The 110,779-nt window shown below is 72.1% G+C and carries 106 protein-coding genes and 1 other RNA gene (2 of these 107 cut by a window edge); 54 read left to right on the top strand and 53 right to left on the bottom strand.

What is annotated here, in order from left to right; genetic code table 11:
* Together ACLBX8_RS11420 and ACLBX8_RS11415 are read left to right on the top strand one after the other, a co-directional pair.
* On the top strand, positions 1–969 hold the 3' portion of the coding sequence (locus tag ACLBX8_RS11420) for a branched-chain amino acid ABC transporter ATP-binding protein/permease (protein ID WP_447699236.1). It extends 867 nt beyond the left edge of the window; only the last 969 of its 1,836 coding nucleotides appear in the window; the start codon falls outside the window, past its left edge; its stop codon occupies positions 967–969.
* Between the two features lie 8 nt (positions 970–977).
* The gene (locus tag ACLBX8_RS11415) at positions 978–1,733 is read left to right on the top strand and encodes an ABC transporter ATP-binding protein (RefSeq protein WP_020094895.1); all 756 of its coding nucleotides are present in this window, start codon (positions 978–980) and stop codon (positions 1,731–1,733) included.
* Positions 1,734–1,954: 221 nt separating this feature from the next.
* On the opposite strand, the gene msrA is transcribed toward ACLBX8_RS11415, so the two are convergent.
* Together msrA and ACLBX8_RS11405 are read right to left on the bottom strand one after the other, a co-directional pair.
* The gene (gene msrA, locus ACLBX8_RS11410) at positions 1,955–2,473 is read right to left on the bottom strand and encodes a peptide-methionine (S)-S-oxide reductase MsrA (RefSeq protein ID WP_026605211.1); all 519 of its coding nucleotides are present in this window, start codon (positions 2,471–2,473) and stop codon (positions 1,955–1,957) included.
* Positions 2,474–2,635: 162 nt separating this feature from the next.
* Positions 2,636–2,791 carry a hypothetical protein gene (locus ACLBX8_RS11405; RefSeq protein WP_020094893.1) on the bottom strand — a complete coding sequence of 52 codons (156 nt, stop codon included), beginning with the start codon at positions 2,789–2,791 and terminating at the stop codon, positions 2,636–2,638.
* A 163-nt stretch (positions 2,792–2,954) separates the two neighbouring features.
* On the opposite strand from ACLBX8_RS11405, the gene ssrA reads away from it, so the two are divergent.
* Both ssrA and ACLBX8_RS11395 read left to right on the top strand, forming a co-directional pair.
* Positions 2,955–3,116: a transfer-messenger RNA gene (ssrA, locus tag ACLBX8_RS11400) on the top strand.
* 264 nt (positions 3,117–3,380) lie between these two features.
* A complete protein-coding gene (locus tag ACLBX8_RS11395; protein ID WP_447699237.1) occupies positions 3,381–3,674 on the top strand; it encodes a hypothetical protein in 294 nt (97 codons plus the stop codon).
* A gap of 395 nt (positions 3,675–4,069) precedes the next feature.
* On the opposite strand, the gene ACLBX8_RS11390 is transcribed toward ACLBX8_RS11395, so the two are convergent.
* Positions 4,070–4,300: a DUF6894 family protein gene (locus ACLBX8_RS11390; RefSeq protein WP_447699238.1), complete on the bottom strand. Its 231-nt coding sequence runs from the start codon at positions 4,298–4,300 to the stop codon at positions 4,070–4,072.
* Positions 4,301–4,682: 382 nt separating this feature from the next.
* Here ACLBX8_RS11390 and ACLBX8_RS11385 point away from each other — a divergent pair, with 382 nt between their 5' ends.
* The 5 genes from ACLBX8_RS11385 (at position 4,683) to ACLBX8_RS11365 (ending at position 8,654) form a co-directional block, all read left to right on the top strand.
* Positions 4,683–5,507 carry a cobalamin B12-binding domain-containing protein gene (locus ACLBX8_RS11385; RefSeq protein ID WP_020094890.1) on the top strand — a complete coding sequence of 275 codons (825 nt, stop codon included), beginning with the start codon at positions 4,683–4,685 and terminating at the stop codon, positions 5,505–5,507.
* A gap of 104 nt (positions 5,508–5,611) precedes the next feature.
* The gene (locus ACLBX8_RS11380) at positions 5,612–5,833 is read left to right on the top strand and encodes a hypothetical protein (RefSeq protein ID WP_447683136.1); all 222 of its coding nucleotides are present in this window, start codon (positions 5,612–5,614) and stop codon (positions 5,831–5,833) included.
* Positions 5,834–5,986: 153 nt separating this feature from the next.
* Positions 5,987–6,676, top strand: coding sequence for a hypothetical protein (locus ACLBX8_RS11375; protein ID WP_447699240.1), 690 nt, complete (start codon positions 5,987–5,989; stop codon positions 6,674–6,676).
* A 229-nt stretch (positions 6,677–6,905) separates the two neighbouring features.
* On the top strand, positions 6,906–7,325 hold the full coding sequence (locus ACLBX8_RS11370) for a CopG family transcriptional regulator (RefSeq protein ID WP_020094887.1): 420 nt from the start codon (positions 6,906–6,908) through the stop codon (positions 7,323–7,325).
* Between the two features lie 72 nt (positions 7,326–7,397).
* On the top strand, positions 7,398–8,654 hold the full coding sequence (locus tag ACLBX8_RS11365; RefSeq protein WP_447715122.1) for an extracellular catalytic domain type 1 short-chain-length polyhydroxyalkanoate depolymerase: 1,257 nt from the start codon (positions 7,398–7,400) through the stop codon (positions 8,652–8,654).
* A gap of 193 nt (positions 8,655–8,847) precedes the next feature.
* Here the strand turns inward: ACLBX8_RS11365 and ACLBX8_RS11360 are convergent, their stop codons facing one another.
* Positions 8,848–9,243, bottom strand: a complete 396-nt coding sequence (locus tag ACLBX8_RS11360) for a hypothetical protein (protein WP_447715121.1) — start codon at positions 9,241–9,243, stop codon at positions 8,848–8,850.
* Between the two features lie 397 nt (positions 9,244–9,640).
* On the opposite strand from ACLBX8_RS11360, the gene ACLBX8_RS11355 reads away from it, so the two are divergent.
* The gene (locus ACLBX8_RS11355; RefSeq protein ID WP_447699243.1) at positions 9,641–10,276 is read left to right on the top strand and encodes a class I SAM-dependent methyltransferase; all 636 of its coding nucleotides are present in this window, start codon (positions 9,641–9,643) and stop codon (positions 10,274–10,276) included.
* Between the two features lie 41 nt (positions 10,277–10,317).
* Here ACLBX8_RS11355 and ACLBX8_RS11350 read toward each other — a convergent pair whose 3' ends face one another.
* Positions 10,318–11,757: an 8'-apo-carotenoid 13,14-cleaving dioxygenase gene (locus tag ACLBX8_RS11350; protein ID WP_447699244.1), complete on the bottom strand. Its 1,440-nt coding sequence runs from the start codon at positions 11,755–11,757 to the stop codon at positions 10,318–10,320.
* A gap of 412 nt (positions 11,758–12,169) precedes the next feature.
* Here ACLBX8_RS11350 and ACLBX8_RS11345 point away from each other — a divergent pair, with 412 nt between their 5' ends.
* Positions 12,170–12,373 (top strand): hypothetical protein, encoded by a 204-nt coding sequence (locus ACLBX8_RS11345; RefSeq protein WP_128083351.1) that lies wholly within the window; start codon positions 12,170–12,172, stop codon positions 12,371–12,373.
* A gap of 324 nt (positions 12,374–12,697) precedes the next feature.
* On the opposite strand, the gene chrA is transcribed toward ACLBX8_RS11345, so the two are convergent.
* Positions 12,698–13,942, bottom strand: a complete 1,245-nt coding sequence (chrA, locus tag ACLBX8_RS11340) for a chromate efflux transporter (protein WP_447699245.1) — start codon at positions 13,940–13,942, stop codon at positions 12,698–12,700.
* A 454-nt stretch (positions 13,943–14,396) separates the two neighbouring features.
* Here chrA and ACLBX8_RS11335 point away from each other — a divergent pair, with 454 nt between their 5' ends.
* The 9 genes from ACLBX8_RS11335 to ACLBX8_RS11295 all read left to right on the top strand — a co-directional run bounded on the left by ACLBX8_RS11335 (position 14,397) and on the right by ACLBX8_RS11295 (position 24,295).
* Positions 14,397–14,669 carry a hypothetical protein gene (locus tag ACLBX8_RS11335; RefSeq protein WP_447699246.1) on the top strand — a complete coding sequence of 91 codons (273 nt, stop codon included), beginning with the start codon at positions 14,397–14,399 and terminating at the stop codon, positions 14,667–14,669.
* Positions 14,666–15,121 (top strand): hypothetical protein, encoded by a 456-nt coding sequence (locus ACLBX8_RS11330; RefSeq protein WP_447699247.1) that lies wholly within the window; start codon positions 14,666–14,668, stop codon positions 15,119–15,121. Before ACLBX8_RS11335 ends, ACLBX8_RS11330 begins: the two co-directional genes overlap by 4 nt.
* A gap of 86 nt (positions 15,122–15,207) precedes the next feature.
* A complete protein-coding gene (locus ACLBX8_RS11325; RefSeq protein WP_447699248.1) occupies positions 15,208–16,941 on the top strand; it encodes an efflux RND transporter periplasmic adaptor subunit in 1,734 nt (577 codons plus the stop codon).
* A gap of 11 nt (positions 16,942–16,952) precedes the next feature.
* Complete coding sequence (locus tag ACLBX8_RS11320; protein ID WP_447699249.1) at positions 16,953–20,102, top strand: efflux RND transporter permease subunit; 3,150 nt, start codon at positions 16,953–16,955, stop codon at positions 20,100–20,102.
* A 19-nt stretch (positions 20,103–20,121) separates the two neighbouring features.
* Positions 20,122–20,487, top strand: coding sequence for a hypothetical protein (locus tag ACLBX8_RS11315; protein ID WP_447699250.1), 366 nt, complete (start codon positions 20,122–20,124; stop codon positions 20,485–20,487).
* 22 nt (positions 20,488–20,509) lie between these two features.
* Positions 20,510–20,902, top strand: coding sequence for a CopM family metallochaperone (copM, locus tag ACLBX8_RS11310; protein WP_020094868.1), 393 nt, complete (start codon positions 20,510–20,512; stop codon positions 20,900–20,902).
* Between the two features lie 236 nt (positions 20,903–21,138).
* The gene (locus tag ACLBX8_RS11305; protein WP_056530495.1) at positions 21,139–21,696 is read left to right on the top strand and encodes a GbsR/MarR family transcriptional regulator; all 558 of its coding nucleotides are present in this window, start codon (positions 21,139–21,141) and stop codon (positions 21,694–21,696) included.
* Between the two features lie 56 nt (positions 21,697–21,752).
* The gene (locus ACLBX8_RS11300) at positions 21,753–22,472 is read left to right on the top strand and encodes a DUF4166 domain-containing protein (RefSeq protein WP_091927613.1); all 720 of its coding nucleotides are present in this window, start codon (positions 21,753–21,755) and stop codon (positions 22,470–22,472) included.
* Positions 22,469–24,295, top strand: a complete 1,827-nt coding sequence (locus tag ACLBX8_RS11295) for a DUF4166 domain-containing protein (RefSeq protein WP_447715120.1) — start codon at positions 22,469–22,471, stop codon at positions 24,293–24,295. Before ACLBX8_RS11300 ends, ACLBX8_RS11295 begins: the two co-directional genes overlap by 4 nt.
* Here ACLBX8_RS11295 and ACLBX8_RS11290 read toward each other — a convergent pair.
* The 3 genes from ACLBX8_RS11290 to ACLBX8_RS11280 all read right to left on the bottom strand — a co-directional run bounded on the left by ACLBX8_RS11290 (position 24,280) and on the right by ACLBX8_RS11280 (position 26,792).
* Positions 24,280–25,512, bottom strand: a complete 1,233-nt coding sequence (locus tag ACLBX8_RS11290; protein WP_447715119.1) for a DUF3095 domain-containing protein — start codon at positions 25,510–25,512, stop codon at positions 24,280–24,282. The genes ACLBX8_RS11295 and ACLBX8_RS11290 overlap by 16 nt on opposite strands.
* Positions 25,513–25,865: 353 nt before the next feature.
* Positions 25,866–26,210, bottom strand: a complete 345-nt coding sequence (locus ACLBX8_RS11285) for a hypothetical protein (protein ID WP_447715118.1) — start codon at positions 26,208–26,210, stop codon at positions 25,866–25,868.
* Between the two features lie 219 nt (positions 26,211–26,429).
* Positions 26,430–26,792 carry a hypothetical protein gene (locus tag ACLBX8_RS11280; protein ID WP_447715117.1) on the bottom strand — a complete coding sequence of 121 codons (363 nt, stop codon included), beginning with the start codon at positions 26,790–26,792 and terminating at the stop codon, positions 26,430–26,432.
* 202 nt (positions 26,793–26,994) lie between these two features.
* On the opposite strand from ACLBX8_RS11280, the gene ACLBX8_RS11275 reads away from it, so the two are divergent.
* On the top strand, positions 26,995–27,342 hold the full coding sequence (locus ACLBX8_RS11275) for a hypothetical protein (RefSeq protein ID WP_447715116.1): 348 nt from the start codon (positions 26,995–26,997) through the stop codon (positions 27,340–27,342).
* Between the two features lie 315 nt (positions 27,343–27,657).
* Here ACLBX8_RS11275 and ACLBX8_RS11270 read toward each other — a convergent pair whose 3' ends face one another.
* Positions 27,658–29,274 carry a GMC family oxidoreductase gene (locus tag ACLBX8_RS11270; RefSeq protein WP_447715115.1) on the bottom strand — a complete coding sequence of 539 codons (1,617 nt, stop codon included), beginning with the start codon at positions 29,272–29,274 and terminating at the stop codon, positions 27,658–27,660.
* 511 nt (positions 29,275–29,785) lie between these two features.
* Positions 29,786–30,052, bottom strand: coding sequence for a hypothetical protein (locus ACLBX8_RS11265; protein WP_042672249.1), 267 nt, complete (start codon positions 30,050–30,052; stop codon positions 29,786–29,788).
* 299 nt (positions 30,053–30,351) lie between these two features.
* On the opposite strand from ACLBX8_RS11265, the gene ACLBX8_RS11260 reads away from it, so the two are divergent.
* Entirely contained in the window at positions 30,352–30,636 is a 285-nt protein-coding gene (locus ACLBX8_RS11260) for a hypothetical protein (RefSeq protein ID WP_020094858.1), read from the top strand.
* Between the two features lie 203 nt (positions 30,637–30,839).
* Here ACLBX8_RS11260 and ACLBX8_RS11255 read toward each other — a convergent pair whose 3' ends face one another.
* Complete coding sequence (locus ACLBX8_RS11255; protein ID WP_042672250.1) at positions 30,840–31,223, bottom strand: hypothetical protein; 384 nt, start codon at positions 31,221–31,223, stop codon at positions 30,840–30,842.
* Between the two features lie 373 nt (positions 31,224–31,596).
* Between ACLBX8_RS11255 and ACLBX8_RS11250 the strand changes: the two genes are divergently transcribed.
* On the top strand, positions 31,597–31,992 hold the full coding sequence (locus ACLBX8_RS11250; RefSeq protein WP_020094856.1) for a TIGR02300 family protein: 396 nt from the start codon (positions 31,597–31,599) through the stop codon (positions 31,990–31,992).
* Positions 31,993–32,044: 52 nt separating this feature from the next.
* On the opposite strand, the gene ACLBX8_RS11245 is transcribed toward ACLBX8_RS11250, so the two are convergent.
* The 3 genes from ACLBX8_RS11245 to ACLBX8_RS11235 all read right to left on the bottom strand — a co-directional run bounded on the left by ACLBX8_RS11245 (position 32,045) and on the right by ACLBX8_RS11235 (position 33,478).
* On the bottom strand, positions 32,045–32,320 hold the full coding sequence (locus ACLBX8_RS11245) for a hypothetical protein (protein ID WP_020094855.1): 276 nt from the start codon (positions 32,318–32,320) through the stop codon (positions 32,045–32,047).
* 87 nt (positions 32,321–32,407) lie between these two features.
* Positions 32,408–32,668 (bottom strand): hypothetical protein, encoded by a 261-nt coding sequence (locus ACLBX8_RS11240; RefSeq protein WP_091978528.1) that lies wholly within the window; start codon positions 32,666–32,668, stop codon positions 32,408–32,410.
* A 189-nt stretch (positions 32,669–32,857) separates the two neighbouring features.
* Positions 32,858–33,478 (bottom strand): spermidine synthase, encoded by a 621-nt coding sequence (locus ACLBX8_RS11235; protein ID WP_447715133.1) that lies wholly within the window; start codon positions 33,476–33,478, stop codon positions 32,858–32,860.
* A gap of 206 nt (positions 33,479–33,684) precedes the next feature.
* On the opposite strand from ACLBX8_RS11235, the gene ACLBX8_RS11230 reads away from it, so the two are divergent.
* Positions 33,685–33,936 carry a hypothetical protein gene (locus ACLBX8_RS11230; RefSeq protein ID WP_020094852.1) on the top strand — a complete coding sequence of 84 codons (252 nt, stop codon included), beginning with the start codon at positions 33,685–33,687 and terminating at the stop codon, positions 33,934–33,936.
* Between the two features lie 37 nt (positions 33,937–33,973).
* Here the strand turns inward: ACLBX8_RS11230 and ACLBX8_RS11225 are convergent, their stop codons facing one another.
* The 5 genes from ACLBX8_RS11225 to ACLBX8_RS11205 form a co-directional block, all read right to left on the bottom strand.
* Entirely contained in the window at positions 33,974–34,183 is a 210-nt protein-coding gene (locus ACLBX8_RS11225) for a cold-shock protein (protein ID WP_020094851.1), read from the bottom strand.
* A 206-nt stretch (positions 34,184–34,389) separates the two neighbouring features.
* Positions 34,390–35,055 carry a 5-formyltetrahydrofolate cyclo-ligase gene (locus ACLBX8_RS11220; RefSeq protein WP_447715132.1) on the bottom strand — a complete coding sequence of 222 codons (666 nt, stop codon included), beginning with the start codon at positions 35,053–35,055 and terminating at the stop codon, positions 34,390–34,392.
* Positions 35,056–35,407: 352 nt separating this feature from the next.
* Entirely contained in the window at positions 35,408–36,253 is an 846-nt protein-coding gene (locus ACLBX8_RS11215; RefSeq protein WP_091927622.1) for a substrate-binding domain-containing protein, read from the bottom strand.
* Positions 36,226–36,936 carry an ATP-binding cassette domain-containing protein gene (locus ACLBX8_RS11210; RefSeq protein WP_447683155.1) on the bottom strand — a complete coding sequence of 237 codons (711 nt, stop codon included), beginning with the start codon at positions 36,934–36,936 and terminating at the stop codon, positions 36,226–36,228. Before ACLBX8_RS11210 ends, ACLBX8_RS11215 begins: the two co-directional genes overlap by 28 nt.
* Positions 36,933–37,628, bottom strand: a complete 696-nt coding sequence (locus tag ACLBX8_RS11205; RefSeq protein WP_447715114.1) for an ABC transporter permease — start codon at positions 37,626–37,628, stop codon at positions 36,933–36,935. The genes ACLBX8_RS11210 and ACLBX8_RS11205 overlap by 4 nt, the downstream gene beginning before the upstream one ends.
* A gap of 224 nt (positions 37,629–37,852) precedes the next feature.
* Between ACLBX8_RS11205 and ACLBX8_RS11200 the strand changes: the two genes are divergently transcribed.
* From ACLBX8_RS11200 to ACLBX8_RS11190, 3 genes are all read left to right on the top strand, one after another.
* A complete protein-coding gene (locus tag ACLBX8_RS11200) occupies positions 37,853–38,944 on the top strand; it encodes a molybdopterin-binding protein (RefSeq protein WP_447715113.1) in 1,092 nt (363 codons plus the stop codon).
* Entirely contained in the window at positions 38,941–40,929 is a 1,989-nt protein-coding gene (locus ACLBX8_RS11195) for a molybdopterin biosynthesis protein (protein WP_447715112.1), read from the top strand. Before ACLBX8_RS11200 ends, ACLBX8_RS11195 begins: the two co-directional genes overlap by 4 nt.
* Positions 40,930–41,086: 157 nt before the next feature.
* Positions 41,087–41,416: a winged helix-turn-helix domain-containing protein gene (locus tag ACLBX8_RS11190; RefSeq protein WP_091681636.1), complete on the top strand. Its 330-nt coding sequence runs from the start codon at positions 41,087–41,089 to the stop codon at positions 41,414–41,416.
* A 404-nt stretch (positions 41,417–41,820) separates the two neighbouring features.
* Here ACLBX8_RS11190 and fdhF read toward each other — a convergent pair whose 3' ends face one another.
* The 3 genes from fdhF to ACLBX8_RS11175 form a co-directional block, all read right to left on the bottom strand.
* Positions 41,821–44,790 carry a formate dehydrogenase subunit alpha gene (gene fdhF / locus ACLBX8_RS11185; protein ID WP_447715111.1) on the bottom strand — a complete coding sequence of 990 codons (2,970 nt, stop codon included), beginning with the start codon at positions 44,788–44,790 and terminating at the stop codon, positions 41,821–41,823.
* 55 nt (positions 44,791–44,845) lie between these two features.
* Complete coding sequence (locus ACLBX8_RS11180) at positions 44,846–46,564, bottom strand: NAD(P)H-dependent oxidoreductase subunit E (protein ID WP_447715110.1); 1,719 nt, start codon at positions 46,562–46,564, stop codon at positions 44,846–44,848.
* A gap of 62 nt (positions 46,565–46,626) precedes the next feature.
* A complete protein-coding gene (locus ACLBX8_RS11175; protein WP_020094840.1) occupies positions 46,627–46,941 on the bottom strand; it encodes a hypothetical protein in 315 nt (104 codons plus the stop codon).
* A gap of 250 nt (positions 46,942–47,191) precedes the next feature.
* On the opposite strand from ACLBX8_RS11175, the gene mobB reads away from it, so the two are divergent.
* The 3 genes from mobB to ACLBX8_RS11160 all read left to right on the top strand — a co-directional run bounded on the left by mobB (position 47,192) and on the right by ACLBX8_RS11160 (position 49,463).
* Positions 47,192–47,710 carry a molybdopterin-guanine dinucleotide biosynthesis protein B gene (gene mobB / locus ACLBX8_RS11170; RefSeq protein ID WP_447715109.1) on the top strand — a complete coding sequence of 173 codons (519 nt, stop codon included), beginning with the start codon at positions 47,192–47,194 and terminating at the stop codon, positions 47,708–47,710.
* A gap of 4 nt (positions 47,711–47,714) precedes the next feature.
* The gene (locus ACLBX8_RS11165) at positions 47,715–48,971 is read left to right on the top strand and encodes a molybdopterin molybdotransferase MoeA (protein WP_447715108.1); all 1,257 of its coding nucleotides are present in this window, start codon (positions 47,715–47,717) and stop codon (positions 48,969–48,971) included.
* 138 nt (positions 48,972–49,109) lie between these two features.
* Positions 49,110–49,463 carry an avidin/streptavidin family protein gene (locus ACLBX8_RS11160; protein WP_100251753.1) on the top strand — a complete coding sequence of 118 codons (354 nt, stop codon included), beginning with the start codon at positions 49,110–49,112 and terminating at the stop codon, positions 49,461–49,463.
* Between the two features lie 93 nt (positions 49,464–49,556).
* Here the strand turns inward: ACLBX8_RS11160 and ACLBX8_RS11155 are convergent, their stop codons facing one another.
* The 8 genes from ACLBX8_RS11155 to ACLBX8_RS11120 form a co-directional block, all read right to left on the bottom strand.
* Positions 49,557–50,768, bottom strand: coding sequence for an acyl-CoA dehydrogenase family protein (locus ACLBX8_RS11155; RefSeq protein ID WP_447715107.1), 1,212 nt, complete (start codon positions 50,766–50,768; stop codon positions 49,557–49,559).
* Positions 50,769–51,050: 282 nt separating this feature from the next.
* Positions 51,051–53,204: a PAS domain-containing sensor histidine kinase gene (locus tag ACLBX8_RS11150; RefSeq protein WP_447699269.1), complete on the bottom strand. Its 2,154-nt coding sequence runs from the start codon at positions 53,202–53,204 to the stop codon at positions 51,051–51,053.
* A 157-nt stretch (positions 53,205–53,361) separates the two neighbouring features.
* Positions 53,362–55,056 carry an AMP-binding protein gene (locus tag ACLBX8_RS11145; protein ID WP_447715106.1) on the bottom strand — a complete coding sequence of 565 codons (1,695 nt, stop codon included), beginning with the start codon at positions 55,054–55,056 and terminating at the stop codon, positions 53,362–53,364.
* 64 nt (positions 55,057–55,120) lie between these two features.
* Positions 55,121–56,035, bottom strand: coding sequence for a hydroxymethylglutaryl-CoA lyase (locus ACLBX8_RS11140; protein ID WP_447715105.1), 915 nt, complete (start codon positions 56,033–56,035; stop codon positions 55,121–55,123).
* Positions 56,032–58,050: an acetyl/propionyl/methylcrotonyl-CoA carboxylase subunit alpha gene (locus ACLBX8_RS11135; RefSeq protein WP_447715104.1), complete on the bottom strand. Its 2,019-nt coding sequence runs from the start codon at positions 58,048–58,050 to the stop codon at positions 56,032–56,034. Before ACLBX8_RS11135 ends, ACLBX8_RS11140 begins: the two co-directional genes overlap by 4 nt.
* A gap of 10 nt (positions 58,051–58,060) precedes the next feature.
* Complete coding sequence (locus ACLBX8_RS11130; RefSeq protein WP_447715103.1) at positions 58,061–58,849, bottom strand: enoyl-CoA hydratase-related protein; 789 nt, start codon at positions 58,847–58,849, stop codon at positions 58,061–58,063.
* Between the two features lie 10 nt (positions 58,850–58,859).
* Positions 58,860–60,404, bottom strand: coding sequence for a carboxyl transferase domain-containing protein (locus ACLBX8_RS11125; RefSeq protein WP_447715131.1), 1,545 nt, complete (start codon positions 60,402–60,404; stop codon positions 58,860–58,862).
* A gap of 79 nt (positions 60,405–60,483) precedes the next feature.
* Entirely contained in the window at positions 60,484–61,653 is a 1,170-nt protein-coding gene (locus ACLBX8_RS11120) for an isovaleryl-CoA dehydrogenase (RefSeq protein ID WP_447715102.1), read from the bottom strand.
* A gap of 172 nt (positions 61,654–61,825) precedes the next feature.
* On the opposite strand from ACLBX8_RS11120, the gene ACLBX8_RS11115 reads away from it, so the two are divergent.
* Entirely contained in the window at positions 61,826–62,428 is a 603-nt protein-coding gene (locus ACLBX8_RS11115; RefSeq protein WP_447715101.1) for a TetR/AcrR family transcriptional regulator, read from the top strand.
* 30 nt (positions 62,429–62,458) lie between these two features.
* Here ACLBX8_RS11115 and ACLBX8_RS11110 read toward each other — a convergent pair whose 3' ends face one another.
* Positions 62,459–62,656, bottom strand: a complete 198-nt coding sequence (locus ACLBX8_RS11110) for a hypothetical protein (RefSeq protein WP_056530425.1) — start codon at positions 62,654–62,656, stop codon at positions 62,459–62,461.
* 270 nt (positions 62,657–62,926) lie between these two features.
* Here ACLBX8_RS11110 and ACLBX8_RS11105 point away from each other — a divergent pair, with 270 nt between their 5' ends.
* Together ACLBX8_RS11105 and ACLBX8_RS11100 are read left to right on the top strand one after the other, a co-directional pair.
* Positions 62,927–63,145: a DUF6894 family protein gene (locus ACLBX8_RS11105; protein WP_020094827.1), complete on the top strand. Its 219-nt coding sequence runs from the start codon at positions 62,927–62,929 to the stop codon at positions 63,143–63,145.
* A gap of 636 nt (positions 63,146–63,781) precedes the next feature.
* Entirely contained in the window at positions 63,782–64,150 is a 369-nt protein-coding gene (locus ACLBX8_RS11100) for a response regulator (protein WP_447699276.1), read from the top strand.
* 118 nt (positions 64,151–64,268) lie between these two features.
* Here ACLBX8_RS11100 and ACLBX8_RS11095 read toward each other — a convergent pair whose 3' ends face one another.
* Positions 64,269–64,475: a hypothetical protein gene (locus ACLBX8_RS11095; RefSeq protein WP_020094825.1), complete on the bottom strand. Its 207-nt coding sequence runs from the start codon at positions 64,473–64,475 to the stop codon at positions 64,269–64,271.
* 158 nt (positions 64,476–64,633) lie between these two features.
* Positions 64,634–65,185 carry a PAS domain-containing protein gene (locus tag ACLBX8_RS11090; protein ID WP_331298161.1) on the bottom strand — a complete coding sequence of 184 codons (552 nt, stop codon included), beginning with the start codon at positions 65,183–65,185 and terminating at the stop codon, positions 64,634–64,636.
* Positions 65,186–65,662: 477 nt separating this feature from the next.
* On the opposite strand from ACLBX8_RS11090, the gene ACLBX8_RS11085 reads away from it, so the two are divergent.
* Positions 65,663–67,537 (top strand): hypothetical protein, encoded by a 1,875-nt coding sequence (locus ACLBX8_RS11085; RefSeq protein ID WP_447699277.1) that lies wholly within the window; start codon positions 65,663–65,665, stop codon positions 67,535–67,537.
* A gap of 18 nt (positions 67,538–67,555) precedes the next feature.
* Complete coding sequence (locus tag ACLBX8_RS11080) at positions 67,556–68,515, top strand: UDP-glucuronic acid decarboxylase family protein (protein ID WP_020094822.1); 960 nt, start codon at positions 67,556–67,558, stop codon at positions 68,513–68,515.
* A 99-nt stretch (positions 68,516–68,614) separates the two neighbouring features.
* On the opposite strand, the gene ACLBX8_RS11075 is transcribed toward ACLBX8_RS11080, so the two are convergent.
* Positions 68,615–68,971, bottom strand: a complete 357-nt coding sequence (locus ACLBX8_RS11075) for an ArsR/SmtB family transcription factor (RefSeq protein ID WP_020094821.1) — start codon at positions 68,969–68,971, stop codon at positions 68,615–68,617.
* 106 nt (positions 68,972–69,077) lie between these two features.
* On the opposite strand from ACLBX8_RS11075, the gene ACLBX8_RS11070 reads away from it, so the two are divergent.
* Positions 69,078–69,824, top strand: coding sequence for a glucose 1-dehydrogenase (locus tag ACLBX8_RS11070; protein ID WP_020094820.1), 747 nt, complete (start codon positions 69,078–69,080; stop codon positions 69,822–69,824).
* 173 nt (positions 69,825–69,997) lie between these two features.
* Positions 69,998–70,507, top strand: a complete 510-nt coding sequence (locus tag ACLBX8_RS11065) for a lipocalin-like domain-containing protein (RefSeq protein ID WP_042675022.1) — start codon at positions 69,998–70,000, stop codon at positions 70,505–70,507.
* A gap of 145 nt (positions 70,508–70,652) precedes the next feature.
* Here ACLBX8_RS11065 and ACLBX8_RS11060 read toward each other — a convergent pair whose 3' ends face one another.
* Entirely contained in the window at positions 70,653–71,393 is a 741-nt protein-coding gene (locus ACLBX8_RS11060; RefSeq protein ID WP_020094818.1) for a glucose 1-dehydrogenase, read from the bottom strand.
* An 81-nt stretch (positions 71,394–71,474) separates the two neighbouring features.
* Between ACLBX8_RS11060 and ACLBX8_RS11055 the strand changes: the two genes are divergently transcribed.
* A complete protein-coding gene (locus ACLBX8_RS11055; protein ID WP_447715100.1) occupies positions 71,475–72,176 on the top strand; it encodes a TetR/AcrR family transcriptional regulator in 702 nt (233 codons plus the stop codon).
* Between the two features lie 224 nt (positions 72,177–72,400).
* Here the strand turns inward: ACLBX8_RS11055 and ACLBX8_RS11050 are convergent, their stop codons facing one another.
* Positions 72,401–72,814 carry a hypothetical protein gene (locus ACLBX8_RS11050; RefSeq protein ID WP_091978554.1) on the bottom strand — a complete coding sequence of 138 codons (414 nt, stop codon included), beginning with the start codon at positions 72,812–72,814 and terminating at the stop codon, positions 72,401–72,403.
* 969 nt (positions 72,815–73,783) lie between these two features.
* Between ACLBX8_RS11050 and ACLBX8_RS11045 the strand changes: the two genes are divergently transcribed.
* Both ACLBX8_RS11045 and ACLBX8_RS11040 read left to right on the top strand, forming a co-directional pair.
* Positions 73,784–75,625 (top strand): hypothetical protein, encoded by a 1,842-nt coding sequence (locus ACLBX8_RS11045; RefSeq protein WP_447715099.1) that lies wholly within the window; start codon positions 73,784–73,786, stop codon positions 75,623–75,625.
* Between the two features lie 104 nt (positions 75,626–75,729).
* Entirely contained in the window at positions 75,730–75,969 is a 240-nt protein-coding gene (locus ACLBX8_RS11040) for a hypothetical protein (protein ID WP_042674370.1), read from the top strand.
* A gap of 126 nt (positions 75,970–76,095) precedes the next feature.
* On the opposite strand, the gene ACLBX8_RS11035 is transcribed toward ACLBX8_RS11040, so the two are convergent.
* Positions 76,096–76,398 carry a hypothetical protein gene (locus ACLBX8_RS11035; protein ID WP_447699281.1) on the bottom strand — a complete coding sequence of 101 codons (303 nt, stop codon included), beginning with the start codon at positions 76,396–76,398 and terminating at the stop codon, positions 76,096–76,098.
* A 130-nt stretch (positions 76,399–76,528) separates the two neighbouring features.
* A complete protein-coding gene (locus ACLBX8_RS11030; protein ID WP_447699282.1) occupies positions 76,529–78,226 on the bottom strand; it encodes a methyl-accepting chemotaxis protein in 1,698 nt (565 codons plus the stop codon).
* 687 nt (positions 78,227–78,913) lie between these two features.
* On the opposite strand from ACLBX8_RS11030, the gene ACLBX8_RS11025 reads away from it, so the two are divergent.
* The 3 genes from ACLBX8_RS11025 (at position 78,914) to ACLBX8_RS11015 (ending at position 81,690) form a co-directional block, all read left to right on the top strand.
* A complete protein-coding gene (locus ACLBX8_RS11025; RefSeq protein ID WP_447682300.1) occupies positions 78,914–79,849 on the top strand; it encodes a site-specific integrase in 936 nt (311 codons plus the stop codon).
* Between the two features lie 289 nt (positions 79,850–80,138).
* Positions 80,139–81,104 carry an alpha/beta fold hydrolase gene (locus ACLBX8_RS11020; RefSeq protein ID WP_447699283.1) on the top strand — a complete coding sequence of 322 codons (966 nt, stop codon included), beginning with the start codon at positions 80,139–80,141 and terminating at the stop codon, positions 81,102–81,104.
* Between the two features lie 166 nt (positions 81,105–81,270).
* Positions 81,271–81,690: a RidA family protein gene (locus ACLBX8_RS11015; protein WP_026605155.1), complete on the top strand. Its 420-nt coding sequence runs from the start codon at positions 81,271–81,273 to the stop codon at positions 81,688–81,690.
* Between the two features lie 41 nt (positions 81,691–81,731).
* Here ACLBX8_RS11015 and ACLBX8_RS11010 read toward each other — a convergent pair whose 3' ends face one another.
* On the bottom strand, positions 81,732–82,526 hold the full coding sequence (locus ACLBX8_RS11010; RefSeq protein ID WP_020094533.1) for an ABC transporter permease: 795 nt from the start codon (positions 82,524–82,526) through the stop codon (positions 81,732–81,734).
* Between the two features lie 108 nt (positions 82,527–82,634).
* Complete coding sequence (locus ACLBX8_RS11005) at positions 82,635–83,216, bottom strand: DUF308 domain-containing protein (RefSeq protein ID WP_447699284.1); 582 nt, start codon at positions 83,214–83,216, stop codon at positions 82,635–82,637.
* Between the two features lie 165 nt (positions 83,217–83,381).
* On the opposite strand from ACLBX8_RS11005, the gene ACLBX8_RS11000 reads away from it, so the two are divergent.
* Positions 83,382–84,281, top strand: coding sequence for an AraC family transcriptional regulator (locus ACLBX8_RS11000; protein WP_447699285.1), 900 nt, complete (start codon positions 83,382–83,384; stop codon positions 84,279–84,281).
* A 51-nt stretch (positions 84,282–84,332) separates the two neighbouring features.
* Here ACLBX8_RS11000 and uraH read toward each other — a convergent pair whose 3' ends face one another.
* Entirely contained in the window at positions 84,333–84,686 is a 354-nt protein-coding gene (gene uraH / locus ACLBX8_RS10995) for a hydroxyisourate hydrolase (protein ID WP_447699286.1), read from the bottom strand.
* Between the two features lie 276 nt (positions 84,687–84,962).
* On the opposite strand from uraH, the gene ACLBX8_RS10990 reads away from it, so the two are divergent.
* Genes ACLBX8_RS10990 through uraD form a run of 3 tightly spaced genes read left to right on the top strand, consistent with a single transcriptional unit; the run spans position 84,963 to position 87,743 of the window.
* A complete protein-coding gene (locus ACLBX8_RS10990; RefSeq protein ID WP_447715098.1) occupies positions 84,963–86,240 on the top strand; it encodes a urate hydroxylase PuuD in 1,278 nt (425 codons plus the stop codon).
* Between the two features lie 40 nt (positions 86,241–86,280).
* Positions 86,281–87,237, top strand: coding sequence for an allantoinase PuuE (gene puuE / locus ACLBX8_RS10985; RefSeq protein ID WP_132368692.1), 957 nt, complete (start codon positions 86,281–86,283; stop codon positions 87,235–87,237).
* Positions 87,234–87,743 (top strand): 2-oxo-4-hydroxy-4-carboxy-5-ureidoimidazoline decarboxylase, encoded by a 510-nt coding sequence (gene uraD / locus ACLBX8_RS10980; protein WP_447699288.1) that lies wholly within the window; start codon positions 87,234–87,236, stop codon positions 87,741–87,743. Before puuE ends, uraD begins: the two co-directional genes overlap by 4 nt.
* A gap of 10 nt (positions 87,744–87,753) precedes the next feature.
* On the opposite strand, the gene ACLBX8_RS10975 is transcribed toward uraD, so the two are convergent.
* The 6 genes from ACLBX8_RS10975 to ACLBX8_RS10950 all read right to left on the bottom strand — a co-directional run bounded on the left by ACLBX8_RS10975 (position 87,754) and on the right by ACLBX8_RS10950 (position 96,083).
* Positions 87,754–88,683: a LysR family transcriptional regulator gene (locus tag ACLBX8_RS10975; protein ID WP_447699289.1), complete on the bottom strand. Its 930-nt coding sequence runs from the start codon at positions 88,681–88,683 to the stop codon at positions 87,754–87,756.
* A gap of 238 nt (positions 88,684–88,921) precedes the next feature.
* The gene (locus ACLBX8_RS10970) at positions 88,922–89,938 is read right to left on the bottom strand and encodes a hypothetical protein (protein WP_447699290.1); all 1,017 of its coding nucleotides are present in this window, start codon (positions 89,936–89,938) and stop codon (positions 88,922–88,924) included.
* 25 nt (positions 89,939–89,963) lie between these two features.
* Positions 89,964–91,292, bottom strand: a complete 1,329-nt coding sequence (locus tag ACLBX8_RS10965) for a c-type cytochrome (protein WP_447699291.1) — start codon at positions 91,290–91,292, stop codon at positions 89,964–89,966.
* A gap of 8 nt (positions 91,293–91,300) precedes the next feature.
* Positions 91,301–91,846: a (2Fe-2S)-binding protein gene (locus ACLBX8_RS10960; protein WP_447715097.1), complete on the bottom strand. Its 546-nt coding sequence runs from the start codon at positions 91,844–91,846 to the stop codon at positions 91,301–91,303.
* On the bottom strand, positions 91,843–94,680 hold the full coding sequence (locus ACLBX8_RS10955; RefSeq protein ID WP_447715096.1) for a xanthine dehydrogenase family protein molybdopterin-binding subunit: 2,838 nt from the start codon (positions 94,678–94,680) through the stop codon (positions 91,843–91,845). The genes ACLBX8_RS10960 and ACLBX8_RS10955 overlap by 4 nt, the downstream gene beginning before the upstream one ends.
* An 11-nt stretch (positions 94,681–94,691) precedes the next feature.
* Positions 94,692–96,083, bottom strand: coding sequence for a nucleobase:cation symporter-2 family protein (locus ACLBX8_RS10950; RefSeq protein ID WP_447715095.1), 1,392 nt, complete (start codon positions 96,081–96,083; stop codon positions 94,692–94,694).
* A 440-nt stretch (positions 96,084–96,523) separates the two neighbouring features.
* On the opposite strand from ACLBX8_RS10950, the gene ACLBX8_RS10945 reads away from it, so the two are divergent.
* Positions 96,524–97,882, top strand: a complete 1,359-nt coding sequence (locus ACLBX8_RS10945; RefSeq protein ID WP_447715094.1) for an 8-oxoguanine deaminase — start codon at positions 96,524–96,526, stop codon at positions 97,880–97,882.
* 353 nt (positions 97,883–98,235) lie between these two features.
* Here ACLBX8_RS10945 and bhcD read toward each other — a convergent pair whose 3' ends face one another.
* The 4 genes from bhcD to bhcA form a co-directional block, all read right to left on the bottom strand.
* The gene (gene bhcD, locus ACLBX8_RS10940) at positions 98,236–99,201 is read right to left on the bottom strand and encodes an iminosuccinate reductase BhcD (RefSeq protein WP_447699295.1); all 966 of its coding nucleotides are present in this window, start codon (positions 99,199–99,201) and stop codon (positions 98,236–98,238) included.
* A 145-nt stretch (positions 99,202–99,346) separates the two neighbouring features.
* Complete coding sequence (gene bhcC / locus ACLBX8_RS10935; RefSeq protein WP_447699296.1) at positions 99,347–100,504, bottom strand: 3-hydroxy-D-aspartate aldolase BhcC; 1,158 nt, start codon at positions 100,502–100,504, stop codon at positions 99,347–99,349.
* Positions 100,505–100,523: 19 nt separating this feature from the next.
* On the bottom strand, positions 100,524–101,483 hold the full coding sequence (gene bhcB / locus ACLBX8_RS10930) for a beta-hydroxyaspartate dehydratase BhcB (RefSeq protein WP_447699297.1): 960 nt from the start codon (positions 101,481–101,483) through the stop codon (positions 100,524–100,526).
* Positions 101,484–101,493: 10 nt separating this feature from the next.
* A complete protein-coding gene (gene bhcA, locus ACLBX8_RS10925) occupies positions 101,494–102,684 on the bottom strand; it encodes an L-aspartate--glyoxylate aminotransferase BhcA (protein ID WP_447699298.1) in 1,191 nt (396 codons plus the stop codon).
* A gap of 188 nt (positions 102,685–102,872) precedes the next feature.
* Here bhcA and bhcR point away from each other — a divergent pair, with 188 nt between their 5' ends.
* On the top strand, positions 102,873–103,733 hold the full coding sequence (bhcR, locus tag ACLBX8_RS10920; protein ID WP_447699299.1) for an HTH-type transcriptional regulator BhcR: 861 nt from the start codon (positions 102,873–102,875) through the stop codon (positions 103,731–103,733).
* Positions 103,734–103,764: 31 nt separating this feature from the next.
* On the opposite strand, the gene ACLBX8_RS10915 is transcribed toward bhcR, so the two are convergent.
* Entirely contained in the window at positions 103,765–104,010 is a 246-nt protein-coding gene (locus ACLBX8_RS10915) for a hypothetical protein (RefSeq protein ID WP_447682284.1), read from the bottom strand.
* Positions 104,011–104,267: 257 nt separating this feature from the next.
* On the opposite strand from ACLBX8_RS10915, the gene ACLBX8_RS10910 reads away from it, so the two are divergent.
* The 5 genes from ACLBX8_RS10910 to ACLBX8_RS10890 all read left to right on the top strand — a co-directional run.
* Positions 104,268–104,897, top strand: coding sequence for a phospholipase A2 family protein (locus ACLBX8_RS10910; protein ID WP_447715093.1), 630 nt, complete (start codon positions 104,268–104,270; stop codon positions 104,895–104,897).
* Between the two features lie 105 nt (positions 104,898–105,002).
* Entirely contained in the window at positions 105,003–107,315 is a 2,313-nt protein-coding gene (locus tag ACLBX8_RS10905; protein ID WP_447715092.1) for a CHASE domain-containing protein, read from the top strand.
* A 143-nt stretch (positions 107,316–107,458) separates the two neighbouring features.
* A complete protein-coding gene (locus tag ACLBX8_RS10900; RefSeq protein ID WP_100251719.1) occupies positions 107,459–109,498 on the top strand; it encodes a YgiQ family radical SAM protein in 2,040 nt (679 codons plus the stop codon).
* A gap of 104 nt (positions 109,499–109,602) precedes the next feature.
* Positions 109,603–109,947 (top strand): hypothetical protein, encoded by a 345-nt coding sequence (locus ACLBX8_RS10895; protein WP_447699302.1) that lies wholly within the window; start codon positions 109,603–109,605, stop codon positions 109,945–109,947.
* A protein-coding gene (locus ACLBX8_RS10890; RefSeq protein ID WP_447715091.1) for a hydantoinase/carbamoylase family amidase crosses the window boundary here: on the top strand, positions 109,944–110,779 show its 5' portion. It continues 460 nt past the right edge of the window; only the first 836 of its 1,296 coding nucleotides appear in the window; its start codon is at positions 109,944–109,946; the stop codon falls past the right edge of the window. Before ACLBX8_RS10895 ends, ACLBX8_RS10890 begins: the two co-directional genes overlap by 4 nt.

The raw sequence follows: 110,779 nt of genomic DNA, 5'->3' as shown, positions 1-110,779 counted from the left end.
TGGCTCCGCTTCCTCAAGGAGATCCCCGGGCTCTACCTCGCGATCTACGGGCTCGCGGTGATCCTGATCGTGGTGTTCATGCCCGACGGGATCTGGGGCTTCCTCGGCGACCAAGTCCGGCGGCTGCGCCGCGCCCGCCCGATCCCGCCGCCCGCCGCCGAACTGATTCTGAGCCAGGGCGAGGCGTCCGCCGCGCCGATGCTGGAGGTGTCGGACCTGTCGAAGCACTTCGGCGGCCTCAAGGCCGTGGACGCGGTGAGCTTCACGGTGGCGCGGGGCGGCATCCACGCGCTGATCGGCCCGAACGGCTCCGGCAAGACCACGACGCTGAACGTCCTGTCCGGCCTCTACAGCCCCACGGGGGGCACCGTGCGGCTGGCCGGGCAGGACGTCACGCGCCTGTCCCCGCACCGGCGGGCGGCGGCCGGGATCGGGCGCACCTTCCAGAACATCCGCCTGTTCCGCTCCATGAGCGCCCTGGAGAACGTCGTCATCGGCGCCGAGCGCCCCAACAACCCGCTCGGCGCGCGCGACCGGGCGGGGCTGGAGGCCCGCGCCCGGGCGGCTCTGGCCTTCGTGGGGCTGGAGGGGCGGGCGCAGGAGCCGATCTCCGGCTTCTCGTACGGCCACCAGCGCCTGATCGAGATCGCGCGGGCGCTGGCCGGCAACCCCGTGCTGCTGCTCCTCGACGAGCCCGCCGCGGGGCTCAATTCCAGCGAGAAGAATGCCCTGACGGTGCTCCTGCGCCGGATGGCCGCCAAGGGCCTGACCATCCTGATCATCGACCACGACATGACGCTGGTGAGCGACGTGGCGAGCCACATCACCGTGCTGAACTTCGGCCGCCGCATCGCCGACGGCGTCACGGCGACCGTGCTGCGCGAGCCGGCGGTGATCCAGGCCTATCTCGGCGAGGACGCCGCCGCCGGTCCGGCGGCGAGCCTCAAGACCGACCTCGCCCCGGCCTGACCCCAGCGATGACGACGCCCGCCACGCCACTCCTCGAGATCCGCGACCTGGTCGTCCGCTACGGCGAGATCGAGGCGGTGCGCGGCCTGTCCTTCTCGGTCGGAGCCGGGGAGGTGGTGACGCTGCTGGGGTCCAACGGCGCCGGCAAGTCGACGACCCTCAAGGCGATCTCCGGGCTGGTGCGGCCCGCCGCCGGCACGATCCTGCTGGAGGGGCGGCCGCTGGAGGGCCTGAAGCCCGAGGCGATTGTGCGGCTCGGCGTCGCCCACGTCCCGGAGGGGCGCCGGGTCTTCCCGGGGCTCACGGTGCGCGAGAACATCATGCTGGGCGCGTCCAACCGCGCCGGCCTCGGCAAGCGGGCGCTGCGCGACGAGGTCGAGGCGATGTTCGACCTCTTCCCGGACATCCGCCGGTTCGGCGACGCCCTGGGCTGGACGCTGTCGGGCGGCCAGCTCCAGATGGTGGCCCTCGCGCGCGGCCTGATGGCCAAGCCCCGCATCCTGCTCCTCGACGAGCCCTCGCTCGGCCTGGCTCCCGTGATCGTCCAGGCGGTGTTCGCGATCATCGCCGAGGTGCGCCGCCGCGGGACCACCGTTCTGCTGGTGGAGCAGAACGCCCGGATGGGGCTCTCGGTCGCCGATCGGGGCTACGTGCTGGAGACGGGCCGGCTCGTCCTGCAGGGCGCCCCCGACGCCCTCTGGGCCAACGACGAGATCCGGTCGGCCTATCTCGGCGGACGGACGAGGCCCGAACTCGCGGGCTGACCGCACCGGGCCTCGTCGGCGGCTTCGTCGCTCGCGCGGTGCACGCGACCACCGCCGGACGGAGGGGCGTCCGCGACGCGGCGGTCCGGCGGCGGTCGGACGCGCCTCGGCCCGCGAGCCCGCCAGCGTCACGACCGGCGCGTCTCGGCGGCCGCCGGCGGTATCGTCGCGACCGTGAGGCCCGAGACCGCCGATTGTCCGGCGGCCTCGGCCCGATAAGCCTACGCGCTCTGCGTGGCTGGCGCGCGCGCGGGCAGCACCCAGTTGGGCCTGATGAAGTGGCAGGTATATCCGTCGGGACGCCGTTCCAGGTAGTCCTGATGCTCCGGCTCGGCCTCCCAGAACGGGCCGGCCGGCGCCACTTCGGTCACGACCTTGCCCGGCCACAGGCCGGAAGCGTCGACGTCGGCGATGGTCTCCTCGGCGACGCGGCGCTGGCCCTCGTCGGTGTAGAAGATGGCCGAGCGATAGCTCGGGCCCCTGTCGTTGCCCTGGCGGTTCGGCGTCGTCGGGTCGTGGATCTGAAAGAAGAATTCCAGCATGCGCCGGAAACTCGTCCGCGCCGGGTCGTAGATGATCTCGATGGCCTCGGCATGGGTGCCGTGGTTGCGGTAGGTCGCGTTCGGCACGTCGCCGCCCGTGTAGCCGACGCGGGTCGACACGACGCCCTCCTGGCGCCGGATGAGGTCCTGCATGCCCCAGAAGCAACCACCGGCCAGCACCGCCCTCTCGGTTTCCATCGTCGCTCCTCCTGAGCCGTTCCACTGATCGCGCAGATATAGGGATCCCGAGGCGCTTCGCGCTGCGGCCTCGTAGCTTGCCATGCCTGCGATGCCTGCACGAGCACGCGCGGGGTTCCGAGAAGACGTTCGCTGCCGGGCGAACGTCTCCGAAGCGGCCTGTCAGCTCCGCACGAGCGGCTTGTTGACCTTGAAATTCTTCCGTGCCGGTTCGGCCTTGCGGGGATCCGGCTTGTCGGCGAGGAGCCGCTTCACGCGCTCGTTGAAGTCCTCGGGCGTGACGCCCTGCGCTTTGCCGGTCTTGAGTTCGCGTGCCATGTCGGCCTCCGCCTCGTGGCCCAGAGCACGGGATTGCGCGGAGGGATCGCACGCATATGGGCACGCGGCGGCCGCGGCGCCACCGATGTCCGGCCAGGATCGCTGCGTGCACGCGATGGACCGGCGGCCCGGGATGGGTTACGGTGGCTGCGAGGTTGATGACCGGTTCGTAATAACGCTTCAGGACCCGGGGGCGGTACCCGGCGCCTCCACCAGAAGCATCTTGCCCCGGATACCGCGCGGGGACGACGGCGTTGCGGATCGCGCGCTGCCAGGGTGCTTCTGCTGGGGGTGAAACAGGTTCGACTGGGCGGTAAAGGGATCGCGAGTTCTGCCCTGCCTCGGCAGGGTAAGATGCGGCTTTCGGTAAGGACTCGACCGGCTCGGCGCGGGCAACCCTCGTTCCGGGCACCTGACCAAAACTCTAAATGCCAACGACAACGTCGGCATGGAGATGCGCCTCGCGGCGTAATCTTCCGGGGCGTGGGTACGCCTAGCAACAGAACCCGAGGCTTCGGCCTCGGGACCCGCCTTTATCGTCTGCCCGTTGTTCAGTTCGGGGTCGCGTCCGGGCAGATCGGAGACTTGCTTGAACGAGCCCGAACAGGGCAGCGCGGAGGCCGTCTACATCTCGGCCATGGTCGGCGAGATGATGCGGCGCGTCTTGGAGGACGCTCTCGCCGAACTCGCGAGAACCCGCGGTGCGGCCTTCCTGGAAATCTTCGTGGCGCGCGAGCTGGCTCGCTGCGCCGACCTGTTCCGCGAGCGGCCCGGCGACACGCCGGAGACGACGGAAATGTTGCGGGCCTGGTTCGCCATGGAGGGCGGTGAGGCGCTGCGCGCCGTGGTCGATCGCGCCAGCGTCGAGGCGGCGCGCGACTGAGGCACTCCGCGGATGTGCCTGCCGCCGGGCGCGGGCCCGTCCAGGCGGTCCGCGCACGGCGACAGTCCCCGGCGAACTGCTCGCCATCTTCCTGGGCTAAGCTCCGTCTCGGGAATGTTGAGACCGCGATCCCGGCCGAGGACAAGGGAATCGGGGGGACAGGTCTTCAGGGTCTTTCTCGCCGGGGAGGAGCAGGGAAGAGTAAAACCGCCGCGGCGAGGGGCCCGCGCACTTCGCCCGGGAATGCCGGTGCGACCGCCGATCAAACCAGCCGAGCGCGGCAGGCCTTCCGTCATCCCTGATCTTGTACCCGCCGCACCGTCGATCAGCGAGAACCCGATCTGCCTCCGCGGCCACGGAGCGCCCGCGCGCCTCGGCGACGGACAGGCTGCAACCTACATATCTGTCGCCGAGAAGCTGGCGCTCGCGCTCATCACGAGCTTGCCCGCTTCGTCGTAGGCTTGAGCGGTGAACGCGTTCACCTCGGTGCGATAGCCCTCATCGCGCAGGATGTCGGTCAGCAGCCGGCGAAGGGTGTCGCGCAGCGCGTCCCGACCGGAAAGTTGCACGCCTTCGTCGTCCTTGACCGTGATGTGATCGGATGTGACGATGAAATATCGCGGCATCGGGCTCTCCGCCGACTGGACATAGCATCACGCGGTCACCGGCCGCCGAGCCCACAATCGTCTACGCTCGCACAAACGCGGCGCGCGGGCACTCACCTGGATCAATCGCCGCGGCGCGGAACGACCGGCTCTCTCGGTGAAGAGATCGTTCGCTCCGGAGCGCCCTGTCCGCCGTGCCGGATTGACGGGAACCGTCATCCGAGGCGGCAGTTCTGTGCCGGTACCGACCTGTACAGCCCGCACCGGTCGCGGCGCGCGTGAGTTCCGTCAGGCTGTAGCCAAAATCATCCGTCCGCGATCGGAATTATAGTTCGCTAATCGAGTTGCCTAGTGCCGATACAAAACATATAGTGCCGCGTCGGCGGGGGAGCCAATGCCTGAAATGGCCGGTATCGGTGTCGCGCGCGCCCGCGTCGACCGACGGACTTGGTCCGTTCACGGAGCGGCCAAACGCAACTCGGCCATCATCCAGGCCGGTCTCGCCCGGATCGTCGAGGACGAGATCCTGCCGCGTCTGGCGCTCGCGCATCGGGCGGATCCGCCGTCGCCCGCGTCGACGACGCGATCACCGACGCCTGAGCGCGTCGCCTCTCTCGCTCAAGCGTTGATGGAGGGCGAACCGCACGCCGAGTGGGTGCGCGCGCTCCTGGAAGAGGGCTTGTCGCTGGATGCCCTGCTGCTCGACCTGTTCGCACCCGCGGCGCGGTATCTGGGCGAGCTCTGGGAAGACGATGCCGCCGACTTCCTCGACGTGGCGCTCGCGCTCGGTCGCCTCCAGAACCTGACCCGCGCCCTCTGTGCGGATCTGGAGGGCGTGGACGTGACGGCGAACGGTCGCCGCGTCCTGCTGATGCCCTGTCCCGGCGAGACCCATCTCTTCAGCCTCGCGCTCGTGGCGAGCTTCTTCCGCGAGGCGGGGTGGGATGTGGTCCTGACCAACGGAGCGGACGAGGACCCCGCCAGCTTGGTCCGCGCCGAACAGTTCGATCTGGTCGGCATCTCGCTGTCCTGCGACATCCTCCTGCCGGTGATGGCGGTGTCCGTGGCGAAACTGCGCGCCGCGTCGTGCAACCCGGACCTGCGCGTCATCGTCGGCGGGCCGCTCTTCGTGCGGGAGCCTGCCAGCGCCCGTGTCGTCGGCGCGGACGCCGTCGCCGCGGACGCGCAATCGGCCGTCCGGATCGCGGAGGCCACCCTCGCGCGATGACGCCGTGCGGCCGGGGGCCGGATCCGGCGCCTCGGCGCTGCGCGGATCTCTTCTCATCCCGACGGTGTTAGACGTGTCGCGGTTGAGAGGCAGAGATCCGGAATTTGCAGGCGTTCGACGAGCAACTGGCGCATGAATTCGTCCGCGGCCTCGTACAGTCGGCCGTCGCGCGCGGTCTCGATCCGGCCATCCGGCTCGATCAGTTCCGGGCGTTGCAGCAAGCGGTCGTCGCTCTATCGCGAGACGCTGACGTAGTTCGAACCAGCGAGCAGATCATCCGGGCGATCGACTGCGCTCTCCAGGAACTGACCGCGGTGAGATCGTAATCTGATCGGACGGTTTCCGCGGCGACGCGCGGGACAGGGCCGGTCGCGAGCGACCAGCGATGCCGCGTCCGACGGTCCGTTCAGCGCCCGTCCCTCGGGCCCGCGGTGACGGTTCGTTGCGGACACCCGGCAAGTGCCCTATCGGCCGCGGTGATGCCCGACCGATCCCTCCGCGCCGTCTGGTCCGACAGCCTCATGGCCGAGGTCGGCGCCCGCCTTCCCCTCTTCGACGACCTGTCCCCGGACACGATCCGGCGTCTGTCGGCCGAGGGCTTCGGGCGCGGCCTGCTGACGGCGTCCCTGCGCGCCCGCCTGCGGAAGGGCGGATTCCCGGATCTCGGTCATCTGGCCCAGTCTTCACCGGTCGCGATCGCCACGATCAGGAAGTTCGGTCCCATCCGCGTCGAGCGCGTCCGGCACTTCATCCTCGACGTGCTGGCGCGCTGGCTCCCGGGCGCGCGGGAGATGCACACACCCGAGGCCACGCGGGCGCGGCGGCTCGGCCGGCTGCGCGGGCTGCCGGCCGGATGCCTGCCCCTCGCGGCGGGTCAGATCGCGGCGCTCCGCTTCGCGGACGCATCCTGTGCGGACATCGCCACGTGTTCGCGTCTCGGGCTCCTCCGGACAGGCGCCGTGACATCCGGTGACGTGGACCACGTCGTCGCCGCACTCACCCGCCTCGCTCGCGCGTCCGATCCGGTTCCTCCGCGTCCCCTGGAGGAGGCCGGGGCGGCACCGTCATGCGACGCCGCGAGCGCGGCGGCCCGTCGCGCCGCCCTGCTGGCGGAGCAGGATCGCGAATGGGACGAGGCCGCACCGACCGCGCGCCGGCCTCAAAGCTGACGACCCGTCCGGATCCGGAATCGATCTCTCGTGGCGAGACCCAGCGGGGCCGCGCCCTGCCGCGGTTCGATCCGACGCGACGCTGGTCGTGTCCTCGAGGCAGTTCCGCGCATCCTCGAAGACGTCGCGATCGGCCCCTCGGATCGGAGTCGTCACCGGCAACCCTTGCGCCGCCGCATCTGCACACCATCTCTAGACCATCCAACCGGATGGCTTATGGATGGTTGACATGGCCGACAAGGTGCACGATCTGCGACCCAGGTTGCCGGACAGCGAGAAGATCACGCTCAACCTCGGTTTCGTCGACCTCGGCCACATCGACCTGATGGTGCGCGACGGCTTCTACGCCAACCGTGCCGATTTCATCCGCACCGCCGTGCGCAATCAGATCGAGCGCCAGGGCGAGGCCGTCAGGCAATCCGTCAGCCGGAAGCAGCTCAGCCTGGGCCTGTCGCACTACACGAAGCAGGCGCTCGAGGCGGCGCGCGACGCGGGCGCGCCGCTGCACATCCAGGTGCTCGGGCTGGCCAGCATCGCCCTCGACGTCACGCCCGAACTGGCGCGCGCCGCCATCGCCTCGGTCGAGGTGCTCGGCGCCTTCCAGGCCAGTCCCGCGGTCAAGGCGGCGCTCGCCGACCGGACGGCCTGACGGCGCCACCTCTCCCCGCCGACGCGGCCGGACCCCGCCGCGCCCGCTTCCCGCTCAGCCAGGACCCGTCCGATGGATCACGCCACGAAGACCGCCTTCACGCGCTTCGCGTTCCCGAAGGTCGACCCGGCCCGTGCCGCCCGCGCCGCGGAGGCGATGGCCAGGCTTCAGGAGCGCCAGGCCGCAGCCTTCAGGCTGTGGTCGGGGGCGGCCCGGAGCGCCGCCGAGACGGGTGCGCCGAGCGCGGACGCGGCCGACATCCTCGACATGGTCGCGCCCTCCGCTCCCGGCGAAGCCTGGGTCGCGCCGGAGACGGCCGGAGGACGTCCGGGCCGCCATCCCCACGCCGGATCCGCGGGCGACATCGCCGGCACCGTGATGCGCACCGTCCAGGAGGCGCTGGCGAAGGCCGGCATCGGCACGGATCGCGACGGGCCGGACGGCGCGACGCCGGCCGCGCCTCGGCTTCCGGAGGGGGCACGCTTCGAGGTCCGCACGTTCACCGGCGCGGCCGGGACCCGGACCTACAAGGTCTACGTACCGAGCGGCTACACCGGCCAGGCCCTGCCCGTCGTGGTGATGCTGCACGGCTGCACGCAGAACCCGGACGACTTCGCCGCAGGCACGCGGATGAACGCGGTCGCGGAGGCGCGCGGCGTCCTGGTGGTCTATCCGGAGCAGCCGCGCTCGGCCAACATGCAGCGGTGCTGGAACTGGTACGAGCCCGGCGACCAGCAGCGGGAGGGCGGCGAGCCCGCCCTGATCGCCGGCATCGTCCGGCAGGTGATCGCGGAGTTCTCGGCCGATGACAGGCGGGTCTACGCGGCGGGCCTGTCGGCGGGCGGGGCGGCCGCCGCGATCCTGGCGATGACCTACCCCGACCTGTTCGCGGCGATCGGCGTCCATTCCGGCCTGGCCTGTGGTTCGGCGCGGGACGTGCCCTCGGCCTTCGCGGCCATGAAGGGGGACGGCGCGCGCACGACGGGACAACGCCACGCCGTGCCGCTGATCGTGTTCCACGGCGACCGCGACCGCACGGTGCACGCGGCCAACGGCGATCGCGTGGCCGCGCAGGGGCCGTCGGACCCGGAGCTCCGCACAGCGGTGACCCGGGGCCGGACACCGGACGGGGTGGACTACACCCGCACCGTCCGTTCGGACGCGTCCGGCCGCGCCATGGTGGAGCAGTGGGTCCTGCACGGAGCCGGGCACGCGTGGTCGGGCGGCAGCCCGGCCGGCTCGTTCACCGACCCGCGCGGCCCGGACGCGAGCCGGGAGATGATCCGCTTCTTCCTGGAGCACGCGCGCGCGGCCGGTGCCCGATCCTGAGCGCTGACGGCCCGTCGACCCTGCCGGATCGCGCGCCCGGTCGCGGCCCTGTCCTCCGTCGCGGCGGGCTGGTCGGGACGAGGCCCTCGGCTTGTCCGTTCAGCCCGCGAGCCCGCACGGGTCACCAGGAGCGTCGACACGGGCGGATCGCCATGCGCGCGTCCCGTCATCCGGCCTGCCCGCACCCCGTCGATCAAGGGGGAGGGATCCGCGGACCCGGATGCACCAGGGTCGCGACGTTCTCGGACACCTGCCACACGGGCCAGGTGCCCTCGCGGATGAACATGGCGAAGGCCTCGGTCACGTCTGGCCGGTCGAAGGCGCCCATGCCCTCCGGTGCCCGCCCGACGATGCAGGCCGCTCCCGCCGTATCGGCCGCGGGGGGGCGATCGTCCAACGAGAACATCACGCCCGATCGATCGGGCCTGAGCGCGTCCGGCAGGGCGTCGATCTTGCGCCAGAGGCAGTCCCATCGGGCGCACGCCCCCGGCCGTTCGCTGTAGATCCCGCAGCCGGTTCCGGTGTTGTGCCGGCACAGGATCCCGGCCGGCTTGCCGAGGGCGGGGATCGCCAGAACGCGACAGCACATCGTGCAGGACCCGCAGGACCGGCCGGCGGCTTCGCGCTCGGCGGGTCGCGAGGCGCTCTGGCTCGGGCCGCTGCGGGATGGTGTTTCGCGTGCGATCGGTCTGTCCTCGGGAGGCGTGCCACGGCGTGGATGCGGTCGGCGAAGAGGCGAGGGGGATGCTGCACTCCCTTCGGCCGCTGTGCCGGCCACGGAGCCTGACGTCCCACGATACGGCCGCGAGAGCTGCCGGTCACGACTCCCGTTCCCGGTGGCGGCCTCGCCGGCGTCCCCGTGCCGATGCGGCGACGTGGACACCTGGCCGCGGGGCGTCCGGGCTCTCTCTACACGCGCACGCAATCCACGGTTCGCGCGCCGGCTCTGGGAGCCGGCGCGCCGTCAGATCCGGAAGCGCGCTACGATGACCCAGGATCTGCCGGACTTTCCCCCGGAGGCGTTCGCCAAGCACGACCGCGATCCCGATCCCGCCTTCTACGCGCAACCGCGCTTCGTGACCCATATCGATGCCGCCGCGGTCGCGGCGGTCACCGACCTCTACAGGGCGATCGTGCCGGCGGGCGGCGAAGTCCTCGACCTGATGTCGAGCTGGGTCAGCCACCTGCCGGACGAGGTCGCGTATGCCAGCGTCACCGGTCACGGCCTGAACGCCGCCGAACTCGCCGCCAACCCGCGCCTGACCCGGCATTTCGTGCAGGACCTCAACGCCGAGCCGCGCCTGCCGCTCGACACGGCCTGCGTCGACGCCGCGCTGATCTGCGTCTCGGTCCAGTATCTCCAGCGCCCCGTCTCCGTCCTGTCCGAGGTCGCGCGCGTGCTGCGCCCCGGTGCCCCGGCGGTGATCAGCTTCTCGAACCGCTGCTTCCCGACCAAGGCCGTGGCCATCTGGAGTGCCCTCGACGGTGGGGGACATGCCCAGCTCGTCGGCCTGTACCTCCAGCGCGCCGGCTTCGTCCGCGTCGAGCGGCGCGTCCTCAAGCCCGCGGGAGGTCCCGGCGACCCCGTGACGGCGGTGGTCGGCTGGACGGCCGCGGCCTGATCGGTCCGGATTCGGCCGTCACCGGGACCGCGCCCGGTCTCTCAGGCCGGCCCGCGCGCCGGGAACCAGTTGCCGTGGAAGCCCGGGGGGATCCGGTGCCCGAGGCGGATCCGGGCGAGGGGAGGGGCGTCGAACGCCCGCGCGTCGAGGACGGTGAAGTCGGTCACGTCGCCGGCGGTGTCGATCACGAGCCCGACGAGCCAGCCCTCGTCCTCATCGGCCCCGGTCCGCGCCGGCACGAAGACGAACTCCCCCGGGACGTGACCGGGACCGAAGTCGTGCACGTGGCGCGCGCCCGTCTCGAGGTCGTGCTTGTAGAGCTGCGTCGCGCCGGCGAGCTGCGTGTTGCCGTCGGCCGGCACGCTGACCGTGTAGACGTAGCGGTGGCGCTGCCCGAGGCGCCGCTCATCGATGCGGGGGAATTCCTGCGCCGCCGCGTCGATCACGCGCCGCTCGACCCGACCCGTCGACGGGTCGATGATCCAGCGCTCGAGCCGGCCCGGCGTATCGAGCCCGCCGGCGGCCGAGGCGAACACCGTCCCGTAGGCGACGACATCGAGGATCACCCGCCCGTCCGCGTCGTCGTAGGCGTTGGCGGTGTGGAACACGAAGCAGGGCTCGACGGCGCACCAGACGATGTCGGCGCCGTCGCCCTGACGCGGGAGGAGGCCGACACGGGCCCCGTGGCCGGGGTTCCAGCGGAACGGGAAGCGGTACCCGGCGAGCAGGGCCCGGAACGAGAACGTGACCGGCAGGTCCAGCACGATCACGAAGCGCGCCGTGATCGCGCAATCGTGGATGCAGGGGCCGTGCGCGACCGCGACCGGCACATCGCGCACGACCCGCCCGCTCGGGGCGAGGACGACGTGGCGCACGCTGTCCCAGACGCGGCCGTCATACGCGACGGCGTGCGTCTCGCCGGTCAGCGGGTCGCGGTGCGGGTGCCCGCTGAAGGAGCCGGCCAGCGTCCCGTCGAACGGGTTGTAGCGCTGCGCCTCCAGGGTGGGCGAGAGTTCGACCGGGAAGCTGCCGGCCTCCACCACCGCGAAGATCCGGTCGCCGATCGCGACGACGTTGGTGTTGACGGTGTCGTTGCCGCCCCGCCGCGGCCCAGGCGCCGCGGGCCGCTCGAGCGCCGCGGCGGCCGTGCGCGAGCCGATCCAGCGGTTGCGATACCACAGCGCCCTGCCGCCCTCGAGCGCGAGACCGTGCACCATGCCGTCGCCGAGGAACCAGTCGTGGCCCCGCGTCGCCGCGCGGACGGGGTTCGCCCCCATCTTGAGATAGAGGCCGTCGAGGCCGGGCGGGATCGTCCCGGTGACCGGCAGGTTCTCCAGCGTCAGCTCCGCGCGCATCGGCGCGTGGACACCGACGACGAAGGGATTCGCCGCCCTGGGCAGCCGCAGCCGGTTGCAGGCCGCCACCAGGCCGACGCCGAACTCGGCGGTCGCGCGGAAGGCCGACTGGACTCGATTCGGCATCGGCAGCGCTTCCAGGATGGGGCGGCGGGCAGGAGCGACATCGACGCGAGGCCGTCCGGGTCCTCTCGCCATGGGAGGCCGCCGCACGCGCTTCACGGCGCAGTATAGCCGAAAGCGGTGAGGCGGCGTGCCGCCGTATGCCGCTGCGACCGGAGGCGGCGCGCGTGACGCATGCGGGTGGTCTCGCGACGGTCCGCCTCCGCGCGGTGATCCAGGGTCGCGGACGTTGCCGCCGCGCCCGCTCCCGACCCGAGGCCGGCTCTCGCGACGTCCGCTCCGCGTCGTTCCGACCTGCCGGCCCGCGGGATCGGGCCGGTGGCCGTGCCTCGCCGCGACCCGCGATGAATCGGCATCGTCCGAGGGGCCGGGCTCGCGGCGCGCTGGATCGAACAGCGGCCGGGTGACGTTCCTCATGGCCTACATCGCCCAGACAGGAGGAACGCTCATGCGAATTCGCTATCTGCTGCCGCTCGTCGGCTTGCTCGCGCTCACGGCCTGCAAGGACGAGAAGAAGGCCGAGACCCCCCCGCCGCCTCCGCCTCCCGCCGGCACGGCGCCGGCGAACCCTGCGCCTCCGGCCACGACGACGAACCCGGCTCCCGCCAACAAGCCGTAGCCGAGGCGCCTCGAAGGTGGCGGGCCCTGTGACGCATCCGGGCTCACAGGGCCCGCCCGTCGCGGCCGGGGCCGCTGCCGGTCTGGCCGCGAAGCGCGCACCCGAAGCGATCTCCGCGACGGGGACGGGGTAGTTCCGTTCCGCACCGCGATCCGGCGCAGCGTCGGCACCGCCTGCCCGCGCTCGTCTTCCGACCGCGCCGCATGTCCGGCTCCCTCGGTCGAAGCTGGTCCTCTCGGTCGCACCGGCCAGGACGGGTCCAAGTCGGCCGGGTCCAGGTCGGCCGGGTCGAGCAGGCCGATCGGGGCAGGGCGGCGGGTCCGGTCAGAGCGAGGCGAGGGCGACGCCGCCCAGGGCCGTGAGCGCGACGACGATCCACGGCGCCACCCGACCGACCGTCAGCAGCACGAACGCCAGCACGGCCACGGCGAAATCGCGCGGGTTGCCGACCGCGCTGCTCCAGACGGGATCGTAGAGCGCGGAACCGAGGATTCCGACCACCGCCGCGTTGGTCCCGCGCATCGCGGCCTGGGCCAGCGGACGCGTCCGGAACGCGTCCCAGTAGGGCAGCGTGCCGTAGACCAGGAGCACGCCCGGCAGGAAGATCGCGACCAACGCGATGGCCGCGCCGACCACGCCGTGGGGCGACGGCCCCGCGACCGCGCCGAGGTAGGCCGCGAACGTGAACAGCGGGCCGGGCACGGCCTGGGCGGCGCCGTACCCGGCGAGGAAGGTGCCGGGGCCGACCCAGCCCGGCGCGACCACCTCGGCCTGCAGCAGCGGCAGCACCACGTGGCCGCCGCCGAACACCAGGGAGCCGGAGCGGTAGAAGGCGTCGAACAGCGCCAGGCCCTGGGATGGCAGGCCGGCGAGGAGCAGATGGGGCACGACGAGGAGCAGGGCGAAGGCGACCAGCGCCGCGGCGCCGGCCCGCCGGGACACCGGGACCGCGAGGTGCCCCGCCTGCGCCTGCGGTGCCGCCCGGCAGAGGACGAGCCCGGCGAGGGCACCGAGGGCGATGGCGCCGAGCTGCCCGACCGAGCCCGCGACGAACACCGTGAGGAACAGGGCCGCCACCGCGATGCCGGCGCGCGGCCGGTCCGGTGCCAGGGAGCGGGCCATCCCCCAGACCGCCTGCGCGACGACCGCCACGGCGACGAGCTTGAGACCGTGGATCACGCCGTCGGCGACCGGACCCGACAGGGCCGCGGCGCCGTAGGCGAAGGCCAGGAGCAGCAGGGCCGAGGGCAGCGTGAACCCCGCCCAGGCGGCGAGCCCGCCCAGGAGGCCGCCGCCGCGGAGCACGCCGAGCGAGAACCCGACCTGGCTGGAGGCGGGCCCGGGCAGGAACTGGCACAGCGCCACCAGGTCGGCATAGCCGCGCTCGTCCAGCCATCGGCGCCGGGTGACCAGCTCGTCGCGGAAGTAGCCCAGGTGCGCGATGGGGCCGCCGAACGCGGTCAATCCGAGCTTGAGGAAGGCGCGGAAGACCTCTCCCACGGAACCGGGCGCGCGTGCGGACGCGGACTCGGGCCGCCCGGGCTCAGCGGACGATGAGGCGTCGGTCATGGGCGGCCTGGGTCCGGGCGTGTCGCGAAGGGGCGGGCGTGGCTGGCGTCCAACGACCGGCACCGGGCACCTCGGGGTCGAGCAGCGTCCGGATGCCGTCCGGGAAGAACACCGCCGAGCCTAATACCAAGCTTACCACCCGGCCTACCAGCAGGCGCACCAGGATGACCCAACCGGTTTCCGCGGTTCGCAGGCGGGCGTGCCGGGAGCGCGTCCGTCACGTCCTCGCGAACAGGCGGAGCGGCCCTGGGGCGCTCGCGGGACTGATCCGCTCCGCTCGAGGCCGGCGAGGCCGGGCGCGGGACGACCGGCGCGGGATACCATCCCGGCCGGGCGGGATGGCACCGGACGAGTCTCGGCCTTCGATGGGCGCGAAGCTGGGCAGATCTCGGGCCTTGACCTTCCAACGGTGGGAAGCCCCATCTCGTCCGGACGCCGTCGGGAGGAGAGCCACATGGTCCGCTTCGAGGTCGGGAAGACGGGGCGCGGCGGCTGCGCCGGGTCCGTGACCCGCGCCGTGCAGGCCGTCGCGCCCGGCGCCGGGATCGAGGTCGACATAGAGGTCGACCTGGCGACGAAGCGCGTCACCGCGGCCGGCTTCCCGGCCGAGCCCCTGCTCGCGGCAGCCCGAGGTGGCGCCGCAGCGACCGGAATCGCACGTCGGCGTCCACGTCCCGGCCGCGGACATGGTCCCGCCGCCAGAACCGGTGTAATCCCGTACCCATGAGCCCGGACCGGCAGATCCTGCGCCTGATGGCGGCGATGATCCTCGCGATCGTCGCCTACGTCGCGCCGTCCGCCGCCCAGGCCCACGAGGGCCATGCCCACCACGGCCACCGCGCGGCCGCGGCGCAGCCGAGGGCGGTCGCCCCGGTCGCCGCGACCGCGTCCGTACCGGTGACGCCCGCCGCCCGGTCGGCGGCGCCGGCATGGTCCAAGGTCGCCCGCGCCACCGTCGCGGCGGCGCGCGTCGAGCCGGCCGAGGACGGGTGCTGTCGTCCGGGCCGCGAGACCCGCTGCTGCGGGACGATGGCCTGCTGCGCCACCGGCGTCCTCGGGGGGCCCCCTGGCCTGTCGCCGGACCTGTTCGGCGCCGTCACGCTGGTCCCGGGCGACGTCGCCGGCCGCACCGGCCTCGGCCCCGAGGCCCTGCCCGAGCCCCCACGAACCCGCGCGTGAGATGAGGCGCGCCCGAGGCGCGCGACGCCCGAGGTGCGCCCGCCCGTGGCCGCGCCCGGCATCCCCATCGCGAGGATACCGTTTCCATGTCGACCCGTCTTGCCGCCGCCCTCGGCGCGGTGGCGCTGCTCGCCGCCGTCCTGGCGGGGCCCGCCCGCGCCCACGAGGGCCACGATCACGGCGCCGCCCCGCCCCCCGTCTCGAAGACCATCGCCCCGCGCGGCGAGGCCTTCTCCGACGCCTTCGAGCTGGTCGCCATCCCGCGCGACGGCGCCCTGACCCTGTTCCTCGACCGCTTCCGGACGAACGAGCCGGTGACCGGCGCGACGATCGAGGTCGAGACCCCCGAGGGCCCGAGGACCGCCACCGTCACGCCCGGGGGCGGCTACACGCTGCCGGCCCCGTGGCTGTCGAGGCCCGGCCGGCACGACCTCGTCGCGACGGTCACCGCCGGCGGCGCGGTCGACGTGCTGCCGGTCACGGTGACCGTGCCGGCCGATGCCGGCGCCGCAATTCCCGCCGAGCCGGCCGCGGCACGGGCGGCGCTCGCGCGCGTCTCGGAGGTCGCCCGCGGCGTCCGCCAGCGCCTCGGCGCCGGGGACCCGATCCTGGTCGGCGCGGTCGCCGTCGCCTTCCTGCTCGGCGTCCTCGTCACCGCGCTCGCGCGGGGCCGCCGCGGCGTCCCGACGGCGGCGCTGATCGCCGTCGGCATCACCCTCGTTCTGGGCACCGCCGCCTTCGCGCACGGCGACGACGACCGCGAAGCCCCCGTGCAGGGGGCCGCGCTGACCGGGACGCGCCCGGCCGCGCCGTCCGCGTCGGACCTCGCGCAGCGCCTGCCCGACGGATCCGTCTTCGTGCCGAAGCCCACCCAGCGCCTGCTCGCCCTGCGCACGACGGTGACCGAGCGGGGCAGCTTCCACCGCTCGGTCGAGCTGCCCGGCCGCATCATCCCGGACCCGAACGCCAGCGGCGTCGTGCAGTCCTCGGTCGGCGGTCGCCTGTCGCCTCCGCCCTCGGGACTGTTCCCGCGCCTCGGCACGCGGGTGCGCAAGGGCGAGGTCCTGGCCACGGTCACACCGCCGATCCAGGCGGTCGACGTCTCCGACATGCGCCAGACGCAAGGGGATCTCGACCAGCAGATCTCCATCGTCGAGCGTCGGGTCGACCGCTACAGGCGGCTCGCCCTGACCGGCGCCGTGGCCCAGACCCAGCTCGACGACGCCCTGGCGGAGCTCAAGGGCCTGCAGGACCGACGGTCGGCCCTCGACAGGATCAGGCGTGAGCCGGAGCCGCTCGTCGCGCCGGTCGACGGCGTCGTCGCGCAGGCCGCGGCGGTGGCCGGTCAGATGGCCACCCCCGGGCAGATGGTCTTCCAGGTCGTCGACCCGGGCCGCCTCTGGGTCGAGGCTCTGAGCTTCGACGCCCTCGCGGCGGCGCAGGACGCCACGGCACGGCTCGCCGACGGCCGGACCCTCAAGCTCGCCTACCAGGGTTCGGGCCTCGCCGACCGCAACCAGGCCATCCCGGTGCAGTTCGCCGTCCAGGGCGACGCCTCGGGCCTGCGGGTCGGGCAGTTCGTCACCGTGCTCGCCGGGACCGACACCGAGCAGGCCGGGCTGGCGCTGCCGCGCGCGGCGGTCGTGCGCGCGGGGAACGGGCAGGACGTCGTCTACGAGCACACCACCGCCGAGCGCTTCGAGGCGCGGCCGGTCCGCGTCGAGCCCCTCGACGGCGGCCGGGTGCTGGTGGCGGAGGGGGTCGGGCCCGGCAAGCGGGTCGTGACGCAGGGCGCCGAACTCCTCGACCAGGTCCGCTGAGGAATCCGCCGATGTTCACCGTCCTCGTCGGACAATCGGTCCGCAACCGCCTGCTCGTCCTCGCGCTCGCCGCGGTGCTCGTGCTCTACGGCGCCTTCACCGCCACCAGGCTGCCCGTCGACGTCTTCCCCGACCTCAACAAGCCGACCGTCACCATCATGACGGAGGCCGAGGGCTACGCGCCCCAGGAGGTCGAGCAACTCGTCACCTACCCCATCGAGACCCGGATGAACGGGCTGCCGGGCGTCACCCGGGTGCGCTCGGTCTCGGGCGTGGGATTGTCCATCACCTACGTCGAGTTCGACTGGGGCACGGACATCTACCGGAACCGGCAGCAGGTCGCGGAGCGCCTCGCCCTGGTGCAGGACCAGCTGCCCCGGAGCGTGACCCCGGTCATGGGCCCGATCTCCTCGATCATGGGCCAGATCCTGCTGGTGGCGGTCACGGGCGACACCGCGACCCCCATGCAGGTGCGCGAGGTCGCCGACTTCACGATCCGGCCGCGGCTGCTGACCATCCCGGGCGTCGCGCAGGTCATCCCCATCGGCGGCGAGGTGCGCCAGTTCCGGGTCAGCCCGAACCCGGCCGCCATGCGCGCGCTCGCCGTCACGAACGCGCAGCTCGAGACGGCGCTCGCCCGGTTCGGCACCAATGCCGGCGGCGGCTTCACCGACCAGAACGCGCGCGAATACCTGATCCGGAACATCGGCCGGACCATGAGCCTCGACGACCTGCGCAGCCTGGTGGTCGCGACGATCAACGACGCGCCCGTCCACCTGAGGCAGGTCGCCGAGGTCTCCTTCGCCGCGAAGGTGAAGCGCGGCGACGCCGGCTACATGGCGAGGCCCGCGGTCATCGTCTCGGTCGAGAAGCAGCCGGACGTCGACACGGTGCGGCTCACCCGCAGCATCGAGACCGCCCTGAAGGAGATGGGCCCGACCCTGCCGTCCGGCATCAGGGCCGACCGAATCCTGTTCCGCCAGGCCGACTTCATCGAGACCTCGATCCGCAACGTCGCGCGTGTCCTCGTCGAGGCCGTGCTGGTGGTGGCGGTGGTGCTGTTCGCCTTCCTGCTGAACGTGCGGACGACGGCCATCTCGCTGCTGGCCATCCCGGTCTCGGTGCTGACGACCGCGGCGGTGTTCCACCTGTTCGGGCTGTCGATCAACACGATGACGCTCGGGGGGCTGGCCATCGCCATCGGCGAGCTCGTCGACGACGCGGTGGTGGACGTGGAGAACATCTACCGACGGCTCGGCGACAACCGGCGGGCGGGCAACCCGAGAGGCGTGCTCCAGGTGGTGGTGGAGGCCTCGAACGAGGTCCGCTCGGGCATCGTCTACGCGACGCTCATCATCATCCTGGTGTTCGTGCCGCTCTTCGCCCTGTCGGGCATCGAGGGACGCCTCTTCGCCCCGCTGGGCGAGGCCTACATCATCTCCATCCTGGCGAGCCTGCTCACCTCCATCACCCTGACCCCGGTGCTGGCGTCCCTGCTGCTGCCGGGCCTGAAGACGCTGGAGGAGCACGACAGCCGACTCCTGAAACGGCTCAAACGCGGCAACGCCGCGCTGCTGCGGGTCGCGTTCCGGCACCAGGGCCTGCTCGTCGGCACGGTCGCGGTCGCGGTGGTCGCCGCCGGCGTCGCGGCCTGGACCCTGCCGCGGGCCTTCCTGCCGCCGTTCAACGAGGGCTCGTTCACGGTCAACATGACCTTCAACCCGGGCATCTCGCTCGCCGAGAGCAACCGGGTCGGGCTGATCGCCGAGAAGCTGCTGCTCGACATCCCGGGCGTGAGGACGGTGGGCCGCCGGACCGGGCGGGCCGAACTCGACGAGCACGCCGAGGGCGTCCATGCCTCCGAGATCGAGGTGGCCCTCGACGCGGGTGCCGAGCGCCCGAAGGAGGCGCTGGTCGCCGACATCCGCGGGCGCCTCGCGGCCCTGCCGGTCGCCGTCAACGTCGGCCAGCCGATCTCGCACCGGCTCGACCACATGCTCTCGGGCGTGCGCGCCGAGATCGCGCTCAAGGTGTACGGGGAGGATCTCGACGCCCTGCGGCGGGTGGCGAACTCTCTGCGCGACCGGATGGCGGCGATCCCCGGCCTCGCCGACCTGCAGGTCGAGCGCCAGGTCCGCATCCCGCAGCTCGAGGTCCGCGTCGACTACACGCGGGCGGCCCTCTACGGGGTGCAGCCCGCGGCCGTGGTCGAGCAGATCAGCCGCCTCTCGAACGGGCGCGTGGTCTCGACGGTGGTCGACGGCGTGCGCCGCTTCGACGTGGTGCTGCGCCTGTCCGAGGACCGCCGGACCACCGCGGGCCTGGGCGACCTCCTTCTGGAGACCCCCTCGGGCTGGGTGCCGGCGCGCCAAGTGGCCGACATCCGCGAGACCGACGGCCCGAACCAGATCCTGCGCGAGAACGCCCGGCGCCGCATCGTGGTGCAGGCCAACACCGACGGCGGGCGCGACATGGCGAGCGTCGTGGCGGCCATCCGCGACGCGGTGGCGAAGGAGCCGCTGCCACCGGGCTTCTTCACCAGCCTGGAGGGAACCTTCCAGGCGCAGGAGGAGGCCAGCCGGACCATCGCGGTGCTCTCCGCGGTGTCCTTGGCGCTCGTCTTCGCCATCCTGTTCAGCCGCTACAGGTCGGCGGCGCTCGCCCTGATCATCATGGGCAACGTGCCCCTGGCGCTGATCGGCTCGGTGGTCGCCCTGTGGCTGGCCGGGCAGCCCCTGTCGGTGGCGTCGATGATCGGCTTCATCACGCTGACCGGCATCGCGGCGCGCAACGGCATCCTGAAGATCAGCCACTACCTGAACCTGTCGCTGCACGAGGGCGTGCCGTTCGGGCCCGACCTCGTGGTGCGCGGCAGCCTGGAGCGGCTCACCCCGGTGCTGATGACGGCGCTCGCCGCCGGCGTCGCGCTGGTGCCGCTGCTCTACGACCCGGCGAGCCCGGGCAAGGAGATCCTGCACCCGGTGGCGGTGACGATCTTCGGCGGCCTCGTCAGCGCGACGCTGCTCGACACCGTCCTGACCCCCGTCCTGTTCCTGCGCTTCGGCCGCGCGCCCCTGGAGCGGCTGCGCGCCCTCCACGCCGACACGCCGGCCCACCCATCCCCGGACGGCGCGCGCCCGCGCCCGGCCGAGGCCTACTGACCCCAGAGGAGACCAGAGCGTGACCCTATCGAGAGTGACCGTGGTCGCCGGCCTGCTCGCCGCGACCGCCGCCTACGCCCACGAGACCGCCGGCCAGCATGGCGGCCGTGTGACGGATGCCGGCAGGTTCCACGTCGAGCTCGTCGCCAAGGGCGAGGCCGTCGACGTGTTCCTGTCAGACGAGGGCCAGAAGCCGGTCCCGGCCGCCGGCTTCAAGGGCACCGCCATCCTCGTCGTCGGCGGCAAGCCGACCCGCGTGCCGCTCGAGCCCGCCGACGGCAACCGCATGACCGGCAAGGCCGCGACCGCGCTCGGCGCGAGCCCCAAGGGCGCGGTGCAGCTCACCGGCCCGGACGGCGCGACCGCCAGCGGCAAGTTCAACTGACCCCACCGGGAGAGAACGATCCATGACGCACCTCCGCACCCTTCTCGCCGCCGCCCTGCTGTCGACCGGGCTGGCCGGGGCGGCCCTGGCGCAGGGCATGCACGACCACGGCTCCATGTCCGGCAAGGACATGGGCTCGATGAAGCCGAACCCGAAGGACGACGCCTCGACCAAGGCGTTCAAGGCCGCCGACACGGCGATGATGAAGGACATGGACGTCCCCTACACCGGCGATGCCGACGTCGACTTCCGCAGGCACATGATCCCGCACCACAGGGGCGCGGTCGCCATGGCCAAGGTCGCGCTGACGCACGCCAAGGATCCGGCCACCAAGGCGATGGCGCAGAAGATCATCGACGATCAGGAGAAGGAGATCTCCGACATGGAGGCGTGGCTGAAGCGGCACGGCCAGTAGCCGCCCGCGCCGGGACCGGAGACCGGGGTGGTCCCGACCCGCCCCGATGGAGGTGCCTCACCCGCGCCAGAGCGGGGCGAGGCGCCCCCGCGCCTGACGCGGGCGCCGTTTCCGGTCAGGCGCGGGACGGGATGCCCGGTCCCGCCCTGGCGGCGCGACCGGGCTCCGGCCGAGCGTCGACAGCCCGCGATCCCGGCCGCTTGACAGCGTGTTCGTTCTGGTCTGTTATTTCTGTCATGACAGAAATAACAGACATGCCGAGTCCCCTGCCGGCCGCGGTCGAGCGCTTCGTGCTGCACTGGGGCGATCTGGGCGGCCAGTGGGGCGTCAACCGCTCGGTCGCGCAGATCCACGCGCTCCTCTACCTCTCCGAGCGCCCTCTCGCCGCCGAGGACATCGCCGGCATGCTCGGCATCGCGCGGTCGAACGTCTCGAATTCCCTGCGCGAGCTGCTCGGCTGGAACCTGATCCGCCGTGTGCCCGTGATGGGCGAGCGCCGCGACCACTTCGCCGCCGAGACCGACCTCTGGGAGATGGTCACGCGCATCGCCGCCGGCCGCAAGGAGCGCGAGATCGATCCCGCCATCGCGGCCCTGCGCGCCTGCGTCGCCGAAGCGGACGCGGACCCGGCGCTCGGGGCGGTCGCCAAGCGGCGCCTGCGCGCGATGCTCGACTTCACCGAGTCGATGGAGCGCTGGTACGGCCAGATGCTCAACGTGCCCCGGGGCACGCTGGCCAAGCTCATCCGGCTGGGCGGCCGGATCGTGAAGTTCCTGCCGGCCAAGGCTGAGTGACGATCCGAGGGTCGTCTTCAGGGAGCCGGACCGATCGAGGGGCCCAGGTGACCGCGATGGGACATGTCCGTCGAGCCGATGCGGGGCCGTCCCGCGCGTTCTCCCCCGCCCGGTCGCTCACCGAGCCGGGCGACCTGCTGGACCTGCGCTTCCGGGCCCTGATCCCGGAACGCGCGTGGGCGAGCCTGTCGCCGGCCGTGCGCCGCCGCTTCGGGAAGCGGCTCGCGCAGGGGGCGAGCGCGGTCTATGTCGGCCACGTCGTCGCGATGGACGTCAGCCGCTTCGGCTGGCTCGTCGCGCAGGCGACGCGGCTGGTCGGCGGCCCGCTGCCTCTGGAACGCCAGACCGGCCGCGCCGGCGTCGTCACCGTCACCGAGGACCCGGATGGCGGCGGTCAGGTCTGGACGCGGCTGTACGCCCGCGCCTCCGGCTTCCCGCAGGTGATCCACTCGGCCAAGCGCTTCGCCGGTCCCACCGGCCTGGAGGAGCATGTCGGCGCCGGCGTCGGCATGAGCCTCACGGTGGCGGTCGAGGACGGGGCGCTGACGTTTCGCAGCCACCGCTACTTCATCGCCTGCCTGGGGCGCCGCCTGCACCTGCCGGGCTGGCTCACCCCCGGCGCGCTCACCGTCACCCACGCCGATGCCGGCGGGGACGCGACGCCGGGCGCCTTCCGCTTCATCCTCGACATCGCCCACCCCTGGTTCGGGCGGCTGATCCACCAGGAAGCGGTCTTCCAGGACGCCGAGCCGGCGGGGCAGGGAGAGGCGGCGTGAGCACGATCCTGGTCTTCGGCGGGTACGGCGGCTTCGGGGCTCGCCTGTCGCGGCGGCTCGCGGAGGCCGGTCACGACGTGGTCGTCGCCGGCCGCCGCCTGGCGCGCGCCGAGGCGTTCTGCGCGGCCCATCCTCCGTGCCGTCCCCTTCAGGCCGACCGCAACGGTGCCGTCGCGCCCCTGCTGGAACGCGTCCGTCCCGACCTCGTGATCGATGCGGCCGGCCCCTTCCAGGGCAGCGGCTACGCTCTGCCCCGGGCCTGTATCGCCGCGGCGATCCCGTACCTCGATCTCGCGGACGGCCGGGCGTTCGTGACCGGCATCGGCCAGCTCGACGCCGCCGCACGCGCGGCCGGCGTCGCGATCCTCTCCGGTGCATCGAGCGTCCCCGCCCTGTCCGGTGCCGTCGCCCGGCGCCTGGCGCAGGGGATGGACGTGGTCACCGCCGTGGAGATCGCGATCAGCGCCTCGAACCGCGCGACCGCCGGGACGTCGGTCGCCGCGGCGATCCTGAGCTACGTGGGCCGGCCGATCCGGCTCTGGCGCGGACAGCGCTGGTCGGTGGGTGTCGGCTGGCAGGCGTTGCGGCGCGAGCGCTTCGCCCTGTCCGACGGCGCGTCCCTCGGCCGCCGCTGGCTGGCCCTGGCGGACGTCCCGGACCTCGATCTCCTGCCCGATCGGCTTCCGGGCCGGCCGGCGGTCAGCTTCAGGGCCGGGACCGAACTCGCGGTGCAGACGATCGGCCTCTGGTGCGCGAGCTGGCCGGTGCGCTGGGGCTGGATCCTTTCCCTGCAGGGGCTCGCGCGCGGGCTTCTCCTGGCACAGCGGCTGACCGCGCGCTGGGGCTCGGATCGGTCCGGCATGGTCGTCCGGATGTTCGGCACGGCCGCAGGGCGCCGCGTCGAACGGCGCTGGACCCTCCTGGCGGCCGACGGTCATGGCCCGGAGATCCCGGTGCTGCCGGCGGCGATCCTGGCCGAGCGGATCCTGGACGGTGCGATCGCGCCCGGGGCGCGCGACGCCGGGACCGCACTCGACCTGTCCGATTTCGAGCCGAGCTTCGCGCGCCTGTCGATCCGCCACGACGTGCGGGAGTCGGGACAGGCCGATGCGCTCTACGCGCGCGTCCTGGGTCCGCGCTTCGCCGAACTCGCGCCGCGCGTCGCGGCCCTGCACGGCGTGCTGCGCGAGGCGGGGGCGCACGGCCGCGCCGTCGTGCGACGGGGCCGCCACCCTGTCGCGCGCGGCCTCGCGGCGCTCCTCGGATTGCCGGTCGCGGGCGCGCACGATCTCCACGTCGGCTTCAGCGAGACGCGCGGGGTGGAGCGCTGGACGCGCGCGTTCTCCGGTCGCCGGTTCACGAGCGCGTTCTCCGAGGAGCGCGGCTGCGTCGTGGAGCGGTTCGGCCCGCTCCGCTTCAGGTTCGACCTCGCGCCCGAGGGCGGCGGCCTGCGCATGGTGCTGCGCGGCTGGTCCGTCGCGCGGCTGCCCCTGCCGCTGGCGCTCGCACCCCGCACCGCCGCCCGCGAGTGGGAGGAGGCGGGGTTGTTCCGCTTCGACGTCTCGATCGCCCTGTCACGCGTGGGGCTGGTGGTGCATTACCGCGGCTGGCTCGACACGGACGATCGCGCGCCCCGTCGATCCGGCTTCGTCCCGGGCGCAGAGCCGACCGCGCCGCCGCGGAGCGGACATCCGGCACAGGGCCCATCCCGGCCACCCGGCGGGGATCCCGGGCCGGTAACCGCCCTGCCGATCGCGTCATCGCGCGCCCGCGCCCCGTCCCGCAGCGGGCACGGTCCGGAGCCGCGTCACGGGCGGGTCTGAGCCGAGGCACCGCCATCGGCCGCGCGACCCTTCAGATTCGCGGCCGCCGCGGCATAGCCGCCACCGGCACCGTCGATGAAATGCATGTGCCCGCTGCCGGGGACCGGAGGTCTGATGCAGGTCAACTGCGCAGCCGACTGGCGTTGCAGGCCGAAATGGCAGATCCCCTGCGCCTCCGCGCCGGCGAGCTCCGCCTCGAGTCGATCGGCGAAGGCGCGGGTGCAATCCAGCGTCATCCGCAGCGCGTCATCGTACTTGCGGAAATCTGTGTTGCCCACGATCTCGCGCCGCAGAACGGCGGGATCGAACGCGCCGACCCGCGCGCCCGTGCGGTAGATCAGGTATTCCGGTATCGATCGCGCCGTGAGGCGGAGCTTGGCCCAGAAGCGGCTCCTGCGAGAGCCCGGCATCGCCCGCAGTTCGAGGTCCAGTCCCGCCCACGGTCCGCGCATTTCCGGTCCCGCGTCCTGCATCGGGCGCGCGACCTCGGCGCTGATCTCGAGCCTCTGCAGGAGCTCTTGCACGAGTTGCCGGAAGGCCGGCGCGTCGCCGCTGTGCTGGGGCACGAGCATGAGCGAGAGCATCAGCTCGTGCCGGGGACGGATCTCCTGCCAGCGGCAGGAGAGGCCGGTCAGGTCGGGCTGGGTGCCGGCCTCGGCCGGTGCGATAGCGTGGTCGCCGGCCTTCATGGCCGCCTCTGCCCAGGGCAGCCCACCTCCGCTGAACATGGCATAGGAAACGTGGGCGCTGGGCGCGTAGCGCGCCACGCGCACGTCGAGCGCGCGATCGCGCACGGCCGAGACCGGCACGAGAGCGGTGCGCAGCTCCAGTTGCAGCGCCTCGCGGACCCAGCTGGCCGTCGCCGCCAGCGCGTCTCTCGCGGCGTCCGCGTCGTCCGGGGCGACGGCGAAACTGGCCCCGTCGCCGCCGAAGACGAAGGGGAATTCGCGCCGGCCGAGTGCGTTGGAGACCGCCGTGATGATGGCTGCGCCGGCCGCATTCACCGCCTTGTAGCGGCCAAGCCCGATCTGCTGCCGGGAGCCGACGACATCGGCCACGCCGAGCCACCAATCCGCGGGCAGGGGCCGGTAGAGGCCTGGATCCATGAGGCTGGAGAAGGCGGTGAACCGGGGCAGGCTGTCGTAGAAATCCGGGGCCGCGCGGCGTGTCGCCGGTTCGCGTTCCTGACCTGCACCCATCGATGTCCCCACCGCCATCGCCCTGCTCCTCGGCGCAGCGCCAGGGCGCCGTGACGCGCCCGGATCGCGTCACCGATACCATCCTCGGTGAGACAACCCTCACCACGCTCACGTGCCGCCCTCAAGCGAGGGCGGCACGTGAGGTCCGAATTCGCGGCCGCTACGAGCTGTCGCTCGATCCGCGGCCGATGCGGCTCGGATCACGAGAGTCGGGCGGCATCCCCGGGACGGATGGGGCTGGGGTCGCCGTCACGGATCCCGTCGTCGGAGCGAGGGGTTGCGGGATGGAGTCGGTCAGCCGGCCGCCGCCGCGCGTGCAGCGGCGGCCGATCGCGTGACGGAAACGCGATCCGTCGAAGATGGTCGCTCCGCTAGCCGCACACGCGCTCATGGCCGAAGAAGACAGGATTGTAGAGCGCGCGGCAGTCGCCGAAGTTCGGGCCGAGGAAGGAGCTGTTCGCGGGATAGCCCCAGCTGAACCCGCCGAAGCGCCGACGGAATCCACGGCGGTAGAAATGGCGATGGTGACCGAACCCGCCGTGCCTGAAGCCTCCGTGCCCGAACCCGCGATGGCCGAAGCCTCCGTGATGGCCGAAGCCTCCGTGTCCGAAACCGCCACGGCCAAACCCGCGGGCGTCGGCACTGGCGGCACCACCGGCCAATGTCGCGGCCGCGAGACCCGCCACCATCAACATCTTCGTCGAGATCATCTTCATCGTGCGTCTCCCTGTTGGGGTGAAGGCACTCTGCCGCCGACCGATGGCCGGTCGCTGTGATCCCGGTCACAGAAGCCCGGACGCGGGGCTCGACGCGGGATCCCTCGCGGGGGCTCGGGTGCGCGCTTCGACCGAACCTCGACCGGTCGGGACGACCGCGAACTCCGACGCCGCGGCGGGCAGGCGGCCCGCGCCGTTGGCCGCGCGCGTGCGATCGCTCTACGCGCGCTGCCCCATCACGAGCGTGACCGGCTGGCCCGCGAAAGTCTCGACCGCGGTGAAGGCGCGTGCGCGGAGTTCGGCCTCCATGGCCGCGCCTTCCCACAGATGTCCGCCGCTGCGGGCCAGCCGCAGGGCAGCGAGCGCGGCGGCCGCGGGATCCGCCGGCGGAGCGTAGAGTCCGACCACCAGATACCCCCGCGGCTCGAGGGCCGCCGTGAGTCGATCGAGCGCTGTTCGGGCCGCGTCCCGGGAGAGGAAGGGTGCCGGAAGCCACATCAGCGAGTAGCTTGCCGAATCGTCGAACCGCGTCACATCCTGCAGACGGAGTTCGATACGGCCGTGAAAGGGGCTCGCCGCCACGTTCGCGCGCCAAGGCCAGGGCCGGCTCCCAGATGTCCAGGCCGACGACCCGCAGCGAGGGCCAGTGTGCCGCGGCCTCCAGCGCGATGCCGCCCACGCCGGTGCCGACATCCAGGAAGCGCCCGGTGAGTGCGGCCGCGAGCGACGGGCGCTCGGTCGACAAGGCCGCGAGGCGCCGCACGACGCTGCGCGACGCTTGGCCTTGAGCCTGCAACATCGCGGGATCGCGAACCTGCCAGACCGGCGGCCGCTCCGGGTGATCCAGCAGATCCCGCGCCTCCTCGAGCGCGTGGGTGACGGATGCCAGGATCGCGGACACCTGCTCGGGTTCGAGCTCACCGAGGCCGCCCGGGATGACGGCGGCGACCACGTCGCGCAGTCGGCGCGCCACCTCGGGATCGACCGCCCGCGCGCCTTCCCGCGCGCCTTCCTTCGCGTCTTGCCGCAATCGCAGGGCCGCACCGATCGCGGCCAGGCCTCGCGCCGCGTTTCCCATCGCGCGCAGCGTGTGTTCAATCGTGTCGATAGCCATCCGCGACCGCCGAAGTGATGATCGCCACGACGCGCCGTGGCACCCGAACAGGACGGCCCGGCATCCTCGGAAAGAGGCCGGGCAAGGATCCGCGGTGTCTTTCCCGGCCGTGAGCCCGTGGATCTTCCGCCCGGGCGCTCCTCGACAGCGGCTCAGGGGACCTCAGCGCTTCCGGCCGTCACACGCGGCCTGATCGGGCCGTCCGCGACGCGCTGTGCGTCGCGGTTCCGGGGACGGGATCGACGCCCGGCTCGGCCGGTGCGATGTCCGCGCGACGGGGCGTCCTGAGCGAGCCCTCCGGTCCGCCGATCGTGCTCGCTGCGGCGACGGGCGTTACAGGCCGTTCGCCCGCTTCAGCATCTCGGCGGCCCGTTCGCCGATCACCGCGCACGGCGCCTGGGTGTTGCCGGTGGTCACGCGGGGCAGGATCGAGGCGTCGGCGACCCGCAGGCCGTCGATGCCGTAGACCCGGAGCGCCCCGTCCACGACCGCCAGCGCGTCGCGGCCCATCCGGGCGGTGCAGCTCTGGTGCCAGTAGGTGACGGCGGCATCGCGGATGTAGTCCGCCATCGCCGCGCCGGACAGCGGGCCCGGCATGGCCTCGGCGCGCACGTACGGGCGGAACGCCCGCGCGTTGCCGAGGGCGCGGCAGAGATCGACGCAGGCCGCGGCCGCCGTCACGTCGGCCGGGTGGGACAGGAAGTTCGCCTCGATGACCGGCGGCGTCGCCATGTCGGCGCTCCGCAGCCGCAGGCGGCCGCGGCTGGCGGGCTGCGCGAGGCCGGCGAACATCGTCCAGCCGTGGGCCGGAACGCCGCGCGCCGCGGTCTGCTCGCTCGGAACCGGAAACTCGACCTGGCAGAACAGCAGGTCCGGCGCCGAGAGGCCGGGCCGGCTCGTCCAGTACAGGGTCGCCTCGCTGCCGCTGTTCCGCGGCGCGATCGGGTCGGCATACTCCCAGGTGCAGCCGAAGGACACGTGGTCCTGAAGGTTCTGTCCGACGCCGGGCAGGTGCTGCACCGACGGGATGCCGAGCGCCCCGAGCTCGTCCCGGTCGCCGATCCCCGAGAGCATCAGCACCTTGGGTGTGTGGATCGCCCCCATCGACAGGACCGTCTCGGCACGCGCGCCGACCGTCCGGACCGCGCCCGCGTGGACGAACTCGACCCCCGTGGCGCGGCGGCCGTCGAAGGTCACGCGGCGGACGAGCGCGTCCGTGAGGACGGTCAGGTTGGGGCGGTCGAGCCAGGGATGGACGTAGGCGCGGAACAGCGAGACGCGCCGGCCGTCGCGGACCAGCATGTCGGTGATCGCCGCGCCGCCGGGCCCCTCCATCATGCGCCCGTTGGGGTTGTCGAAGGTCGGGATGCCGAGGTCCCGCGCGGCGTCGAGCAGGGCGTGGGCCACGGGGCTGGGATCGGAGGCGGGCTGCACCCAGACCGGACCGCCGCTTCCGCGATGCCCCGGATCTGGGGCGCCGCGCCAGTTCTCGATGCGCCGGTAGATGTCGAGGACGCTCTCGTAGCCCCAGGCCGCGTCGCCGGCCTCGGCGGCGAAGGCGTCCCAGTCGCACCGGTGGCCGCGCGCCCAGACCATCACGTTGACGCTGGAGCCGCCGCCGAGGCCCTTGCCCATCGCCATGGAGAGCGTGCGTCCGTTCAGGTGGGCATTCGGCTCCGCGCGAAAGCCCCAGTCCCGCGCCCCGCCGAGATTGGTCGGCCAGAGGGCGGGATCGAGCACGGCCTCGGCGTCGTCCGAGCCGCCCGCCTCGAGCAGGAGCACCTGCACCTCGGGGTTCTCCGCCAGCCGCCGCGCGACGACCGACCCGGAGGCGCCCGCGCCGCAGACGACGAAGTCGTAGGCCGGTTTCAGGTCGGCGGTCAGCCGGGCCTGGTTCTCCCCCGCCCGCCGCGCGGAATCGGCCCGGTCGAGGGCGTCTGAAGTGCTCATGATCTGGAAGGTCTCACCTGTAGCAGCGGATCGGAATGATCTCGGTCAATCGAGGATCGGGCAGAAAACTCCGACGCTCACGTCTCCGCGCTCCAGCAATCGCCTCGTCGGGATTGCCGGAACATCAGTGGCGCCGCGATCGGGCTGCCGCGCGAAGCGGCGCGCGCCCCGCGTTCGACCCGCGGATCGATAACGCAATGCTTCTGTTACAGGTGGATTTCGGCGCGTGACCGCGCGCGTTACATGGGACACGGTTTCTCGTCCGCGCCACAAGCCGGCGAGCGGGCAGGTCGGATCGGCGGATCGAGCGGCAGGACACGCGAAAGCGGCGAGGCTCGCACCCCGCCGCTCGCGTCAGTCTCGTTGTCCGTTACCGGGTGGCCGCCGGCATCCTGCCGGGTTCACAGGCCCATCAGCACGCCGGCCGAGCCGACGACGGTCATCATGAGGCCGCCCAGGAAGGCGCCGATCATCGCGTAGGAGAAGGCCTTCAGCATCGTGTCCCCCGACCTCAGCAGCGGTTGCCGCCGGCGGTCTGGCCGTACTGCTTGACCGGGAAGTTCTGCTGGTTGGCATTGCCCTCCGCGGCCGAGCTCTGCGGGCAGGTCCAGGGGTCGCGGTCGTAGCGGCCGCCGAACGGGGCGCCGAACGAGCCCGTGGTTTCGACATCGTAGGGCGTGGAGCCAGTCCAGGCAGGACGATCGTAGGCCATGGCGGACGAGATCGGAGCTACGGCGAGCATGAGAGCGGTGACGGTAGCGGCGATACGGGTCTTCATAGGCTAATTCTTGCTCCTTTACGCAGTACAGTCCGAGACTTACGGCCCATTTCATCTTGCGTGACACTGATATGGGGGCGATTGTCTCGGAGCGACGTGCCGCTGCGCACGCGGCGTCCGGGATTAATCGCGCCGGCGGCGCAGCTGTGACCGCGCGTGACCAGGCTGTCCCTGCCGCCGGCGTCGCGGCCGCCCGGCAGACTGCGCTCACGAAGGCACGCTCATTGAACCAGACGCGCGCTTCAGGTCTTCCCTCCATGCCGAGGCGATCCATCTCCGCCGAGGCATGGAGGAGTTCTATGCGCATTCTCGTTCTCGCCGCGCTCGCAGGTGTCGGCCTCGGCGTCCTGGCCGTCCCCGCCTCGGCCGTTCCCGCGGGCCCCGCGACCGGCCTCTCGTCGCCGTCCGACATGCTCACCGACGTCCGGATGAGGCGCCATCACGTGCGGCGACACTCGATGTCGCGGGTCCAGCGGCGCTATCCGGGTGCGAGCTTCGTCCGGAACAAGACCCCCGGCTCTGCGGGCGGCAGCAGCCGGGGTAACGGCGTTACCGGCAGCTACGCCGCGCCCAGCGGACGGTAGGCCCCCACGCTCGCGCAACGCGGCCCGCCCGGCCGCGGCGGGCTCCGCGCGCGCCATCGCCGTCACCGGATTCCCGCGCGTGGGACCGGGGCGGCAGACTGCGCAGGCGGGATGAACCCCCACGGCCGGCGATCCCGCCGGCTTCCGGTTCGAGCCGGCGCCCTGCGCCCGCGCGGGCGAATGGTGGCGGATGCGTCGGGCTCTCAGCGCGCCAGTCTCGCGGGGAGCACCGTCGGCGCCGGGCTCGACGCGTTCGACGCCGCGAACGACGCGACGAATCCGGCGAGGGAGCGCACATTGTCCGGCTGCCGCGGATCCCGAGCAACCGCGGCTGCCTCGCGTTCCAGTCGAAGGTTACAGGCCTTTGTCGGAAGTCCGATATCCGGCGTGCAGGCGTCGTGGCGGGCGCAGGCTGCGTCGAGGGCGTCGATAGGCGGCAGAGGCGCGTTGTTGCCGGGGCCGCAATAGTTGCCGTGGATGAGGAACTTCGGCCCGCCATTGGCGGCCGGCTGTGCCAGGGACGGCGTGGCCCACGCGGCGGCGAGGCAGACGGGGGCGACGAGGCCTATGACGGTGCGAGTCAACATGGTGGAGACCCTCCAGCACCTGCGCCGCACAAATCCCATCGGCGATGACGGTGCGAGACACGATTAAGCACCACACATCACGGCGCGACGTGCTCCGGAGCACCACCCCTATTTGGATGACGTCCTACCCGCATCGCGGACATCGCGGTCGCTGCGTCACCGCAGCGTCCGCGACATCGCGCGGCATCACGGAGGTCGGGCCCCGCCGCACTCTCCCCCTCTGCCTCCTCTGCCGATCGCGTGTCGGCACCTCTGTCGTGCAGACACGCCTCGCTCGGCGCGAAGAGGCGGGGCATCGGGCTGCCGACTGTGGTAGACATCACCGCATGCTCGCTGGCGATCCAGCGTCTCACGGCCTTCAGGGAGAGTCTCAGTGGCGCGTCCGGACCTCGGCACGAAGCGTATCTGCCCGACGACGGGGAAGAAGTTCTACGATCTCGGCAAGAATCCCGTGATCTCGCCCTACTCGGGCGAGGTCGTGCCGATCGCTGCCGCGACATCGTATTCCAGGGGGAGCGCTCCCGTCGTCGCGCGCAAAGAGGCGCCGAGCGACGAAGAGGACGAGACGGAGGGCCCCGAACTCGTCTCGCTGGACGAGGTCGAGGCCGAGGAGGCCGAGAAGGACACGGACAGCAACGCTGAGGATGACGACGCGCTCGACATCGAGGACGACGGGGAGCAGGTCGACGACGACAACCTCGTCGTCGATGAGGACGATGACGACACCAGCGATCTCGTCGAGGTCAACGACGACGATGACGACCAGTAGGCCCGCACGCCGCCGCCGGTCGTCCGGCGGACAGGCGCGGGTGGCCGCAATCTCAGTCGCTGTTTGATCGGGTGGTGGGGCGGCTCATGAGCAGGGCCGCCCGCACCGCCATGCGGCGCGACGGCTCGTCGGACTCGGTGTCGACCACGATCGCGGGCGCGGAGGGGTGGGCCGCGACGGCCGCCGCGAGATCGAGCACGTGGTCCGGACCGATGGCGTGATCCTGGGTGGTCGGTTCTGCCAGGTAGGCGTCGACGGCGGCGCCGACATCTTCGATGGCGATACGCTCGGCGGTCACCAGATCCCAGAGCGTGGCCTCAGCTGACATCCGCGGCGTATCGCACCTCGCGCTAGAGCATGCAACAATGTAACAACGGCTGGCTCGCGGCGCCGGCAGGCCAGCGCGTCCGCGGGATCAGGGCCCGTCGCGCAGGGGACCGATGCAGGCCGCAACCGGGTGGCCGGCCGGCGCGAAGTGATCCAGGAGCCGGTCCCCGGACCACAGCTCGGCCAACAATCCCTCGGCCAGCCTGTCGGCCTGATGCCTGGCCTCCGCGTCGTCGCGGGCTCGGATGAGGACCGTGCCGCGGTCGCTGCCGTCCGCGCCGAACCGGTGCAGCCGGTAGGCCGAGCCGGCACCTCGGCGTTTCCCGGGGAAATCGATGAGGTCGGCCATCGCGGGCTCACGGCTCCGTAGGAGGGGGCACGCGTCCCCCAGCCGCCGGAACCTGAAGTCTGGCCGATCCGGCGACGGATCGAGTGTAAGAGGGCCGGGACGCGAAGGATAGAGTGCGAAGGACGCCCGCTCGCTGCCGAGGCAAGGCCGTCAGGGCCGGAACGCGGCCCAATCGATGTTCAGGAAGGGTCAGACCGTCGGGCTGGCGGCGGTCGCGATCCACACCACGTGCCGCGGGCCGCTGCGCCCGTTCGCGTGGGGGCGAAGCTCCTCGACGGCGAAACCCGAGCGCTGGAGGCGCGCCTTGAACTTGCGGTCGGGAATGGCCGACCAGACGCCGAGCACGCCGCCCGGCCGCAGCGCCCGCCGCGCCGTTTCCAACCCGTCCTTGCCGTAGAGGCGATCGTTCTCCGGGCGCACGAACCCTTCCGGTCCGTTGTCGACATCGAGCAGGATCGCGTCCCAGGCGGCCGGGCCGCACCGGATCAGGTGGTCGACATCGGCTTCGCGCAGGTCGACGCGCGGGTCGTCGAGGCAGCCGGCGAAGACGTCCGCGAGCGGTCCACGCGCCCAAGCCGCGACCGTCGGAACCAACTCGGCAACCGTGACGCGCGCCTCGGGCTCGAGGTTGCGCAGGGCCGCGCGCAGGGTGAACCCCATGCCGAGGCCGCCGACGAGCACGCGCGCCGCGCCCCGGCCGCGCACCCGGCCGCAAGCGAGGATCGCCAGCGCCTCCTCGGAGGCTCCGCGGGTGCTGTTCATCAACTCGATCGTGTCGGCGACGATCGAGAACTCGTGGCCGCGCTGCATCAGGTGCAACGGTGTGCCGCCGGGAACGATGCCGGTGTCGATGTGCGTCCAGGATGTCACGGAGGTCCCCCTGTGGGCCGGCGCCATGGATATTCCGGCAGACGGGAAGGATGGGTTATGAGACGCGCTCCTGACCGCGCGTCGCGCCTGCAAGACGCAGGGGCCGCGACGGCGTTCGCCTCGTCCGAGAAGCCGGCATATCCCTCATGGCCAAGCGTACCAAGTCTCTGCCGAAGGTGCAGGGGTTCGTGCTGTTCGACGTCACCTACGCCGACGGCAGCCGCGCCTCGAATCGGCGCGTGCCGGCCGAGATCCTGGGCGGCCTCGACGGCGACGAGCCGGCTCGCACTCTCATTACCGAGCAGGAAGAGGAGATCGCCCGCAAGTCGGGGAGGCCGATGCGGGAGATCGAGAGCCTGACGCGGTCTCCTGCCCCGAGTTCGAAGCCCGATCTGTGACGAGCGGCCCCGATCCAGGCCACTCGTCGCGCGGTGCTCAGCCAGCCTTCAGGTTGGCGGCGCTCTCCTTGCCGCTGCGGCGGTCCGCCTCGACGTCATAGGAGATCTTCTGACCCTCGTTGAGGGAGCGAAGGCCCGCACGCTCGACGGCCGAGATGTGAACGAACACGTCCTTGCCGCCATCGTCGGGCTGGATGAAACCGTAGCCCTTGGTCTCGTTGAACCACTTCACGGTGCCTGTAGCCATGGCTGTATCCTGGTCGTCACCGGCTCGCCAACGTGGCGGGCCGTGACGCCTGAACGAGCCGCCGCGGCCGCCTGTTCCAAGGGCCCCCCGATCAGGAGCCTCGGTTGAGACCCCCGCGCCCTCATCCGCCGACCTCAGGCCGAACGGTCCTGGGCCAGGCTCTGCCGAGCCGGCCAGCGCGGGCACCGGCCCGCTCCGCGGCGCGATCAGGGTCGCTCCGTGCGGGGCCAGACGCCGCCTTCCGTCACGATGATGTCCATGGCGACGTCGTGCGCCTGCGGGTGGATCGTCGCGAGCCGCGCGAGCTCGAAGCCGACGCCGATGACCCGCGGCTTCGTCGACCTGGACGCGATGGTCCGGTCATAGAAGCCGCCGCCGTATCCCAGGCGGTACCCTGCCCGATCGAAGCCGACGAGCGGCGCGATCAGGACGTCCGGGTCGACAATCTCGCCCTCTGCGGGAACGGGTATGTTCCAGACGCCGCGGATCATGCGCTCGCCCGGCGACCAGACCCGGAACTGGAGCGGGCGCGCCTTCTCGACGACGACCGGAAGCGCCAGTCGCGCCCCGCTTCCGCGCAGCTCCGTCAGGAGGGATCTGGCGTCGAACTCGCCCCTGAAGGGCCAGTAGAGACCGATCGATAGGCCCGATGGCGAAGGTAGAGCGGCTCGGAGACCCTGCTCGATCCGCTCGCTCCGGGCGGCGCGGTCCTGGGCGGAGATGCCGACCCGCCGCGCGATGAGCGCGGCGCGGGTCTCCTTTCGCCACTGCCGCACGCTCGGCCAGTCGGATGCGGCGCTCTCAGGACCGCAGGGTTCGGAAGGCCGAGGCTCCGCCGCCGGGCCGACGAAGTCGGGGCCGAGCTCGTGCATGAAGCAGGGTGGAGAGCTGTACGCGCCGAACGCGGAGTGTTCGGGCGCCGCGGGTTCCGGGGGCGTCTCAGGCCGCTCGGTTGAATGCCCGACCACGATGATCTCCCTCGCGACGGTGGACCCGCACAGTCCTGGGTGACCTCGGCCAAACGCGCGCTCGGCACCTCCGGTTCGGTGAAGCGGATCGCGACGTCCCGCGCCGTTCCGACCCGGCCGGCCATCGTCCCTGGCCGGTCTCCGAGCGGCACGATGGCGAATGCCGGCGAGATCCGCCGCCCACCCTCGCGGGTGCCCGGGACGGCCAGGCGCGCGCGGCGACGGCGGTCCGGCGCTTCGACCCGGGGATCCCCGGTCAGCGCGTCACGGGCGCGCCGGCGCTCGGGAAGAACAGCTGCTCGCCGCCGACCTTGTATCCCGCGATCGCCTGCTGCCCCTCCGGTGAGACGAGCCAGTCGATGAAGGCCTGTCCCTGCTTCGCCTTCACGCCGGGGTGCCTGTCGGGATCCACCAGCATCGCGCCGTAGGGGTTGAACAGGCTCCGGTCCCCCTGAACCAGGATGACCAGGTCGGCGCGGTTCTTGAACGCGAGCCAGGTCCCCCGGTCGGCGAGGATGTAGGCGCCGAGGGCCGAGGCCGTGTTGAGCGCGGGCCCCATGCCCTGGCCGACATCCCGGTACCAGGGGCCGCGCACGGCCGCGAGATCGACGCCCGCCTCCTTCCAGCTGCGCAGCTCGGCGCTGTGAGTGCCCGAGCGGTCCCCGCGCGACACGAACGCCGCCTTGCTGGCCGCGAGCTTGGCGAAGGCCTCGCGCACGCCCAGGCCGCGCACGCCGGCCGGATCGGAGGCCGGGCCGATCAGCACGAAATCGTTGTACATCACGTCGTACCGCCGCTTCGCGAAGCCCTCGGCGAGGAACTTGTCCTCGGCCGGACGGTCGTGGACCAGGACCACGTCGGCATCGCCGCGGCGCGCCGCGTCGAGCGCCTGTCCCGTGCCCAGGGCGACGACCTTCACGTCGATCCCGGACGCCTCCCGGAAGAGCGGGAGGATGTGCTTGAACAGGCCGGACTGCTCGGTCGAGGTCGTCGAGGCGACGACAATCGACACCGGTTCGGCCTCGGCCGGCGGCAGGAGGGCAGCCGCGCTCAGGAGCGCGGCCAGTCCCAGGGTCAGGAGGCGGCGACGAAAGGCGTCCACGGCAATTCCCCAGCGAGGTAGGCCCGCGCCTCGGACGTCCGGGGCGAGAACAGGATCTGTCGGGCGGGACCATGCTCGACGGCGCGGCCCGAGGCCAGCACGATCACCGCGTCGGCGAGGCGCGCCACCTGCCCGAGATTGTGTGAGACGAGCACGACCGTGGTGCCCGCCCGCGCCATCGCGGACACCAATCCCTCGACGATCTCGGTCGAGGCCGGGTCGAGGTTCGCGGTCGGCTCGTCGAGGAGGAGCAGGCCGGGGCCGACCGCCCAGGCACGGGCCAGCGCCAGCCGCTGCTGCTCGCCGCCGGAGAGCCGCGTCGCCGGATCGCGGGCGCGCTCGGAGAGGCGGACGCGGGCGAGCGCCTCCTCCACCCGCGCGGCCCGCGCAGGACGGGGCAGGTCTCCGAGAGCCAGCGCGACGTTCGCGGCCGCGGTCGCGCGGATCAGCGCCGGCCGCTGGAACACGAAGGCCCGCCGGTGCGGGCCGACCTGCACCGTACCGCCGACGGGCCGCAGGAGCCCGTCGACGACCCTCAGGGTGACGCTCTTGCCCGCCCCGTTCGGGCCGATGACGGCCGTGACGCTGCCCGCAGCGACCTCCAGGCAGAGACGGTCGAGCACCGTCCGACCGTCGAGGACCAGGGTCACGTCCTCGAGGCGGATGGCCGGCGTCGCGCTCATCCGTACACCCGCGCGGCGTGCCGGCGGAGCAGGGCCACGGCGACGTTCACCACCAGAACGAGGCCGATCAGCACGAGGCCGAGCGCCAGGGCGAGGCTGAGATCGCCCTTCTGGGTCTCCAGCGAGATCGCCGTCGTCATCGTGCGGGTATACCCGTCGATGTTCCCGCCGACGACGAGGACCGCGCCGATCTCCGAGATCGCCCGGCCGAACGCGGCGAGCGCGGCGGTCACGAGGGAGAAGCGCACGTCGTAGATCATCGCCGCGGCCTGACGCGGTGCGGAGAGGCCGAGGGAGCGCAGCTGCTCCCCGAGATGCACCTGGGCGTCGGCGACGACCTGCTGCGTCAGGGCGGCGACGAGCGGGGTCGCGAGCGTCGCCTGCGCGGCGATCATCGCGGCGGGGGTGAACAGCAGGCCGAGCGGTCCGAGCGGACCGGAGCGGGACAGGACGAGGTAGAGCGCGAGGCCGACGAGCACCGGCGGCAGCCCCATGAAGGCGTTGAGCAGGCCGACCGCGGCGCCGCGTCCGGGGAAGCGGGCGACGGCCAGGAACGCACCCAGGGGTATACCGAGCACGAGACCGATGCCGACGGCGGTGAGGCTGACACGCAGCGACAGCCACGCGATCGCCAGCACGTCCCGATCCAGGCTGAACAGGCGGGAGAGGATGTCCTGGAGCGTCTGCATCATGCCCCCGGGCCGGTCCTCGGGAATCGGACGAGGCGGATGGCGAGATCAGCCGTCGAGGCCGACCTCGTGACGCAGGTTCGGCGGAATGGACCTGTCATGCCTGTCAGGGGAGCGCGTGCGGGTAGGCGGTGAGCATATCGCCCGGGGCAGCCGTTGTCGTGTCGCCGGGTCGGCCGCCGCGCCGGCCCTTGATCATCGAACCCGGATGGCGCATCGCCGCGACGATGATCCGAAATGCGTCCTCGGCGCTGATCCCGCTTCGGGAGGCGGCGATCCTGCTCAGCGGCGCGGCGGCTCCCGTCGAACCCGCGACCGTCCCGCTCGCAGCGGCGCTCGGACGCGTCGCCGCGCGAGCGGTCGTCGCGCACGCCGCCGTGCCCGCGGGCCCGACGGCGATGCGGGACGGCTTCGCGGTCGAGGCCGCCGCGGTGGGCGGCGCGTCGGCCTACGCGCCGATCTTCCCGGCGCGACCGCCACCCTGGGTCGAGGCGGGACAGCCGCTGCCGTCGGGCACCGATGCCGTCCTGCCCCCGGAGGGATTCGCGGACGGCATGGTCGTCGCGGACATCGCCCCGCGGGAGGGCGTGCGCGGAGCGGGGGAGGACGTCGCCGCCAACGCGCGGCTGATCGAGGCCGGCACCCGGATCGAGCCCCTTCACCTGCTCGTCCTGGAGGCGGCCGGCCTGGAGGCGGTCGACGTCCGTCAGCCGCGCTTGCGCGTCGTCACCGCCGGGACGTCCAGCCTCGATACCGTGTCGCCCCTGCTCGGGCGTCTGATCGCGCGGGCCGGCGGGGCGACCGAGGCGGTTCGCGCCCGGGGAGTCGAGGAGATCGCCGAGGCCATCCGCGGCGGCACGGCGGACGCGGTGCTGGTGGTCGGGGGCAGCGGTTTCGGCCGCTCGGACCACAGCGCGGCGGCCCTCGCCCGCGCCGGAGACGTCCGCGCGCACGGCATCGCCGTGCGGCCCGGGGAGACCACCGCGGTCGGCTCCGCGGCCGGCAGGCCGGTCCTCCTGGTGCCCGGGCCTCCCGAGGCGGCGCTCGCCGCGTTCCTGGCCCTCGGCCGTCCGCTCATCGCGCGGCTCGCCGGCGCGCGGGACCGCTCGCCGCGGCGGCACGTCCTCCTCCGGAAGATCGTCTCGTCGATCGGTCTGTCCGAGGTCGTCTTCGTCCGGAGCGGGTCGGACGGCGTGGAGCCGCTGGGCGGAGCCGGCCTTCCGCTCGGTCGGTTGGTGCAGGCGGACGGCATCGTCGTGGTCGAGCCGGAGAGCGAAGGCTTCCGGGCCGGCGAGGAGGTAGAGGTTTGGGCCCTGTGAGCGCCGATGCGGACCGTGACGGGGCGGCGGATTTCGTCGCGCGCCTCGCCGCGGCCTCGAGCCAGGAGCAGTTTCTCCGGGTGATGAGCCGGGACGACGCGCTCGCGCGGTTCCGGGCGGCGGTCCCGCACGCGCGCCTGCCGTCCGAGACGGTGTCGTTGGACGACGCGCTCGGGCGCGTTCTGGCCCGCGACGTCGCCTCGCCCATGGACGTCCCGCCCTTCGACCGGTCCCTGGTCGACGGTTTCGCCCTGCGCGCGACCGACACGGAAGGCGCCGGGCCGGCGAGCCCGCGGCGTCTCACGCTGAACCGCGAGATCCTCGCCTGCGGCGTCGCGCCGACCGTCGTCGTCCAGCCGGGAACGGCGACGCCGATCGCCACCGGCGGCGTGATCCCCCGCGGCGCCGACGCCGTGGTGATGGTCGAGCACACGGAGTTCGACGCCCGGAGCCTCGCCGTCGATGTCCTGACCGCGGTGCGGCCGGCGCAGTTCGTGGGCTATGCCGGGGCCGACATGGCCCGCGGCGAGACGGTGCTGCGCGCGGGAACGCGGATCACCGCCCGCGAGATCGGCATGCTGGCGGCGTGCGGCCTCGCGGCCGTCGATGTCACCGGACGCCCGCGGGTCGCGATCCTGTCCACGGGGGACGAGCTGGTCGCACCGGGCGAGCCCTTGCCCGAGGGCGCGATCTACGATTCGAACGGCGCGATCATCGCGGCCGCGGTGACCGAGAACGGCGGGGAGCCGGTCCGGCTCGGGATCGTGCGCGACGAGGCTTCCGTCCTCGAGGCCGCCCTCCGGTCCGCCCTCCGGGACAGCGACCTCGTCGTGCTCTCGGGCGGCACGTCCAAAGGCGCCGGCGACGTCTCGCATCGGGTGCTGTCCCGCCTCGGCGAGCCGGGAATCCTGTTCCACGGCGTGGCCCTGAAGCCCGGGAAGCCGCTCTGCGTGGCGGTGGCGCAGGGAAAGCCGGTCATCGTCCTGCCGGGGTTCCCCACCTCCGCGATGTTCACCTTCCACGACTTCGTCGTGCCGTACGTGCGGGCGCTCGCCGGGCTGCCGCCGCGCGAGGACGAGACGATCGCGGCGCGGGTGTCCCAGCGGGTGCCCTCCGAACTCGGCCGCACCGAGTTCGTGATGACCTCCCTCGCCCACGGTCCCGAGGGGACGATCGCCCTGCCGCTGCCGAAGGGCTCGGGTTCGGTCACCGCCTTCTCGCAGGCGGACGGCTTCTTCGCGGTTCCGGCCGCGCGCGCCGGCGTCGAGGCGGGGGAGGGCGTCGCCGTGGTCCGCCTGGGCGCCGGCGTGCGGGCGCCGGACCTGACGATCGTCGGCAGCCACTGCATCGGCCTGGACCGGGTGGTCGGCCTGCTCGGCGAGCGAGGGTACCGCGCCCGCACCATCTGGGTCGGGTCGGCCGGCGGCCTCGCCGCCCTGCGGCGCGGCGAGTGCGATGTCGCCGCCATGCACCTCTTCGATCCCGAGACGGGCCGGTACAATGCCCCGTTCCTCACCGAGGGCCTGTCCCTCGCGCCCGGGTGGCGCCGCCTCCAGGGCGTCGTGTTCCGCCGCGGCGACGCCCGGTTCGAAGGGCGCGATGCCGCGGACGCGGTCGCCGCGGCGCTCGCCGACCCCGACGCCGTGATGGTCAACCGCAACGCCGGATCGGGCACGCGCCTGCTCGTGGACGGGCTGCTGAACGGTGCCCGGCCGGCGGGGTTCTGGAACCAGCCGCGCTCGCACAACGCCGTCGCCGCGGCGGTCTCGCAGGGCAGGGCGGACTGGGGCGTGGCCATCGCGAGCGTCGCGGATGCCTACCGGCTGGGCTTCCGTCCGCTGACGGAGGAGGCCTACGACCTCGCGTATCGCGCGGACGCGCGGGAGATGCCGGCGCTCGCGGCCTTCCTGAGCCTGCTGGGCGAGCCCGGGACGGCCGCCGCGCTGCGCGCTCTGGGCTTCACGCCCGCCGCGGGAGCCGCGTGACGCGCGCACCGTTGGCCGCGGCCTCGACGGAACGGGACGGACGATCCTGTCGCCCGACGGGATGATCGACGGGGCCGTTTCGCGTAGGGACGCCTGCGAGGCGCTGGGGCCTCCAGCGAAGCGGCGGTGTGCGTTGGGCGAGGACACGAGCATCAGTTTGCGGATCGAGCTCGGCTCGGACACCCTGCTGGGACCGGGCAAGGCCGCCCTCCTGAGCGGCATCCGCGACACCGGCTCCATCGCCGCCGCGGGGCGCCGGATGGGCATGAGCTACAAGCGAGCCTGGTACCTCATCGACACGTTGAACAAGGCGTTCCAGGAGCCGCTCGTCTCCGCGAGCAAGGGCGGCCGCCGGGGCGGCGGGGCGGTCCTGACCAGCACGGGCGACGCCATCCTCGACAGTTACCTGCGCATGGAGCGGCTCGCCTCGGAGGCCGTGGCGGGCGAGCTCGACCTTCTCGCCTCGCTGATGAAGGTTGATTCGTAGGAGCGAGGCCGCGCAGAGGCGCGCCTCCGTGGGGAGCGGCCTCTCGAGGTCGGGCCTCGGCTTCGGTCTGTGCAACCCGCTCCGTCATCGCGAGCGCAGCGAAGCGACCCAGGGCCGCGCGACATCGGTCAGCGGGGCGCCGACTGGATTGCTTCGCTGCGCTCGCAAGGACGGCACTGGGCCGATCAACCGGAAACGGTATCAGCCCGCTGCGTCATCGCGAGCGCGGCGAAGCGACCCAGGGCCGCGCGACATCGGTCAGCGGGGCGCCGACTGGATTGCTTCGCTGCGCTCGCAAAGACGGCACCGGGCTGATCAATTGGAAACAGTATCAGCCCGCGAGCCCGATGTCCGCCGCCAGGGGCCGGCGGCACGCCTGGGCGCGCCGCCGGAGGTCACGCCGCCTACTCGGCGGCCATCGCCGTGTGGACGGCGGAGGCCCGGGCCGCGCAGAACTTGAACTCCGGGATCTTGCCCATCGGGTCGAGCGCCGGGTTCGTCAGCAGGTTGGCCGCGGCCTCGGCGTAGCAGAACGGCATGAAGATCATGCCGACCGGCACGTCGCGATCGGAGCGCACCTTCAGGTGGACAGCGCCGCGGCGCGTCTCCAGCTTCATCGTGTCGCCGGGCTCCAGCCCGAGCCGGTAGAGCTCCTTCGGGGCCATGAAGGCGACCGCCTCGGGCTCCAGCGCGTCGAGGACGCCGGCGCGCCGGGTCATCGATCCGGTGTGCCAGTGTTCCAGCACGCGGCCGGTCGACAGGACCATCGGGTAGTCCTCGTCCGGCAGCTCGTCCGGGGGCACCACGGCGGCCGGGACGATCTTCGCGCGCCCGCTCTCGGTGGGGAAGCCGGCGTAGAAGATGATCTCGTTGCCGGGCTGGTCGGGCGCGTCGACCGGGTAGGTCACGGCGCCCTCGCGCTCCAGGCGCTCCCAGGTGATGTTGTTGAACGACGGCATCACCATGGCCATCTCGCGGAAGATGTCGGCCGGGCCGCCGTAGTTCCAGGGCAGGCCGAGGCGCTTCCCCAGTTCCTGGATGATCCACCAGTCCTGCCGCGCGTCGCCCGGCGGGGACACCACCGGCTGCGAGATCTGCACGCGACGGTCGGTGTTGGTGAAGGTGCCGGCCTTCTCGGCGAAGGCGGAGGCCGGCAGCACCACGTCGGCGTGGAAGGCGGTCTCCGTCAGGAACAGGTCCTGCACGACGAGGTGGTCGAGCATCGCCAGGGCGTGCCGGGCGTGGTTCAGGTCCGGGTCGGACATCGCGGGGTTCTCGCCCTCGACGAACATGCCCTTGATCTCGCCGGCGTGGATCGCCCGCATGATCTCGACGACGGTGAGACCCTTCTGCGGGTCGAGCTTCTGACCCCAGAACTCCTCGAACATCTCCCGCACCGCGGCCTTCTCGACCGACTGGTAGTCCGGGTAGACCATCGGGATCAGGCCGGCATCGGACGCGCCCTGGACGTTGTTCTGGCCGCGCAGCGGATGCAGGCCGGTGCCGGGGCGCCCGATCTGCCCCGTAACGAGGGCGAGCGCGATCAGGCAGCGCGAGTTGTCCGTGCCGTGGACGTGCTGGCTGATGCCCATGCCCCAGAAGATGATCGAGGACTTGGCCCGGGCGTAGAGCCGGGCGACCTCGCGCAGGGTCTCGGCGTCGATGCCGCAGACCGAGGCCATCTTCTCCGGCGTGAACTCGACGATCTTCTCCTTAAGCGCCTCGAAGTTCTCGGTGTAGCCGGCGATGTACTGCTCGTCGTAGAGCCGCTCCTCGATGATCACGTTGAGCATCGCGTTGAGCATCGCGACGTCCGAGCCGGGCTTGAACGCGAGGTGCTTGTAGGCGTGCCGCGACAGCACCTGCCGGCGCGGGTCCATGACGATCAGCTTGGCGCCGCGCTGCTTCACGGCGTTCTTGAGGAAGGTCGCCGCCACCGGGTGGTTCACGGTCGGGTTGGCGCCGATCACGATGATGACCTCGGCGTCGAGCGCCGCCGAGAACGGCGCCGACACGGCGCCCGAGTTCAGGCCCTCCATGAGGGCGGCGACCGACGAGGCGTGGCACAGCCGGGTGCAGTGGTCGACGTTGTTCGAGCCGAACCCGAGCCGCACCAGCTTCTGGAAGAGGTAGGCCTCCTCGTTCGAGCCCTTCGCGGAGCCGAACCCGGCGAGCGCCTTGCGGCCATGGGTGTCGCGGACCGTCTTGAGGCCGCCGGCGGCGCGGTCGAGCGCCTCCTCCCAGGTCGCCTCGCGGAAGTGCGTCCACGGGTTGGCCGGGTCGACCTGGTCGTTGGCGTCCTTCGGGACGTTGTCCAGGCGGATCAGCGGCGCCGTCAGGCGGTGGGGGTGGTGGACGTAGTCGAAGCCGAAGCGGCCCTTCACGCAGAGCCGGTTGTGGTTGGCCGGGCCGTTCACGCCCTCGGCGTAGACGATCCTCTCGTCCTTCACCTTGTAGGAGACCTGGCAGCCGACGCCGCAATAGGGGCACAGCGAGGTCACCTCGCGGTCGGGATAGACCGTCCGGGTGTTGTGCTCGGCGTCGAGGTAGGCGGACGGCATCAGCGCGCCGGTCGGGCAGGCCTGGACGCACTCGCCGCAGGCCACGCAGGTCGAGCCGCCCATCGGGTCGTCGAAGTCGAACACCACCTTCGCGTCGGCCGAGCGGTAGGCCATGCCGATCACGTCGTTGACCTGGACCTCGCGGCAGGCGCGGACGCAGAGGTTGCACTGGATGCAGGCGTCGAGATTGACGCTCATGGCCGGGTGGCTGAAGTCGCCGGTCCAGCGCTCGGCCGCGGGGAAGCGGCTCTCGGACACGTCGAGAAAGTCGGCCTGCACCCAGAAGTGCGATGTCGGGTCGTGCGAGGTCGCGCGCTCGGGCTGGTCGGCCACGAGCAGCTCGAGCACCATGGCGCGGGCCTTGGTGGCGCGCTCAGTCGCGGACTTGACCTTCATGCCCACGGCCGGCGTGCGCTTGCACGAGGCGGCCAGCACGCGCTCGCCCTCGATCTCGACCATGCAGGCGCGGCAATTGCCGTCCGGGCGGTAGCCGGGCTCGGGCTTGTGGCAGAGGTGCGGGATGTGGGTGCCGAGGCGCTTGGCGACGGCCCAGATCGTCTCGCCGGGGGCGGCCTCGACCTGCTGGCCGTCGAACTCGAACGCGATGGTCGGGGGGGCGGTCGGCCGCTCCTTCAGATCGTGCAGGCCCGACGGCTCCGGGGCCGCCTGGCCGCCCGCCTTCGCGCCTTCCGAGTAGGAGCCGCCGGCTCCCGGCTTCGGGCCCGGCGCGGGGCCGCCCGCATCCTGCAGCCCGTCGGCCCGGATCTCGGGCTTCTCGGTCTTGTCGCCGCGCTGTTCGGGGGCGTTGCTCATGCGGCCGCTCCTGGCTCGGACATCGGGATAGAATTCGCCGGTACCATCGGTTGCCTCACTCGGCAGCCGCGGCGCGCGGGGCGGGGAACAGTTCCGGGAAGTACTTGATGACGCTGCTGAGCGGGTTCGAGGCGGCTTGGCCGAGGCCGCAGATCGAGGCGTCCCGCATGCACTGGGACAATTCGCCCAGGAGCTCGGTGTCCCAGACGCCCTGCTCCATCAGGATGCGGGCCTTCTGGGTCCCCGAACGGCAGGGGGTGCACTGCCCGCAGCTCTCGTCCTCGAAGAACTTCATCAGGTTCAACGCGGCGCCGCGCACATCGTCCCGGTCGGACAGGATCACGACGGCGGCGGAGCCGATGAAGCAGCCGTACTTCTCCAGCGTCCCGAAATCGAGCGGGATGTCGTTCATCGACGCCGGCAGGATGCCGCCCGACGCGCCGCCCGGCAGGTAGGCCGCGAAGGTGTGGCCCTCCGCCATGCCGCCGCAATACTCGTCGATCAGTTCCTGGATGGTGAGGCCGGACGGGGCGAGCTTCACCCCCGGCTCCTTCACGCGCCCCGAGACCGAGTAGGAGCGCAGGCCGACGCGGTCGTTGCGGCCGTGGCTCTTCCACCAGTCGCCGCCCCGCTCGATCAGGTCGCGGACCCAGAACAGCGTCTCGATGTTGTTGATCAGCGTCGGACGGTTGAACAGGCCGACCTGGAACGGGAACGGCGGCTTGTGCCGCGGCAGCCCGCGCTTGCCTTCGAGGGACTCGATCAGCGAGGATTCCTCGCCGCAGATATAGGCGCCGGCGCCGCGGCGCAGGTGGATGCGCGGGCCGCCCGCGGGGAGCTTCGCGATCTCGCGCGTCAGGATCTCGCGGGAGATGGGGTATTCGTCCCGCAGGTAGATGTAGACCTCCGGCGCCTCGACGACGTGGGCGCCGATCAGCATGCCCTCGAGGAAGCGGTGCGGGTCGGTGTTGAGGTAGAGCTGGTCCTTGAAGGTGCCGGGCTCGCCCTCGTCCCCGTTGACCGCCATCAGCCGGGGGCCGGGCTCGCCGCGCACCGAGCGCCACTTGCGCCCCGTCGGGAAGCCCGCGCCGCCGAGGCCGCGCAGGCCGCCGTCGTCGAGCACCTTCAGGACGTCGTCGACCGGAAGGTCCCCGCTGCGGAGCCGGTCGAGGGTCGCGTACCCGCCGGCGGCCCGATAGGCCTCGTAGTCGACGTAGTCCGGGATATGGGCGTGCGTGTCGCCGGCCTCGACCGCGGCCCGCACGGAGGCGAGGTCTGCCTTGTGCAGGAAGTTGTGCCCGACCTCGACGGCGGGCGCATGGTCGCACAGGCCGACGCAGGGCGCGCGCACGACGCGGACGGCGTCGGAGGCGAGTTCCCGCTGGAGCGTCTCCAGCAGCTCGTCGGCGCCGAACATCGCGCAGGTGATGCTGTCGCAGACCCGGACGGTCAGCCGCGGGATCGAGGCGTCACCCTCCTTCACGACGTCGAAATGCGCGTAGAAGGTCGCGGTCTCGAACACCTCGGCGAAGGCCAGGGCCATCTCGTCGGCGAGCGCCGCCAGGTGCTCGGCGCTGATCTGGCCGTAGGTGTCCTGGATCAGGTGCAGGTGCTCGATGAGCAGGTCGCGCTGGCGCGAGCGGGAGCCGAGAAGCGCCTCGATCTCGACCTTCGCCCGCGGCTCGACCTGGCGCCCCTTGGGGACGCTGCGCGCCTTGTTCCGCCCCCGGCCGGGATGCGAGAAAGTCCTGACTGTCCCCGGTGCCTCACTCATGCGGTATCTGATTTCCAACTGCTGGGACGGGTGGTCGCGGTGTCCTGAGGTCCGGTCGGGGGCTACTGGCCGCCGAAGGCCCGGAGCGGCTGGCCGGCCTCGGACCGCGGCTTCATCGTGGCCGTGCCCGTCGCCTCGTCCAGGGACGTGACCCTGGGTCCGACGACGGAGCGCAGCTCGGTCTCGAACGCATCGAGGGCGTCGTTCAGGCGGTCCATCAGGGAGCCCGGCGCGTCTCCGGCCGGCGACGCGGCCGCCTGGGCGAGCGCGTCGCGGACCCGGCCGGCGAGCTCCTGCGTGAGCGGCGGCTTCGCGTCGGCGCAGTAGGCGTCCGTCACGATGGCGGCCCAGTCCGCCGCGGAGGATGCGTCGCCCATGCTCAGGCCTGCGCGATCGAGGGACGGTTGAAGTCGTGCATGGCGTGCCCGTTCGGGTCCGTTGGCGTGGCGCTCGCTCGTGGCATACCAAATGGCAGCCGTTATAGCGGAGGTGTTATATCGTTTTTGAAGTCGTTTCAATTTGCGTGACGCCGGGGTCACGCGTCCCGGCGGCGCGGCCGACGCTTGCCCTGAGCCCTCGCGCGGGGCAGTGGGAACGGCACGAGAGGGGCTGTCAGCGGTGTCCGGCATGCGCGTAATCGGACTCGCCGGGTGGAGCGGGGCCGGCAAGACCAGCCTGCTGGTCCGGGCCATCCCCCTGCTCGTCACCCGCGGGGTGCGGGTGGCGACCATCAAGCACGCCCATCACGACTTCGACACGGACTGGCCCGGGAAGGATTCCTACGAGCACCGCAGGGCGGGCGCGAGCGAGGTTCTGATCTCGTCGGGCCGCCGCTGGGCCCAGGTCCACGAGCTGCGCGACGAGCAGGAGGCGAGCCTCGGCCAGCTCCTGCGGCGGATCAGCCCGTGCGACCTCGTCGTCGTGGAAGGGTACAAGCGGGAGCCCATCCCCAAGATCGAGGTCCATCGCGCCGAGACCGGCCGCCCGCCCCTCCATCCACTGGACACCACCATCGTGGGCATCGCGAGCGACGTCGCGTTTCCGGCCTCGGGCATTCCCGTCGTAGATCTGAACGACGCGGCGGCGGTGACGGGGCTGATGCTCGACGTGGCCGTTCCCTTCGAAGACGTCCTCGGGAGGCTCTAGCCGGATGGCCCAGCTCAGCGACGACTGCTTCGCGTTCGGCGGCCCTCTGATGACCATCGAGGACGCGCACGCGCTGTTCGGCGAGCGCCTCGCAGCGATCGTCGGCACCGAGGACGTTCCCGTCCCGGACGCCGACGGGCGCGTCCTGGCCGAGGATTGCGTCGCGCCCATCGACGTCCCGCCGTTCCCCAACTCGGCCGTCGACGGCTACGCGGTCCGTTTCGCGGACCTGCGCGCCTCCGATGCGACGATCCTGCCGGTCGGCGCGGTCGTCGCGGCCGGCGCCTCCCCCGAAGGCGTGTCGGTGGCGGGCTCGGCCGCCCGGATCTTCACCGGGGCCCCGATGCCGGCGGGGGCCGACACCGTCTTCATGCAGGAGGACGTCCAGGTCCTGCCCGACGGCCGGGTGACCCTGCCGCTCGGGCTGAAGCGAGGCGCCAACAGCCGCGACGCCGGCGAGGACGCGGCGAAGGGCTCGACGATCATCGCGGCCGGCCGGCGTCTCCGGCCGCAGGACCTGGCCCTGGCGACCGCGGTCGGCCTGCGCACGCTGAAGGTCCGCCGCACCCTGCGGGTCGGCGTGTTCTCGACGGGCAACGAACTCGTCGAGCCCGGGGCGGCCCTGGGGCCGGGCGCGATCTACGACTCGAACCGCGTCCTGCTGCTCGCTCTTCTCCGGCGGATGGGCGTCGCGGCGCGCGACCTCGGCGTCATCCGCGACGACCCGGCGGCCCTCGCTTCCAGGCTCTCGGCGGCGGCCGCCGAGCACGACGTGATCCTGACTTCGGGCGGCGTGTCGACCGGCGACGAGGATCACGTGAAGACCGCCGTCGAGAGCATCGGGCGCCTCGTGTTCTGGCGGCTGGGGATCAAACCGGGACGGCCGGTCGCGATGGGCATGATCGACGGCAAGCCGTTCCTGGGCCTGCCGGGCAACCCGGTGGCTGTCTACGTCACCCTGCTGTTCGTGGTGCGGCCGCTCCTCGCCCGGCTCGCCGGCGAGGCCTACGCGCCGTCGCGCGGATTCACCGTCAGGGCGGCCTTCCCCTATCGGAAGCGCGCGGGCCGCAGGGAGTTCGTCCGGGTCAGCCTCGCCCGGGACGCCGACGGCGCCTGGGAGGCCCGGAAGTTCCAGCGCGACGGCGCGGGCATGCTGTCATCGCTCACCGAATCCGACGGCCTCGTGGAGCTGGAGGATGACCGGACCGAGGTCGTGCCGGGCGACGCCGTGCGGTTCCACCCGCACGGGGCCCTCTGGTAGCGGGGCCGCGCCCAGCGCCTCACGCGACGCGGACCGCGCCCCAGCATTGCCGGGCTCGCGCATCCGTTATATCAAATCTGCTATATCGCTTGTGATGGGCCGTGCGAGCGGCCGCTCGATCGGCGGGCTTGAGCAACGATGTTCGATGGTGTCTGGCGGAGCCAAGCCGGCGCGGAACTCCGCCTCCTCCAGATGGGCGAGGCGGTCTCCGGGACCTACACCGCCGCCGATCCCGGCTTCGCGCAGACGCATCGAAGCCGCATCCTCGTCGGCACGGCCGAGGGCGACATCATCGGCTTCGTGACCAGCACGTCGTCGCCCCAGGAGATCACGGCCTGGACCGGGCGCCTCGTCCGGACCGACGAGAAGACGGCCGAGGCGATCCACGCGGTCTTCCACGCCGTCGAACGGTCTCCGCAGCCGAAGGCCGTGGCCGATCACGTCGCGCTCGAGACGACCATCTTCTCGAAGGTCGAGAACGCCTGTTCGTGAAGCCAGGGTCGCGTCCCTCCTCGATGGGGTCCCGAGGAACGGGGGCGACCGTGGCGCGAGGAGCGGTCGGCGCATGCGTGATCGGCGACGGCTCTAGATGAACGGCGCGTCGGCTTCGAGGCCCAGAAGGATGCGGCCGGTCGGCACGAGCAACCGGTCCTGATAATGCATGTGCTGGCAGGCCGCGTAGACATCGCGGAGCTGGCGCGCGAACGGCAGGTCTTCGAGGACGGCGGAACTGCCGGCCGCCTCGTACATGCTCGTGACCACCTGCTTCCCGACATGGCCCGCGTACCAGCAGGCCCGCCGAAGCTTGGCCTGCCACGCGAGCGTTATCGGACGGCCGTTCTCGGCTTCCCACCAGAATTCGGAGACCGTGTCCCGGGCCAAGGCGCGCGCGGCACCGAGGCTCGTCTCGGCACGCGCGATCGCGACCTGGACATCCTCGCGAAGTCTCAGGGGCACCTTGCCGCCATGCGGTGTCTTCGTCTGCGCGAGATCGATGAACGCGTCGATCGACGCCCGGGCGATCCCGAGCGGAACACCGATGGCGGCGATCGCGGCCGCCGATGCCATGGGCAGCATGTAGAGGGGCCTTCTGTCGCGAGGCATCATGAGGCTCGCGCCGTCGATGGTCTGCTCGTTCGGCACCCAGATGTCGGTGCACGCGACGTCGTGACTCCCGCTGGCCCGGAGCCCCCCGGCATTCCAGTTGCCGACGACCTCGACATCCTTCGAGGCGATGAAGACGCCGCGCAGCGACGGCCGCCCGTTCTCGTCGAGCTTCGGCCGCTCGCCGTCGATCTCCACACACATGAGTGCGGACACGGAACTGTAGCGGCAGAAGCTCGCCCAGGACCAGCGTCCGTTGATCCGCCAGCCGGATCCATGGCGAACCGCTGTTCCCGTCGGCTGGCCGCTCCCGCTGCCCGCGAACTTCCTGCCGGCAGGGATGAGCGAACGCATCACGTCCGCGTCGATCAGGTCGGCGAAGCGTGACGCGCCCCCGGACGAGATCGCGGCGCACCAGGCGACCGAACCGTCGAGTTCCGCCAGAGCTTCGATCGCCGCCAGGACGCTCAGCGGATGCGCTTCAGGACCGCCCAGGCCCCGCGGAAGCCAGAGCTGCGCGAGACCGGCGTCGATGAGCGCCTCTGCGACCGGCTCCGGCAGGTCCGGGCCGACAGCGAGGGCCGACCGGTGCTCCGCGATGAGGGGCCGAAGCGCCGCGACGGTCGCGAGAAACGCCGCGTCCGGATCTCCGGCTCGCGCGGAAGGGCGGATCGAGGGGGCGACACCGTTCATTCTCAGACCTCATGACTGTCCGAGATGCATAGTAAGTTCGGTGGTCGGCCGCTTCGTGTCTGTCGGAAGAGTTTTTGGTTACGATCGTAACTGGGGCCGCCGTCGGACGATAATATCTGCCGGTCGGGACGCGGTAGATCGCGCTGTAACGGTTGTCGTTGGATTTTTCCGCGCTGGATCCGCGATGATGATGCTTGAATGCTTCGGGTGGACGGTCTCGTGATCGCGGAAGCCGCTGACCAACGTTGACGGATCGCGCGCGCATCGCGGCCTTCGCGCGACCTAGGACACCGGCATCTCGATGCGGCAGCGCACGCCGTCGCGGTCCAGCGCGTACTCGACCGTGGCGCCCAGGGCATATGCCAGCGCCTCCTGGATCAGCTCGGTCCCGTAGCCGCGGCGGGTGACGCGCGCCGCCTGCGCGGGCAGGCCGCTCTCGATCCAGCACAGGGCCAGTCGGCGGCGCTCGCGCCGGTCGCGCACGATCTCCCAGGTGACGCTGAGATGGCCGGTCCCGGTCTTGAGCACCCCGTGCTTGACCGCGTTGGTCGTCAGCTCGTGGACGGCGAGGGCGAAGTTCTGCACCTGTCGCGCGGTCAGGTGCACCTCGGGGCCGGCGACGGTCATGCGGTCGGTCGCGCCGTCGACGTAGGCGGCCAGCTCGGCGCGCACCAGCGCGCCCACCTCGACCGAGTCGCTGCCGTACTGGCTGAGCAGGCCCTGCGCGCGGCTGAGCGCCTGCAGCCGCGCCTCGAACGCCTCGACCGAGCTGCCCTGCCGCAGTGTCTTGCCCGCCACGGCGCTGACGACGCCGAGGAGGTTGCGCGTGCGGTGCTGCAGCTCGTTGATCAGCACTTCCTGGCGCGCCAGCAGCCTGTGGTGGTCCGTGACGTCGATGTTCACCCCCGACCACTTGCGGATCGACCCGTCGGGGTTCGTGATCGGCACCGCGCGGACGTTCGACCACCGCCAGGACGCGCTCGGGGCGTGCCACAGGCGATACTCGTGATCGACCGCCGTCCGCGTCGCGACGGCCTGCCGCCACTTCGCTTCCGTGAGCGCCCGGTCGTCCGCGTGGATCGCGTGGATCCAGCCGCGCCCGAGCCACTCGTCCGGGCGCTGCCCGGTGAACGCGCGCCAGCCCGGGCTGTCGACCTCGATAAGGCCCTCGGCCGAGGCCTCCCAGCTGAACTGACCGAACCCCTCGACCAGCCCGCGGAACCGCTCCTCGCTCGCGCGCAGATCGTCCTCCACCCGCTTGCGCGCGGTCACGTCGCTGGCGGCGCCGAACCATTCGCGGATCTCGCCGTCATCGTCGAGCAGCGGCACGGCCCGGGACAGCGCCCAGCCCAGGCTCCCGTCCGCCTGCCGGACGGGGTGCTCCAGCTCGAACATCGTCTTGGATCGGATCGCCCGCTGGATGGCCTCGCGCAGGCGCGGCTGGTCGGCCGGATCGATGTAGGCGCTCAGCCAGTCGTCGTTCGGGGTGACGGTGTCGGCCAGGAAGCCGCGGCCCTCCAGAACCCGCAGCTCGCTCCAGTCCGGGCTCATGCGGTAGATGACGTCCGAGCTGGCCGTGACGAGGGCGCGGAACCGCTCCTCGCTCGCGCGCAGCCGATCCTCGGCGCGCTTGCGCTGGAGGATGTCCTTAAACAGGACCGCCACCTGCCGCCGTTCCGGCGCCCCGATCGGGAAGGCGTAGACCTCGTACCAGCGCCCGAGCGCGTCGGCGCGGTCCTCGAAGCGTTCCGCCTTGCCGGTTCGGACGATCCGGCCGTAGGTCTCGAACCAGTGCGGCTCGAGGTCGGGCGCCAGCGCCCGGACCGTCCGGCCCACCGCGTCGCGGAGCCCGGTCTGCTGCTCGAAGGCCGCGTTCACGGACAGGAAGCGGTAGTCGACCGCCCGCCCGGCCGCGTCGAGCAGGACCTCGATGGTGCAGAAGCCCTCGTCGATGGCGTCGAAGAGGTTGCGGTACCGGGCCTCGCTCGTGCGCAGCTTGGCCTCGGCGCGCAGGCGCTCACCGATCTCGAAGCCGGTCATGTGGACGGCCATGACCTTCCCGTCGGCGTCGCGCACGGGCACGAGGAGCGCGTCGAAGACGTCCTCCGCGGCGCCCTCGCCGCGGGTGTCCAGCGGCTGCCCGGCCACCTGCACGGCCTCGCCCGCGAAGGCGCGCGCGTAGAAGTCCGCGACCGTCGCCCACCCCTCCGGGAACGTGCGCGCGAGCGGCCGGCCGAGACCCTCGGGGTGCCGGGCGCCGTAGAGCCGGGCGGCGGCGTCGTTGTAGATCAGGAGGCGCTCGGGCCCGCAGACGAGGGACGCGACCAGCGGGCTGGCGAGCACCTGCTCGACCATCACCTTGAGGCGCTCCGGCCAGCGGGCGGCCGGCCCCAGCGGCGTCCGCTCCCAGCCGAAGTCGCGGATGCGCGCGGCCATCTCGCCGTCGCCCTGTGGCCATGCCGACACTGATACGCCGCCTCGGTGATGTCGCGCGCCAGCATGTCCGCTCGCGGCGCGCGCAGCAACGTTCAAGCCCGATCGGACGACGAAATCTTCGTTCCGCCGGGCGATGACAGCATTCGCGGAGACCGGCTCAGGCCGTCTCGGATCGCGCGAGGCCCAGCTGCTCCTCCACGCACCGACGCATCACGAATTTCTGGATCTTTCCGGAGACCGTCATCGGGAAGGCGTCGACGAACTGGATGTATTTCGGGATCTTCTGATGCGCGATCTGCCCCGCGCAGAACGCGCGCACCGCCGGCTCCGACAGGGTCTCGCCGTCGCGCAGCCTGATCCAGGCGCACAGCTCCTCCCCGTATTTCGGGTCGGAGACCCCGAAGACCTGGACATCCTGGATCTGCGGATGCCGGAAGAGGAACTCCTCGATCTCGCGCGGATAGATGTTCTCGCCGCCGCGTATGACCATGTCTTTGATCCGGCCGACGATGTTGCAGTAGCCCTCCGCATCCAGCGTCGCGAGGTCGCCGGTGTGCATCCATCCGGCGTCGTCGAGGACCTCCGCGGTCCGCGCGGCATCGCCCCAGTAGCCGAGCATGACCGAGTAGCCGCGCGTGCACAGCTCGCCGCGGGCGCCCCGCGGCGTCACGCGTCCCTCGGGATCCACGATCTTGACCTCGAGATGCGGGTGGATCCGGCCGACGGTCGTGACGCGCCGCTCCAGCGGGTCGTCGCTCGAGCTCTGGAAGCTCACCGGGCTGGTCTCGGTCATGCCGTACGCGATGGTGACGTCGCGCATGTGCATCTGCTCCACGACCCGGCGCATCACCGCGATCGGGCACGGTGCGCCCGCCATGATCCCGGTCCGCAGGGAGCGGAGATCGAAGCGCGCGAATTCGGGATGGTCGAGCTCGGCGATGAACATGGTCGGCACGCCGTAGAGCGCGGTGCAGCGCTCGGCCTGCACGGTCTCCAGCGTCGCGCGCGGGTCGAAGCCCTCGCCCGGAAACACCATGGCGCAACCGTGGGTCAGGGCCGCGAGATTGCCCATCACCATGCCGAAGCAATGGTAGAGCGGCACCGGGATGCAGATCCGATCCTCGGCGGTCAGCCGCATCGCGCGGCCGACGAAGTGGCCGTTGTTGAGGATGTTGTGGTGGGTCAGCGTGACGCCCTTCGGGGCGCCCGTCGTGCCGCTGGTGAACTGGATGTTGGCCGCGTCGTCGAACTGCATCGCGTCGGCGAGGTCGCGCAGGGCGCCGGTGCCGGCCGCATCGCCCCGGGCCGCGACCGCGTCGAACGGGACCGTCCCCGGGGCCGGCGGTCCGCCGATCTGGATCACCGTGCGCAGGTGCGGCAGGCGGGCGGCGGACAGCCGGCCCGGCCCGGAGGCGGCGAGTTCGGGGGCCAGGGTGCCGAGCATCCCGAGATAGTCGCTGGTCTTGAACGCCGTCGCCGTCACCAGGGCGGTGCAGCCGACATTGTTGAGCGCGAATTCCAGCTCCGACAGCCGGTAGGCCGGGTTGATCGTCACCAGGATCAGCCCCGCCCGGGCGGCGGCGAACTGGGTCAGCACCCACTCGGCGCGGTTGAGCGACCAGATCCCGATGCGGTCGCCGGGCCGGAGGCCGAGGGCGAGCAGGCCGGCCGCGAAGGCGTCGGCTTGGTCCCTCAGCTCGCGCCAGGTCCATCGGACGCCCTGGGCGTGCGCGACCAGCGCCAGGTGATCCGGCCACGCCGCGGCGGCGCGATCCAGGGCCTGGCCGATGGTCAGGCCGAGCAGGGGCTCGCCGATCGCCCCGTGGACATAGCTCACCGCCCGGTCGCTCATGTCGTCCTCCCTCGTTCCTCCGAACGCGCGCGCCGCCGCGGCGCTGTCCGAGGCCGCCCTTCGATCAGGGTGTCGGCGGCGGCGCGGCGGCCAGCGCGCGGGCGACCTTCGAGGCCGGCTCCCGGCCGAGCTGGGACGCGATCGACCGCCCGGCCGCGGCGAGGGCATCGAGATCGATCCCGGTCTCGATGCCCATGCCGCGCAGCATGTAAACGACGTCCTCGGTGGCGACGTTGCCGGCGGCCCCCGGCGCGTAGGGGCAGCCTCCGAGGCCCGCCACCGCGGCGTCCACGGCCGACACGCCGAGTTCGAGGCAGGCGAGGATGTTGGCCAGGGCCTGCCCGTAGGTGTCGTGGAAGTGCAGGGCGATCGCCTGCAGCGGCACGTCGGCGGCCACCCGCTCGACCAGCCGCCGGGCCGCGCGCGGCGTCCCGGTCCCGATCGTGTCGCCGAGGGCGATCTCGTGGCAGCCCATCGCGTGGAGGGACGCGGCGACGCGGGCGACCGCCGCCGGCGCGACGTCGCCCTCGTAGGGGCAGCCCAGGACGCAGGAGACGTAGCCCCGCACCCGCAGGGCTCTCGCGCGCGCGGCCTCCAGCACCGGGGCGAAGCGGTCGAGGGTCTCGGCGATCGAGCCGTTGACGTTGCGCCGGGAGAAGCTCTCGGAGGCGGCGGCGAACACCGCGACCTCCCGGACGCCGGAGGCGAGGGCCCGCTCCAGGCCCTGCAGGTTCGGGACCAGCACGGAATAGCCGACCTCGGGCCGGGGGCGCAGCCGCGCCAGAACCTCCGCGGTGTCCGCCATCTGCGGCACCCATCGGGGCGACACGAAGCTGCCGGCCTCGATGCGGGTCAGCCCGGCCTCGGCCAGGGCCTCGATCAGCGCCACCCTGGCGGCGATCGGCACCGGCGCGGGCTCGTTCTGGAGCCCGTCGCGCGGCCCGACCTCGATCACCTGCACCCGGGCCGGATAGCTCATGCGGGCCGCTCCTCCGCCGCGAAGGTGACGATCTCGGTGCCCTCCTCGACCATGTCGTCGACGGCGTGGCGGGTCTCGGCAACGGTGCCGGCCTGCGGCGCGCGGAGGGTGATCTCCATCTTCATCGCCTCGATCACCGCGAGCGGCGCGCCCTTCTCCACGGCATCGCCGGGCCGCACCCAGAGCTGGGTCAGGCGGCCCGGCACGGGCGCCGTCACCCGGTCGCTGCCGGACGCCTCGGTCCGGGGCGGGGCGAGGGGATCGACGTGGACCAGCGTCGCGTTCCGGCCGCCGACGATCACCGTCAGCTCCGCGCCGCGGCGGACCGCGCGCAGCCGGCGCCAGACGCCGTCGAGCATCAGCCGCTCGCCCTCGGCGTCCTCGGCGAGCGCCGCCAGGACGGTGCCGCCCGGCAGGTCGAGGCGGGCGCTGCCGTCGGGGAGGGGGCATGCCCGCAGGGTGACGGGCGGCGCGTCGCCGTGGCGGAACTGCAGGTCCTGGTAGCCCGCCCCGTTCATCCGCCACGCATCCGGATCGGCCCAGGGCGACCACGGGTCGCCGCTCGCCCGCGCCTGCGCCGCGACGGCCGCGCGCCGGTCGCGCAGGACGGTCAGGGCGGCGGCGGCCCAGAGCGTGGGATCGACCGCACCGGTCGCAAGCGGCGCCAGCAGGTCGTCGGCGTGGCGGGCGATGAAGCCGGTGTCGAGGTCGGCCGCGCGGTAGGCGGGGTGGCCGGCGACGGCGCGCAGGAGATCCAGATTGGTCGTCACGCCGACCACCTCGTAGGCGGCGAGCGCGGCCGCGAGCTGCCGGATCGCGGCCGCCCGGTCCTCGCCCCAGACGACCAGCTTGGCGATCATCGGGTCGTAATCCGGGGTGATCCGGTCGCCCTGAACGATGCCGGTCTCGACCCGCACCCGCCCCGGCACCGCCTCCGGCTGGCGCAGGTGGGCGAGGGTGCCGACCGCCGGCAGGAAATCGCGCGCCGGATCCTCGGCGTAGACCCGCGCCTCGATGGCGTGGCCGCGCAGGATCAGATCCGGGGCGCCGAGCGGCAGCCGCTCGCCCGCGGCCACGCGCAGCTGCCACTCCACCAGGTCGAGGCCGGTGACCATCTCGGTCACCGGATGCTCGACCTGGAGCCGGGTGTTCATCTCCATGAAGTAGAAGGTCTCGCCCTCGGCGATGAACTCCACCGTGCCGGCGCCGACATAGCCGACCGCCCGCGCCGCCGCGACCGCGGCCTCGCCCATCCGCGCGCGCCGGACCGGATCCATCCCCGGGGCCGGCGCCTCCTCGATCACCTTCTGGTGGCGGCGCTGGATCGAGCAGTCGCGCTCGAACAGCGAGACGGTGTTGCCGTGGCTGTCGGCGAAGACCTGGATCTCGATGTGCCGGGGGCGGGTCAGGTACGCCTCGATCAGCACCCGGTCGTCGCCGAAGGAGGCCCGCGCCTCGCGCTGCGCGCCGGTCAGCGCGGCCTCGAACGCCGCGGCGGCCTCGACGACGCGCATGCCCTTGCCGCCGCCGCCGGCCGAGGCCTTGATCAGCACCGGGTAGCCGATCCGGGCGGCCGCCTCCTTCAGCGCCGGGACATCCTGCGCGGCGCCGTGATAGCCCGGCACCAGCGGGACCCCGGCGCGCTCCATCAGCGCCTTGGCCTCGGCCTTGGAGCCCATGGCGCGGATCGCCGCCGGGGGCGGGCCGACGAACACGAGGCCGGCCCCGGCGCAGGCGCCGGCGAAGTCCGCGTTCTCCGACAGGAAGCCGTAGCCCGGATGGATCGCCTCCGCCCCGGCGCGCCGGGCGACGTCGAGGATCCGCTCGGCCACGAGGTAGCTCTCGCGCGCCGGGGCGGGCCCGATCGGCCACGCCTCGTCGGCCATCCGAGTGTGTCGGGCGCCGGCATCCGCCTCCGAATAGACCGCGACCGTGCCGATGCCGAGGCGCCGGGCGGTGGCGATCACCCGGCAGGCGATCTCCCCGCGGTTGGCGATGAGGATCTTGCCGAACATGGCCGCCCCCTCAGTCCCGCCGCCACGGGGCTGAGCGCTTGTCGAGGAAGGCGGCGATGCCCGCCTGCCCCTCGTCCGAGGCCCGGCGCCGGGCGATGCGCCGGCCCGTCTCGCGCCCCAGGTCGGCGTCCACCGGCCGCCCCTCGCACAGGAAGACGAGGTCCTTGGCCTCGGCCTGCGCGCCCGGGGCGCCCCGGAGGATGTCGCGCAGCACCTCCGCGCCGGCCGCCTCCAGCCGGTCGTCGGGCACCACCTCGTGCACGAGGCCGATCGCCCGGGCGCGCTCGGCGGAGAAGACCTCCGCGGTCTGGAACAGGCGCCGGGCCCAGCGCGCGCCGATCGCGTTGACCACGTAGGGGCCGATCGTCGCCGGGATCAGGCCGAGCCGCACCTCGCTCAGGCAGAACCGCGCGCTCTCGGCCGCGATGGCGATATCGCAGCAGGCGGCGAGCCCGACGCCGCCGCCGTAGGCCGCCCCGTGCACGAGGGCGAGCGTCGGCTTCGGCAGCCGGTCGAGACTGTGCATCAGCCCCGCGAGCCCGGCGGCGTCGGCGAGGTTGCTGTCGAAGGACTGGCCGGCGATCCGGCGCATCCAGGCGAGGTCGGCGCCCGCCGAGAAGCTCTGGCCGGCGCCCGCCAGGACGACCGCCCGGATCCCGGGAGCGGCGCCCAGCCGGTGCAGGGACGCGGTGAGGGCGGCGATCAGGCCGTCGTCGAAGGCATTGTGCTGCTCCGGACGGTTGAGCGTCAGGGTGGCGACCCCGCGCTCGTCGACCGCCTCCAGCAAGGTGCCGCTCATCCCGCGCCTCCTACATCCGGAACAGGCCGAAGCGGGTCTCGGGAATCGGCGCGTTGAGGCTCGCCGAGAGACCGAGCGCCAGGACGCGGCGCGTGTCGGCCGGGTCGATCACCCCGTCGTCCCAGAGCCGGGCGCTGGAATAGTAGGGGTGGCCCTGCTCCTCGTACTGCGCCCGGATCGGCGCCTTGAACGCCGCCTCGTCCTCCGCCGACCACGTGCCGCCGCGGCCCTCGACACCGTCGCGCCGGACCGTGGCCAGGACCGAGGCGGCCTGCTCGCCGCCCATCACGCCGATCCTCGCGTTCGGCCACATCCAGAGGAAGCGCGGCCCGTAGGCCCGCCCGCACATGCCGTAATTGCCGGCCCCGAAGCTGCCGCCGATCAGGACGGTGAATTTCGGCACCGCCGCGGTCGCGACGGCGGTGACCATCTTGGCCCCGTCCTTGGCGATGCCGCCGGCCTCGTAGCGCCGGCCGACCATGAAGCCGGTGATGTTCTGGAGGAACACCAGGGGCACGCCGCGCTGGGCGCAGAGCTCGACGAAGTGGGCGCCCTTCAGAGCACTCTCCGAGAACAGGATGCCGTTGTTGGCGACGATCCCCACCGGGTAGCCCCAGATATGGGCGAAGCCGCAGACCAGGGTCTGGCCGTAGAGGCGCTTGAACTCGTCGAAGTCGCTGCCGTCCACCAGCCGGGCGATGACCTCGCGCACGTCGTAGGGCGTCCGGCGGTCGGCCGGCACCGCCGCGTAGATCTCCTCGGCGGCGTAGCGCGGCGGCTCGGGCTGCCGCGGCGCGAGCGCGGGGCGCTTCACCGCGTTCAGGTTGGCCACGATGCGGCGGGCGATGCCGAGGGCGTGGGCGTCGGTCTCCGCCATGTGGTCGGTCACGCCCGAGATCCGGGCGTGCACGTCGGCGCCCCCGAGTTCCTCGGCGCTGACCACCTCGCCGGTCGCGGCCTTCACCAGCGGCGGCCCGCCGAGGAAGATCGTGCCCTGGCCGCGGACGATGATCGACTCGTCGCACAGCGCCGGCACGTAGGCGCCGCCGGCGGTGCAGGAGCCCATCACCACGGCGATCTGGGCGATGCCCTGCGCCGACATCGTCGCCTGGTTGTAGAAGATGCGGCCGAAATGGTCCCGGCCCGGGAAGACCTCGTCCTGGCTGGGCAGATGCGCGCCGCCGCTGTCGACGAGGTAGAGGCAGGGCAGCCGGTTCTGCTGCGCGATCTCCTGCGCCCGGAGGTGCTTCTGCACCGTCATCGGGAAGTAGGTGCCGCCCTTCACGGTCGCGTCGTTGGCGACGATCACGCACTCGCGCCCCGCGACGCGGCCGATGCCGGTGACGATCCCGGCCGAGGGGACCTCGCCGCCGTAGAGGCCGTGCCCGGCGAACTGGCCGATTTCCAGGAACGGCGAGAACGGGTCGATCAGCGCACGGATCCGGTCCCGGGGCAGGAGCTTGCCGCGGGCGCGATGGCGCTCCCGCGCGGCCTCCCCGCCGCCGAGCCGGACGCGGTCGGCGGTCGCGCGCAGGTCCGCCACCAGGGCGCGCATGGCCTCGGCATTGGCGCGGGCCTCGGGCGCGCGCGGATCCAGAGCGGATTCGATCACCGGCACGGCGCCCGCTCCCCGCTCAGGCCGTCTCGGCGAACAATTCGCGGCCGATCAGCATCCGCCGGATCTCGCTCGTGCCGGCGCCGATCTCGTAGAGCTTGGCGTCGCGCAGCAGCCGGCCGGTCGGATAGTCGTTGATGTAGCCGTTGCCGCCGAGCGCCTGGATCGCGTCGAGGGCCACCGCGGTCGCGCGCTCGGCCGCGAACAGGATCGCGCCCGCGGCGTCCCGGCGCGTCGCCCGCCCGCGGTCGCAGGCCCGCGCCACCGCGTAGACGTAGGCCCGGGCGGCGTTCGTCGCCGTGTACATGTCGGCGATCTTGCCCTGCATGAGCTGGAACTCGCCGATCGGCCGACCGAACTGCCGGCGCTCGTGGAGGTAGGGCAGGACCACGTCGAGGCAGGCGCGCATGATGCCGAGCGGCCCGGCGGCCAGCACGGCGCGCTCGAAGTCGAGGCCCGACATCAGCACGCCGACGCCGCGCCCGACCGCGCCCAGGACGTTCTCCTCCGGTATCTCGCAGTCCCGGAACAGCAGCTCGCAGGTGTTCGAGCCGCGCATGCCGAGCTTGTCGAGCTTCTGCGCGGTGGAGAAGCCGGGAAAATCCTTCTCGACCAGGAACGCCGTGATCCCCCGCGGACCGGCCTCGGGATCCGTCTTGGCGTAGACCACCAGGACGTCGGCGTCGGGACCGTTGGTGATCCACATCTTGGTGCCGTTCAGGACGTAGCGGTCGCCGCGCCTGTCGGCCCGCAGCCGCATGGAGACGACGTCGCTGCCGGAGCCCGGCTCGGACATCGCGAGCGCGCCGACATGCTCGCCCGCGATCAGCTTCGGCAGGTAGCGGCGCTTCTGCGCCTCGGTGCCGTTGCGGCGGATCTGGTTCACGCAGAGGTTGGAATGCGCGCCGTAGGACAGCCCGACCGAGGCCGAGGCCCGGCTGATCTCCTCCATGGCCACGGCGTGCTCGAGGTAGCCCATGCCGGCGCCGCCATAGGTCTCCTCGACGGTGACGCCCAGAACGCCGAGGGCGCCGAGCTTGGGCCAGAGGTCCGCGGGAAACGCGTTGCTGGCATCGATCGCCGCCGCGCGGGGGGCGATCTCGGCGCGCGCGAAGCGCTCCACCTCGGCGCGCAGGGCGTCGGCCGTCTCGCCCAGGCCGAAGTCGAAATCCTGCAGGCCGATGGGCATCGCGCGTCTCCTCGCCTGAGAATCGGGCACTCGCCTCTTTGAAACGAACGTACGTTCGTTAAGCGGTGCTGGCAAGGCGATTTACGAACGGTTATTCGTTAGCCTATAGCGAGGATCGGCGTGAGCATTCCCCGGTGTCTGTTGCGCTCTGAACTGTCTTCGGAGTGTCTTCGTGGGTCGCACCGCCGGATCGAACGGGCCGCGCACGGCCGCCGCCATCCGCCGGGCCGGGCTTCGGCTCATCTATCGCCACGGCTACGAGGCGATGACCCTGCGCGCCCTGGCCGCCGAGGTCGGGATCCAGGCGGCCTCGCTCTACAACCACATCCGCTGCAAGCAGGATCTGCTGTTCGACATCGTCCGCGACCACATGGAGACGCTGCTGGCGCGGACCGACGCGGCGCTGGCGACGGCGACCGGCACCCCGACGGACCGTCTCCGCGCCTTCGTGGCGCACCACGTCACGTACCATCTCGAGAAGAAGCAGGAAGTCTTCATCGCGAATTTCGAGCTGCGCTCGCTCGACCCGCCGCATTACGCGGCGATCGTCGCCCTGCGCCGGGCCTACGAAGACCGATTGGTCGCGCTGCTCGAGCGGGGATCGGAGGCGGGGGAGCTGGACGTCCGGGATGCGCGGGTTGCCGGCTACGCGATCCTCGGGATGCTCACCAGCGCCTGCACGTGGTACCGGCCCGACGGCCGGATGACCAAGGCGGAGATCGTCGCCCTGCACACCGACATGGCGTTGCGGGGTTGCGTCAGGCGTCAGCCATAGACCCCGTCGCGCCGGGGAACGGCGGTCGCCTCAGATCAGGCCGCCCGGCGGTGCGGCGGTGAGGGTCCTGCCGGCCCGCGTGACGAGCTTGGCGAAGGCCAGCGCCGCCGCCGAGGCCTGGGCTTCCGAGGGGAAGGTGCGGTCCGAGGTCAGGACCGGCATCTGCGTCGCATCGAGGAGGACCCAGGTCCACAGACGGGTGTCGGTCGCGCGGATCTCGAAATGCATGGCGAACTCGTCGGGCAATGGCACATGCCCGCACAATGCGCCGCGAAAAGGCCTGACGCGTTAAGAGCTTGGCCGGCGCAACAACCTGCGTCGGCGCGCACCGGCCTTGCCCCCGACATCCTCGCAGATCACAGGCGGGAACCTGTGCTGCCCCGGGCAGATATCGCCCCGGTCGGCCCCGATTTGGCATGCCAGCTTGGCTTTATCCGGCCATTCGATGCTACCCTCGCGCGGTCGGCATGCCGTGCCGACGGCGTGAGCAGGAGCGACATGGTAGAGCGGTACCATTTCCGCCTGAGGGGGCCGGACGAGGTCATCGAGGACGAGGAGGGCGTGCTGGCAAACTCGATCGAGATCGCCGTGGCCGAGGCGACGCAGCTGATCGCCGAGATGCACGCACGGGGCGAGTTGCCCGATCCGGACGAGCGCTGGTGCGTGGAGATCCACACCACCGACGGCGTCGTGCTTCGTTCCCTTCAGCTGTACTGAGCGCTGGGCGCGGGGCGCGGGAGCTTGCGTAGGATCAGGCGGATGTGTTCGCGGAGGGTGATCGCCTCAGGCGGCGGACCGGCACCCGGAGGCTCGACCGCTATCTCCGGACCACCCAGCACCGAGGCGTACATCGAGCTCTCCACGCTTTTCGCGAGCAGTAACCATCAGCCGTAGCAAACCGTTGCAAGCATCATAAGTCAGGTTTCGCCCTACAGGACGCGGCCGCTTCTACGTCGACAGGGGCACCCGGCTCGATGGGCGACTTCCGGATATGAAGTCTCTCGCAGACGAGGCACATATTTCGGCGGCCGCGAGGCCGGCTGAATCACGTATTCGCCTGGACAGGTCGGCGCGGCACTGGAGGCGCGTGCCGCATCGGTCGAGGACGAGGCTGCGGCGGCGCACGCTGATCTCGGCGACGGCGCCCGGAAGCCCGGCAAGCGCGGCGATGACTTGCCGTATCGGTGACCGAAGCGTCCGGCTGGGGTCGCGCAGGGTTGGCCTCGTGCGCCGCGTGCGCGGTCGGGAGGTCGACAGCGCCGCCGGCGAGCCGGATCTGTCGAAAGGGTCGCAGGCGTCGGAAAATCCCCGGCCACGCTGAAACAGGCGACCGGGCGATGCAGTTGCCGCTGCATGTCAAGACCTCGCCCCATCGCCGTCCTCGCCGAGGACGAAGAGTTCAGCCGCCTCGTCGCGGCCGACATGCTGACGGCGTTGGGGTTCGAGGTGCTGGAGGCGGAACACGCCCAGGGCGCGCTCCAGCATCTGGAGGCATGTGACGGGGCCGTCCTGCTCTACACCGACATCAACATGCCCGGCACGATGGACGGCCGCGCGCTCGCGCACGCCGTCCGGGCACGCTGGCCGGAGACCCGGATCATCGTCTGCTCGGGCTGCGATCCGCGCGAGGCGACCGCGCTGCCCGAGGAGGCCCATTTCATCGCCAAGCCCTGCGGGGAGAAACTGGTGCGCAAGGCGCTCAAGGCCCTGCACCTGCACTAGGGCCGCTTCCGACCGGGTCGGGCGAGGGGGCATGTCGCGGCTGTCTCGACCGGCGGCACCTGTCCTCCAGCCGTCGCAGCACGGTCTGGACGGCCCGTGCTGCGCTGTCTGGGCGGCCTCAGCTCGCGAGGAAGGCGGCCAGCCCGGCCAATCCCGAGAGGGAAGCGCGGCTTTCCTCCAGGCACCGCGCGTTCAGGTCCGCGGCCAAACCGTCGAGCTTGGCCTGGAGCAGGCCGATGCTGGCCGGGGACAGGTTGCCGGGGAGCAGGACGATCACGTCGCCTTCGTCGAGGTGTATCGTCTCGCGGATCGCAGCATCAGCCATCGGAGCCTCCACCGGGAATACTGATCTCTCGGCCTGTCGGTAAGCTCTCACGGGCCGAGGCCGCCGACCGTGCTCCGGCGCACGCCCTCGAACACTGACTCGCGTCCGTGGCAATCCGGGGAGATCCGCGCCGGCGTCCCGCGGGCAGGACCGTCCGGCTACGCCCGAGCGCGCCGCGCCAGCGCTCGCCCGACCTCGAACAGCGCCAGATCCGACACCTGTTGCAGCCGCTGGTGGCCCATCGCGACGATCGCCGCGCGCGCCTGCAGGAGGTGATCGATCGCGAGGACCATCGGGTCGTCCGCCGGCAGATCGCCCGCCGCGCTCGGAAGGAAGGGGCCGCGGTGGCTGTCCGTGGTGTCGATGATGATGCCGCGACCGCGCATCCGTCCCGCCGGATCGGGCGTGAGGCTGCCACGGTCGAGAACCCATCGAACCTCGCCGCCGTCCGTGAGGACGCGGTACTCGGCCGAGACGGGGCCGCCGGTCCGGCGCACCCGGGCGATGCGCGCGAAGACCCAGTCGCGATCGTCCGGATGGGTGCATCGAAGGGCGATCTCGATGGGCAGCGGGCGCCCGGCCAGGGTCGCATCCCCGGCGAGCAGCGCCGCCGTCCCCTCGTCGAGGAGGGATTGTCCCGCCGACACGTCCGCTGTCCAGGCGCCGACATAGCCGGCCGCGCGCAATGCAAGATCAGCCGTAGTCTGCAACAGCCTGGCCTCCTCCGGCGCAAATCGGTTCGCACAAACCCGATCTCTGGTAGTGATATACCAAAATCGATATTCGGTACCAGTATCATACCGTCCATGCCGGAAATTTAGCAACTTCTAGTATCGGTGTGACCCGCAGATATACAACTCTCTGCAGCAGATCGTGTCGGCCAGGATCGGCGCGACGCGCGGCAAGAACTCCTCGGCGCCGCCGCAACAATGTGTCAGTGCTCCCGGCGACCCGACAACGCCGTCACCGATCGAAGCGCGCCGCGGCACCCCGCTCTGCTATGTCATCGGGACAGGTGATCGCGGGCCGCCTAGCAGCCTTCACCCCGTCGACGGGACGCGGGTCCACTGCGGGCGCGTCGGGCGCATCCGATCGGATCGGCCTGTTCCGGGGCGCGCCCAAGGGCCTCCTTGTGGCAACGCCCGAACTTCGACAAACCCGGACGGAGCTATCGAGGACGGGCGCCCATGATCATCCGCCACACCCGCAGGCTGCATCGATCGGGCGAGGCGGTCGCGAGCCGCGATGGTCGGCTCGTCGCGCCTGCCCCGACGGAGCCCGACTGGGATGTCCTGGGTCTGATCGATCTCGGCGGGCGCGCCACGGTGGTCGCGCTCCTGGGTCCGAACGACGCGCGCGCGTTCCGATTCCTGAACCCGAACGGCACACCGCTGGCGTCCTGCGCTGCGGATTTCCTCGCCGCGCCGTGGGACGGCCCCGGCCCGCTCGAGTGGCAGGCCGAGGCGCTCCACACCGACGACGGCGACGCGTCGAACACGCGGGCCATGATCGAGGATCTCCACCTCCTGATCGAAGCCCTCGCGCGCGCGGCTGCCGCGAGCCCGGAGCACGCTGTCCGGGTCGTCACGGGCGGCGGTTCCGATCCGCGGGCGCAGGCGATGCACGCGGCGCTGGCACGCCTCAACGCCGCACCGGCGGGGGCTCCGCCCCACCTGCCCGAACTGGTGACGAAGGCGATCGTCGCGCGCGGCGGCCAGGAGACGGCCCATCCGGACGGCGGCGATCTGCGCTTCTCGATCTACCTGCCCATGCCGGGCTTCCGCTTTGTCGGCTACGCGGCGGACCGGAACGAGACGCTGTGCACGCTGATCGGCAAGAACTCGCGCCTCGCGTCGGCCCTGCTGGACGTTCGCGCGAACACGGCCTACGCCCGGCCGAACCTGGGAAGCGTCGGGTTCGACGCCGCGACCCTGGTGCAGGTGCGGTTGTGGCGGCAGTACCTCCTGCCGGCGCTGATCGACGGCGCGGCGCGGTCGACGCGCGTCGGGGTGGTCTTCGAGCACGCGCACATCAGTCACGCCATCTGGAACGAGCTGGCCGCGGTCGACGACGTGCTGTCGCTCGGTCGCGCGCCGGCGGTGTTCCTGTTCGCGAGCTGCAACGAGCCGATCTCTCCCGTCGACGCCGTCTTCCCGGAGCTCGCCGGGCAGGTGTATCGCGGGATCGAAGGCCCGCTGCCCCTGTTGCAGGCCGCCGTCGCCGGCGCGGCGACCTTCCTGCCCTTCCGGTCCTACCGCGTGAGCCAGCGATTGGCCGATCGTCTCGCGGCCCTGGCGCGGAGCGCGGAACCCGCGCTCGATGCCCGCCTGACGGAAGCGGCGCGCCGGGCCACGATCGTCCTGATCGGGCTGCGCCTGGAGAACCGCCAGTGGGTCCGGCAGCTCGACGGCTACGTGGCGCTGATCCGACGCCTCGGCCGGCGGCGCGGCGAGAGATTCCTCGTCATCGTCGACGGGCACAACACGCTCGCGGGCACTGCGGGCGGCTACGTCGAGAGCTACTGCGAGAGCCTCGTGCCCGCGGAGGGGACCGTGCCGTCCATCGTCCGGAAGGAGCTCGACCTGATCGGGGCGCTCCGCGCACGGGTCGCCGATGTCTCCAACGTGGAGTTGCTGCCGCTCGTGCCCTGCTCGATGGGGGCGAGCCTCGTGGCCGCGCTCCACACCGACCTGTTCGTGACGCATTTCGGGGCCGGGCTCGCCAAGTATAAGTGGGTCGCCAACGCGCCCGGATGCGTCATATCGAGCCGATCCGTGCTCAGCGGGAAGGACGATCTGCGCATCTACGACACCGAGATCTTTCGCGAGAACGTGTCGGCCTGTCACTACTTCCCCGCCGAGCGGGTGACGGACCTCGATACCTCGACCAACGCCCTGCATGTCCCCGGCAGCCGGGAGCGCGAGGATTTCGATCTCGACCTCGAAGAGTTCGCCAGCTTCGTCGAGCGGAACCTGCCCGAGCGGCGCGCCGCGCGCCCGCACTGGCTGAGACGGCTCACCCTCTTCAGGACCCGCGCCGCCACCGACGCGGCCAGGCTCTGAGCGCCAGGAGCATCACGGATGAGCGATCGGATCCTGATCACCGGCGGCGGCGGCTTCATCGGCTCGCACCTCAGCGAGCGCCTGCTGGAGCAGGGCCACGAGGTGCTCTGCGTCGACAATTTCTTCACGGGCCGGAAGAGCAATATCGCCCACCTGTTCGACAATCCGCGCTTCGAGCTCATACGGCACGACGTCACGCACCCGCTCTTCGTCGAGGTGGATCGGATCTACAATCTCGCCTGCCCGGCATCCCCGATCCACTACCAGTTCGACCCGGTCCAGACGACCAAGACCAGCGTCATGGGGGCGATCAACATGCTGGGGCTGGCGAAGCGGCTCCGCGTGCCGATCCTCCAGGCCTCGACCTCGGAGGTTTACGGGGATCCGCTCGTGCACCCGCAGCCCGAGGGCTACTGGGGGAACGTCAATCCCCTCGGCCCGCGCTCCTGCTACGACGAGGGCAAGCGCTGCGCCGAGACCCTGTTCTTCGACTATCACCGACAGCACCGCGTCCCGATCAAGGTGGTGCGGATCTTCAACACCTACGGCCCGCGCATGCATCCCAGCGACGGCCGGGTCGTCTCCAACTTCGTCGTCCAGGCCCTGCGCGGCGCGCCGATCACGATCTTCGGCGAAGGGCATCAAACCCGCTCGTTCTGCTACGTCGACGACCTGGTCCTGGGGCTGCAGGCGATGATGGCCACCGACGCCGAGATCACCGGCCCCGTCAATCTGGGAAACTCGGACGAGTTCACCATCCGGCAGCTCGCCGAACTCGTCGTCGACTTGTCGGGCTCGCGCTCGAAGCTCGTGCACGCCCCGCTGCCGGTGGACGACCCGCGCCAGAGGCGGCCCGACATCGCCCTGGCCGCGCAACTCCTCGACTGGCGCCCGACCGTGCCGCTGCGGGACGGGCTCATGAGAACCATCGCGTATTTCGAGACGCTGCTGGCCTCGGAGCCGATCGGGCCGCGCTGATCCGGCGCGCGTGTCTCGGCGGGATCGGTCCTGACCGACCGTCGGCCGCTCCGGGCGAGCGGCCGTGCGCGCTCGAGGCGGCCGACCCGGGCCAGGCCCCTATCGCGGTCCGGCAGCCTCTGCGGCGGGGCCGGCCTCCGCCGCGTAGGCGTTGATGATGCCCATCAGCAGGCCGGGAAAGCGCGCCTCCACCTCGGCCCAGCGGGAATGGTTGCGCACCTCGACGCCGTGACGCTCGCTGCGGATCAACCCGGCCTCGCGCAGGACCTTGAAGTGGTTGGACAACGAGGATTTCGGGATGACGCGGTCCCCGAGCGCCGACACGGCCGAGCAGGCCTCGACGCATCCCGCCCGCATGATCCTGGCGAAGATGGCCGCGCGGCTCGGGTCGGCGAGGGCGTGCAGGATGGCCTCGGGTCGCACGTCCTCGATGGCGGGGTGAAACAGCGGTCTCATCTTTCGTCCATATGGGGTCTTGAACGACGCTCCGTTAGTTCCGAAGTTCCGAACTATGGGACTCAGGCCGCCATCCCGCGGCCGGCCCATATCGGAGATAGGACACATGTCGAAGCTTGCGGGCAAGGTCGCCGTCGTGACCGGGGCATCGAAGGGCATCGGTGCGGGGATCGCCAAGGCGCTGGCGCGGGACGGCGCCGCCGTGGTGGTGAACTACGCGTCCAGCAGGGCGGGGGCCGACGCCGTCGTGGCCGCGATCACGTCCGCCGGCGGCCGGGCCGTCGCGGCCCAGGGCGACGTGTCCCGAGCGTCCGAGGCGCAGGATGTGATCGAGGCCGCGATCCGCGCGTTCGGGCGGCTCGACGTGCTGGTCAACAATTCCGGCGTCTACGAGTTCGCGGCGATCGAGGAGGTCACCGAGGAACACTACCGCCGCCAGTTCGACGTCAACGTGCTCGGCGTCCTGCTGGCGACGCGGGCGGCCGCGAAGCATCTCGGCGAGGGCGGGAGCATCGTGAACGTCTCCTCGGCGATCACGCACGTCCACACGCCGGCGGCGGCGGTCTACGCGGGGACCAAGGGGGCGGTGAACGCCATATCGGGGGTGCTCGCCAACGAGCTGGCCCCGCGCAAGATCCGCGTGAACGTCGTCAGCCCGGGCTACGTGGTGACCGAGGGCACGCACGCGGCCGGCATCTCCGGCTCGGAGATGGAGGCCGGGATGGTCGCGCAGACGCCCCTCGGCCGGGCCGGTGAGCCGGACGACATCGCCACCGTCGTGGCCTTCCTCGCCTCTGACGACGCGCGCTGGCTCACCGGCGAGAACATCACGGCCAGCGGCGGCATCCGCTGATCCACGGCGCTGCGCCTGCGCGCGTGTCGGTGCCCGACCGCGTGCCGGGGCAGCGTCGCGGAGACAAGGACGCGACGACGATGGCGCCTTCGTCCACGGGGGCGGCTAGGGTGGAGCGCCGCGCCGTCCATGTCGGTCGCGGTGCCTGCCGCGGGCAGAAGGGGAGGGGAGGGATGATCCGATCGAGATGGGGCCTGGCCGTGCTCGCGGCGGCGCTCGTGACGGCGCTCGCGGCGGCATCGACCGCCAGAGCCGAGCCCGCCAACCAGGTGCTGGGGACGTGGCGCATGGTGTCCGCTCGGCTCGATCCGGAGGGGCGCAACGCGCCGGCCTACGGCGCGCGCCCGAGCGGGCTGCTGGTGTTCACGCGCGACATGCACTTCGTCGAGGTGCTCACGGACGCCGACATTCCCCGGTTCGCCTCGAGCGCGCGCGGTCAGGGGACAGCGGAGGAGAACCGGGCGGCCATGGCCGGCAGCATCGGGTTCTTCGGCACCTACACGGTGGACGCCGACGGCGCGTTCAGCGGCAACCGCGTCGAGGGCTCGACCTTCCCGAACTGGGTCGGCGACGTGCGCACGACCGAGCAGCTTCGCCTGACCGTCGAGGGGGACCGGCTGAGCGAGAGCTTCCGGCGCCCGGACGGCACGCGGATCGCCATCACGTGGGAGCGCGTCCGCTGAGCCGAAGCCGTGCGCGCGACCCGGAGCTTCGGCCCGGGAGGGCCGCGCAGGAGGGCCGCGCAGGTGGGCCGCCCCGACCGGGGGCGGGGCGGCCATCGGCGAATCGACGCGACGGAGCCCGCGTCCGGCGGTCCGCCGCGGAGGTTCACGCGTTGGCGCCGCCGTCGACCGTGAGGGTGGTGCCGGTGATCTGGCGCGCGGCCGGGCTCGCCAGGAAGGCTACCGCGGCCGCGATATCGTCCGGCGTCCCGTAATGGCCGAGGGCGGTCATCGCCCGCTGCATGTCCGCCTGCGCCCCGTCGGACGGGTTCATGTCGGTGTCGGTCGATCCCGGCTGCACGAGGTTCACCGTGACCGCGCGCGGCCCGAGTTCGCGCGCCAGACCCCGCGTGAACGAGAGCAGGGCGGATTTCGACATGGAGTAGACCGTCACCCCGGGGAACGGGACCCGCTCCCCGAGACAGGAGCCGATGGAGATGATCCGGCCGCCCTCCTTCAGGTGCGGGATGGCCGCCTGCGACGCCAGCACGACGGAGCGGACGTTGACGTCCAGGATGGCGTCGATGTCGGCGAGGCTCATCTCCGCGACGGGGCCGCCGCGGGCGATGCCGGCGTTGTTGACGAGGATGTCGAGCCCGCCGAGGCTCTCGGCCGCCTCGTCGACCGAGCGCTTCACCGCCGCGGCGTCGGCGCTGTCGGCCTGGATGGCACGCCCGCGGCGGCCCTTCGCCTCGATGGCGCGGACGATCTCGGCCGCCCGCTCGGCGGACCGCTCGTACGTGATGGCGACGTCCGCGCCCCGGTCCGCGAGCGCCAGGGCGATGGCCGCACCGATGCCGCGTGATGCGCCCGTCACCAGGGCGCGCTTGCCTGCCAGCTCACTCACGTCCGCCTCTTTCTGTAATGAACGACACAGAAATGGCTAGATGCGTTGCCGGCCCGGGTCAAGCGGTTTATATAACGATCGATGCAAAAATCCGCTTCGATCCAGGCAGGGGACCAGGCAGGGGATCAGGCAGGGGACCGGGCCGCGCCCGCCCGCGGTCGCGGCCGGCCCCGCGCCTTCGACCGGGAGGCGGCGCTCGATCAGGCGATGCAGCTGTTCTGGCGCCGCGGCTTCGCCGCGACATCCATCTCGGATCTCACCGCGGCCATGGGGATCGGGTCGCCGAGCCTCTACGCGGCGTTCGGCTCGAAGGAGGCGCTCTACGCCGAGGCGCTGCGCCACTACGGCGACCGGTACGGCGGGATGGTCTGGGCCAACTTCGACGCTGCCGCATCGGCGCGCGGGGCCGTCGAGGCGCTCCTGATGGATTCGGCCGCCGCGCTCACCGGCGCCTGCGGCCGCATCGAGCCGCTCGGCTGCATGGTGACGCTCTCGGCTGCCGGCAGCGAGGGACAGGCGGAGCTCGGCGCGATGCTGCGCGCGGCCCGCGCCGAGGGACGCCGACGGGTCGCGGAGCGGCTCGCGCGCGCGGTCGCGGCGGGCGAGATCGGCGCCGCCGTCGACGTCGCCGCACTCACCCGCTTCGTGCTCACGGTGCAGAACGGCATGTCGCTCCAGGCCCGCGACGGCGCGACCCGGGAGGAGCTCGAGGCCGTCGCCCGGCTGACGATGGCGGGGTGGGACGCGCGGGTCGGGGGTGAGGGCGACCGTCCGCTCCGGTGACGGTTCGGCACGCGCGGCCCGCCGGCGGCCCGATCGTCTGGGGGAGGGCGCGCTGCGTCCTCAGGCGTCCGGCGGGAAGTCGGCGATGCCGTCTTCGATGAGAAGCTTCGAGCCGCTGAAAGATATTCGCATAACAAACATTATGGAATGCGGCGACGAATTCCGCATGATCGGCACTTATACTACGATCTGACCCCCGGCGTCATCGCGAAGTCATCGCGAAGTCATCGCGAAGGGCGGCTGCAGCCCGCGACCAGGGCGGCGAGACCGGTCCGGGCGCCGGCCAGAGGGATCCGCTGCGTGTCGCCAGAGAGCGTCACGCGAAGGGTCTTGCCGGACAGGATCCGCACCCAGTCTTGCGTCAACGTTGTCGTGGTCTGGAGCACGATCTGGTCGTCGAGTTCCAGCTGTTTCGCCCGCATCGGCAGCGAGAGCGTACCGCCCTCCGAGGCGAACTCGACCTCGGCCCGGGTGCCGTCCCGAGCGCGGTCTCTGTCGTCGTAGTAGTCGACACTCAGCTGTCCGCCCCGCGTGTCGCAGGTGAGCGCGAGGCTCTGCGCGCCGCTGTCCGGAATCTCGTAGGCAAGATGGACGCGACCGTCCCCTTCCCGCTTCTGCCAGCGCATCTCCTGCGCCATTGCAGGGACTCCAAGACAAGACCCTAGAATTGCCACGGTAAGAAAAGTGATCTCACGGCGCATGGCCTTCGATGTCCTCACGCTTCGTCCATGGAGATGCTGCATGATGGGTGGATTCTGTTCCGTGCGTGTATCCGGCCGGTGGCGCGTGCTCGATGATGCTGCGTGCCAGGCCGGAAGGCCGTGGAAGCCCCCGGCGCTGTCGGGCGGCCTGTCGTCGCCCGACATGTGACCGTCTTCGTCGACGCCGGGTCGAGCGCCAGCCCTTGTCCGCATGGTCGAAGGCGTGTGCCTCGGGCGATCCGGGGGCCGCCGTCGATCGCGCGGAGCGCCAGAGCCGTCACGATCGCGTCCGGGAATGCGCCGAACCCGTCCTCATTCCTGTCACACGCGCCCTGCGGCCGTACGGCCGCGCGCCGGCGTTGCCTCACGGTGGCGCTCCCTCTGTCATGCGAACCGCAGCCAGCAGAACAGAGCCACGGTGCCCAAACCTGTCCGATGGCATCGTCGGAGCCGGTAGCCCTGTCCAGAGGACTAGCTCATCGCCGCGCCGTGACGTTCGCTGCAGCGCGGGGTACCATACGAGGGCGCTAGACATGGACAAGCCCCGTGCTCTTCCGGCGCAACACCGGCCGGACCCGGACCCGGAGCCGACGGCACGGATGCTGCCGGCGCGCTGCGCGAGATGGATGAAGTCTTTGGGAAAGCGTCCGGGACGCGTCGGCAGGATCTCGACAACGGTGCAGGACCGGCTCGACCGCCCGCCCCTCGATCCGTGCGAGGCACGGGGAGATACGGGTCACGGCGCCCTCCCCTCTCCGCGGCCATCGGGCGTCCCCGGAGGGCGGCGTGCCCGTCGACCGAACCTTCCGGCGCTGACGAGGATCGTGCATGCCCCGTTTGGCGATCACCGGCACTGAGCAGCGATACAACACGGTCGCGGCCGTCGAAGACGGCGGGCGGTGGCGCATGATCCTGCCTTTTCCGCAGGACTCGATCCGGGCCGCCGCCCTGGTCGGCGCTGCGGGACTGGTCTGCCTGTCCGATGACGGGGAAATCTGCCTGATCGACTGGCGGGCGGGCCGGGATCGCGTGCGGCGCCGCCTGCCGGGCGAGGGACCCTTCAATCACAAGCTGTTCGTCACCCGCGATGCCGACCGGATCGCGGTCTATCGGAGCCATGGACCGAAGAACGACGAGCAGTACTTCGACGACATCGTCGTCCTGCGGGCGTCGGATCTCGAGATCCTGCAGCACGGGCGCGGGCTCGTCTGGCATGCCGATGGCCCTGTCGGGTCCCTGTCGCCCGAGGAAGCCTATCCGCCGCGCCCGGACGGGCCGACCATCCTGACCATTCACGGCGACCTGTTCGAGGATCCCGGAGGGCGACTGGCCTTCATCGGCTTCCGGTGCGGGCCGGGCGGGTCGGCCTACGGGCTGTGTCGGCTCGAACGGGCCGGCGCGACGCTGCGCTACGACCCGCTGCCGGACGCGGTGAGGCCCTACTGGTTCAGCCCCAGCGGCCGCTACGCCGTCACGCCGCACTCCGTCCCGCGCGGGGGCCCACCGGAGGCAGCGGCCGATACGGGTGACGCCGGCCCTCCCCGCCTCGGACAGGCCGTCGAACTCTGGACGACCGGGCCCGTCGCCCGCGCGGCGACGCTCGTCGCGCGGCCCGGCTCCGAGCCTCCGCGCGCGATCACCGAGGTGGCCTGGGAGCCCGACGAGCGGGCGTTCTGGATCAAGTCGGGGTATTTCTGGGATCGGACCACGGACTTCCAGCGCATCGGCCTGGACGGCACGCGCTCGCCCGTCTTCTCCTTCGCGCGCTACGACGGCGCGAAGGCCGTCTCCGCCTTCGCCGACGTGGCGGATGCGGAGCGGGTCGAGATCCGCTTCTTCAGCGACTCCGTCTACATCCCGCGCGCTCGGTGCGCCGACGCGGCGCCCGCCCGGACGATCACCCCGGAGGAGGACGGCTATCGGCCCCGGCCGTCGGCAGGCCCGAGCGCGTCGGCGGTCCGGCGCTTCCTGGCGCGCTCGCAGCCGGTGGTCACCGTCGCGGCGTTCTCGGCCGCCGCCATCGCCGAAGCCCTGGACGCGCTCACCGGCCGGATCCGAGCGGATCTGGGAGAGCTCCTGCGGGGCGACGTGCTCGCGTTGACCTTCGAGGTCGGCGGGCGGGCGATGACGGAATCGGCCTTCTTCGCGCGCATCGCCCGCGAGCGCGTTGCCGTGGTTCCGGCGCTGCGCGCACTCCTCACGACTTATCTCGCGGTCCAGCCGGGGGTGGTGGAGGCCAGGAAGCTGTATCGCCAGCTCTGGGGGCCCGAGGACGATCAGGGTGCGCTGGCACCGGCCATGCAGGCGCTGCTCCACCTCGATCCGACGGCCCACGACGTCTTCCGCGACTACCTCGCCCAGCGCGACGGGGAGCACGAGGTCTTCTCCACCGACGTGATGATGAGGACCTACATCGCCGAGGCGGGCTGGCGCGACCGGGCCATGATCCGGTTCGGCGTCTATTTCGCGCTGATCCGGTACAGGGATGGCCTGATCACCCTGAGTGGCGGATTCCTGGAGGAGTACGGCGTCCTCGATGCCGCCGAGGGCCTGCTGGAGCCCGCCGACTTCGCCGCGCTCATCCTCGAGGAACTCGACGGGTTCGCGGCGCGCCCCGATCTCGACTGTCGCCTCGGGAGGGACGACCTCTACCGCGAGCTCCGCGCGAGCCTCGCGACCACCGCTTACGGGCGGACGGTCCTGACGGCGCTCGCGGCCCGATCCGCCGCGTCGTCCCGCCTCGCGTGAACGACCCGCGCGCATCGCGCGGCGGTCCAGCACCCGCGGGGCTGCCGGCCGAACCGACCTGTCCCCACTGACGTCCGGGCCGACAACCGATACGGTGGCGGGCGATGTACAAGCTCCCGCCCGGCAGCCTCTACCGGCTCCGCACCCTCGCGCAGACCGGCGCCCGCTTCTATCAGGTCAGCGGCTACATGCGGCGCATGGAGGTCCTGGGACTGGTTCTCGCGACGGGTCGGACGGATCCGGACACGAAGACCGTCGAGTACCGCATCACTGAAGCCGGCCGAGCCGAACTCGAGGAGCGTCACGGTCCGGCCTGGCCCGGCTCGGCCGAGGACGAGGCCTGACGCGCGGCGACGGAGCGACCCGAGCGCGATGGCCGGTGTCGCAGCCGCCGCGCGGCGCGAGCGGTTCAGGGAGAGGCCGCCGGCAACGGGGCCGTGACCGGGGCCGTGCCGGCGGATCGTCGACGGCTATCGGCTGCTGCCACCGCTGCCGCCCTGCGGCGACGGGCGCTCCGGCTGGTTGGCGTTGCCCGCGGCTGAGGAGCTGTTGGAACGCGTGTCGGCGGCTTGCCCGGTCGGCGACCCCGTCACCGCGACCGGCGCGCCGGTCGCGCCCGATTGAGGCGTGACGACGCCCGAGGAGGTCGGCGGCGCGCCCGGCGCGGTGGCCGGCGCCTGCGCGTAGGCCGTCCCGGCGAGGACGGCCGCGAGCGGCGCAGCGGCCGAGAGAGTACGCAAGAGAGTACGGTGTTTCATCGGGACCTCAATCATGGATTGAAGTCTTCAACGCCGGATGCGGGAAGAAGGTTCAGGGCGGACGAGAGCCGCCTTCGCGGATCTCGGTCCTGAAACGGCCCCGTCCGGCGATGAGCCGGACGGGGGGTCGCGGGTCGCCCCCGAATCAGGCGGCTCGGACGGTGGCCATGAAGCGCCCCACCTCGGCAGCGAGATGCTCGGATTGGCGCGACAGCTCGGAAGCCGCTCCCAGAACCTGGCTCGCCGCGGCGCCCGTCTCCTCGGCCGCGCCGGCCACGCCGGCGATGTTGCTGGTCACTTCGCCGGTGCCCATCGCGGCCTGGCTGACGTTCCGGACGATCTCCTGCGTCGCCGCGCCCTGCTGCTCCACGGCCGCGGCGATCGAGGTGGCCACGTGGCTGATCTCCTGGATCCGCACGGTGATCGACCCGATGGCCGATACGGCCTGACCGGTGGAGGCCTGAACCCGGGCGATCTGCCCGGTGATCTCCTCGGTGGCCTTGGCGGTCTGCTCGGCCAGAGCCTTCACCTCCGTTGCCACGACCGCGAAGCCGCGGCCGGCGGCACCCGCGCGGGCCGCCTCGATGGTGGCATTCAGGGCGAGCAGGTTGGTCTGTCCCGCGATGGTCGAGATCATGCCGACGACGTCGCCGATGCGCGCGACCGACGCGCTCAGTTCCTGCACCAGCGCGCCGGTCTGGTCGGCCTCGTTGACCGCCACCCGCGCCATGTCGGCCGAGCCGTCGACCTGCCGGCCGATCTCCTGAACCGAGGAGCCGAGTTCCTCGGCGGCGGCGGCGACCGTGTTGACGTTGCTGGCGGCCTCCTCGGCCGCGGCCGCCACGGTGGTCGACCGGCCAGCCGTCTCGGTGGCCGTCGCCGTCATCGTCTGCGCCGTGGCCTGGAGCTCGGTGGCCGAGGACGAGACCATGCCGATGATCCCGCCGACCGCGCGCTCGAAACCGTCGGCGAGCTCGACCATCGTCCGCTTGCGTTCGACGGCCGCCGCCTCGTCGGCAATGCGCCGGATCTCGGCCTGCTCGGCGGCCTTCTGGGCCACCATGGCCTTGATGCCCTCGACCGCCTTGCCGACGGCACCGATCTCGTCGCCGCGGGCGGCCTCCTTGATCTCGGCGTCGACCTCGCCCCTGGCCATCCGCTGCAGCACGCCGACGAGGCTGGCCAGCGGCCGGTTGATCCCGAACAGCACGATCCCGCCGAGGATCCCGAATGCGACGAGAAGGCCCGACGCGGCGATGACCGTGAGCGTCAGCTTGATCTGCTCGGCGACGGCGACGGCGTGGTCCCTGGAGGCTCTGAGCTCCCTGGCGTTCGTCTCGGTCCGCATCTGGACGCCTTCCAGCACTTTGGCCCGCGCGGGGCGGCCCTCGTCGACCGAGATCGTCCGGGCCCCTTCGGCATCGTTCTTCATGCCCAGGGCGATGGCACGGTCGGCCGCCGCGAAATACGCGCCCATATCGGCCTTGATGGCTTCGTTCGCCGAATGCCGAGCCGGGGTGTCCGCGAGGGCGATGAGGCGGTCGATCGCCTCGTAGGCGAGCGTCCGCTCGCGCTGGAAGTGCTGACGCTCGGCAGCCATCGTGGCCGCATCGGTCTGTATGATGATGTTCTTCTCGGAGATCGTCGCGTTGCTCATGGCCAGCGCCATCTGCAGCGCTGTGACGGCGCGAACGGCGGCCACGTCGACGATCTGCTGGGTGTTCTTCTCGAGCTCGTCGATCGCCGACCGCGCGAAGAAGACGATGCCGACGGCGGTCGCGAGCAGTAGGGCGGCCGGTATCGCGATCTTGGTGCCCAATCGCAAATTGCGAAACCGACCCATGACGTCCCCTCCAGTGTTCAGGATCGCAGAGAGCTCCGCAGCTTGCTCGCTGCGGAGAGATTTGAGCCAAGATGCGGGTGCAAAACTAAATACAGGTTAATGATCGCGGTCTTCTTGCCGAGGATATCCAATAGTGATTTGAGGTTGCGCGCTCGGTATCGGAGCGCGATCAATAAAAACCGCGCTCGTCCGGGATTAAAGTTCCGCGGCGTGCTTCACAACCACTGGATGAACTTTCGTCGAGCGCGTGACCGCAATCTCGGACACATCCCGCGGCGGTGTTCCAACGTCTCGCCCCGGGCGCAGCGACGCTGCCGAAGGGTGACCATCCGGACGAACCGGAGAAGCATTGCCGGCGGGCCGGGCGGCTGGCTCGGACCGTTGGCGGACCGTCTGCCCGGATGCGGAGGCGAGGGGGCGCCACCCCCGACCCGATCACACGGTTCCGCTGGACGCTCCGACTCGCCGCAGCGGGTGATGCCGGCCCGCAGATCCGCGCCATCGCGCGCCGTTCTCGACCTGCCGCGGAGCGCGGATGTCCTCTCCGCTCGTGGACCGTTCGCGAGGCACGCAGCCCACCCTCCTCCACGAGTGGGGAGGCCCGGGCCGCGCCGCATCGGCCAGCGTCTGATAACCCTTTCTTATCAGACGTAGCGCCACGCTCAGGCGCGACCGAGGGAGAGAGCCATGACGCTGCCCGCCACGCTTGCCGCCCGCGCCCGCGCCTTCGCCGACGAGGCGCTCTCGGAGAATTCCCGTCGGGCCTACCGCGCCGACTGGCAGCACTACGCGCGCTGGTGCAGCGGCCACGATCTCGCGCCCCTCCCCGCGGGTCCCGAGCAGGTGGCGAGCTACCTCACCTCCATGGCCGAGACCCACAAGCGCGCGACGATCGAGCGTCGGCTCGTCACGATCGGTCAGGCGCACAAGCTCCAGGGGTTGCCGTGGATCCCGGCGCATCCGGCCGTCCGGGCGGCGCTGCGCGGGATGTTCCGGCGCTACGGCAGGCCGAAGAAGCAGGCCGCCGCGCTCGGCGTGCCCGAAACGCTCCGGATCGTCGCCGCTTGCGAAGGGACGGTGGCCGCGCTCCGGGACCGCGCCCTGTTCCTGTTGAGCTTCGCCGGCGCGTTCCGGCGCTCCGAGGTCGCGCGGATCCGCCGCGAAGATCTCGCGTTCCGGGACGGCGCCGTCGATGTCTTCCTGCCGCACTCGAAAGGTGATCAGGACGGCGAGGGCACGGTCGTGACCGTTCTGGCAGGCGGGAGCCCCGCGACCTGTCCGGTTGCCGCGCTCCGGCGCTGGCTGCAGGCGGCGCCGGCCGACGGCTACGTCTTCCGGGCGGTCCGGGCGGACGGCACCGTGATGGACGACGGGCTGCATCCGGACTCGGTGGGCCGCATCGTTCAGAAGCGCGCGGCGGAAGCCGGCCTCGTCGCCGGACCCCGCGAGCGCATCTCCGCCCACGGGTTCCGCGCGGGCTTCATCACCGAGGCGTACAGGCGCGGATCGCGCGACGAGGAGATCATGGCGCATTCCCGCCACCGGGATCTCAAGACGATGCGGGGCTACGTCCGCCGGGCCAAGCTCGCCGACGCGCATCCGGGCCGCAACCTCGGCCTCTAGCGCCGGGGCGGCGCGTCAGACCGTCGGGAAGCCCGCGGTCGCCGCCGCGCCGGCCGTCGACCGTTTCACGGCAGGGAATGGTGAATTGCGACGACTCGCTGTTCCGGAGCGCGCCGCGTCCCTGCATCATGGTCGCGCCGTCGGGTTCGCGCGTCCGGGCCGCGGCCCGGCCAGGCGGATCGCCGTCCCGCACGACGGTCGCGCCGTCCGACCCGGCGGTGACGATCCCGACGCATGCCGTCCCGCCAGGATGAGGCGCGCCATGATGCGACACACGCACGGAGACGAGATGACGGGGCGCGGACCGGCCGGCGCGACGCGGCGGCGTGTGCTCGCCGGCGGCGTGCTGGCGACGGGCGCGGCGGCGTCGGGCACCGTGCGGGCGGAGGTCCACCCCGCGCGGGCCGGAGAGGTCCGCCACGGCACGGTCCGGGCCGACGGCGTGGACGTCTTCTACCGGGAGGCCGGTCGTCCCGACGCCCCGGTCATCCTGCTGCTGCACGGCTTCGCCAACTCGTCCTTCTACTTCCGGCACCTCATGCCGAGGCTGGCCGATCGCTTCCGCCTGATCGCGCCGGACCTGCCTTCCTTCGGGTTCACGCACGTCCCGGAGGATCGCGCCTACGTCTACGACTTCGCGTCGCTGTCGCGCACGACGGAGGCGTTCGTCGGCGCGCTCGGCCTCGACCGCTACATCCTCTACACGTTCGATTACGGGGCGCCGGTCGGATGGGATCTGGCGCTCGCCCATCCCGACCGCGTCGCCGGCATCGTGTCCCAGAACGGCAACGCCTATCTCGACGGGCTCGGCGACGCGGCCTGGGCGCCGCTGCGGGCCTACTGGGCCGCGCCGAACGCGGCCGCCGTCGCGGCGATCCGCGCCCGCATGACCCTCGACGGCGTCAGGGCCGCCTACGTCCAGGGTGTGCCCGACCCGTCCCGCATCGAGCCCGAGGCCTACACGCTCGACGCGGCCATCCTGGCGCGGCCGGGCAATGCCGACCGGCAGGTCACGCTCAAGCTCGACTACAAGCGCAATCTCGAGCGTTACCCGCTGATCCAGGCCTTCTTCCGCGCGCGTCGCCCGAAGCTCCTCGCCGTCTGGGGGCGCAACGACGCGTTCTTCATCCCGCCCGGCGCCGAGGCGTTCCGGCGCGACATCCCGGAGGCGCGCGTCACCTTCCTCGACGCCGGGCACTTCGCCCTGGAGACGGACGGCGACGCGATCGCGGAGGAGATTCGGCGCTTCTTCTGACCCTCTCCACCGGGCATGGCGCGGACCGGATCGGACCGCCGCATCCGACACTATCCCCGGCCTGATCGTGACCCTACGGTCGCGGACCTGGATCACGGAGATCGGGCGGGTCGCGCCCGTCGCAAGGGAGATCGCGGTGCCGCAACCCCAGTCCGCCTCGTCGGCCATGCTGTTCCACATGGTCTCCGGAGGGCCGCAGCCGGTCGCCCCCTTCAGCCACGCGGTCGAGGTCGACGGCTTCGTCTTCGTCACGGGTCAGATGCCCGACACGCCGGACAGGCCCGGCGTCCTGCCCGACGGGATCGAGGCGCAGACCCGCAACGTGATGGCCAATCTCGCGACGGTCCTGGCCGGCCTCGGCCTCGGCCTCGAGAACGTCGTCGTCGCGCGCGCGTTCCTGACCGAGTTCAAGCGCGACTACGCCGCCTTCAACGCCACCTACAGATCCTTCTTCCCGCCCGACCGGCTGCCGGCCCGCACCTGCGTGGGCACGACCGGGCTCGCCTACGACGCCCTGGTCGAGATCGACCTGATCGCCCACCGCGGCGGCGCGACGTCGCCGTCGTCGGACGCGCGATCGGGCTGAGCCGCGTCCTCCGCGCCCGGGCCGATCGGACGCGTCCCCGCTCAGCCTCGCAGCTGGCCGCCGCCGCGCACGACCAGGCCCAGGCCGACACACGCCGCGGTCAGGCCGAACACGACGACGTAGAGATGGTCGACCTGCAGTCCGGCAGCCGGGTAGTAGGCCGACCTCATCCATTCCGCGACCTGCAGGGCCGGATTGAACTTGGCCCAGTAGTACAGCCGTTCCGGCAAGTAGCTCGGCAGGAAGAGGACGCCGCTGGACACGTAGAGGATGATGCTGAACAGGGCGTAGCCGATCAGCCATCCGGGGAAGAAGCCGATGATCGCGACGTTGATCGTGCCGATCCCGATCCCGAGCGCGATCGCGGCGAGGTAGCCGCCCACCGCCGTCAGCGGGTCCGCCGGGACCGGGTTCGTGCCGAGCGCGACCAGGACACCGCTCACGACCAGCAGGGCCAGGAAGCCGGTCACGATCTCGACGAGCACGCGGGAGAACACCAGGTCGAACAGCCTGACCTGCGGGTAGTAGGTCAGCGGCCGGTTGACGATCACGGACTTCATGACTTCGCGCGAGATGTACTGGAAGACGAGCACGGGCACGGCGCCCGTGGCGAAGAACAGGGCCCTGTCGTCGCCGAGCGGCGCGGGCAGCTTCTGAACCGTGTAGATCGTGATCAGCACGAAGACGTGCACGCACGGCCAGAGAACGACGACTCCGTAGCCCCACATCGACGCGCCGAAGCGGGTGCGCATGTCGCGCAGCATCAGCGCGTGCAGGACGTGGAGGTAGGCCTCGACCGCGTTCCTCCGCGGCTTCACGCTCGTTCGCGCGCCCATGGAGCATGGCCTCTGCTGTCCGACGGCGGTCGGGAGGGGACGACGGTGCGGATGTCCGGAGGGGCCGGGGCGATGATCGAGGTCGGATCCGCCCGGCCGCACCGGCGCCTAGGCGGCGCGGGCCCGCGACGCGTCCCGCAGGCGCGTCGCCGTCAGCCAGGCCGCGGAGACGAGGAAATAGAAGGCGCCGAACGCCGCGTAGGGCGCGACATCCACGATCCCGGGGACCGCGGCGCCGGCCGCCTGCCGGATGAAGAAGCCGCCGGCGAGCGCCGATTGCGCGCCGCTCAGGACCATGGCCCACTGGGCGCCGGCCCGCCAGCGGCGCGCGCCGGTGAGAAGCTGGAGCAGTCCCGAGAGGATGGCCCAGGCGCCGAACACCGCGAGCACCGCGTTCGGGCCCCGTCCGAGGGCGACCGCGACCGCGATCGCGGTCGCCGCGCTGATCGCCGCGTTGAGGGCCTGGCTGGGACTGCCCGCGAGGCCGCCGTTGTGCCGCGCGTCGGCCAGGTTGGCGAGCGCGTCCCAGGCGGGATAGGCGACCAAGAGCGTCGCGGCGACCGCCGGCATGCCTCGCCCGAGGCCGAGCGCGGCGGCCACCCAGGCGGCGGCGACGCCGGCACGCACGAAGTAGTAGGCGGTGAGCCAGGGCAAGGCAGGACCGCGATCGCGCTGCGGGTCGGTTCTCATCGTCGGCTCCTTCGTGTACTGAGCGCGGCTCGACGGACCGGATCTATTCGTGAACAAGGTAGATGGACACGATAGATGCCGATTTATAGCTTTGTAGATCCGGATGCGCCGAGCGAATACGCGCTTCGATGGGCCCACGTTTAGGATCGGGAGCCGGCGCCAGCCATGTCGGAAACGCTGGAAAACTTGACCGATCTTCCGGAGGGCGGGCCGCGCAGCGCCGCGTCCGGTGACCTGCTGTCCCACGTGCTCGCGCAGATCCGCCTCACCGGGGACCGCGTCGAGTCCCGGCCGGTCGCGCCGGGCGAGCGCCTGGATCTGGATGCCGGCGCAGGCCACGTCCTCGTGGTGATCGCGGGCGCCCTCATCCTCGAAGGCGACGGCGAGTCCCTCGCGGTCGGCGCCGGCGACCTGCTGTTCCTGCCTCGCGGCCTCGGAACCGGGCGGTTGGTCGCCGCGGAGGGCGCGGACGTCGTCGCCTGCCGGTTCTGGTTCGATCCCTACACGCTCCGCAGCATGATCGCGCTCCTGCCGCGGCACATCTGCATCCGGCGCGAGGAGGGCGCCGGATGGCTCGACGGCCTCGTGCACTTCCTGCTGGTCGAGACGACCGACGCCGAACCCGGCGCGGCCCTGATGATCTCGCGCATCATCGACCTCGCGGTCATCCGCACGCTGCGGACCTGGGTTCATCTCGGCCGGACGTCGGGGTGGCTGGCCGGCCTGGCCGATCCCCGCATCGCCCGCGCCCTCAAGATCATGCACGAGAGGCCGCTGCAGCGCTGGAGCGTGGAGGCCCTGTCGGACGTCGCCGGAATGTCGCGGTCGAGCTTCTGCGAGCGGTTCAACGCGCTCGTCGGTCGCTCACCCCTGCGCTACCAGAACGAGTGGCGCCTGAACCTCGCGCGGGACATGCTCGCCGCGGGCGACGCCCGCGTCGGCGAGATCGGCCTGCGCGTCGGATACGAGTCGGAGGCGGCGTTCAGCCGGGCCTACAAGGCGCTGTTCGGCCACTCGCCCCGGGAGGCGACCGGTCGCGCCGCCGGAGCGCGGCCGGAAGGCTGAGGTCCGGCGCTCCGGCAAGCTCCGCCCGGGCCGATGCCGGCCGATCCCGTGTCAGCTCCCGCGATAGGTGGAGTAGCTCCACGGCGTGATGAGCAGCGGGACGTGATACTTGGCGTCCGGGTCCGAGACGCAGAAGCGCACCGGCACGCGGTCGAGGAACGGCCGCTCGGCGCCGGCACCCGTCCCGGCGAAATAGGCGCCGACGGCGAAGACGAGCTCGTAGGTCCCGGGCGTCAGGGCGTCGCCCGCGAGCAGGGGGGCGTCGGTCCGCCCGTCGCCGTTGGTCGTGGCCGACGCGACGGTCTCCCCGGTGCCGTCCCCGGCGAGGCGCCGGAGCTCGACGGTGACCCCGGCCGCCGGCTTGCCGGCGGCCGTGTCGAGGACGTGTGTCGAAAGATGGCCCATCGGCGTCCTCCCGGACGGAAAGGCCCGCGCCCGCGGCCCGAGGCGGGCGAAGGTCTGTCGGGCCGAAGGAGACGGTGGAGACGAGCACGGGGCGGGGGGCTCGGACAACCCGGAAAGCGCCCGGCATTTTCCGAACGATTTTGAAGGTCCTTGGCGCCGGGGCGGGTCGCTGCCGGCCTCGGTTCCGGGCACACCCGGGGCAGCGGCTCGGGCCGAACCACGAGCCGCGATCGAGGCCGAACCCGGCCCCACGACAGATCGCGGAGGATCCGTCCCATGTATCCGATCCTGCACGAATGGGGCGGGTTCCTCATTCGATGGACCCACGTCGTCGCCGCGATCGCCTGGATCGGCGCGTCGTTCTACTTCATGCATCTCGACGCCAGCTTGCGCGCCATTCCGGCAATCCCGACCGGCAAGGGCGGCGAGGCCTGGGAGGTGCACGGCGGCGGCTTCTACCAGGTGCGCAAGTATCTCGTCGCGCCCGACCGGATGCCGGAGCACCTGATCTGGCACAAATGGCAATCCTACGCGACCTGGCTGTCGGGCTTCTCGCTGCTGTGCTGGGTCTATTACGGTCAGGCCGACCTCTACCTGATCGATCCGGCGGTCCGCGTGATCACGCCGATGACCGGGGCGGCCATCGGCCTCGGCGCCCTCGCCCTCGGCTGGCTGATCTATGACGGGCTCAACCGCTCGCCCCTGGCCAACCGGCCGCCGCTGCTCGCGACCGCCGTGTTCCTCACGGTCGTCGCCTTCGCGTACGGCTTCCAGCAGGTCTTCTCCGGCCGGGCCGCGATGCTGCACACGGGCGCGGTGATCGCGACCTGGATGACCGGCAACGTGTTCCTCGTCATCATGCCCAACCAGCGCAAGGCGATCGCCGAGCTGGTCGCGGGCCGGGTCCCGAACCCCGCCTGGGGCAAGCAGGCGAAGAACCGCTCGTCCCACAACAACTACCTGACGCTGCCGGTGCTGTTCTTCATGCTGTCCGGCCACTACCCGATGGCGTGGTCCTCGCCCTACAGCTGGACCATCGTCGGCCTCGTGGTGATCGCGGGCGGCGTCGTCCGCCACTACTTCAACGTGCGCAACGCCGGCGGGGGCGACCGCTGGTGGACCTGGGGCGTCGCGACGGCCTGCGTGGCGGTGGCGGTCGCGATCAGCGTCGCCTCGTCGCCGGGCGCCCGCGAGCGGATCGGCCTGTCGGCCGCCGCCGAGGCGGCCCCGGCCCCGGCCCCGGCCCCGGCCCCGGCCCCGGCGATCAGCCTCGCGGCGGCCGGGACGGGCGCGCTCGCGGGCCCCGCGGTCGACGACGCCGTGATGGCCGTGGTCGGGACGCGCTGCGCCATGTGCCACGCCGCCGAGCCGCTGTGGCCGGGCCTGACGAGCCCGCCCAAGGGCGTGCTCCTCGACAGCCCCGAGCACGTCGCGCGCTTCGCGCCGGCCATCCGCCTGCAGGCCGTCCTGACCCACGCGATGCCGCCGAACAACATCACCGACATGCAGCCCGAGGAGCGCGCGGCGCTCGCCCGCTGGCTCGCCGCGCGATAACCGTCCGACCCCGCTTCCGCGCCAACGCAGGATCCCGCCCGTGACCGCACCGGATACAGACGGCCCCCCGCGCGACTTCGTCGGCTACGGCGAGGCGCCCCCCGACGCCCGCTGGCCCGGCGGCGCCCGGGTCGCCGTCCAGTTCGTGCTGAACTACGAGGAGGGCGGCGAGCGCTCCGTCCTCGACGGCGACCCCCACGCCGAGATCTTCCTCTCCGAGATCGCCGGGGCCACACCCTTCCCCGCGCGGCACATGAGCATGGAGAGCCTCTACGAGTACGGCGCGCGCGCGGGCGTCTGGCGGATCCTGCGCCTGTTCCGCGAGCGCGGCGTGCCCCTCACGGTCTTCGGCGTCGCGCAGGCGCTCGCCCGCAATCCGGCCGCCGTGGAGGCCTTTCTCCGCGACGGCCACGAGATCGCCGGCCACGGCTGGCGCTGGCTGCCCTACCAGGACGTCCCGGAGGCGATCGAGCGGGAGCACCTCGCCCGCGCGGTCGAGACGATCCGGAGCCTGACCGGCGAGACGCCGCTCGGCTGGTACACCGGCCGCGACAGCCCGAACACCCGGCGGCTCGTGGTCGAGCAGGGCGGCTTCCTCTACGATTCGGACAGCTACGCCGACGACCTGCCCTACTGGGTCCGCGTCGCCGGCCGGGACCACCTCGTGGTGCCCTACACCCTCGACACCAACGACATGCGCTTCTCGATCCCCGGCGGCTTCCCGTCGGGCGAGCAGTTCTTCGCGCACCTGCGCGACGCCTTCGACTGCCTCTACGAGGAGGGGGCGGGCGCCCCGAAGATGCTGTCGATCGGGCTGCATTGCCGCCTCGTCGGACGTCCCGCCCGCCTGCCGGCCCTCGCCCGGTTCCTCGACCACGTCCTGGCCCGTCCCGCCGTCTGGGTGACCCGGCGGATCGACATCGCCCGGCACTGGGCGGCCCACCATCCTCCCGGCGCCCCGGCGGCGGGACCGACCCCGGAAAGGACGATTCCGTGATCACCATCGCCGCGCTCAACGCGCTCGCGCGCGACGCCTTCGTGGACCTTCTCGCCGAGGTCTACGAGCACTCCCCCTGGGTCCCCGAGGCGGCCTTCGACCGCGGGCCCTTCGCGGGGCGCGCGGACCTGCACGCGGCGATGGAGGCGACGGTGGCCGGCGCCGACCCGGTCCGCCAGCTCGCCCTGCTGCGGGCGCATCCCGAACTCGCCGGGCGGGCCGCCCAGCGCGGCGAGCTCACCGCGCATTCCAGCCGCGAGCAGGCGGGAAGCGGATTGCTGGGCGGCCCCTCCCCCGCAATGGCGCGGCTGCAGGACCTCAACCGGGCCTATGCCGAGCGCTTCGGCTTCCCGTTCATCATCGCGGTCCGGGGCCTCGACCGCGACGCGATCCTCGCCCGGCTGGAGCAGCGGCTCGGCAACCCGCCGGAGACCGAGCGGGCCGAGGCCCTGCGGCAGGTCGGACGGATCGCCGCCCTGCGCCTGGAGGCCCTCGTCGCGGCCTGAGGCGCCGGCGTCAGACGGCCCGGCCGCCGACCAGGGCGAGCTGCTCGCTCACGTGCTGGCGCAGGGCCTCGTGCGTCATGTCGACGAAGGTCTTGGTCCGGGCCGACAGCATCTTGCGGGACGGGTAGAGCAGGCCGAGCGTCACGCTGGTCGGCGGGGTGTGCTCCAGGACCGGGACGAGCCGGCCCTCGGCGAGGTGCGCCGCGACCTCGAACAGCGGCTTCAGGACGATGCCCTCGCCGGCCAGCGCCCAGGCGGTGAGCGTGTCGCCGTCGTCGGCGTCGATGTGCCCCGAGACCGGCAGGGTCACGGTCTCCTGGCCGTCGACCAGCGTCCAGCGGAACTGCTCGGCGCCGGGATAGCGCAGCAGCAGGCAAGCGTGCTGCAGCAGGTCCGCCGGCTCGGCGGGCGCGGGGTGCCCGGCCAGGTAGGCCGGCGCCGCGCACAGGACCCGCTCGATCTCCGCGACCTTCCGCAGGGTGAAGGTGGAATCGCGCATCTGCGACAGGCGGACCGCGACGTCGACCGCCTCCTGCACGAGGTCGAGGAGGTGCTCCGACAGGCGCAGGCGGACATCGGTCTCGCCGTGGCGGGCGCGGAAGCGCGGCACGAGCGGCGCGACGACCCGGCGGCCGAGACCGAGCGGCGCCGTCACCTTCAGCACCCCGCGCGGCACCGCGCCCGCGGTCTCGACGCTCTTCTCCGCCTGCTCGACCGCCGCGGTGATGTCGAGGCAGCGGTCGTAGAAGATCCGGCCGGCCTCCGTGAGGCTCATGCGCCGCGTCGTCCGGGTGAGCAGGAGGCAGCCGAGATGCTCCTCCAGGGTCTGGATCCGGTAGCTCACCACCGACGGTGACAGCCGCAGCGAGCGGCCGGCGGCCGAGAAGCTCCCCGTCTCCGCCGAGCGCAGGAAGATGCGGATGCTTTCCAGGGAAATCATGGGCGGGGATCGTCAGGAGCGGTTCGGACCTGTCAACGGACTGTCCCGACATTTTGAACTCGGCGTCCGACCCGATCATCCCCCGCGGCGTGACGTTTCGGTCGGTGCAGCCCGCTCCGTCATTGCGAGCGCAGCGAAGCAACCCAGGGCTGCGGGACATCGGGGAACGTGGTGCCGGCTGGATGGCTTCGCTCCGCTCGCAACGACGGCGGAACCGATCTGATCAACCGAAACGGCATCAGAAGACGTGGAACGCGACGCCGGCGAGGAAGCTCTTCTCCTCGGTGCCCTTGAAGGTCGCGGTCTCGACGTTCCCGAACTTGTTGTGCCAGTACTGGAACCCGACGAAGACATCGACCCGGTTGGGCTGATCGTAGACGAGCTTGCCGAGATCGAGCACGAGGTTGGTGCGCGACAGGACTTCGAGCCCGCGGGGCGGGTTGAAGGCGAAGGCGGCCGGATTGCTCACGCCCCGCCCCTTCGGCAGCACGATGTTGTTGAAGCCGACGAGGCTGAGCGGCAGCCCCGTGAAGGTCAGGGGAAAGCTGTAGACCAGCTCGAATTCCGGGACCGTGTCGAAGCTCTGGTCGCGGTCCGGCTGGAGATTGAACCCGTTCCGGTTCCACTCCTTGTAGGCTTGCACGGAGAGGTTGAGAAAGCCCGCCGGCACGTCGAAGGCGAAGTTCAGGCCGCCGACGATGTCGCGCTTCTTCGAGCCGAAGGCGTCGTTCTGGGCGTTGGCGTCGAAGCCGAAGGCCAGCGACACCTCCTTGACGAGGCCGGGAACGGTGAAGGCCTTCGTGCCCGTGAGCGCGTTGAGGCTCAGCGTGCCGCGATACAGCCCGTAGGCTTCGGTGTTGCCGTAATCGGCGAAGAACGGGGCGGCGACGGAGCCCGGCGCGTTGGTGGTGCCGGCCGGGAACTGGGAGCCGGACTTGAGGATGTCGAGGGAGAAGAAGTTCGTCCCGTAGGCCCAGGCATCGGCGTGGGAGATGTTCAGGATGTGCTTGGGCGCCGCGCGGGAGACGAAGCTGCCGTCGGGGCGCTGGATCTGGATTCCGGGCGAGACGGTGGGGAACTGGTAGCGGTAGCTGATCTGGGTGTCGGCGAAGAGGAAGAACGGGCCGTCCTCCACCACCGTCGTGGCCTCGGGCGCCACCGGCGCCGAGGAGGCCGTCCCGAGGTCCTGCGCCCCCGCCGCGCACGTCATCCCGAGCGGCAGCAGCGCGGCCGCGATCCGACAAGCCATGGTCATGTCCGCCCCCTCCTCCCGGCCGCCTTCAGTGCGAAGCGTCGGCCCGCAAACCCGCGCGCTGGCGCGCGACCTCGTCCGGCGTGACCGCCTGACCCTGCCCGCCCCACTCGGCCCGCATCCAGGTCGCGAGGTCGGCGAGCGCCGCGTCGTCGATCAGGGCGGCGAAGGGCGGCATGGCCTCCATCCGCTCGTTGCCCGGGAAGCGCTGCGCCGGGAGCCCGACGAGGATCGCCCGCAGGAGACCGCCCGCGCCCGCGACCCGCATCGCGGTGTTCGTCCGCAGCGGCACGGAGACGTGGGGGATCCCCTCCCCCGCCCCGCCGTGGCAGCCGGCGCAGAGGCCGGCGTAGCTGGCCCGACCCCCGGCCGCGACCGCCGCGGGGATCGCCGCGGGGGTGGCGGCGACCGGCGTCTCGGGCTCGGCCGGCAGGGCGTCGCGGTCGAACAGGTAGGCGGAGAGCGCCGTGAGGTCGGCCGCGTCCATGTGCTGCGTCGAGAAATGCACGACGTCGAACATCTGGTGCGTCGCGCCGCCCTGGGCCGAGAGGCCCGTGCGCATGAACCCGACGAGCCCGTGCGGGGTGAAGCCCATCCGCGCGAGGCCCGCGGGCGTGATGTCGGGCGCCTCGACGCCCTCGATCGTGGCGCCGCGATAGACGGCGTCCGGGCGCATGGCCTGGAGCGCGTTGCGCGGCGTGTGGCACTCGCCGCAATGGCCGAGGGCGTCGGCGACGTAGCGGCCCCGGTTCCACAGGGGGGAGCGGCCCGGATCGGGCGCGGCGACCGTGGCCGGCAGGCTCAGGAGGTTCCAGGCCGCCAGGGTCCAGCGCTGGTCGAACGGGAAGGCGAGGGTATTGGCCCTGTTCTCCACCGCGACCGGCGCGCGGGTCATCAGGTAGGCGTAGAGGGCGTCGACATCCTCCGGCGTCAGGCCGCGATACGACGTGTAGGGCATCGCCGGGTAGAGGTGGCGGCCGCCCGGCGCGATCCCGTCGCGCAGGGCCCGGTGGAAGTCGGCGCGGCTCCAGCCGCCGATGCCCTGCGGGCTCGGCGAGATGTTGGTGGCGTGGATCGTGCCGAAGGGCGTCTCCAGGGGCAGTCCCCCCGCCCAGGGGGCGCCGCCCCGGGCCGTGTGGCAGGCGAAGCAGTCGGCCGCGGCGGCGACCTTGGCGCCGCGGGGGGCGAGGCCGCGCACGGCCTCCGCGCTCAGCGGGGTCTCGACGTCGCGCGCGACGACGCTGCGCTCCAGGGCGCCGGAGGCGACGAGGCCGGCCGCCGAGACGGCCACCGCGAGGGCGGCGGCGAGCCCGGCGCCGACGCGCCGCGCGGGGGTGGTGAGGGACGGGATCCGCACGGCGCGCCTCAGGCGGTCACCAGACCGGGGGTCGCCAGCACGAGGTCGCGCACCGCCTGATGGTAGCGGACGTAGCCCGTGCAGCGGCAGATGTGGCGGTCGAGCGCCTCGGTGACGACCCGCTCGACCTCGTCGCGGCGGATCGGCTCGCGGCGCAGGCGCTCGATGAGCACGCTCGCCCCGGTGACGAAGCCCGGCGTGCAGTAGCCGCACTGGAAGGCGAAGGTCTCGATGAAGGCCTGCTGGACCGGCGAGAGCACGACGGTGCCGTCCGGCGCGGTGCGGGCATGGCCCTCGACGGTGCGGATGCTGCGCCCCTCGAACCAGTGGGCGCCGGTGATGCAGGCGCGCATCTCCCGCGGGCCGGCCGCCTCCTCCAGCATCACCGTGCAGGCGTGGCAGATGCCCTGCCCGCAGCCCATGCGGCTGCCGGTGAGGCCCAGCCACTCGTGCAGGACGTCGAGCAGGCTCGTGCCGACGGGGACGGGGATCGGACCGACGGCCGCGCCGTTCACGCGGAGCGAGAGGTCCTTGATCTCGATGGCGGCGCTCATGCCAGTGCCTCGCGGATGCGCTCGGGCCGGATGGGGAGTTCGTGGAAGCGGTGGCCGATCGCGTGCGCGACGGCGTTGGCCAGCGCCGGGACGACGGCGATCATCACGACCTCGGCGACGCCCTTGGGCGGGTCGGTCTCGGAGAGCGGCGGCAGGATCTCCACCGTCTGGTTCCACGGGGCCACGTCGCGGGCGCGCGGGAGCTCGTAGCGGTTCCAGTTCCACGTGCCGTCGCCGGGGCCGTCCTCGTAGAGGGGCAGCACCTCCTTGAGGGCGTGGCCGATCCCCATGGCGAGGCCGCCCTGCACCTGGCCGGAGACCAGCTCGGGCACGATCTGGCGGCCGCACTCGAGGATCGAGTGGTGGGACAGGATCGTCACGTCGCCGCTGGCGGTGTCGACCGCGACCTCCGCCAGGGTGGCCATCGGCGCGTAGTAGGTCGTGCCGACATTGTTGCGCTGGGTCGGCGGGTAGAAGACCGCCGCCCGGGGCACGAAGTGCCAGCCCGCATCCGCCATCAGGGCGCGGCGCTCGGGCGGGGCCCCGGCGCCGTAGCGCACCGCCAGGGCGTCGATCGGCAGGCGCGTCCGGCCCGTTGCGGGCAGGTCGAACTCGGCCTCGGCCCATTGCCAGCGGTTGAAGGTGTGGAGGGTCACGCCCACCGGCAGCCCGAGCCGGTGCGCCTCGGCGGCCACCGCCTCCAGGGACAGCGGCGGCAGGCCGCCGCCCAGCACTTGCCCGTCCACCAGCCGCAGCTCGTCGCGGGCGACCACGTGGTAGGAGGCCAGCGCCCCGCCGCCGCCGCCCCGCGCCCAGAGCGCGCGGGCGGCGGGCCAGACGGCGTGGTCGACGAGGAACCGCGCGGCCGTCCGGGTGGCGTGGCCGAGGTAGTAGGCGGAGTTGGTCGCGCTCATCGGCGAGGTGAAGCGCGGGGTCCAGCGGGGGTTCTGCGCCCGGCGGTCCTCCTCTTCCTGGGGCGTCGTGTAGGGCTGGTCGGAGGTCTCCAGCGGCATCTCGGGCCAGCGCACCACGCCGAACGCGGTCTCCGAAGGCACCCGGCCGAGGATCTCGGCCACCATGACCGCCTGCGAGGTGGTGACGCCCGGGCCCATCTCGTGGGCGACGTGGCGCAGGCTCAGGCGGCCCCGCGGGTCGAGCTCCAGCGACGCGACCGCCGCCTCGGCGCCCGTACCGTAATCCTTGTGCACCTGCGCGAAGCCGACGCCGTAGCGGCGGCCGGGATGGGCGGCCTCGTAGGCGGCCTTGCGCGCCGCCCGGTCCCGCCAGAGCGGGTGCGCGGCGGCCTTCGTCAGGATCTCCGCGTTGCGCAGCGCCCCGGCCGGGACCGCGCCCTGGCTGTTGCGCTGGCCCGAGCGGAGCACGTTGCGCAGGCGCAGGTCGATCGCGTCGATGTCCAGGAGCGCCGCCGCCTCGTCGACCATCATCTCGGTGGCCGACATGGTCTGGAGCGTGCCGAAGCCCCGGGTCGATCCGGCCTCCACGGCCCGCGAGGCCAGGGCGATCGCCTGGAAGTCGCTCTTCGGCAGGTAGTAGATCGACTGCGCCGCGGTGGCGCCGACGAAGGAGACCGCGACGGAGTAGTTGGGGCGCCCGCCGCCGTCGCAGGCGAAGCGCCCGGTCATGGCCCGGAACCGGCCGCTGGCCCGGTCCACCAGCAGGACGTTGTCCATGCGGAAGGCGTGGCGCTTCAGTCCGTTCTGGAACTGCTCGAACCGGTCGTTGGCGAGGCGCACCGGCCGGCCGCCCGCGTAGAGCGCGGCCACGACGCAGAGGAACGGGAAGATGTGGTGGTCCTTCGTCCCGTACCCGACCGTGTAGCCGACCTTGAGATCGACCTCCCTGAGCGGGAACCGGGATTTCGAGACCAGCGCGGCCGCGGCCTCGGCCACGTCGTAGGGCGACTGCGTCGCCATCATCAGGCGCAGCGTGGCGGTGTCCGGATCGTACCAGACGTTGCCGTTGTCGGCCTCCATGGCCGAGGCGTCCGTCGACTGCGACCGGTAGGTCCGCCGCATCACCAGGGCGTCCGCGCCGGCGCCGTCGATCTCGGCGGCGATGGCGGCCGCCGCCGCCATGCCCCGGGCGAAGGGGCCGTCGTCGCCGGCCTTCGGCCAGGCGGGCTCGTCGCCGGAGAAGCCGGCGAAGATCGGGGACTGCGCGAACGGCGAGAACCGGTCGGGCGCGTCCGGCGCGTCGCCCTCGATCCGCACCCAGCGCGAGGCGCCGTAATGGGCCGGCGGCCTGGGACCGGTCTCGGCGCCGTACTGCACGACGTCGTCGGCGAAGCGCAGGGCGCGCTTGGCCGCGGCGAAGCGCGGGAAGTCGGCGTAGATCAGGATCGCCACCGGCTGCCCGAGCAGGCGCGGCGTCTCGCCCTGCGGCACGAGGAACCAGTCGCCGAAGAAGTCGGCGTGCGGGACCGAGACCCCGTCCGCCACCAGGTCCTCGTGCCGGACGATCCGGTCCGGCCGCAGGGCGGCCGGGAGCCGCGACAGGTCGAGGCCGGTGAAGCGGCGGTCGGCGCGGGTCGCCGCGACGAGGAAGGCGTGGGCTTGGCCGTCGGGCCAGCCGGCGAGGTCGCGGGCTCGGTAGTCGCGGGAGAAGGTCTTGGCGCCCGTGACCTTGGCGACGGCGTCGAGGCGGTAGCGGGGCCGGCCCGGCGCGACCCACGGGGAGCCGGCGGACAGGCCGGTCTCGGCGAGCTGCGCCCGGGCCGGGGGCGCCAGGAAGGAGACCTTCACGGCGACGCCCGCCGCCGCGCCGGCCTTCAGGAAGTGGCGCCGCGAGAGCGCCTTGATGGTCTCGGCCGACATGGCTTCTCCCCTCAGGCCCGGTCCAGGACGGCCGCGTGCGGGAAGGCGGGCTCCGCGTCGGCGACGCGGTGCTCGGCCCCGGCACCGAGACGGTCCGAGTTCAGCAGCAGGTTGAGGACGATCGCCCCGATGGCGCCGAGGGTGATCCCGCTGTGCAGGATCGGCCCGGCCCAGTCCGGCGCCGTGGCGGCGAAGAGCTTCGGCGCCGCCATCGGGATCAGGCTCAGGCCGATGCTGACCGAGACGACGATCTGGTTCCGGCGATCCCCGAGATCGGCGCCGCCCACGATCTTGAGGCCCGCCGCCGCGACCATGCCGAAGATCACGATGCCGGCGCCGCCGAGCACGGCGGGCGGGATCGACGCCACCGCGAAGGCGACCTTGGGCAGGAGGCTGACGCCCAGGATGATGAAGCCCGCCGCGACCGTGACGTAGCGGCTGCGCACCCGCGTCATGTTCACGAGGCCGACGTTCTGGGAGAACGAGGTGTGCGGGAAGGTGTTGAGGCAGCCCGCGATCAGCGTCGAGAGCGAGTCCGCCATCAGGCCGCGGGTCAGGGTCCGCTTGTCCACCGGGCGCCCGACGATGTCGCCCACCGCCAGGAACATGCCGGTCGACTCGACCAGCGTGACCATCATGACGATGCACATCGCCGCCACGGCCGTCAGGTGGAAGGTCGGCCAGCCGAAGTGGAACGGCGTGACGAGGGCGATGAGCGGGCGCTCGGCCAGCCCGTCGAGGCGGAACAGGCCGAGCGGCCAGGCGAGGCACAGGCCCGCGACGAGGCCGATCAGCACGGCGACGTTGGCGACGAAGCCGGTGGCGAAGCGGCTGACCACCAGGATCACCGCCAGGACGAAGGCCGCGACGCCGAGATGGACCGGGGCGCCGAAATCGGCGGCCCCGAATCCGCCGCCCGCCCAGTTGATCCCGACCGGCAGCAGCGTGACGCCGATGATCAGGATGACCGTGCCGGTGACCAGCGGCGGGAAGAAGCTCGCGAGCCTGGAGAAGAACGGCCGGAGCAGCAGGCCGAACACACCCGCCCCGATGGTCGCGCCGAAGATGCCCGGCAGGCCGATCGTCGGGTCCTGCGCCATCGCCACCATCGGGCCGACCGCCGCGAAGCTGACGCCCATGATGACCGGCAGGCGGATGCCGAAGATCCCCAGGCCGAGGGACTGGATCAGGATCGCGATGCCCGTCACCAGCAGGTCGCAGTTGATCAGGTAGGCGACCGTCTCGGTCGGCAGGTTCATCGCGGCGCCGAGGATGAGCGGCGGCGCCACCGCCCCCGCGCTCATCACGAGCACGTGCTGCATGCCGTAGGCGAGGAGCTTGGGAAGGGGCGGGATCGCGTCGACCGCGTCCACCTCGGGCGTTGTCCTGTCGTGAGACGTCATGGGCGTGTCCTCCGCCAGCCGGGACCTGTCGAGGCGTCGTCCCGTGATGGTGTCGTCGGGGACCCGGCAGCGGTGGCCGGACCTCTTCCGGGTCCGGGCCGCCAGGAGCGGGTGTGGGGCCAGTCGCAGGGCGGGCCGTGGCGGCACGCCCGGGGGCGGGGGAGCGGGCTCTCGGCGGCCGCTCCGGGGTCATGCGCTGCCGACTTGGCTGGCTCTCAAACCTTGCATGGCTGGCCGCGAATGCCATGCCGGGATTTCGGAAGCAGTTTGCGAAAAATCGCCAAGGTGGCCGGTGGCAGCTGCCGTATGCTGCGGCCCGCTGACGGCCCCGAGACGGTGCGCCCGGCACGGCGTTCCTGCTGCCAGAGGGCGGCATCTGGCCGTGGGGAGGCGTCGCGGCCCGTCCGGCGCGGCCTCCAGGGCGCACCCGGAGAGACGCGATGACCTCCCTGCTGCTGACGAACGCCGACATCCTGGTGACGATGGACGCGCAGCGCCGGGAGATCCCCGGCGGCGCGGTCTACGTGGAGGACAACCGCATCGTCGCCGTCGGCCCCGCCGCCGAGGTGCCGCAGCGGGCCGACACCGTCCTCGACATGCGCGGCCACGCGGTGATGCCGGGCCTCGTGAACACCCACCACCACATGTACCAGACGCTCACCCGCGCGGTGCCGGCCGCGCAGGACGCCGACCTGTTCGGCTGGCTGAAGGCGCTCTACCCGATCTGGGCCCGGCTCACGCCCGAGATGGTCCGCGTCTCGACGCAGACCGCGATGGCGGAGCTGATCCTCTCGGGCTGCACCACGTCGAGCGACCACCTCTACATCTACCCGAACGGTTGCCGGCTCGACGATTCCATCGAGGGCGCCGAGGAGATCGGCATGCGCTTCCACGCCGCCCGCGGCGCGATGAGCGTCGGGGAGAGCGCGGGCGGACTCCCGCCGGACTCGGTCGTCGAGGACGAGGCGGCGATCCTCGAAGACACGCGCCGTCTGATCGAGCGCTGGCACGATCCGGAGCGCTTCGCCATGCGCCGGATCGTGGTGGCGCCCTGCTCACCGTTCTCGGTGAGCCGCGGCCTGATGCGCGATGCCGCCGAGCTGGCCCGGCACTACGGCGTCTCGCTCCACACCCACCTCGCGGAGAACGACGACGACGTCCGCTACAGCCTGGAAAAATTCGGGATGACGCCGGCGGAGTACGCCGCCGACCTGGGCTGGACGGGCCCCGACGTGTGGCACGCCCACTGCGTCAAGCTCGACCGCGCCGGAATCGCGCTGTTCGGCCGGACCGGGACCGGGGTGGCCCACTGTCCCTGCTCCAACATGCGCCTCGCCTCGGGCATCGCGCCCGTCCGGCAGATGCGGTGCGAGGGCGTGCCGGTCGGGCTCGGCGTCGACGGCTCGGCCTCCAACGACGGGTCGCACATGCTGGGCGAGGCGCGGCAGGCCATGCTGCTCGCCCGCGTCGGCTTCGGGCCGGCGGCCATGACCGCGCGGGAGGCGCTGGAGATCGCGACGCTGGGCGGCGCGAAGGTGCTGAACCGGGACGATATCGGCGCGCTGGCCCCCGGCATGGCGGCCGACATCGTCGCCTTCGACCTGCGGGGCCTCGGCATGGCGGGGGCGCTGCACGATCCTGTCGCCGCCCTCACCTTCTGCGCGCCGCAGACGGTGGCCTGGAGCGTCATCAACGGGAAGATCGTGGTCCGCGAGGGCCGCCTGACGACCCTCGACACCGGGGCGCTGACCGCCCGCCACAACGCCCTCGCGGCGGCCCTGGTGCGGGACGAGGCGTAGGCCGGCCTACTCATCCTCCGCAGAGGGGCTCGCGGATCCAGACATCGGGTTCGGCGACGCGGCTCCAGGATCGGGCGCGCGTCCCCGTCAGCGTCGATGTTCTCTGGAGATTTGAGAAGATCCTGGCACGCAGAGATGGAGCCAGGTTAATGCCCTCTTATAATTTCTTCGATTGATAATTCATGTGCGACCGTCTTTGCGAGCGGAGCGAAGCAACCCAGAGCAGCGCAGCGCCTGTAAAGGTCGCGCGACCCTGGGTCACTTCGCTTTGCTCGTGATGACGGCGAGGAATGCGTCGACCCAAGCATTCGGCCGGAAACTGTATTGCCCTCGGGCCGCGCCCGTCGTGCCCGTCAGACATCCACCTCGGCCGCCAGCTCCTTGGCCACCGCGCGGTCGACCGCCACCGCGGCGACCGCGAGGTCCTGCAGCCCGACCCCGGTGCCGTCGAACAGGGTGATCTCGGACTCCGAGACGCGGCCGGGGTGATCGCCGTTGATCACCGCCCCGATCTCCACGATGGAATCCGCGGCGAGGAGCCCCCGCGCGACGGCGTGCTGCGCCTCGCCGATGCTGACCGACTGCGCGACCTCGTCGGTGAACACCGTGGCGGCGGCGAGCAGTTCGGCCTCCACCTCCTGCTTGCCGCGCGTGTCCGTCCCCATGCAGGCGAGGTGCGTGCCCGGCCGGACCTGCGCGGCCTTCAGGATCGGCGCGAAGGAGGACGTGATCGTCACGACGACGTCGGCCTCGGCGCCGAGGCGGTCGAGGTCGACCGCCTCGAACGGCACGCCGCGCTCCCGCGCCACCGCCTCCATCCGGCCGAACATGCCGGGATGCAGGTTCCACGCGAGGACCCGCTCGAACGGCCGCTGCGCCAGCGCGGCGCGCAGCTGGAACGCCGACTGGTGGCCCGCGCCGATCATGCCCAGCACCCGCGCATCTTTGCGGGCAAGGTGCCGGACGGAGATGGCGCAGGCCGCGGCCGTGCGCAGCGCGGTGAGGAGGTTCCCTCCGACGACGGCCCGGCAGCGGCCGGTATCGGCGTCGAACAGGAACACCGTCGACTGGTGGTTGGTCAGGCCCTTCGCGGCGTTGCCGGGCCAGAAGCCGCCGGCCTTGAGGCCGAGCGCGAGACTGTCCCGGTCGAAGCCCGACTTGAAGCCGTAGAGCGCGTCGGCGTGGCCGATGGCTTCCCGGACGACCGGGAAGTTGCCGGCCCGCCGCCGCGCCATGGAGGCGAAGACCTGCTCGACGGCGGTAAAGCACTCCGCCTCGGTCAACAGCCCGTCGATCGCGTGCTCGGGAACGATGATCATCGCGGATGTGTCCTCAATTCGTGAGCCGGCATGTCGCCCCCGTCATCGCGGGCGTCGCGAAGCGACCCAGGGCAGCGGGCCCCATCCAGGCGCGTCCCCGGATCGCTGCGCCGCGCTCGCGATGACGGACGGTGTGCAGGGTGCGTCAGTAGGCCTTGCCGCGGGCCGAGACCGGCCAGAGCGTCTCGACCCGGCCGTTGCGGACGCCGACGTACCAGTCGTGGACGTTGCAGGTCGGATCGCAGTGGCCGGGGACGAGGCGCAGACGGTCGTTGACCTTCAGCCGGCCCTCGGGATCCTCGATCACCCCGTGCTCGTCCGAGCACTTGATGTATTTCACGTCGTCGCGGCCGAAGACGAAGGGCAGGCCGGAATCGACCGACTGCACCTTCAGGCCCGCGTCGCAGATCGCCTTGTCGGCCTTGGCGTGGCTCATCACGCTGGTGAGGATGAACAGGGCGTTCTGCCACTCGCCCGCGTCGATGCGCTTTCCGTCCCGGTCGCGGATACGCCCGTAATCGGCGTCCATGAACGCGTAGCTGCCGCATTGCAGCTCGTTGTAGACGCCGGATCCCGCCTCGAAATAGTAGCTGCCGGTGCCGCCGCCGCTGACGAGCTCCGGCTCGAGGCCCTCCCGGTTCAGCGCCGCGACGGCGTCGCGCACCTGGGCGATGGCCGCGTCGAGCTTGGCCCGCCGCTCCTCGTAGCCGTCGATGTGCTGCATGGCGCCCTGGTAGGCCTGGAGGCCCGCGAAGCACAGGTTCGGCGCGGCCGCGACGGCCTGGGCGATCGCCACCACCTCGGGGGTCGTCCGCACGCCGCAGCGGCCGGCGCCGCAATCGATCTCGACGAAGCAGTCGAGCTGCGTGCCGTGCCGCTGCGCCGCCGCCGAGAGGTCGGCGACGTTCGCCACGTCGTCGAGGCAGACGATGATTCGGGCACCGTGCAGCGGCAGCCGCGCCAGCCGGTCGATCTTGCCGGGGTCGCGCACTTGGTTCGAGACCAGGATATCCTTGATGCCCGCGCGGGCGAAGACTTCCGCCTCCGAGACCTTCTGGCAGCATACGCCGCAGGCGCCGCCGAGGCTCTGCTGAAGCTTCAGGATATCGACGGACTTGTGCATCTTGCCGTGGGCGCGGTGGCGCATCCCGTGCGCCTTGGCGTAGTCGCCCATCTTGCGGATGTTGCCTTCCAGCGCGTCGAGATCGACGATCAGGCAGGGCGTCTGGATCTCGTCCTCGCGCATACCGGGCAGCGCGGGGACGTCGAAGCCGACTTCGAGATCGGCGGATCGGGCGTTCATGTGCATCGTGGGCCTCCCGTTATTGCCAGGGCAGCGCGTCGAGATCGACGTTCCCGCCCGTGATGATCACGCCCACCCGCTTGTTCGCGAAGATGGGGCGGTTCTTCAGCACTGCCGCCAGGGCGACGGCGCTGGACGGCTCCATGACGATCTTCAGCCGCTTCCAGATCAGCTGCATCGCCGCGACGATCTCGGCCTCGGAGACTGTGAGGATATCCGCGACGTGGTGGCGGACGAAGTGCCAGGTGAGGTCCTTCAGCGGCACCTTCAGGCCGTCCGCGACCGTCACCGGCGCGTCGTCGGCGATGATCCGTCCGGCCTTCAGGCTGCGATGGGCGTCGTCGGCCTGCTCGGGCTCCGCCGCGTAGACGGCGATGTGCGGGGCGAGCCCGGCCAGCGTCAGGCAGGTGCCCGATACCATGCCGCCGCCGCCGATCGGGGCGATCACCGCGTCGAGATCCGGGACCTGCGCGATCAGCTCGCGGGCGCAGGTCGCCTGCCCGGCGATGACGCGGCGATCGTTGTAGGGATGCACGAACTCCGCGCCGGTCTCGGCGACGACCTCGGCGAACACGGCCTCGCGCGATGAGGTGGACGGCTCGCACTCCACCACCCGGCCGCCGTAGCCGCGCACGGCGTCCTTCTTCGCCTGGGGCGCGGTGCGCGGCATCACCACCGTGCAGGGGATGCCGCGCCGGCCCGCCGCGTAGGACAGGCAGGTGCCGTGGTTGCCCGACGAGTGGGTCGCCACGCCCCGGGCAGCCTGCGCGTCGGTGAGGCTGAAGACGGCGTTCGAGGCGCCCCGCGCCTTGAAGGCGCCGGCCTTCTGCAGGTTCTCGCACTTGAAGAACAGCTGCGCGCCGGCCGCTTCGTCGATGATCCGCGAGGTAAGGACCGGCGTCTCGTGGATGAAGGGCCGGATGCGCTCGTGGGCGGCCAGGACGTCGTCGAGGGTGGGCGTGATCAGGGCGCTTTCCATGGCGCTCCCCTCAGGCGGCGGCGCGCAGGGCGGCGGCCGGGGCGCGGCGGTACACCGCCTGCGCGGCCGCGACCCCCGATCCCAGCGCGATGCGCAGGCCGAGATCGGCCATCGCCATCTCGGCGGCGGCGATCCCCGACAGCGCCATCACATCCGTGAGGCTGCCGAGGTGGCCGATGCGGAAGACCTTCCCGGCGACCTCGCCGAGGCCCACCCCGAAGGCGACGTCGTAGTGGCGCGCCGCGTGTGTGACGATCCGCGTGGCGTCGAAGCCCTCCGGGGTGCGGATCGCGCTCACCGTGTCCGAGTAGAGGTCCGGGCGCGCGGCGCAGAGTTCCAGGCCCCAGGCGGCGACGGCGGCGCGGATCCCGTCCGCGATGCGGCGGTGCCGGGCGAAGACGGTCTCGAGCCCCTCGGCCAGGAGCAGTTCCGTCGACAGCTTCAGGCCGTTCAGGAGGCCGACCGCCGGCGTGTAGGGATAGGCGCCGTTGGGGTAACCCTTCGCCATGTCGCGGATGTCGAAATAGGTCCGCGGCAGCGTCGCCGTCGCCGTGGCGGCCATGGCCTTGGGCGAGAACGCCACGATGGCGAGGCCCGCGGGCAGCATGAAGCCCTTCTGCGAGCCCGTCACGGCGACATCGACGCCCCACTCGTCCATGCGGAAATCCATGGACGCGATCGAGCTGACGCCGTCGACCAGCAGCAGAGCCGGGTGGTTGCTGGCATCCAGCGCGCGGCGCACGGCGGCGACGTCCGAGCGGACGCCGGTCGCCGTCTCGTTGTGCGTGACGAGCACGGCCCGGATGCGGTGCGCCTTGTCGGCCGCGAGGGCCTCGGCGAAGCGATCCGCCGGAAGCCCCTCGCCCCACGGGGCTTCGATGACCCGGACATCGAGGCCGTGGCGGCGGGTCATGTCGATCCAGCGGTGGCTGAACATGCCGTGGCGCGCCGCCAGCACCGTGTCGCCGGCGCTGAGCGTGTTGGAGAGCGCGGTCTCCCAGCCGCCCGTCGCCGTCGACGGGAAGATGAACACCTCGGCGTCCTCGCTCTTCAGGACCTTCTTCACGCCGGCGAGCGCCGGATGAAGGATCTGCGCGAACAGCGGCGACCGGTGATCCAGCGTCGGCATGTCGGCCGCGCGGCGAAGCACTTCCGGCATATTGGTCGGGCCGGGAATGAAGACGGGATTCTGTGCGAACATCGGCGGCGCTCTCCTCCAATACGGGAACGATAGCACCGCCGACACCGTATTGATATTTTCTTGAAAAACTTTTTCATCGATGAGCAAGGCGCGAAAAGACACGCCGTGGCAACGTCTTACCTTTTTCCGTTGTGAGAAAAATTTTTCCATCCTAGGAATTGCGCGGGATCGGCGAAGGCGAGAACGCCATGGATTCGGGAAACCGGCGGCGCGGGCGGCCGAAGGGGTTCGGCGGCGCCAAGCCCACGGCGACCATTCAGGCGCTCGACCGCGCCCTCGATGTCCTCGACGTCCTGGCGGGCGGCGACGGGCTGACGCTCTCGGAACTGGCCGGCAGGCTCGAGCAATCCGTGGCGACCATGCACCGGGTCCTCGCGACGCTCGAGCGCCGCGGCCTCGTCGAGATCAGCGCCGACAAGCAGGAGTGGCACGTCGGTGCGGAGGCCTACCGGCTCGGATCGGCGTTCCTGCGCCGCCACAACGTCGTCGAGCGGAGCCGGTCGATGATGTGGACGCTGATGCAGGAGACCGGCGAGACCTCCAATCTCGGCGTCGAGAAGGACGGCAACGTCCTGTTCGTCAGCCAGGTGGAGACCCACGAGACGATCCGCGCCTTCTTCCCGCCGGGCTCCCTGTCGCCGCTGCACGCGTCGGGCATCGGTAAGGCTCTGCTGAGCACCTACGCGCCGGCCCGGATCGAGCGCCTGTTCCGGGGAAAGACCTTCGCGCGGTTCACCGACAAGACCATCGGCTCACTTGACCAACTGCGCGACGACGTCGAGGCGACCCGCCGCCGGGGCTACGCGATCGACGATGAGGAGCGGAGCATCGGGATGCGCTGCGTCGCCGCCCCGATCCTCAACGTCCACGGCGAGGCCATCGCGGGGATCTCGGTGTCGGGGCCGACGCACCGGCTGTCCGACGAGAAGCTGCGCGCGATCGGCGAGCGGGTGCGGAGAGGCGCCGCCGCGGTCTCGCGCGCCCTCGGAGCGCCCGCCGCGACGATGACCGCGACGCCCGACGCGCCGGGCGCGCCCGACCGGGACTGACCAGCGGTGCTCCAGTGCGGCGAGGCGCGCCCTAGCGCCCGGGATGCCGGCGGCGCGGATCGACGGTGCCGACCGCCGACGGGGGCCTGCCGTCGCCGTCGAGGATACCGGCGCGCCCGTCCGGCGCCGTCCGCGGATCCGCGAGCGTCGCGCGGCCCTGGAGGCCGCCGGGGGCGGTGACGGCCGGGATGCCGGCGGGGGCGGTGAAGCTCTGCGCCAGGGCGGGCCCGGACAGGCCGATCCCGATCACGGCGCCGATCAGAAGACGAGAGGTCATGGCGGAGGTCCAGCTCAGGTCTGTCGCCGGGATCATCCCGGCCGCGTTACGCCTCGATGTGGGATCCGCGACCCCGGGGTCCAACACGCAGGACGAGCCCCCGTGTGCCCGCGCACGGCGCCGCGTGCCGCGCCGCCCGGACGGTGCTGCCCCGCGGCCCGCGTCCGCCCCGCAGGGCTCCGTGACCGTGGCGGGCGAAAGTCCGGAACGGAGAAGCCGAGCTTCGAGTTGAGGGGCGGCTGAATCAGGGGCCATCCGTGAGACCGTCTCTCCTCGCCACGCTCGGGCTGCTGCTCGTCGCCTACCCGCACGCGTCCGGGGCGCAGGGCGTTCCGGACTCGCGAGGCGTCCAGAGCGTCCAAGACGTGCAGGATGTCCGAGACCTGCCGGCCGCGACCGTCGAGCCGGGCGAGCCTCGCCCGGGACCGCCCCCGCCGCTCCCGGACATCTCGGACCCGAACGGACGGGCCGGCGAGGCCCTGAACGAGCCCGGCGAGCGCTCCGGCATCCCGAAGACCTTGCGCTCCTCCGGATCGAAGGCGGGCGGGCCGGCCAACGACCTCAACCCGAGCGGGCAGGCAGAGGCGCCGGCACCGCCGAAGGGCGACCTGGGCCGGGTCATCGCCGGCAAGGAGCTGTTCCACGGCAATTACTGCGGCACGGGTCAGCGCGGCGAGGGGCTGCCGCCGACCGACGCCCTCGATGCCGCGTGCATGCGCCACGACGCCTGCTACGACGCGGCGGGCTACCGTTCGTGCGCCTGCGACGCGACGCTGAGGCGCGAGGCTTCCACCGTGTCGGACAGCCCGGACGCGGCGCTGGAGGTGCGGCGCCGGGCGCTGAGCGTGATCGAGGCTACCGCCGCGATGGCGTGCCGCGCGCCCTGAGCGCCCGCCGCGATGCGGGAATCTCGCCCCGGTGACGCCACCATGGACTTGCATCCCGGCGCATGCCTGCTTTGACGGGCCGCAGTCGAAGTCCGGTCTCGCCCCTTGTCCCACCGCACCGCATCGCAGGGTCCTGTCGCGCCCGCCGCCCGCCGCGGGGCGGGCGCGGCGCGCTGGATCCCGCCCGCGATCCTGGCCGCCGGCCTCCTCGCGACCGGGCTGAGCACGGCCCTCACCTGGCAGGCGGCGGCGCTGCGCGACCGCCTGACCTTCGAGCACGCCACCGAGATCGAGCTGCGCACGGTCGAGGACCAGTTCCGCACCTACACGGCGCTCCTGCGCGGCGCCGCCGGCCTGTTCGCAGCCGACGGCGACACCGTCACGCTGGCCCAGTTCCGGGCCTACGTGCAGCGGATCGAGTTCCAGCGCCTCTACCCCGGCTTCCTCGGCATCGGCTTCACGCCGACCCTGCCCGCCTCCGCGCGGGAGACGTTCGCCGCGCGCGCCGCGGCCCTGGGCGTCGAGAATGCCCGGGTCCGGCCGCCGACCGACAACCCGATGATCAGCCCGGTCCTGTTCGCCGAGCCGCCGAACCCGCGCAACCTCGCCGCCATCGGCTACGACGTGATGTCGGACCCGGTGCGGCGCGACATGGTCGAGCGGGCCCGCGACACCGGCCAGCCGGCCGCCTCGGCGCGGATCCAGCTCGTGCAGGAGATCGACGCGAACAAGCAGGCGGGCTTCCTCGTCGCCATGCCGGTCTATGCCGGCGGCGTCGTGCCGCCGGACCTCGAGGACCGGCGGCGGCGCTACCTGGGCTTCGTGTTCGGCGCCTTCCGGGCCGACGACCTGTTCAACAGCATCGTGGCGGCGGAGGCCGAGGAGGACGCGGCCTTCGCCATCTACGACGGCGCGCCGAGCGAGGCGAACCTGCTGCACCGGTCCGCGCGGGCCTCCGCCGCCGTGGCGGGACGCCTCACCCGCGAGGCGCATCTGGAACTCGGCGGCCGCACCTGGACCGTCGCGTTCGCGCAGCGCGTCTCGCCCCGGCGCGGCTCGGCGCTGCCGGAGATCTGGCTCGTCTGCGGCGGCGGCCTGTTCGCCACCGCCCTGCTGGCCTTCGCGGCCTACCGGCAGCGCCGCACGCAGGACGAGATCCGCCAGCTCAACGCGTCGCTGGAGGCCCGCGTCGAGGAGCGGACGCGCGATCTCCGGGCGGCGGCCGACCGTCTGCGGCAGGCCGGGGAGGAGCGGGCGCGCATGGAGGAGGCGCTGCGCCAGTCGCAGAAGATGGAGGCGGTGGGCCAGCTCACCGGCGGGCTGGCGCACGACTTCAACAACCTTCTGGCGGGCATCTCGGGCTCGCTGGAGCTCATCGAGGCCCGCATCGCCCAGGGGCGGTCGAAGGATGTCGGCAAGTACATCGCCGCCGCCCAGGGCGCCGCCCGGCGGGCCGCGGCCCTCACCCACCGCTTGCTCGCGTTCTCGCGCCGCCAGACGCTGGCGCCCAGGGCGATCGACGCCGACCGGCTGGTCCGCGGGATGCTCGACCTGATCCAGCGCACGGTCGGGCCGAGCGTCGAGGTGCGGCACGTCGGGGCGGACGCGCTCTGGGCCGCGCTCGCGGACCCGTCCCAGCTGGAGAACGCGCTCCTGAACCTCTGCATCAACGCGCGGGACGCGATGCCCGGGGGCGGCCGGATCACCATCGAGACCGACAACCGCTGGATCGACCGGCAGCAGGCCGACGCCCAGGACATGCCGGAGGGGCCGTACCTGTCGCTGTGCGTGTCCGATACCGGCACCGGCATGCCCCCAGAGGTCGTTGCCCGGGCCTTCGACCCGTTCTTCACCACCAAGCCGATGGGCGAGGGCACCGGCCTCGGCCTGTCGATGATCTACGGCTTCGCCAAGCAATCCGGCGGGCAGGTCCGGATCACCTCGACGGTCGGCCAGGGCACGAACGTGTGCATCTACCTGCCGCGGCACTTCGGCGAGGCGGACGCGGACCGGCCCGACCCGGGCCGGGGCCTGATGGCGCAGGCCGAGGCGGGCGAGACCGTGCTGATCGTGGACGACGAGCCGACGGTGCGCATGCTGGTGACGGACGTGCTGAGCGACCTCGGCTACACGGCGATCGAGGCCGCGGACGGCGCGGGCGGCCTCAGCGTGCTGCAATCGGGTGCGCGGATCGACCTGCTCGTCACGGATGTCGGCCTGCCCGGCGGCATGAACGGGCGCCAGATGGCCGACGCCGCCCGGGTCGGCCGACCGGAGCTGAAGGTGCTGTTCATCACCGGCTTCTCCGAGACCGCGCTGCCGGGCGACGGGCGTCTCGAGCCCGGCATGGCGGTGCTGACCAAGCCCTTCGCCGTGGAGGCCCTGGCCGCCCGCATCCGCGAGCTGATCGCGCGCTGAGCCGGGCCGGCCGCGACGGCGGCGCATCGCCTGTCTCGAGGTGCGCCGGATCGGCGCAGGGCGCCCTCGGGCGGCACGGCCGCGGCCACCGCCGCCCTGCCATTCGTTGAGATCGCGGCCCCGGAGGCCTATGCAGGGACACCATGGAACTCCAAGCGTCCACCGCCCGTCCCCTGGCGCCCCCCGTCCGCACGCCGTCGCCGCGCGGGCCCGCTGCGCCGTTCCTGCCCATGAGCCGCGCCGAGATGGCGGCCCTGGGATGGGAGTCCTGCGACATCGTGCTGGTGACGGGCGACGCCTACGTGGACCATCCGAGCTTCGGCATGGCCATCATCGGCCGGCTGCTCGAGTCGCAGGGCTTCCGGGTCGGCATCATCGCCCAGCCCGACTGGCACTCGGCGGAGCCGTTCAAGGCGCTCGGCAAGCCGAACCTGTTCTTCGGCGTCACCGGCGGCAACCTCGATTCGATGGTGAACCGCTACACGGCGGACCGGCGGTTGCGCCACGACGACGCCTACACGGCCGGCGGCGAGGGCGGCCGGCGCCCGGACCGCTGCACCATCGTCTACACGCAGCGCTGCCGCGAGGCCTTCAAGGACGTCCCGGTCGTGCTCGGCGGCATCGAGGCATCGCTGCGCCGGATCGCGCACTACGATTACTGGTCCGACAAGGTGCGCCGCTCGATCCTCGCGGACGCCAAGGCGGACCTGCTGATCTACGGCAACGCCGAGCGCGCCGTGGTCGAGGTGGCGAACCGCCTCGCGGCCGGCGAGGCGCCGCACCAGCTCGACGCGATCCGGGGCGTCGCCCTGTTCCGCCGCGTGCCTGCCCACTACACCGAGCTGCCCGCCGACGACCTCGACTCGACGGACGAGGCCGCCACCCGCCGGCCCGGCGAGACCGTGATCCGGCTGCCCGCCTACGACGAGGTCAAGGACGACAAGGAGGCCTACGCCCGCGCCTCGCGCGTGCTGCACCGGGAGGCCAATCCCGGCAACGCGCGCCCCCTCGTCCAGCGCCACGGCGACCGCGACCTGTGGCTCAACCCGCCGCCGATCCCGCTGACCAGCGACGAGATGGACGCGGTCTACGACCTGCCCTACGCCCGCGCCCCGCACCCGTCCTACGGCGACGCGAAGATCCCCGCCTGGGACATGATCAAGTTCTCGGTGACGATCATGCGCGGCTGCTTCGGCGGCTGCACCTTCTGCTCGATCACCGAGCACGAGGGCCGCGTCATCCAGAACCGCTCGGAGGGCTCGATCCTGCGCGAGATCGAGCGGATCCGCGACAAGACCCCGGGCTTCACGGGCGTGATCTCGGATGTCGGCGGGCCGACGGCGAACATGTACCGGATGGCCTGCAAGGACCCGAAGATCGAGGCGGCGTGCCGGCTGCCCTCCTGCGTCTTCCCGGACGTCTGCCCGAACCTGAACACCTCGCACGACGACCTGATCCGGCTCTACCGCAAGGTCCGCGAGGTGAAGGGCGTCAAGAAGGTGATGGTCGCCTCGGGCGTGCGCTACGACCTCGCGGTGAAGAGCCCCGAATACATCAAGGAGCTCGTCACCCACCACGTCGGCGGGCGCCTGAAGATCGCGCCCGAGCACACCGAGCGCGGCCCCCTCGACAAGATGATGAAGCCGGGGATCGGCACCTACGACCGGTTCAAGGAGATGTTCGACGCCGCCGCCAAGGAGGCGGGTAAGAAGTACTACCTGATCCCGTACTTCATCGCGGCGCATCCGGGCACGACCGACGAGGACATGATGCACCTCGCGCTCTGGCTCAAGAAGAACAACTACCGCGCCGACCAAGTCCAGACGTTCCTGCCCTCGCCGATGGCGACCGCAACCGCGATGTACCACACCGAGATCAACACGCTGCGGGGCGTGAAACGCGGCGGCAGCGAGTCGGTCGAGGCGATCAAGGGCCTGCGCCAGCGCCGGCTGCACAAGGCGTTCCTGCGCTACCACGACCCCGAGAACTGGCCCCTGCTGCGCGAGGCGCTGCGGGAGATGGGCCGCGCCGACCTCATCGGGCCGCGGCCGGACCAGCTGGTGCCGTTCTCGCAGCCGCCGGGGACCGGCGCCGGTGCGGGCCGGACGGGCGGCCAGCCGCGACCCCGCTACACGGGCGGCGGCCAGCGCTTCACCACGAAGGGCGTGCCGCTGCGCAAGTGACGGTTCGTGACGGGTTCGGCGCGCCGTAACGAATTGATACGCGCCGGCCATATTGCCGCGCGGCCGGCCGGTCAGCCTCACCGGCGATCGACACGGAGGTCGCGATGGCTGTCGCCTGCCCTGTTCTGACGCCCGAAGAGCGCGAGGCGTCCGAGATCCTGGACGCCGCGCAGCGCGCGATGATGGAGACGGTGCAGGCGGCGGTGGCGGAGGCCGCCGCGCGGGTGCGCCAGCAGAACCTCGATGCCGGCCTCGACCTCGCCCCGCCGCCCCGGGCCTATTTCGAGTCCGTGGTGCACCAGCGGATGTACCTGACGCTCTGCGGGGCGGCGGTCGGCACGTTCGCGGGCGGCGACGCCAGGACGGCGATCGGCCTCATCCGGAATCAGCAGCTGATCGCCAACCGCTACTGGGGGGCCGGGATCGCGGTGACGCCGAGGGCGCCGTGACGGCGGCGCCCGAGAGCGCCGCCGGGATCGTCCTCGCGCGCGTCGACCGGCTCGCCGGGATCAGCGCCTACCCGTGGACCCTGACGCGGCGCGTCTTCAGCCCGCAGCAGGCCGAGGCCGAGGCGCTCGTCCTCGGCTGGATGGCGGAGGCCGGCCTGTCGGCCCGGCGCGATCCCGCCGGCAACCTCGTCGGCCGGATTGAGGGCGCGGTTCCGGGCGGCCCGGCCGTCGTCGTCGGGGGCCACGTCGACACGCGCGAGGATGCCGGCCGCTACGACGGGACGCTCGGCGTGCTGATCGGCATCGCCGCCGTCGAGCGCCTGATCCGGCACGGACCGCCGCCGCGCCACGCGGTCGAGGTCGTCGCCTTCGTCGCGGACGCGGCCAGCCGGTTCGGTCCCCGGCAGCTCGGCAGCCGGGCCGTGGTCGGGCGGCTCGCCCCGGACGCGCTGGACTGGGACGACGCCTACGGCGTCACCCTGCGTCGCGCCCTGGAGGCGCACGGGCTCGACCCGGCGCACCTCGCGAGCGCGCGCCGGGCCTCGGACGCGATCCTGGCCTATCTCGAGGTCGCCGCCGAGGCCGGCCCCGTGCTGGAGCGATCGGGAGCGCCGGTCGGGATCGTGCCGGCCCTGTCGGAATCGACGATGCTCCGGGTCACGCTGACAGGCGCCGCCGTCGATGCGGCGGCGAACCCGATGCCGGGCCGGCGGGACGCCCTCGCCGGGGCGGCCGAATGCGTCCTCGTCGCCGAGCGCGTCGGCCTGGCGCGGGAGGGGGTCACCGTGACGGTCATGCGCCTCGACGTCGCGCCGGTGCCGACCTTCGTGGT

It is taken from the genome of Methylobacterium sp. D48H, from assembly GCF_053345715.1.
This window is presented reverse-complemented; position numbering and strand designations above follow the sequence as displayed.

Excerpts from the sequence above, each read along its gene's own strand:
- ACLBX8_RS11010 (WP_020094533.1), bottom strand. The coding sequence starts at position 82,526 with ATGGGCGCGCGAACGAGCGTGAAGCCGCGGAGGAACGCGGTCGAGGCC.
- ACLBX8_RS10945 (WP_447715094.1), top strand. The coding sequence starts at position 96,524 with ATGACCTCCCTGCTGCTGACGAACGCCGACATCCTGGTGACGATGGAC.
- ACLBX8_RS11025 (WP_447682300.1), top strand. The coding sequence starts at position 78,914 with ATGACGCTGCCCGCCACGCTTGCCGCCCGCGCCCGCGCCTTCGCCGAC.
- bhcA (WP_447699298.1), bottom strand. The coding sequence starts at position 102,684 with ATGTTCGCACAGAATCCCGTCTTCATTCCCGGCCCGACCAATATGCCG.
- bhcR (WP_447699299.1), top strand. The coding sequence starts at position 102,873 with ATGGATTCGGGAAACCGGCGGCGCGGGCGGCCGAAGGGGTTCGGCGGC.
- ACLBX8_RS10900 (WP_100251719.1), top strand. The coding sequence starts at position 107,459 with ATGGAACTCCAAGCGTCCACCGCCCGTCCCCTGGCGCCCCCCGTCCGC.
- ACLBX8_RS11140 (WP_447715105.1), bottom strand. The coding sequence starts at position 56,035 with ATGAGCTATCCGGCCCGGGTGCAGGTGATCGAGGTCGGGCCGCGCGAC.
- ACLBX8_RS11350 (WP_447699244.1), bottom strand. The coding sequence starts at position 11,757 with ATGCCGAATCGAGTCCAGTCGGCCTTCCGCGCGACCGCCGAGTTCGGC.
- fdhF (WP_447715111.1), bottom strand. The coding sequence starts at position 44,790 with ATGAGCAACGCCCCCGAACAGCGCGGCGACAAGACCGAGAAGCCCGAG.
- ACLBX8_RS11245 (WP_020094855.1), bottom strand. The coding sequence starts at position 32,320 with ATGTCAGCTGAGGCCACGCTCTGGGATCTGGTGACCGCCGAGCGTATC.
- ACLBX8_RS11085 (WP_447699277.1), top strand. The coding sequence starts at position 65,663 with ATGATCATCCGCCACACCCGCAGGCTGCATCGATCGGGCGAGGCGGTC.
- ACLBX8_RS11040 (WP_042674370.1), top strand. The coding sequence starts at position 75,730 with ATGTACAAGCTCCCGCCCGGCAGCCTCTACCGGCTCCGCACCCTCGCG.
- ACLBX8_RS11305 (WP_056530495.1), top strand. The coding sequence starts at position 21,139 with ATGACAGAAATAACAGACATGCCGAGTCCCCTGCCGGCCGCGGTCGAG.
- ACLBX8_RS11260 (WP_020094858.1), top strand. The coding sequence starts at position 30,352 with ATGCGCATTCTCGTTCTCGCCGCGCTCGCAGGTGTCGGCCTCGGCGTC.
- ACLBX8_RS11130 (WP_447715103.1), bottom strand. The coding sequence starts at position 58,849 with ATGAGCGGCACCTTGCTGGAGGCGGTCGACGAGCGCGGGGTCGCCACC.
- ACLBX8_RS11405 (WP_020094893.1), bottom strand. The coding sequence starts at position 2,791 with ATGGCACGCGAACTCAAGACCGGCAAAGCGCAGGGCGTCACGCCCGAG.
- ACLBX8_RS11240 (WP_091978528.1), bottom strand. The coding sequence starts at position 32,668 with ATGGCCGACCTCATCGATTTCCCCGGGAAACGCCGAGGTGCCGGCTCG.
- ACLBX8_RS11360 (WP_447715121.1), bottom strand. The coding sequence starts at position 9,243 with ATGTGCTGTCGCGTTCTGGCGATCCCCGCCCTCGGCAAGCCGGCCGGG.
- ACLBX8_RS11155 (WP_447715107.1), bottom strand. The coding sequence starts at position 50,768 with ATGAACGGTGTCGCCCCCTCGATCCGCCCTTCCGCGCGAGCCGGAGAT.
- ACLBX8_RS11415 (WP_020094895.1), top strand. The coding sequence starts at position 978 with ATGACGACGCCCGCCACGCCACTCCTCGAGATCCGCGACCTGGTCGTC.
- ACLBX8_RS10960 (WP_447715097.1), bottom strand. The coding sequence starts at position 91,846 with ATGAGCGCCGCCATCGAGATCAAGGACCTCTCGCTCCGCGTGAACGGC.
- ACLBX8_RS11300 (WP_091927613.1), top strand. The coding sequence starts at position 21,753 with ATGGGACATGTCCGTCGAGCCGATGCGGGGCCGTCCCGCGCGTTCTCC.
- ACLBX8_RS10950 (WP_447715095.1), bottom strand. The coding sequence starts at position 96,083 with ATGACGTCTCACGACAGGACAACGCCCGAGGTGGACGCGGTCGACGCG.
- ACLBX8_RS11135 (WP_447715104.1), bottom strand. The coding sequence starts at position 58,050 with ATGTTCGGCAAGATCCTCATCGCCAACCGCGGGGAGATCGCCTGCCGG.
- ACLBX8_RS11345 (WP_128083351.1), top strand. The coding sequence starts at position 12,170 with ATGGCCTACATCGCCCAGACAGGAGGAACGCTCATGCGAATTCGCTAT.
- ACLBX8_RS11230 (WP_020094852.1), top strand. The coding sequence starts at position 33,685 with ATGGCCAAGCGTACCAAGTCTCTGCCGAAGGTGCAGGGGTTCGTGCTG.
- ACLBX8_RS11290 (WP_447715119.1), bottom strand. The coding sequence starts at position 25,512 with ATGGCGGTGGGGACATCGATGGGTGCAGGTCAGGAACGCGAACCGGCG.
- ACLBX8_RS11070 (WP_020094820.1), top strand. The coding sequence starts at position 69,078 with ATGTCGAAGCTTGCGGGCAAGGTCGCCGTCGTGACCGGGGCATCGAAG.
- uraH (WP_447699286.1), bottom strand. The coding sequence starts at position 84,686 with ATGGGCCATCTTTCGACACACGTCCTCGACACGGCCGCCGGCAAGCCG.
- ACLBX8_RS10955 (WP_447715096.1), bottom strand. The coding sequence starts at position 94,680 with ATGTCGGCCGAGACCATCAAGGCGCTCTCGCGGCGCCACTTCCTGAAG.
- ACLBX8_RS11045 (WP_447715099.1), top strand. The coding sequence starts at position 73,784 with ATGATCCTGCCTTTTCCGCAGGACTCGATCCGGGCCGCCGCCCTGGTC.
- ACLBX8_RS11265 (WP_042672249.1), bottom strand. The coding sequence starts at position 30,052 with ATGAAGACCCGTATCGCCGCTACCGTCACCGCTCTCATGCTCGCCGTA.
- ACLBX8_RS11080 (WP_020094822.1), top strand. The coding sequence starts at position 67,556 with ATGAGCGATCGGATCCTGATCACCGGCGGCGGCGGCTTCATCGGCTCG.
- ACLBX8_RS11270 (WP_447715115.1), bottom strand. The coding sequence starts at position 29,274 with ATGAGCACTTCAGACGCCCTCGACCGGGCCGATTCCGCGCGGCGGGCG.
- ACLBX8_RS11120 (WP_447715102.1), bottom strand. The coding sequence starts at position 61,653 with ATGCCCATCGGCCTGCAGGATTTCGACTTCGGCCTGGGCGAGACGGCC.
- ACLBX8_RS11100 (WP_447699276.1), top strand. The coding sequence starts at position 63,782 with ATGTCAAGACCTCGCCCCATCGCCGTCCTCGCCGAGGACGAAGAGTTC.
- ACLBX8_RS11390 (WP_447699238.1), bottom strand. The coding sequence starts at position 4,300 with ATGCCGCGATATTTCATCGTCACATCCGATCACATCACGGTCAAGGAC.
- ACLBX8_RS11055 (WP_447715100.1), top strand. The coding sequence starts at position 71,475 with ATGCAAAAATCCGCTTCGATCCAGGCAGGGGACCAGGCAGGGGATCAG.
- ACLBX8_RS10970 (WP_447699290.1), bottom strand. The coding sequence starts at position 89,938 with ATGACCATGGCTTGTCGGATCGCGGCCGCGCTGCTGCCGCTCGGGATG.
- bhcB (WP_447699297.1), bottom strand. The coding sequence starts at position 101,483 with ATGGAAAGCGCCCTGATCACGCCCACCCTCGACGACGTCCTGGCCGCC.
- ACLBX8_RS11150 (WP_447699269.1), bottom strand. The coding sequence starts at position 53,204 with ATGGCCGCGCGCATCCGCGACTTCGGCTGGGAGCGGACGCCGCTGGGG.
- msrA (WP_026605211.1), bottom strand. The coding sequence starts at position 2,473 with ATGGAAACCGAGAGGGCGGTGCTGGCCGGTGGTTGCTTCTGGGGCATG.
- ACLBX8_RS11370 (WP_020094887.1), top strand. The coding sequence starts at position 6,906 with ATGGCCGACAAGGTGCACGATCTGCGACCCAGGTTGCCGGACAGCGAG.
- copM (WP_020094868.1), top strand. The coding sequence starts at position 20,510 with ATGACGCACCTCCGCACCCTTCTCGCCGCCGCCCTGCTGTCGACCGGG.
- ACLBX8_RS11330 (WP_447699247.1), top strand. The coding sequence starts at position 14,666 with ATGAGCCCGGACCGGCAGATCCTGCGCCTGATGGCGGCGATGATCCTC.
- ACLBX8_RS11165 (WP_447715108.1), top strand. The coding sequence starts at position 47,715 with ATGGCCCAGCTCAGCGACGACTGCTTCGCGTTCGGCGGCCCTCTGATG.
- mobB (WP_447715109.1), top strand. The coding sequence starts at position 47,192 with ATGCGCGTAATCGGACTCGCCGGGTGGAGCGGGGCCGGCAAGACCAGC.
- ACLBX8_RS11000 (WP_447699285.1), top strand. The coding sequence starts at position 83,382 with ATGTCGGAAACGCTGGAAAACTTGACCGATCTTCCGGAGGGCGGGCCG.
- ACLBX8_RS11065 (WP_042675022.1), top strand. The coding sequence starts at position 69,998 with ATGATCCGATCGAGATGGGGCCTGGCCGTGCTCGCGGCGGCGCTCGTG.
- ACLBX8_RS10990 (WP_447715098.1), top strand. The coding sequence starts at position 84,963 with ATGTATCCGATCCTGCACGAATGGGGCGGGTTCCTCATTCGATGGACC.
- ACLBX8_RS11210 (WP_447683155.1), bottom strand. The coding sequence starts at position 36,936 with ATGAGCGCGACGCCGGCCATCCGCCTCGAGGACGTGACCCTGGTCCTC.
- ACLBX8_RS11030 (WP_447699282.1), bottom strand. The coding sequence starts at position 78,226 with ATGGGTCGGTTTCGCAATTTGCGATTGGGCACCAAGATCGCGATACCG.
- ACLBX8_RS11105 (WP_020094827.1), top strand. The coding sequence starts at position 62,927 with ATGGTAGAGCGGTACCATTTCCGCCTGAGGGGGCCGGACGAGGTCATC.
- ACLBX8_RS11225 (WP_020094851.1), bottom strand. The coding sequence starts at position 34,183 with ATGGCTACAGGCACCGTGAAGTGGTTCAACGAGACCAAGGGCTACGGT.
- ACLBX8_RS11385 (WP_020094890.1), top strand. The coding sequence starts at position 4,683 with ATGGCCGGTATCGGTGTCGCGCGCGCCCGCGTCGACCGACGGACTTGG.
- ACLBX8_RS11235 (WP_447715133.1), bottom strand. The coding sequence starts at position 33,478 with ATGCAGCGCGGCCACGAGTTCTCGATCGTCGCCGACACGATCGAGTTG.
- ACLBX8_RS11005 (WP_447699284.1), bottom strand. The coding sequence starts at position 83,216 with ATGAGAACCGACCCGCAGCGCGATCGCGGTCCTGCCTTGCCCTGGCTC.
- ACLBX8_RS11175 (WP_020094840.1), bottom strand. The coding sequence starts at position 46,941 with ATGGGCGACGCATCCTCCGCGGCGGACTGGGCCGCCATCGTGACGGAC.
- ACLBX8_RS11285 (WP_447715118.1), bottom strand. The coding sequence starts at position 26,210 with ATGAAGATGATCTCGACGAAGATGTTGATGGTGGCGGGTCTCGCGGCC.
- ACLBX8_RS11320 (WP_447699249.1), top strand. The coding sequence starts at position 16,953 with ATGTTCACCGTCCTCGTCGGACAATCGGTCCGCAACCGCCTGCTCGTC.
- ACLBX8_RS11075 (WP_020094821.1), bottom strand. The coding sequence starts at position 68,971 with ATGAGACCGCTGTTTCACCCCGCCATCGAGGACGTGCGACCCGAGGCC.
- bhcC (WP_447699296.1), bottom strand. The coding sequence starts at position 100,504 with ATGAACGCCCGATCCGCCGATCTCGAAGTCGGCTTCGACGTCCCCGCG.
- ACLBX8_RS11365 (WP_447715122.1), top strand. The coding sequence starts at position 7,398 with ATGGATCACGCCACGAAGACCGCCTTCACGCGCTTCGCGTTCCCGAAG.
- ACLBX8_RS11180 (WP_447715110.1), bottom strand. The coding sequence starts at position 46,564 with ATGAGTGAGGCACCGGGGACAGTCAGGACTTTCTCGCATCCCGGCCGG.
- ACLBX8_RS11255 (WP_042672250.1), bottom strand. The coding sequence starts at position 31,223 with ATGTTGACTCGCACCGTCATAGGCCTCGTCGCCCCCGTCTGCCTCGCC.
- ACLBX8_RS11050 (WP_091978554.1), bottom strand. The coding sequence starts at position 72,814 with ATGGCGCAGGAGATGCGCTGGCAGAAGCGGGAAGGGGACGGTCGCGTC.
- ACLBX8_RS11035 (WP_447699281.1), bottom strand. The coding sequence starts at position 76,398 with ATGATTGAGGTCCCGATGAAACACCGTACTCTCTTGCGTACTCTCTCG.
- ACLBX8_RS10915 (WP_447682284.1), bottom strand. The coding sequence starts at position 104,010 with ATGACCTCTCGTCTTCTGATCGGCGCCGTGATCGGGATCGGCCTGTCC.
- ACLBX8_RS11355 (WP_447699243.1), top strand. The coding sequence starts at position 9,641 with ATGACCCAGGATCTGCCGGACTTTCCCCCGGAGGCGTTCGCCAAGCAC.
- ACLBX8_RS11095 (WP_020094825.1), bottom strand. The coding sequence starts at position 64,475 with ATGGCTGATGCTGCGATCCGCGAGACGATACACCTCGACGAAGGCGAC.
- ACLBX8_RS11020 (WP_447699283.1), top strand. The coding sequence starts at position 80,139 with ATGACGGGGCGCGGACCGGCCGGCGCGACGCGGCGGCGTGTGCTCGCC.
- ACLBX8_RS10975 (WP_447699289.1), bottom strand. The coding sequence starts at position 88,683 with ATGATTTCCCTGGAAAGCATCCGCATCTTCCTGCGCTCGGCGGAGACG.
- ACLBX8_RS10895 (WP_447699302.1), top strand. The coding sequence starts at position 109,603 with ATGGCTGTCGCCTGCCCTGTTCTGACGCCCGAAGAGCGCGAGGCGTCC.
- ACLBX8_RS11205 (WP_447715114.1), bottom strand. The coding sequence starts at position 37,628 with ATGATGCAGACGCTCCAGGACATCCTCTCCCGCCTGTTCAGCCTGGAT.
- ACLBX8_RS11200 (WP_447715113.1), top strand. The coding sequence starts at position 37,853 with ATGATCCGAAATGCGTCCTCGGCGCTGATCCCGCTTCGGGAGGCGGCG.
- ACLBX8_RS11325 (WP_447699248.1), top strand. The coding sequence starts at position 15,208 with ATGTCGACCCGTCTTGCCGCCGCCCTCGGCGCGGTGGCGCTGCTCGCC.
- ACLBX8_RS11375 (WP_447699240.1), top strand. The coding sequence starts at position 5,987 with ATGCCCGACCGATCCCTCCGCGCCGTCTGGTCCGACAGCCTCATGGCC.
- ACLBX8_RS11110 (WP_056530425.1), bottom strand. The coding sequence starts at position 62,656 with ATGCATTTCGAGATCCGCGCGACCGACACCCGTCTGTGGACCTGGGTC.
- ACLBX8_RS11160 (WP_100251753.1), top strand. The coding sequence starts at position 49,110 with ATGTTCGATGGTGTCTGGCGGAGCCAAGCCGGCGCGGAACTCCGCCTC.
- ACLBX8_RS11015 (WP_026605155.1), top strand. The coding sequence starts at position 81,271 with ATGCTGTTCCACATGGTCTCCGGAGGGCCGCAGCCGGTCGCCCCCTTC.
- chrA (WP_447699245.1), bottom strand. The coding sequence starts at position 13,942 with ATGACCGACGCCTCATCGTCCGCTGAGCCCGGGCGGCCCGAGTCCGCG.
- ACLBX8_RS11125 (WP_447715131.1), bottom strand. The coding sequence starts at position 60,404 with ATGCGCGCCCTGGTGGCGGACCTGCGCGCGACCGCCGACCGCGTCCGG.
- ACLBX8_RS11220 (WP_447715132.1), bottom strand. The coding sequence starts at position 35,055 with ATGCACGAGCTCGGCCCCGACTTCGTCGGCCCGGCGGCGGAGCCTCGG.
- ACLBX8_RS11145 (WP_447715106.1), bottom strand. The coding sequence starts at position 55,056 with ATGAGCGACCGGGCGGTGAGCTATGTCCACGGGGCGATCGGCGAGCCC.
- bhcD (WP_447699295.1), bottom strand. The coding sequence starts at position 99,201 with ATGATCATCGTTCCCGAGCACGCGATCGACGGGCTGTTGACCGAGGCG.
- ACLBX8_RS11335 (WP_447699246.1), top strand. The coding sequence starts at position 14,397 with ATGGTCCGCTTCGAGGTCGGGAAGACGGGGCGCGGCGGCTGCGCCGGG.